This window comes from Thermodesulfobacteriota bacterium (genome assembly GCA_040753795.1).
Lineage (GTDB): Bacteria > Desulfobacterota > Desulfobacteria > Desulfobacterales > Desulfosudaceae > JBFMDX01.
Map to the genome: position 1 here is coordinate 57,672 of JBFMDX010000010.1, position 85,015 is coordinate 142,686.

Below are 85,015 nucleotides of genomic sequence, written 5' to 3' on the forward strand. Positions count from 1 at the left end.
TCCGGCACCAGCACGCTGACGCCGCCCAGGGCTTCGCTGATGGCCCTGACCACGCCGTTGTTACGCGCCACGCCGCCGGACATGGCCACGGCATATCCGTTTAAATCGGAGGCAACCCGTTTGACCAGGGACACTGTCCGGCTGGCAATGGAGCGGTTCAGCCCGTTAACAATCTCTTTGACCGGCGTGCCGTTGGCGATCAGCGACACGACTTCGCTCTCGGCGAATACCGTGCACATGCTGCTGATGGTCAATCCCGCCTGGGCGCCTTTATCGAGTTCCCCCATTTCGTCAATATCGACCTGGAGCGCCCTGGCCATGGCTTCGAGAAACCGCCCGGTGCCGGCGGCGCACTTGTCGTTCATGGCAAAGTCCGTCACCTTGCCGTCGGCATCCAGAAGGATGACCTTGCTGTCCTGACCGCCGATGTCGATCAGTACGCGGGTTTGCGGGTAAAAGGCCAGGATTCCCTTGGCATGGCAGGTGATTTCCGTAACGGCGCAAAGGCGGTCCGTCACGCGGTTCCGGCCGTAGCCGGTGGACACGATGGCGGCCAGCCTGTCTTTGGTCAGCCCGGATTTTTGCAGCACTTCATTGGTCGCCCGCTCGATGGCCTCCTGGTTGCGGGCGCCGGTGGGGACCACCGACGTGGCCAGAACGGTTTCATCCCGGTCGATCAGCACCGCGTCGCTGGACAGACTGCCGATATCAATTCCCAGGTAATACATAATAGTTCCTCTCTGTGATCAGTCTATTTCCGACTTTCCATCATCTCCACAAAAGCCTCCAGGCGGGTCCGGAACTGACCTTCGGTAAATTTGCGCGAATCGACGCAATCCACTTCCAGATTGAGCACCGGTACGCCGATTTCCTTCAACCCGTCTTCGATCAGGCCGCGGGCGCCGGTGCCCTGGCGGCACCCCCAGTTGCAGGGGTTGACGGCGCCGTCCACCTGATATGCTTTCGCCAGCTTCCGCAGATGGCTTACCCGTTTTTCAATGGTCCCGTTAAAGGGAATGGATATGGAGCGCCGGGCAAGCCCCCCATAAATATCGTCCAGGTCGATCGGGTCCCAGGTGATGTCGTTGAGTTCATCGATGACGATCCGGGCGCCGAACTCATCTTCTAACAATTTTTCAATCGGGTTTTTAAACTGAATCCGGTTCTGGATCCAGAGCAGCCGGAACTTTTCTTTAGGCCTGCCGGTTGCCCCTGCCGCGAGGCGATGTTTAAATTCGTCCCGGTAGGCTTCCGCTACGTTTACCGCTTCTTCGGTTCCCAGGAAAAGCGCCATGACGATGCCGAAATTGCTCAACTCCTTGCTGGTCACCGGCGAGGGGAGGCCCCTGGCCAGGTCATATATCTCGGCCAGGATGCTCCGGGTCCGGTTGGTGTTCGTCATGGCCATTTTCAGCTTTTCCGGGTCCGGGGTAATCCCGGTCACATCCGTTATAAAGGCCGTCATGTCACGGAGCTGATCGGCAAAATAGCGCACGTTTTTCCCGGACTCGTCCTGGGGCACGTGAAGGACAAACAGCTTTTTTTTGAAATGGGCGGCCAGGTTTTCAATCACCGCCAAACCGCCGGAACACGGGTTGGTGGTCCCGATCAAAAACTCCGGTTCGGGCATCAATCCTTTTATGGCGGCGCCCGTGACCGCCCGGTGGTAGCTGCAGGAATCGGAAGAATAACCGATATGTTCCGTTGCCTCTATGAACTCGCCGGCGGCGCCAGTGCTGGCCAGCATGGCGCCGATGAACTCCACGAAGCAGGAGGTGATACCCATGGCGCCCAGCAGGTCGAACGGCGCGGTGATCCCGCACCAGGCCACCCTGTTCGTCCCGGAATAGAGTCGTTTCCCCAGGCGGGCAACCTCCAGCGAATATATTTTTCGCGGGCTGGCCTGACCGCTGGCAATGGCCTTCCGGAGGCCGTCTTCCAGTTGTTCAAAATATTCCATCATCATGATGATCACCTCAGCATTTCGATAAAGGCTTCAATTCTGGTTTTCTGCTGGCCCATGGAACGCACCGTGCAGTCGCCTTCCAGCAGGAGGAAGGGGATGCCCTCTTTTTTCAGTTCGGCCCTGATCCCCGGCAGGCGGGCAAGATACGGGTCGCAGAATTTTACGGTGTGCCCGATTACGCCTTTGGCCCGGCAGCGCCCGGCATCGGCCACGATGTCGGCGGCCAGTTTTCCGGGCCGGGCGGGATTCATGGTGCGGGCGCAGGCCGGGCGGTTCATAAGTTCCCGGGCGTATTCGTGCAGCAGGTCATCGCCAGCGTCCGTCGTCACGGTTATGGGCGGGAACATGCGGGAACCGGTGCACAGGTCGTCGACGATAATCCTGGCGCCGCATTCCGCGAAAAGGTCCATGGCATCGATGTCCGGCAGCATGTTGCCGAACAGGTACACGGGAACCCCGTCATCGGCCGGGTGTTCATCTTTTAACGCCAGAAGATCGTCCAGTACCGGCAGCATCCGTTCCGGTGCCATGCAGGACGCCTCAAGATAAGCCTTCTGCAGTGCTCCGGTCCCCTGTTTTATGGTGTTGTCCCGGACGGATTCTCTTAATTGCCGGAAACGGTCGGCCAGTTGATTGTAGGCCCGTATGCCGGTGATCAGCGCCTCCGGGCTATAGGGCTTTCCGCCCCATGCCGTCAGGAGGTCGGCGGTTCGTTTTAATTCATCCGTTAAAAAATGGATGTCGTTTTCAGCGGTGGTCACGGGCAGATCGACCAGCGCGCTCTTTATCTCCGGCCGCGCGATCCGCCAGGCATCCGCCAGGCGACGCATGGCATCGCAACTGTTCATGAAGATCATTCCGGACAGGTCCGGCAGGTCGTTGCTCATGGCCCGGTCCAGGATGCGCTTGACATGAGGGCAGAGGTTGTCGTGCAGGAGGCGGCCGGCCTGGTCCGGATTGTCGCCGACCGGCAGAACACGATACGGCGTAAACCCGGCGGCATGGATCAGGGCCAGCGGCGTGTAGGCGCAGGCAAACCCGATGGCGTTTTCGTTTTTCATGATCAGGCACCCCCTTTGTTGGCGTTGGCTAATATGGTTCGCAGCACTTTTTTAACGACCGACATGTCCCCGGATGCGATGCCGTCAAAAGCCTGGGTGAACATCCGTTCTATGGCCTCGAAGACAGCGGATTGAATTTTTACGCCTCGTTCCGTCAACTTGACCTGCTGGGCCCGGCGGTCGTTAGGATCACTGGAACGATACACCAGGCCGTCCCGCTCCATGCGGTCGATCAGGCCGGTCATGGTGGAGGGCTCCAGCCCGGCGCAAAGCCCCAGTTCGGAAAGTTTCATGCCGTCCCTGCTGCCGAATTTGCTCAACATGTCATCCAGGTTCTCATCTTTCCAGAGACACATCAGCGCCCCCAGGTAGGCGGGTTTGACATCATCCAGTCCGCAGTCGGTCAGGACCTTTTTTAACAGCGAGGTTAATGTGAGTGATGATCGCGTGATCAGGTAAAAGGGGCATTCTTCAGGGGGAAAATAATTCATAGGGCACCTTGTCCGGTTGTTATTGCCTATCCATAATTTACCTATCAATATATTACGCTAACGTAATATATGCAAGTAAAATTTTATTTGATTTTGATTTTTAGGGATAGGGATAAGCACTCGCTTTTCCGGACATCATCTAAAGTGCTGATGATCTTAATCAATCAGCTTTATTCGGGGCACAATAACGGATCCGCTTCATAAAACCGGATGACTTAAACATCATTTTCAGGGTCAAAAAGGGCAGTCTAAGCCTGATTTTTGAGGTGGTTTCGGAGCGTATATTTCTTTAATTCAGCATGTTGGCGTGGTCCGACCCCGGACGGCCAGGCCCGCCCACCAGACCGCCCGGTCATAAGGGGAGACGGCGCACACGGTAAACACGATGAGGCAAGGTCCGAGCAGCAGCAGCGGGACGGTTTGGTTCATTCGCATTTCATCGCCCCAAAAATTCGGATGGGGGTTTTCGCCGGTCATGACGCTTTCCCTGATATGTTTCCCTCATTTCCGATTCGAATATAACAATCTGTTTTGATTGACGTTGTATATAGCAAGGCGGATTCTGGTGTCAATGCCTTTATGGTCGTGGCAAGTGGTTTTTTGTTGACAGGGATCGTTCTGTCCGGTTATACAAAATACCTTTTAGAACACCTGCTTTTCTTTGAAGAATCCGCTGAATTTATCGGTTCATCCAAATCGTAAAGGTCTTTTGTGAAAAGGCGTGTCTATGGAAATCCAACTTAACAGCACACTGGCCACCCTGGAGAAACTGCGGAATGAATCCGCCTCATCCGGCGGCCCAGAGAAGATAGACGACCAGCATCGCAAAGGCAAACTCACCGCCCGGGAGAGGATCCATCTTCTCCTGGACGACGGTACCTTCGAGGAGTTCGACGCCTTGAAAACCGGTCGGGGCAGCGCGATCGGAGACGAGAAAAACTATCCCGGGGACGGCGTGGTGACCGGCCACGGGTCCATTGACGGTCGTGAAGTGTTCGTGTTCAGCCAGGACTTCACTGTTATCGGCGGTTCTTTGGGTGAAGCCCATTCCCAGAAAATCTGCAAAGTCATGGACATGGCGGTCAAGGTCGGCGCTCCCATCATCGGCCTGAAGGATTCGGGCGGGGCCCGGATTCAGGAGGGGGTGGATTCCCTGGCCGCTTACGGAGAAATATTTCACCGGAACGTTCATGCCAGCGGCGTGGTGCCTCAGATTTCATGCATCATGGGGCCCTGCGCCGGGGGCGCTGTTTACAGCCCGTCCATGACCGATTTTGTTTTCATGGTGCAGGCGTCTTCCTATATGTTCGTAACCGGACCCAACGTCGTCAAGACCGTCACCCACCAGGACATCACCTCCGATGACCTCGGCGGCGCCGACGTCCATGCGCAAAAGAGCGGCGTCGCCCACTTTACCGCCCCCAATGACGTGCTCTGCCTCCGGGAAGTCCGACGGCTCATCAGCTACCTGCCTTCCAACAACCGGCAGCGGTCCCCGCTTCTGGACTTGTTGGACCCGCCGGACCGCATCGACCCGGTTCTGGACTATCTGGTTCCAGATGATCCCAACCAGACATACAATATGAACGTGCTGATATACAGCATCCTGGACGGAGCCGAATTCATGGAAGTTCATGAGCATTTTGCCCGGAACATCATCTGCGGCTTCGGCCGTCTCGGCGGTCAGACCATCGGGCTCGTGGCCAACCAGCCGGCGGTGCTGGCGGGCGTTCTGGACAATGACGCCTCGGTCAAGGCCGGGCGTTTTGTCCGGTTTTGCGACACCTTCAACATTCCCATCATCGCCCTGGTGGACGTGCCGGGGTTTATGCCGGGACCGGATCAGGAACATGGCGGCATCATCCGTCACGGCGCCAAACTTCTTTACGCCTTCACCGAAGCTTCCGTCCCCCGGATCACGGTCATCGTTCGTAAGGCATACGGCGGGGCCTACCTGGTAATGAATTCCAAGCACATTCACTGTGACGTCAACTACGCCTGGCCGACGGCCGAAATCGCCGTCATGGGCGCCAGAGGGGCCGCTGAAATCATTTACCGCCGGGAGATCATGACGGCGGAAGACCCCCAGCGCCTGATCAACGAAAAGATGGAGCATTACCGGAAGCGTTTCATCAATCCTTTCCTGGCGGCCAAGCGGGGATACATCGATGACGTGATTTTCCCCCGCGAGACTCGCCACCGCTTGATTCGCACCCTGCAGGTGCTGGAAGGAAAGGAAAGCAGACTTCCGGATCGTAAACACGGCAACATCCCCTTATGAGGTCATGATGTTTAAAAAAGTATTGATCGCCAACCGCGGTGAAATCGCCGTTCGTGTCATCCGCACCCTCAAGCGCCTGGGGATTGCCTCCGCGGTCGTCTATTCCGACGCGGACCGGCGCAGCCTCCATGTGCAATACGCGGATGAAGCGGTTTGTATCGGGCCCGCCCCCGCCCGGGAATCTTACCTGAATATCGACAAGGTCATCCAGGCCGCTCTGTTCGCCGGCTGCGAGGCCGTTCATCCCGGCTACGGCTTTCTTTCCGAGAATGCCGGCTTTGCCGACGCCGTATCGGCCGCCGGTCTGACCTTTATCGGGCCTCCGGCCGGGGCCATTGCCATGATGGGGGACAAGATCGCCGCCAAGGAACTGGCCGTCAGTGCAGGTGTCCCGGTGATACCCGGATATGACCGGGCCATAAAGGACCTGGATGAGGCGCTGGCGGCCGCCGCCGGCATCGGCTATCCGGTCCTGCTCAAACCCGCCGCCGGCGGGGGCGGGAAGGGCATGCGGATCGTCAGCGGCCCCGGAGAGATGGAAGCCGCCTTGTCCGTCAGCCGGAAGGAAGCCGGCAAGTCCTTCGGGGAAAGCACCGTCTTCCTGGAACGATATATCGAAAAACCCCGTCACGTTGAAATCCAGATTCTGGCCGACGCCCATGGCCATATCGTTCACCTGGGCGAAAGGGAATGCTCCATTCAACGGCGATATCAGAAAGTGATTGAAGAGTCTCCCTCGCCGGCGGTTTCCGAAGCGTTGAGGCGGCGCATGGGAGAGGCGGCCCGCAGCCTGGCGAAAAAGGCCGGGTACATTAACGCCGGGACCCTTGAATTCATCCTGGACGCCGGCGGCGATTTCTATTTTCTGGAGATGAACACCCGGCTCCAGGTTGAGCATCCCGTGACCGAACTGGTCAACGGCATTGATCTGGTGGAGATGCAGGTGCGGATCGCATCCGGAGAAGCACTGCCCTTTAAACAGGAGGAAGTCCGGATGCAGGGCTGGGCCATGGAAGCCCGGATCTGCGCCGAGGACCCGGCCAGGGGCTTTATGCCGTCAACCGGCATGGTCACCCGCTATGCCGAGCCCCGGGGGAAGAAAATCCGGGTGGACAGCGGCGTCGACACCGGCAGTCACATCAGTATTTATTACGATTCGATGATGGCCAAGGTGATCTGCCACGGCCAGGATCGGGAAGAGGCGCGCACGGCGCTGATCGAAGCCCTGAACGGCTATCATATTGAGGGGTTCGCCACCAACGTCGATTTTGTCAACAGCGTCCTGTGCCATCCGGAATTCGCCCAGGGTCATCTGCATACCGGCTTCATTGACGCGCATTTTGACGGCAGCACTCCGAAACGGCGGCCGGAGCCGGAGCATTTAAACCTCATGGCGCTGGCGGCCACCCTGATCTACCATGTCAGGAACGTCGCCGTCCGTGAGTCTCTGCGGCCCATGGTTTCAAGAATCGGCCGCCAGAAAGATCGTGGCCAAATTCATTCCTACCGGGTCAGGTCCCTGGATGACGCTTTCCGGATCGAGCTCAACGGCTCCCTTGAGGATCGGCACTGGGAGATTACCGTCAACGAAAAAACATACCTGGTTAAAACACCCGAGTTCCAGTTTTATCGCCGGCGGCTGGCCCTTGAGATTGACGGCCAGATCCATCGGTTCAGACTGCGGGCCGAGCAGTCCTTTTTCTTCGCCTCTTTCAACGGCATCACCCGGCTGTTTGAGATGTATAATCCCAGGGAATGGGATTTGATCAGATACATGCCGAAACGGAGCGAGAAGATCGCCGATGACGCGCTTGTCTGCCCCATGCCGGGCCTGGTGGTGGATGTCCGGGCGGCTAAAGGCGACCGTGTCTTCAGAGGGCAGACGCTGGTCGTCCTGGAATCCATGAAAATGGAAAGCGGCGTGGCTTCTCCCATCGACGGCGTAATCGCCGAAATCCTGGTCGAGGCGGGCCAGGCCGTCGAGGCCCAGCAGGTCATGATCCGGTTCCAGAAAAACGGCCCGGCCTGATATCCTTTATCCCTCGATTCCGCAGCCAACGTTTTTCTTTTGATGCGCGTCATCGGATTCCTGTAAACCGGTGCGGCATCTTTTAATAAGAAAATAGGACACGGCGATTGCAAGAATTAGGGAAGCGGTTCCCAAAACGGCCAACGGTTCGTAATCTTTAACATCAAGAATGATCACTTTCCGGGCAATCGCGATCAAGGCAACCTCGAGGACGATTTCGGAATGGATGACATTTTCCGCCAGATAGGCTTTGATGGTTTCCAGGAGTTCCAGGCCGATCAGTATGATCAAAAAGAAACCGAAAATGTCAAACAACTGATCTATCCCAAGCCAGTATCGGGGGGGAGAAAAAATGTCCTTGATGATCAGCACGCCGAGTTCGACGGTTGATATCAGAATCACCAGGGCCATCATGCCGATCAGGGGAAAAATGATGATCTTTTCAAAATTTTTTAACATGATAGGGGTTTCCTTTTCAGCGGAGGTTGCTAAAAATATATTTTAAATCATATATTTTTAAAATAGCATTTTCTAGATGGTGATAACTTTTTTTGGGAAAGGAGGAAGCCGGATGAAATGGAAAACACAAGATGGTGGCTGGAGTCCATATTTAGCCGGGGCCCTGTTAGGTCTGCTGGCAATCGCCTCCGTTTATGCCACCACTCAACTGCTCGGGAAAACGAACTACCTGGGCGCGTCGACCACCTTTGTCCGGGCGGCCGGCCTTTTGGAAAAAATGATCTCAGCCGAATATGTCCAGGCCAATGCGTACTTTATCAAGGAGAAGATCCGTGTGGACTGGCAATTCATGCTGGTGGCCGGTATTTTTATCGGCGCGCTGATTTCTTCTCTTACGGATAAAAGCTTTAAACTTGAGCCCGTGCCGCCGATGTGGGAGAAACGATTCGGTCCGTCCGTGGGGAAGAGGGCGGTCGGCGCGTTTCTGGGCGGCGTCGTCGCCATGATTGGCGCCCGTCTGGCGGACGGGTGTCCCAGCGGACACGGCTTAAGCGGCATGATGCAGCTTTCGGTCAGCGCGTTTCCGGCACTGGCCCTGTTTTTCGGCGTCGGCGTTATCGCGGCCCATCTCGTATATAAAAGGAGGTCCTCATGACGAATGAACAATTGTTGGGTCTGGCCACCGGCATTGTCTTCGGATTTCTTCTGCAAAAAGGCCGTGTGCTTCGTTTTGATAAGCAGGTCGGGGCCATGCTGTTCCTGGACATGACCATATTCAAGTTCATGCTGTCATCGATCCTTGTGGGAATGGTCGGCATCAACCTGCTGTCGGATTTGGGTATCATTACCCTGAGCCATAAGCCCATGAACGCGGGCGCCGTGATCATCGGGGGAGCGCTATTCGGCGCCGGGTGGGCCATCATGGGTTATTGTCCCGGCACCTCCATCGGGGCGCTGGGAGAAGGCCGCTGGCATGCGGTCTTCGCCATCATCGGCATGATTACCGGCGCGGCGGTCTATGCCGAGCTGTACCCGGTTTTCAAAACGACGGTACTGGCGTGGAAGGACTTCGGGAAAATCGGGCTGCCGGAAGTGACCGGGATCTCAAAGTGGGGCATTATTCCCCTGTTTTGGGTCGCGGTCTTCGGTCTGTTCGTCTTTTTTGAGAAGAAAAACGTATAGGCCGTGCTGGACTCCGGATCACAGGAGCGGTGACAACAGACGGCATGTCCCTTGCCATAAACGTTCCGCCAGACCCTGTTGATAGAGATGCCCGGCCCTGATTTCCCGGCTCAGGCTGAAATCCTGAGAAAACCTCTCCTCGAGGCGTTGCGTGAACATGGGGTCGGTCACGATGACCCCGAGCTCGAAGTTGAGCCGGAAACTCCTGATATCCGCATTGGCCGAGCCGACAACGCTCCAGGCGCCGTCAACGGCCAATGACTTGGCATGAAGCATGGACGCCCGGTATTCGAATATGCGGACACCGGCGTGAACCAGTCTGGGGTAGTAGGAGCGGGTAGCCGGCCCGGCAATGGCGACATCGCTTTTTTCCGGAACGAGGATCCGGACATCGACTCCCCTTGCCGCGGCGCTGATGAGCGCCTGCATGGTCGGCTCGTCCGGTATGAAATAAGGGGTAGAAAGATAGCAGTGCTTTCGCGCCGAGGTGATGGCGGTAAAGTAAACCAGGCGGCTGGCATTGTATTTCTGGTCGGGGCCGCTTGGCACCACTGATACGACGGATGTGCCGTGTTCGCTTAAAACCGGCGGCTCCGGGCAGGCCAGCGGCTCCCCGGTGGCAAAGGTCCAGTCTTCGGAAAAAATCCGGGCCAAGTCCGACACCGCCGGCCCCCGCAATGCCAGATGCGTGTCACGGAAACGGGCGGCGGGTTTTTTTCGCCATTTTTGTCCCGAGTATTCGTTGCCGACATTCATTCCGCCGGTAAAACCGGTCTGCCCGTCCACAATGATGATCTTCCGGTGGTTTCTCAAATGTACCGACCACCTTTTTTTCAATGGGTTCACGGGAAGGAACGATTCGGCTTTTCCGCCGGCGGTTTTGATTGCGGACAGGCGCTCCGCATCGATGCGCAGCGAACCGACAGCGTCGTATAACAGCCGCACCTCGATACCCTTTCCCGCCTGGGCGGCGAGCAGCTCCAGAAAGTGGTGGCCGGTTTCATCATTGCTGATAAGGTAATATTCAGCCCAGATGGAGTGTTTCGCCTCCTCTATCACCTGTTCGATCTGTTCGAAGGCCTGTTCGTTCTCCGTGAGCAGGTCGACCGAATTTCCGACTGTGGGCAGCAGGCCGGTAAGCGATGAAGACAGGTGCAGAACAGACCCCGGTTCTCCGGCAGCGGTTATGCCGATTCTTGTCATAATCGCTTTGCGCACCGTCTCCGCGGTCAGGCGTTTCCGTCGCGTCGTGGATTTGATGCCGGGGTTCGCGAAAAGGAGGTATGAGAGGGCGCCGAATCCGGGAAAGGCAAATATCGCCAATATCCAGGCCAGCGTTCCCTCTACGCCATGGCCCCGTGAAATCGCGCGGAACACGGCATAAAGATCCAGTACGATGATAATAATGCCGATGTCTAAAAAGATATTCAATGCCGAAGCTTCTCCAGTCGTTTTTTACGTATATCGAAACGAACAGTAGCGGAAATTATGCCCTTTCCCGCCTGATTTTAAAAGCGCAAACATCCTGTCATGGCCGCGCCTGGTCAGGCATTGGACGGTAGACGGGACCCGGACCATATCCGGACGGTATTCCTGGCGGGAGGGCAGCCAACAGTTCCGGCGACTTGACTCCCATTCAGATTTGCAGTAAATTTTTTTTTGTAGTTGTCTTTAGAAACGTTCCCTCAGCATTTCAGCCTGTTGCGGGACTCCGTCCCCATGCTGACCGGCCGGGGGCAGAAGAAGTCCTGGCAGGATAATGACCCGTAAACCCAAGGAGAAGAGATCATGAAAAGGACCGTAATGATGACGCTCGCCGTGACACTGGTCCTGGCGTGTTCCCTGGCGTTCGCCGCCGGCCAGGCCAGGATCAAGGACACGGAGTCCGCCACCCACGGTGACGACGCGGCCAGGCACCAGGTCGTGGATACTTACAAGTTCCAGGGATTTGAGGTGGTTCAGGTCAACCTGCCGGTGCTCTCGCACTATTCCTATATCCTGGTCTCCGGCAAGGAAGCCCTGGTCGTGGACCCGGACCGGGACGTGGCCTTTTACCTGGACTATGCCGCCAAGCAAGGCCTGACGATCAAGGGGGTGTACCTGACCCACTCCCATGCTGACTTTGTGGCGGGACACCTGGAGATCGTCAAGGCGGTGAACTGTCCCGTCTACCAGAGCGCCCAGAGCGGCGCCGCCTACACCATCAATGCCATGAAAGAGGGCTCCAGCTTCAAGATCGGTACGGCCGTTGTAAAGGTGCTGGAAACACCCGGGCACACGCCGGATGGAACCTGCGGCCTTGTTTTCAGCGGCGATGAGGACAAGGTGGGCAAGGCCCTGTTTACGGGAGACACCCTGTTTGTGGGCAGCGTCGGCCGGCCGGACCTCCTGGAAGGAAAAATGACGGCCGCCACCCTGGCATCCATGGGTTTCGATACCTGGACGAACAAACTCTCCCGCCTGGATGACGCCGTCATGGTCCTTCCCGCCCACGGCGCCGGCAGCCTCTGCGGGGCCCATCTGAGCGACAGCCCCAAAAGCACCATCGGGGCCGAGCGGGTTTCCAACCCATACTTCACGCTCAAGGGCCGATCGGAGTTCATTACCGCCGTGCTCAAGGACCTGCCCGCGGCGCCCCAGTATTTCAAGCAAAATGCGGCCATGAACCGCCAGGGACCGCCCCTTGTCAACTGGTCCGCCCCGCTTCCCCCGGAGGTCAAGGCCGATCAGTCGCTGATGGATCCTGTCCGCTTCTACCTGGTCGATATCCGCGACGCTCCGGTCTACGCCGCCGAGCATATCCCTGCTTCCGTCAACATCGGCGTGCGCGGACGGTTCGAGACCTGGGCCGGGACCATGGTCCCCTGGTCCATGAACTCTCCGGATAAGCTGATCCTGGTGGGGGGCAAGGACGAACTCAGGGAGGCCATCCACCGGCTCCACCGCATTGGTTACGAAGCCGGGGTCCTCACCCTGGAAGCGTGGAAGGCCGCCAAACAGCCGACCAAGAGCGTACAGTTCATCAAGCCGTCCGATCTCTATGCGCAGATGAAGGCGGGGACCGGGCCGATCGTCGTGGACGTGCGGCTGCCCAACGAGTGGATGGGGCTGAGGATCGGGGAGGTGGTGAACCTTCCGCTCACCCACCTGAGCGAACTGTCCGCGAAGCTCGATCCCTCCCAGCCCGTGGTGACGGTCTGCAACTCGGCCTACCGTTCGAGCATGGCCATCGGCCTCCTGGAGGCCAGGGGGTTTGAAAAGGTCACCTCCATGGACGGCGGATCTGAGGCCTGGATCAGCGCCGGGCTTCCGGTCTTCGGCGCCGAGACGGCTACGCCGGCCGCCGGGCCTTCCCCGCCGCAGCGGGAAATCAGGCTGGCGGACCGCATGTCCGCCGATGAACTGCGCCGGCTGGTCAAGGACCTGCCCGGCACCTTCGATCTGGTGGACATCCGTCCGGCCGACCAGTTCAGGGACTACCACATCCCCGGCTCCCGGAACGCGGATATCGCCGAGGTGATCGACAACCCGGCCTATCTGACCGGGGTTGGCCCCCTCATCCTGGTTGACCGGGACGGCACCTTGGCCATGCAGGTCGCCGGCATCCTGTCCCAGAAAACCAAGCGGACCGTCAAGGCCCTCCACGGGGGACTGGAGGCGTACTGGAAGGACGGCGGCTGGAGAGAATCAGGTGGACCGGCGGTGGCGCCGGCCCCGCCGGCTGGTTTCGTGCCGGCTCCTCCAGTGACAAACCCGGCGCCGGCGGCGGAGCCGCCGAAGGCGCCCAAAAAGAAGTCAGCGGGGTGTTGATGATGAATGATGCCAACAAAACGAAACCGTACATGAATCCCTACCTGGCAGGGGTATGCCTCGGCCTGACCCTGCTGGTTTCCTATCTGGTGCTGGGAACGGGCCTGGGGGCTTCCGCCGGCATTGCCCGGATCGCCGCTTATCTCGAGAGTGCCCTGGCCTCCGATCATGTCGCCGGCAGCCAGTACTTCGGGGCCTGGGGCGACAAGCCGCTCAACTACTATCTCGTCTTCATGTTCTGCGGGGTTTTTGCGGGAGGGTTGGTGTCAGCGATTCTGGCGCGAAGGGTGGCATTGAAGGTGGAGCGCGGCCGGCAGGCATCGGTGAAACTGCGGCTGGGCCTGGCCCTGGCCGGGGGCATCCTGGCGGGGTTCGCCAGCCGCCTGGCCCAGGGCTGCACCTCGGGCCAGGCCCTGTCGGGAAGCGCCATGATGCTCTCGGGCAGCCTGGTGTTTCTGGTCTGCGTTTTTATCGGTGGCTACGGCGCGGCAAGGTTTGTGAGGAGGCAGTGGCATGATTAGCACTTTTTTCGGTCTGGACGCGTTGTCCACGCCGGGGGCCATGTTCGTTGCCTTCGTGATCGGACTCGCCTTCGGATTTTCCCTGGAGCAGGCCGGTTTCGGCAGTTCCCGCCGGCTGGCCGGCATCTTCTATTTCCGCGACATGACCGTGCTGAAGGTCATGTTCACGGCGGTGATCGTGGCGATGTTCGGGCTTCAATATTCCCGGGAACTGGGCCTGATCCACGATGACCAGTTGTTCTTGATGCCCAGCATCTACGGGGCGCAGATCGTGGGCGGCCTGATCTTCGGCGTCGGGTTCGTCATGGGCGCCTGGTGCCCGGGGACCGCCGCGGTGGGGCTTGCTTCCGGCCGGCTGGACGCCTTGGTCTTCCTGGGCGGCGCCGGCATCGGCAGCATCTTCTTTAACGAACTGTTCGGCCTGCTGAAGGGCCTCTACACCTGGGGGGACAGGGGGGTGCAGTTTGCCTGGCAGGCGCTGGGCCTTTCCCCCGGGGGATTCGCCTGCCTGCTGGTGGCGGTGGCCCTGCTGTGCTTCTGGGGGGCCGAATATCTGGAAAAACGCGTGTCCTCCGGAAGGAATTACTGGCGGTCCCCGTTCCTGTGGTCCTTTAGCTTTGTGCTGGTGGCCCTTGCCTCGGGCCTGTTGGCCGTGCAGGGAAGAGTGGCGGCGGGAACGACGGCCGCCGGCGATCCGGTGCAAACCCTGTCCATGCTGGCGGAGATCGAAGCGGCCGGAGACCACATGGAGCCCGAAGACCTGGCCGACCGCCTCATGCGGGGTGAACCAGGGCTGCTGCTGGTCGACATCCGGCCGTCCGAAGAGTACGCGGCCTTTCACATCCGTGGCGCCGTGAACATCGCCCTGTCCGATCTGCCGGCCGCCCTGGCCGCAAAGGCGGACCGGGGTATCGTCGTGCTCTATTCGAACGGCATGACCCACCCGGCCCAGGCCCGTGACGCCCTGGTCCGCCTGGGTCACGCGAATGTTTACATTCTCACCGACGGCCTTCAGGGTTTTATCGAGCGCGTCCTGAAACCCGTCTCTCTCCGTGCGGAGCCCTTGACCGGGGGTGAAGCGGCAAGAGTCAATGCCTGGCGGCATTACTTCTCAAACCGGGGAAAAGGATAGCCGGCACCCCCGCGGCACTGATAGCGACAGTCCCAAAGCCTTCTATATATAAACGGATTCGTCGGACCGAAGTTGATATAAATTATTCATGTAAAAAGTTGTTATCAAATACGGCTGTAAAGCGCCGGATATCGCGCACCTTACCGCCAACACACGGAAGCTTTATGCCGATCTCACCCGCGAAAGAGTTCCAGAAACTGCTGCTCAACTATTCACATACCGAAGATCCGGAAAAGCGCCGCCGGATCGAATCGGAACTCTGGGAAAAGTACGGCATGGAGCGGGCCGTCTTTGTGCTGGACATGTCCGGGTTCTCGCGCATCACGCGCAAATTCGGGATCGTCCACTATCTTTCCATGGTCAAGCGCATGCAGTTGACCACGGCGCCCATCGTCAAATCATATGGCGGCAGCATGATCAAATACGAAGCGGACAACTGCTTCGCCGTTTTCCCTGAACCGCTGCCGGCCCTCAACGCGGCACTGGCCATACAGCACGCCTTCGCGGCATCCAACCTGATCACCTCCGACGAGTTGGATATCCACATCTCATGTGGCATCGATTACGGGAAAATACTCGTGATAAAAGGGGAAGACTGCTTCGGGGACGCCGTCAACCGCGCTTCCAAACTCGGGGAAGACGTGGCCTCTTCCGGGGAAATCTTAATCACCCGGGAGGCCATGGCCATGGTTCCTCCCGGGGCCGGCTTCCGGGCCACGGAAAAAAACATCACCATATCCGGTCTTCATATCGCCGCCTGGTCGGTTGCGGTCGGGCAGGGGAAATCCCTGCCTTAATGGTTTGTCGCGGAGATCAGGGGCCCGGGCAATTCAGGGCAGGCCGAACTCGGTAAGCTTGGCGTCGTCGGAACGCCATTTGTCCTGCACCCGGACAAACAACTCCAGGTAGACTTTGGCGCCGGTCATGCGCTGGATGTCCAGGCGGCTCCTCTCGCCGATTGTTTTTAACATCCGCCCCTGCTTGCCGATGATGATGCCTTTCTGGGAATCCTTTTCCACGTGAATGGTGGCCTGGATATAGATGACGGAACCGTTCTTTTTTTCCTGAAAGGTGTCGATGCTGACGGCCGTGGCATAGGGGATTTCCTGGCCGGTCAGGCGGATGACTTTTTCCCGGATCATTTCCGCGGCGATGAAACGCTCCGGCATGTCGGTCACCATGTCTTCCGGGAACAGGGGGGCACCCGGCGGAAGCAGTTTTTCAAGTTCCCGCAGCAGATCATCCGTCTGCTCGCCGTCTTTGGCGGAAACAGGGAAAATATGGGCAAAGGAATGGACGGCCCGCCACTGGTCGATATGGTTCAGGATGGCCGGTTTTTTGACCAGGTCGATTTTGTTTAACGCCAGCACTACCGGCTTGCTCGTTTTCCCCAGGTGCCGGACGACCAGGGCTTCGTCGTCGCGGCGGGAACGGCTGGACACGTCGACCATCATCAGGATGACGTCCACCTCCGCCAGGGCCGCGATGGCGCTGTCCACGATGCGGGTGTTAAGCCTGCCGGAGGCTTTGAAAATGCCGGGCGTGTCCATGAAGACCAATTGGGCCTTGTCCCGGTTGACGATGCCGAGGATGCGGTTGCGGGTGGTCTGGGGCTTGTCCGAGGTGATAGAGATTTTTTCTCCGGTCAGCCGGTTGATCAGGGTCGATTTGCCGGCGTTGGGAGGACCGCAGATGGCGATAAAGCCGGAGCGGAAAACACCGGCCGGTTCGTTGTCAGGGGATTTTTTCTTGGTCATTTTCGGTCAGTTCCTCGATGGCGGTCAGGATGTCTTCTTTCCCCAGGCCGGATTTGGCGGAAAAGAGAATCAGGTCGTTTTCATCCAGTCCGAAATCGGACGCGATGGCCCGGCGCTGCTCCTTCTGAGCGGCTTTCTTGAGCTTGTCGGCCTTGGTCAGGACAATGATATAGGGAATGGCGTGCCGGGAAAACAGATCCAGGAGCATGAACTCGTCTTCCCGCGGCTGGCGCCGCAAATCCAGGAGCAGGGCCGCTCCCTTCAACACGGTCCGCCCGGTAAGATAGGTCTCGACCATCGGTCCCCAGGTTTTCTGTTCCGCATGGGAGACTTTGGCGTATCCGTAGCCCGGGAGATCCACGAAAAGCATCCGGTCGTCGATATTGAAAAAATTGATCAGCCGGGTTTTCCCCGGGGTCGAGCTGGTCTTGACCAGGTTGCGGCGGTTGACCAGCCGGTTGATCAACGAGGACTTGCCGACGTTGGACCGCCCGGCAAAAGCGATCTCCGGCAGGTCCTGGCCGGGATACTGGGCCGGTTTGACCGCGCTGGTGACAAAAGTTGCGGACTTGATGATCATGGTCGATCCGTCCGGCCACACACGGGCGCGTTCATATCACCTTGTTGAGCGGGTATTCGATGATTCCTTCGGCGCCGTGGGCCATAAGTCTCGGGATGAGGTCGCGGACCGCGTCCGAGGCGACGACGGTTTCAACAGCATACCAGTCCGAACGGTACAGGGAGGCCACTGTGGGCGCGTTCAGGCTGGGCAACAGCTCGATGACCTTGTCCAGCTTGTCGCCGGGGGCGTTCATCTTAAGGCCCACCATGCGGTCGCCCTTGAGGGCGCCGTTTAACAGCAGGGCGATCTGTTTCAACTTGGCTTTTTTAAACGGGTCCTTCCAGGCGTCGTGGTTGGCGATGAGCTGGGTGTGGGTCTGCATCAGTTCATGAATGACCCGCAGGTTGTGTGCCCGGATGGTGCTTTCCGTTTCGGTGATTTCCACGATGGCGTCGGCCAGGCCGGTCACGACCTTGGCCTCGGTGGCGCCCCAGGAGAACTCCACGTTGACGCGGATGTTCAGGTTGGCGAAAAACCGCTTGGTGAAATTGACCAGTTCGGTGGAAATGGTTTTGCCTTCCAGGTCTTCCAGGGATTTGATCGGGGAGTCATTGGCCACCGCCAGCACCCAGCGGGCGGGCCGGGCGCTGACCTTGGAATAGACCAGGTCGGCCACCACCTGAACATTCGAGCCGTTTTCCGCGGTCCAGTCCAGGCCGGTCAGGCCGCCGTCCAGGGTGCCGTGCTCGACATTGCGGGACATCTCCTGGGCCCGGCACAGGGAGCAGCTGATATGCTCGTCGTTGATTTCCGGAAAATAGCTTCGGTCGTTGACGTTGATCTTCCAGCCCGACTTCTTGAACAGTTCGATGGTGGCGTTCTGCAGGCTTCCCTTGGGGATTCCCAGCTTCAGTATCTTGCTCATTTTTTGTAAACCTCCGACGGGTCGAAGACAAGTTCCTGGGTAATGACGGCTTCGCCGTTGTTTTTAACCTGTGTGAAAAAACAGCTTCGGTATCCCTTGTGGCAGGCGGCGCCGGTCTGCTCCACCCGGAAGAGCACGGTGTCAAGATCGCAGTCCACGCGGATCTCCCGGATCCGCTGGACATGGCCGGATGTCTCGCCTTTTACCCAGAGCGCGTCCCGGGACCGGCTGTAATAGGCGGCTTTTCCCGAAGTCAGGGAAAGTTCCCAGGCGGCCTGGTTGATATAGGCCAGCATCAGAACTTCTCCTGTCTGATAGTCCTGAACAATGGCGGGAATCAACCCGCCGGATTTTTTGAAATCAAGTTGGATCATTTTTTGTTTTTCTGGTCTTATTTATCTGAATCTTAAGGGTTTGTCTGGCCGACAGCGGCGCGTTCGCCGCTGTCATGGTGTGTTTAGTACCTTTATAAGACGGTGTTGTCAACCCTCATTCATCTTTTTCTTTCCCGTTTTCATGGCGTGGAGCCCAGAAAGGGATTCTTGATTGTGATGCCTTCGATGACCTGCCCATGCTGCCACTAATTTCCCAAAAAAATTGTCTATGGTTGTGTTTCTTCTTGACATATCCCCTGGAGAAAGGATAATAAAATAAATATATCAACATATATTGATAAAGTCATAAATGAATATAGTCAATAAGTTAAAATCAATTTCCGATGAGACTCGGCTGCGACTGTTGCATCTGCTCCAGCACCACGAACTGAATGTCAACGAAGTGGTCACGGTCATGGAGATGATCCAGTCCCGCGTATCCCGCCACCTGAAGATTTTGGTGGCGTCCGGGCTCCTGCAATCCCGGCGGGACGGGGGGTTTGTCTATTATTCCGGGGCAGTCAACGATGAGAACGCCTTGCTGACGGCGCTGGTCAGGCAATCTCTGGAAAATGAACCCGTTTGCCGGAATGACCTGGATCGGGCCGCGGCACTGATCCGGGAGAGGCAGACCAGGACAAAGCGTTTTTTCGAGTCTGTGGCCGCAACCTGGGAGGACCGAAAATCCGAGGTGCTGGGCGACCTGGACTTGAACCGGATTATTGCCGAAAAGATCGGGAAACCAGCGGTTGTCGCTGACCTTGGCTGCGGCACCGGCTCTTTGATGCTGGCGTTGAAACAACGGGCGGAAACCATCATCGGCGTGGACAGTTCGCCGGGCATGCTGGAGCAGGCCCGCCTTCGTACCGGCACCGTTCCCGGTATCAATCTGCGGCTGGGAGAACTGGAGTACCTGCCCATGCGAGACCGGGAAGCCGACGCCGCGGTCATGAATATGGTGCTGCACCACGTCTCCGAGCCGGTCAAGGTGCTGGCCGAAGCCAATCGTATTTTAAAGGAAGGCGGCTTGTTTATCGTCGCCGACTTTGACAAGCACGCCAAAGAGGCGGTGCGGGAAAAGATCGGCGGCGCCTGGTATGGTTTTTCCCGACGGGAGATGGAAGGCTGGCTTGCCGGCGCCGGCTTCTCGCCGGATGGGCTGGAACGGTTTTCCGTGAATTACGGCCTGACGGTGAATGTGTTTCTGGCGGTTAAAAGGGCCTGAAAACCCTATTAGAGAGCTTTACATATTTATATGTAATGCCTTAATATAATTTATTATAATTTTTATGAAAGGAAAATAAGATGAGCATGGCGAAAGGTGATTATTATGAGGTAAAGGATCTGTCCCTGGCGGCCCAGGGTAAAAACAACCTGGAACTGGCCGAGTTGAACATGGCCGCCCTGATGGAAGTGAAAAAACAATTCAAGAAGGAAAAACCCTTGAAGGACATCCGCATCGGCATGGCCCTCCACGTGACCAAGGAAACCGGCATCCTGGTACGGGTGCTGATTGCCGGCGGCGCCGACGTGTACATCACCGGGTGCAACCCCCTGTCCACCCAGGATGACGTGGCCGCGGCCCTGGCCAGAGAAGGGGTCAAGGTCTGGGCATACAAAGGCGAGACTACCGAAGACTATTATCGCTATATCAATTACGTTATCGAAGCCAAACCTCACATCACCATTGACGACGGCTGCGATCTGGTTTCCGAAATCCACAAGAACCATCCGAAACTGATCAGAAACATCATCTGCGGCTGCGAAGAGACCACCACCGGCATCATCCGGCTCCAGGCCATGGCCAAGGACAAGGCCCTCAAGTACCCCATGATCGCCGTCAACGATAACCAGACCAAGCACCTGGTGGACAACTTCTACGGCACGGGCCAGTCCTCCATCGACGGCATCCTGCGGGCCACCAACCTGCTCTACGCCGGCAAGAACTTCGTGGTGTGCGGCTACGGCAGCTGCGGCAAGGGCGTGGCGGCCAGGGCCAAGGGCTTCGGGGCCAACGTGATTGTGACCGAGGTGGACAACTTCCGGGCGCTGCAGGCCCATTATGACGGCTACCGGGTCATGAAGCTCGACGACGCGGTCAAGATCGGCGATGTTTTCTGCACCGTCACCGGCAACAAGCACGTCATCCGCCTGGAGCACATGAAAAAAATGAAGAACGGCGTCATTCTGGCCAACTCCGGCCACTTTGACGTGGAACTGGACCTGGCCCGTCTGGGCAAGGCGGCCGATTCCATGCGCCGGGTGCGTCCCTTCATGGACGAGTATGTCCTGAAAGGAAAGAAAATTTTTGTCCTGGGAGAAGGTCGCCTGGTCAACCTGGCCGCGGCCGAAGGCCACCCCAGCGAGGTCATGTCCACCTCCTTCTGCGGCCAGGCCCTGGCCTGTGAATACGGCGTCAAGAACAAGGGCAAAATGAAAGCGGGCGTGATCCAACTGCCCCGTGAAATCGACGACGCCATCGCCGGTTTGCAGCTCAAGGCCATGGGCATCGAGATCGACGAGATGACGGCGGAGCAGAAGGCGTACATGGATACCTGGGAAGAAGGCACCTAATCCCGATTCCAAATCAAAGCGCTCGCTGCGTTGGCTGCGTCGTCGGCTCCTCGGCGTATTACAATACGCCTTCGTCGCCTTCTCCTGGCCGCCTTGCGATCATCTTTGATTTGAAATCAGGATGGTTCTATAGTAGAATAAAAAAAGGGAACAGGTTGAAACCTGTTCCCTTTTTATTTACTTCAAGGCGTGCGGACCGCCGGGCGACTTTATTACCGCTGGGCCGAGCGGATGGCCTTGCCGGCCAGAGGGTTGTACAGCTTCATGATGGCCATTTTCATGACGTCGATGGTTTTCATGTTGCAGATGATATCAAACAGGGTATTCTCCGGGGTTTCGGGAAGGACGCAGGCGCTGGAAGCGTCAAACGTCAGATCCGGAAAGCCCTTGGTCAGCTTCTTATGCTCTTTTTCGCTGACTGGCACCCGAATGGCTTTCTTGCCGTCAACGTCCGTTATCTGGCCCGCCAGGCCGGCGTCGGTGAGTTTCTGCTGTCTGTCATCATTCATGAAAATGTTGATGTAATAATCTGCCATGCTGTCCTCCCGTTTCTAAAAGTTTATTGATCCAAATAGTTACTCATAAATTGTCGGTCAGTCCGATCAAATTTCGTTTAATGGGGGATTTTTATATTATGGACAAAGGCTTCCTGTCAAGAAAAGTTGTTGATTTATGGTTGCCCGGAGTTTCAGGATTCCAGAACTTCCCGCACCTTTTCCGCCAGTTTGTTGATGGAAAAGGGTTTTTGAAGAAAATGCACGCCTTCATCCAGTACGCCGTGATGGGCGATGACATCGGCCGTATACCCGGACATGAACAGGACTTTCAGGCCGGTGTGGCGGGACAGCAGAAGCAAGGCCAGATCCCGCCCGTTCATTTCGGGCATGATCACATCGGTTATGAGCAGGTGGATGATGCCGTTATGCTCCCGGGACAGGCGCAGGGCCTCTGCCGGCGTGCCGGCGGCCAGGACTTTGTAACCATGGAATTCAAGCATGGTGGTGGTCATGTTCAGCAGCATGGATTCATCTTCCACCAGCAGGATGGTTTCATTTCCCCGTTCGGATGATGTTGTCGTCTCTTCCCTGGCGGCGGAGATCGTTTCATCCGTGTGCCGGGGCAGGTAGACCCGGAAGCTCGTACCCATGTCCAACCGGCTGAAGACATCGATAAAGCCCCGGTTCTGACGGACGATGCCGTAAATCGTGGCCAGCCCCAGACCGCTGCCCTTGCCCATCTCCTTGGTGGTAAAGAACGGTTCAAACAGACGGGCGACGGTTGCCGGGTCCATGCCGCTGCCGTTATCGCTGACGGCCAGCAGAACATACGCACCGGGAGTGCAATCGGCGTGTTCGGCGCAGTAAGACTCGTCTATGTCAATGGAACCGGTCTCGATGGTGATGATCCCCGTTCCCTTGATGGCGTCCCTGGCGTTGACGCACAGGTTGGCCAGAATCTGGTCGATCTGGGAAGGGTCCATTTCCACCAGGATGGGGTCCGGCCCCGGGCGCCAGGCCAGCTCGATGTCTTCACCGATCAGCCGGCCGAGCATCTCCCTCATGCCGGCCACGGTCCGATTCAGATCCAGTACCCGGGGTTCAACGGTCTGCTTGCGGGCAAACGCCAGCAGCTGCCGCGTGAGCCCGGCGGAACGGGCGGCGGCTTTCTGGATCTGCTCCAGGCTTTCGTAAAGCGGGTCGTCATCGGGCAAAGACCGGAGGGCCATGGCCGCGTGGCCGAGGATGACGTTGAGCATGTTGTTGAAATCGTGGGCCACGCCCCCGGCCAGCCGGCCCACCGATTCGATCTTCTGGGCCTGGAGCAACTGGGCCTGGAGTTTTTCCCGCTCTTCCTCGGCCCGCTTCCGTTCGGTGATGTCGATGCCGATGCCGGTCAGATAGGGCTGGTTGTCGATGGTCAGCCGGGTGCCGGTGAAGTACATGGGGATCGTCGTGCCGTCTTTTTTTTGCAGATCGGCTTCCGCCTCCCCGGTGCCTTCCCGCATGGTCGTCTGGATGCCGTCGATGATATTCTTCAGGCTTTTTTCATCACCAGCGAACCATTCCAGCACGTGCTTGTCGGTCAGTTCCTCGGCGCTGTATCCCGACATGGTTTCATGTTTTTTGTTCCAGCGGACCAGCCGTTCTTTGGCGTCATAGAGGTAGAGCATGCCGGGCACGCTGTTGAAGATGGCTTCCACAAACGTCTTTTCCCGGGCCAGCTCTTCTTCCATTCGTTTGCGGTCGGTGATGTCGCCGGATATACCCAGCACCGCCACCGGGCGGCCCCGGTCATCCAGCAGGGGCACCTTGGAGGTGTCGATCCACAACCGCTTTCCATCCGCCTGCTGCAGGGGTTCGATGATGTGAAAACGGGGCTGTCTGTTGTTCAGCACGGCCTGATCGTCCCGGCGGTAAGCCTCGGCTTCTTCCCGGGGCCAGGGCAGATCGAAGTCGGTCTTGCCGACGATTTGCTCCGGCTTATCCAGTCCCGCCGCCCGGGCAAAGGCCAGGTTGCAGCCCAGATAGAGGCCGTCCCGGTCCTTCCAGAAGATGGCCTGGGGCAACGTGTCCAGCACCCGGTTGAGCATATCCCGGCTTTCGCGGAGAAGGGATTCGGCCTGCCGGTGCTCGGTGATGTCCTGGATCAGGCCGTGACACCCGGGGCCGGCCTCTTTCCCGTAAAGGATAGGCGTGTTTCTGACCCACCGCGTCCGGCCTTCCTTGCGCACAAAGCGGTGTTCAATAGAAGGTGTCTGCCGGCCGGCGGCGGCCTGGCTCATCATGTCGACCACCCGGTCGCGGTCTTCGGCCGGCACCCGGCTCAGCCACAGCAGCGGGTCATTTTCAAATTCATCCGCGCGATAACCGGTAAGCGCCGCGCAGCCCGGACCGTGCTGCGCGGCCATGGCCACACCCTCTTTAATACGGATGGTATAGACATATTCGATGATCGTGTCAGCGAACCGCCGGTTTCCGTTCATGGGAATCCTTTCGGAACAGGGTTGCCGGGATCGGGGGAGGGGAAGACAACCCACTTACCTGCTCGCAGGGAAGCCATCAACAGGCTGAAAAGATTAACCGTTTACGCCCGTTTATGGAGCGGAGGCAGAAGTTCGATTTTCAGCTGTTCAAACTCTTCCCGGGTAATCATTCCTTCGCCGTACAAACGGCTCAATTCGCCGAGATCATCAATCCGCGACCGGATCGGCGTGTCCAGTAACGGTCTGGCTGAAGTTCCGACGGCTTTGATGTCCACGGCTTCTTCCCGCCGATGACCGACTTTGAAGGAGGCGGCGCCCCCGAACAGGGAGATTTCCAGGGTTTTGCCCTGAAATTCGGGGAGCCGGAGGATTTGCCGGATGGCCTGCCGTTCATCCTTCATTTTTTTCAGGAAAAACCAGATGCCGCCGTAAACCAGTCCCAGTCCGCCCAGCAGGAGCCAGATAAAATAATTCACCACTCCGCTTAACACCAGCACCAGCAGCCCGACCATGGCGATCAGGGACAGGTGCAGCACGACAATACCGTAAGCAAGAAAAATACTTTTCACCAGCCCGGGCGTCGGCTGAACTTCCGGATGGAGCGGCGGCTGGGCCGGATCCGCCTTTTTTTTCTTGGTAAAAAACATTGTTTCACACAGCGGTTAAAGGATTCAACACCAGTCAATTTTGATATTATTATCAATATACCGGCAACATGCAAGGTCTAATTGGTCAGGCGTGGTTTCTCAGTTTCAATTCGGCGGGATGGGGATGAAGGTAAAACTGTCCTTTTAAATATGGCTCATCGAACTTGCGGACGTAATGCCGCAGCATGGCCACGGGCACGATCAGGGGCACCAGGCCGGTGTGATACTCTCCGATCAGGTCTTTCATCTCCTGCTTTTCATCGGCGGTCAGCTGTTTCTTGAAATAGCCCATGATGTGATCCAGCACGTTGGTGTTTTTCCGGACCGTGGCCTTACGGGCCAGGGCGGACATGAGCAGGCCAAGGTATTCGGCCTGGAGCCGTTCCTGTCTCGTCCGCCTGCCCTGTGCCACCAGACTGCCCAGGGGCCTGAGATCGGCGGGGCTGTGGGCCATGATCAGCAGTTTATGCCGGGTATGAAAATCCACCAGTCCGGAATGGCTGCCGTCATTTTTTATATATTGTTTCCAGCGATGCATGACGAAAATGCGTTCAATGAAATTTTCCCGCAGCCCGGCATCGTTCAGGCGGCCCTCATCCTCCACCGGCAGCAGCGGAAACCGTTTCATGAAGGCCCCGGCAAACAGACCGGATCCACTGGCGGACGGCATCCCCTGCTCCGTGTAGATTTTGACGCCCTGCATGCCGGAACTGGGGGATTTGCTTTTAAACACAAAACCGCACAGATCCGCCTTCTCCAGTCCCGGCAGTTTTCCGTCAATCCAGGTCAGCATTTTTTCGGTGTGATCAACGCCGGAACGGGTGGTGATCAGACGGGAGGTTTCCGGAGTTCCGACCAGCCGCATGGTTTCGCGGGGAACCGGCAGGCCGCATTCCACTTCCGGGCAGACCGGAACCCACTCCACGTATTGCCCCAGTTGATCGGTCAGAAACCGGTCCAGCTGGTGCTGGCCGTCGTAGCGGACCGGGTTCCCCATCAGACAGGAGGAGACGCCCAGCTTAATCTTATCGTTCATGACTGCCCTCCTTATTTTCCCCGTATTATATGACGAATTTCGGGAACCGCCTATCTTATTTTATGGCTCATTTCCCGACTAATTGGATCACCACAGCACAATCTTCTCGGTTGACTGTATGTGTTTCGGGAGGGTTCAAGGGGCCAAGTGAATAATCGCAGTAGAACCTGGCGAAGGCGTTAAATCACGAGGAGAATTGAATCCCGGCTATTATTCACTGGTGGTTCTGGCATCATTGACTCAACGTGTCGCGCAGCGGCACTGTCACCCATTTTGTCCTTGACAAATTCCGATGGGCAATCAAAATATATTTATTTCCGGCATTAATTGTTTTTGACGACGTTAATATGGGGGGCTTTTGCCAGCAGGTCAATCGATTAAAAGAGGAGAAGGGTTTATGAAGACGCATCGGATCGTATTGCTTTTATCTTGCTTCATGCTGTTGGTTGTTCCCGGCGCCGGGGTTCAGGCCTATGATCTGCCGGCGGTCAACCTGGGGTTCACGAGTTTTCTCGACGGCGGCCCGCCGGCCGGTCCCGGGTTCTATTTTTCGCAATATGTTCAGTACTGGACTGCGGATAAATTTACCGATAAGGACGGCCATTGCGCGCTGCCTTCATTCGCCGACGAGGAACTGGATGCCTGGATCACCCTGACCCAGTTTCTTTATCAATCGGATCAACCGGTGTTGATGGGCGGCAAGTGGGGCCTTGATGTCATCATTCCCGTCGTGAATGCCGATATAACTTATGGCGCTTCCGTTCCCCCTTTCCCTCAAGAGAATGACACGGGCGTGGGAGATATTCTGATCGGTCCCTACCTGCAGTGGGATCCGGTCATGGGTAAAAACGGACCGGTTTTCATGCACCGTGTCGAGTTCCAGATGATATTCCCGACGGGAAAGTACAGCGATCACAAGGAAATCAATCCCGGCAGCAATTTCTTTTCATTCAACCCTTACTGGGCGGGCACCCTGTTTATCGCCCCGGGGCTGACGGCCAGTACGCGTATTCATTACCTCTATAACTTCGAAAACAAAGACCCCGGCAGAGCCTACCAGGCCCTGGACGCCGATGATGTTCAGGCGGGCGAGGCGGTTCACGCCAACTTCGCCATGGATTACGAAGTGCTGAAGAATCGGTTGCGGCTCGGCATCAACGGGTATTACCTCAAGCAGATCAGCAATACCGAGATGGACGGTCATGATATTTCCGGTACCAAGGAGCAGGTCCTGGGGATCGGGCCCGGAATGGTCTACCATTTTTCCCAGCATGATCATCTTTTCTGCAACCTTTACTTTGAGTCCGACGCGGAAAATCGTCCCGAAGGCGACCGGCTGAACCTGCGCTGGGTCCATCATTTTCAATAAGATTTCAGGTGTGCCTTTTATGAGGGGAAGGATTAAAAGGGGCGGGTCTTCAGGATGCCTGAAGGCTTGCCCCTTTTTTATTTTGTCCCCCCGCCTCCCCGCCTTTTTTGTCAGACTGTCAGGATACCACCGGCAGCTCATGCCAGCGCGACGTGAAGGCCGGCGAGGTGTGGCGGCGGCGCATCTCCCAGGAATGTTCCAGGCCGCTGGCGGCGAAATAGAGGGTGTCCCGGCCGAAACGCTCATTGACCCGGTCCAGGGCCGTCATCAGCCGTTGCCCGGCGTCGCTGCCGGGAGCGAGATACTCCTCGATAAAGGTCTGGCGGTTTAACGCCGATGCCAGGCCGGAGAGCATGACCCCGGCTTTCTTGTAGCCGTAACCGGGCCGGTAGATCCGCCGCAGCACGGCCAGGGCCGCGGACAGCAGGACGGGGGTGCGGTCCGAAGGCGGGCGAAGCGGAACAAAGTCGCTGGCCGCGTACTGGGGCAGGGGGCGGAACCGGTCGGTCAGGATAAAGACGTGCAGGCAGTGGGCGATCTGCCCGGCCTGCCGCAGCTTTTCCCCGGCCCGGTGAACATGGACGGACACGGCTTCCTCCAGCTCGGCCAGGTTCGTCACCGGCCGGCCGAAGGAGCGGGAGCGGACCAGACTCTTCGCTGGAGGCGCTTCCGTCTGCAATTCCGAGCAGGGGAGGCCGCCCAGTTCCCGGGCGATCCGCAGTCCCTGGATGGTCATCTGTTTTCTGATCCACGGCTCCGGCATGCGGACCAGATCGGCGGCGGTTTGTATGCCGTACCGGTGGAGAAGCTTCGTGTACTGGCGGCCCACGCCCCAGATATCGCCCACGGGAACGGCGGCCAGCAGGCCGGCCAGGTCGATGGTCCGGTCCACGCGGAAGACACCGTTGCATTCCGGACGGGTCTTGGCGATTTTATTGGCCACCTTGGCCAGGGTCTTGGTGGGCGCCAGACCGATGGACACCGGGATGCCGGTCCATTGCCGGACCGTCGCCCGGATCATCCGGGCCTGCTCCTCCAGGGCCGCCGGCGTCGTCCCGGTCAGGGACAGAAAGGCTTCGTCCTGGGAGTAGATTTCCAGTTCCGGCTCCAGCAGTTCCAGCACGGTCATGACCCGGTCGGACATGTCGGCGTACAGGGCGTAGTTGGAGGAGAAGACCCGCACCCCGTGGCGGCGGAACAGGAGCTTCATCTTGAAGGCGGGGGCGCCCATGGCGATGCCCAGGGCCTTGGCTTCGTTGGAACGGGCGATGACACAGCCGTCGTTGTTGGACAGCACCACCACCGGCCGGCCTTCCAGGCAGGGCTGAAAGACCCGCTCGCAGGAAACATAGAAGTTGTTGCAGTCCACCAGCGCGATCAGGGAACGGCCGCTATGGTCCGGGTGGCCGCCGTTCTCCGGCGTGCCGCAGGCAGTGAAGTACATAGGTGACGACTCCCCAGACGACCAGGTCCGTTTCCCGGCGGATGACCTCGGGGCCGAAGGCCCTGTTTTCCGGCATCAGGCGGATTTCGCCGCCGCGGCGCCAGAGCCGTCGGACCATCAACTCCCCGTCCATCACGGCCACGATCACGTCCCGGTGGACGGCCGTCAGGGCCCGGTCCACCACCAGGATGTCGCCGGCGTGAATGCCGGCTTCCCGCATGGCCTCACCGGCCGCCCGCATGAAAAAGGTGGCCGCGGGATGGGTGATGATCAGCCGGTTCAGGTCCAGCCGGCCTTCGGCAAAGTCCTGGGCCGGCGACGGAAAGCCGGTGTGGGTTATCCCAGTTCCCGGCATATCCAGATCACTCTTCCGATGACGCGGACGCGGTTGATCTCTTCGCCCTGAAGGTAGACCGGCGCGTAGCGGCTGTTGGCGCTGATCAGCACCAGCCGGCCGGGATGCTTTTCCAGGCGTTTGACCATGACGGTGTCGTCGATGCCCAGGGCGTAGATGCCGCCGGCGTAGATGTCCGTGCGGGACTGGTCCACCAGCACGGTGTCACCCTCCTCGATGGTCGGCGACATGCTGTCGCCGACCACGTCCATGAGCACCATCTTGTCCGGGTCACCCTTGCGGCGCAGCCAGGACCGGCGGAAGGCGAAAAACGACTCCACCTCCGGGCTGGTTTCAAAGGAGCCGCCGCCGGCGTGCAGCCGGGCCCGGACGCGGGGCACGGCCGTCACGGCTTCCCGGGTGAAGGCCGCAAGAGGCGGGCCGCCGCCGGATTCCGTCCTCAACCAGGAGGGGTCGAGTTGAAAGTGCTCAATGACTTTCAGCAGCCAGGCGTCCGGCACCGTGTTTTTGCGCTTGGCCTGGGTGATGGAGGACCGATGAACGCCCAGGACGGCGGCCAGGTCGGACTGGGAGCCGACACCGGGCAGGGCGGTCGCCTTCTTATAAAATGAAGCAAAGGAAAGAGTTGACATGGTCGTCCCTTGTTGTTTGTTCGATATACGATTTGTTGATATAAATAAACAAAAGGTATCTCAAAGTCAACCTTTTTTTCAACTTTGTTCATCTTTAGCTGCTTCCCGCGCGAAGTCTGTGCCGGGAAACCGGATCCGGGTCTCCGCAAAAAACTGCCGGGCTCGGTCTTTATTGCCCATATCATGAAATACTTTTCCCAGAAACAACGTGGCTTTGGCCTGCCATGGACCAGGTTTGTTTCTGGCCACTTCCAGGCAATTCCGTGATTTCTCCAGCTCACACTTGTTGTAATAGTACATGCCAAGTTTCAGAGCAGCGGCGCTGGTGATGAAACTGATATACCGGAGGTAGAAGTTGTCAAACAGGGCCACGGCCTGATTCATGTCTTTGCTGGTCAATTCCTTGATCAGCATGCTGTAAATATAAGGATGCTTTTGAGGGTTCTGCTTGTAATAATCAAGGAAAAATGTCAGGGCTTCGATGTTGCCCGGTTCTTTTTCAAGGATATCCATATACAAATCAGCCGCTTCTTTTTTTCCAAATTCGTTTTGCCGCAATCGGTCGGCCTTGACGCTGACCGATTCTTTCGCGGCCTGGAGGTGAAAGCCCAAGAAAAAAGAAAGAAAAAAACCGAACAGGTAACCGCCGACATGCGCCCAGTAGCCGACATTGGAAGCGGAGCCGTTGAATATATCCCGGCTGCCGGCTGTGTCCATGGCGAAGAAAAGGCTGATCAAAACCAGCGCCTGGACGCGCAGAGGAACTGTCATCATCGGGAGGAAAAGAAACGGCAGCCCGATCGTTACGCGTGCAAAATAACAGCGCACGGCAAACACCCCCATGATCCCGGAAATCGCACCGGAAGCGCCGATGCCACTTCTGTGCGTCCCCGCGATGGCCGCCATCAAACAGCAAAAGATGGCGGCGCCGGCAATACAGGCAATATAAACTACCAGAAAACGGTAATGGCCGATGCGTGTTTCCAGTGTGTTACCGAAGATCCAAAGGAAAAGCATGTTGCCGATCAGGTGGGACCAGTTGGCGTGCATAAAGGCATGCATGAAAAATCCGATCGGGTATTGCCACCAGGAAGGGTGCCGGTGTGGTGGAAAAGCCAACAGAGGCTTAATGTCGTTCGATACCACAATAAAAAGAATCGTGTTGATCGCTATGAGGGTAATGGTGATATAGGGTGTGGCCTTGTTCTTCAGGTCCGATCCCATGGGCAGACCGGCAGGAAGGGGCTTCAGGCAGGTCAGCAGTGTTCTGAAAAAAGAGTCTCCCATGACCCAGGCATACAGAGTCCGAAAAATGACATACCCCGGCAGCACGGACAAAACAAGAAATAGAATGAACATGAAAAACGCGTCTATTAACTCCGGCTGAAACAGCCCGACTATGCCGGGAATCACAAAGGCCACTGCTACAGGCAGGATCAGGGCGACGCGATTCTCTTTCTGGTATGCGTTTTCTGAAGCCATTTCCCCTCCCATTTTTAAATGATAGAAAGCAAACAAAATACCAAACATCGACTACTTTATCGTTAATGAGCCGCGACGATATAAAGTTGCTTTAATTCTAATAAGTTAAACTTATAAAAAACCGGATTGGGTATTTGCCTGGAGAAAGATGTCAGGCAATTTTGTTAGAAATGCGCACGGTTGTGATGTTTGATTATCACAATACATGGAACCCGGTTATATGAGAGAAAGATCTAACGGGGCTGGTATCTGCCAATTACAATACCGGGGGCTGGATTTATATAAGAAGCTGTTATAAAATAAGAAAAAATCCGGCATGTGTTTTGCTAATTTCCTTTTAATATTTTGCCGGAGGGGGGGAGAATGGATGTGCCAATGGCTTGGCCCGAAGAACATATTAATTATATTATTAACGAAACCAAATCCCTCAAAAAACGACTGGCGCCGATTTTCAAGGATGAACCGCAGGTTATCACCGATAATTGGGAGCCGGTTGCCCGATATCTTCTGGGTGATGACAACAATGCCATCGATAATTTGACCATTGAAGAAATCAATATGATCCTTTCGGACATATTGGTTTCCCTGCGCTATCCCGCCTCGGCTCCGCCGATGAATCTTCCAACTCCAAATGTCGATATCAGCGAAGTCTTCAACAGACCCGACCGTCTTTTCTTCCGGATAAATAATTTTTTTGATCAGTTCGATGGTTCATCCTCTTCTTCCATCCTGGGTCGTTTTTATTCCCTCCTGCAGAAAGAGCTCCTGAAACATTTTTGCGCTTCCGACAAATATACGACTTATTGCGCGCCTATCACTATTGGGGGGAACAGAATAGGCCTTCTGGCTTATTTTCCGGAGGCAATAGTTGATCTGAGTCGAACGAACGATTTTGACTCTTTCCACCCTTTTAAAAGCCACATCATGTCAGATAACGCCAGAGATTATTATCGTTCTTTTAATAATTCATTTATCCCCGGCGCGGTGATTCTCTATTTTTATTCTGCGGAAACCAACTCGTTTTTTCTTACCAGCGGCAAAGGGTTTTTAACCTTCAGTTGTTTTAAGCAGAAGGAGGACATTAAAACATTAAGAAATATTATCGCCAAAGGCCATACCGGTTCCTCACAAAAAAGAACCCCGGCAGCAGGCACGCAAGTCCAGCTGGAATCCGAGGAGATGAAAACGAACTTATATAAAGTGCTGCGGATGGCCCAATATTGCTGTTTACAGAGTTTTGAAACCAAAAAAAATTACGCCAACGCGCACATTCAGGAAAAGATCGCCTGTCTGGAAGTGGATACGGTTCCCTTTCATTTGATCTTTGAGTTGCTATCCTGGTTTGTTCCGTTTTCAGCCGCCGTCTTGTGGGGTAGAGGAAAAAACAAGCAATGGACGATAAGGGAGAGGCAAATATATGCCGAGCGCCCTGAAGATAGGCTGGAGTGTCGCCTGAAGCTCATCAGCGATGACGGCCTTTCCGATTTTGAAAATAAATATAAGATGTTGATGGCGAGTTCCCTATCAGCCAATGACCATGACCTGACGACAATTTTTAATAACAGGAAACCGGTGATTCAGGACCTTGATGCCGATATCCGGTTACAACTGGCGGATCTGTTCGGCTACAGCGGAAAAATATGGGCATGGTCACTGGATTGCGTAAGCCGATTCATTATTCCGGTGAATGATCCGGATGTGCCGGAGACTATCCTGGAAATATATTTCAACGAAGAGGCCAGGTGGCTTAATATCATCATTCACGATATGGCCCGGATGATTGCCCGGCTTTATGCTATTTTGAAGGAAGAGTTCGGGCATAAGCGGCTGGCGCAGGAAGAGATGAGGCGCCGTTACATTGGCAAGTTGTCCCACGAGATCAGGAACTGGTTTCCACAGGTCAATCGCCGGGTCGAAGAACTGGAAAGAATTGTCGCTGCCGGCGCGCCTGCCGATCAGTTAGACCGGGCCAGGGAGAACATCGGCTTTGCCCGGGTCCGGCTGAAATATTTTTCAGATATATTTGACGTCGTTTTGTCTGAAGTCAGAAGCAAAAAATATGGCCTCCACAAGGATATCATCGCGCTCGACAAGGTCATGACCGAAGTAAAAGAGGGGGTCATCGATCTTTGTATTCATGATATCAATTACCGTTACCGGCTGGCCAAAGCGCTGGATATCCCGGATTCACAGGCAGGCAGCGATCAGCTGAAAAATCTGTTGAGACAGAACATACATGTCAGGCAAACCGGGCTGATGGTTTATGAGAATGAGACGCTGATTTTCACATGCCTCCAGGAGATGCTGAAAAACGCCGTTTCGAAACAGGACTGGGCTAACACGGACGGGTTTATCATGGAAGCCCGTAACATCGGCACAGACCGGTTGGGCCTGCGGGTGACCAATCTGCCCCGGCGGGAGCGGCAATACCTCACCAGCCTGGTCGATTACAGCCGGTCGCTGGTGGAAGGCGATGCTTTTGAAAACGAAGGATTCGGCAGCCTGTGGCTGAAAAGCATCAGAGATTTGCTTCATGGAGAATTTACGGTTCCGCCGGAATGGCTGGTAAGAGGCGCATTGTCATATCCGTCCGAATTCTGGCTGGAGATCATCATTTCCGGGAAGGCGGAGGCCGGTTCAATCTTGACATCAGACTTATTATAAGTACAATGTACATATGACAGAATTAAAATTTGAATGGGATATCCGCAAAGAACGGGCGAACATAAAAAAACACGGGGTTTCTTTTCAGGAAGCGCGCGCGGTCTTCTATGACGAGAATGCCATTCAATATTTTGATCCCGATCATTCGGATGAGGAAGACCGTTTTATTTTGCTTGGGATAAGTTATAAACTCAGGGTTCTCGTGGTTTGTCACTGTTTCAGGGAAAACGAGTCGGTTATAAGAATTATCTCTGCCAGAAAAGCGGACCAAAAAGAGGAAAATGAATATTGGAGAAACCGATCATGAGAGATCATTATGATTTTTCCAAAATGAAAGGGCGTAAAAACCCTTATCTGAAGTATTTGAAACAGCCGGTCACCATGCGTCTGGATCGGGATACGGTTCAATATTTCAGAAACATGTCTGAAGAAACAGGTATCCCCTACCAGAGCCTGATAAACCTTTACCTTCGTGACTGCGCGGCCAACAATAGAAAACTGCAGATGGAGTGGCATACGGAGAAGGCCCCGCAGGCATGACCGGGAAAAAACAAAATGGGAAGAATTAAAATATTGCTGGCTGACGACCGGCCGGAGTGGATTAAGAACTGGCAGGAAGACCTGAACCACCTGGATATTTCCGACCTGAATATCCATACTCAGGTGGAGGCCGATGAGGTTTATGCCGCTCTGGAAAGCGACACCTTTGATATTCTCCTGCTGGACATGGACTGGACCGACGGCGGCGGCAGGAAAGAGGAAGGCATTGAAATGTTACGCCGGGCCAAACAGGCAAGCCCGGCTACGGATGTGATCATCATCACCGGCTATGGGGCCGGAGAAAATTATGAAAGAATCCGCAATGCCTATAAATACGGCGTTACCGATTTCCTGCAGAAAGGAGACAAGGAATATCACAAATCCGAATTTGAACGTATTATCCGCAATGCCTTGGAAAAAGCCCGCCTGAAGCGCAAGGCGGTATCACCGTTCTGGCGGTGGATTATCGATGAATCCGGCATCAGCATTGAAAACACCCTGGGAAACCTGCTCGGCCGGTCGGAAATGATGCGCGGTCTGTTTTCCGTTATCAAAAAAGTGGCTCAAACCGACTCCCGCCTGCTGCTGCTAGGCGAAACGGGCGTGGGAAAATCAGAAATAGCGCGCACCATTCATAAGCTGAGCAACAGGAAATTCAGGGAAATGGTAGAATTCACCCCCGGCGAATTTCCGGAAACGCTTCAGGAATCGGAATTGTTCGGCCACGAAAAAGGTGCTTTTACGGGCGCCGCCGCTGAAAAGGCCGGGTTGATCAAACAGGCGCATGAAAGCACCCTGTTTATTGACGAGGTCGGCACCATGATGTCCTCCATGCAGGCTAAACTGCTGCGCTTTCTGGATACCAAAGAGTTCCGGAAGCTGGGAGGGAAAGCAGACGAATCATCCGATATCCGGTTAATCTGCGCCACCAACAGAAATATCCATAAAGACGCCCTGGAAGAAAAATTCCGGCCTGATCTGCTCATGCGGATCAGCGGTTTCCCGTTGCACATTCCACCCCTGCGGGATCATCTGGAAGATATCCCCCTGCTGGCCGAAAAATTTTTAAAGAAGCATTCGGCCGCCGGCAGGGAAAACAGGACCTTTGAACTCACCGAAGACGGGCTGAATAAACTCTTGCGCTATGACTGGCCGGGCAATATCCGAGAACTGGACAATGTGTTTGAACGGGCCGTTCCCCTGGCCGTCATTTCCGGTTCAGACCGGATCACCGCCGCCCATGTCCGATTTGACAGGGAAATTTACATAGACAATGATGCCGGCATTACCGCCCTGGTCAACCTGGACAGGCTTTATTCCCTGATAAAAAACAGGGAGAACCGGTACGATGACGCGCCGTCCCTGGCAAAAGCCTGGGGCGAGTTGATTGCCCGGCAGATCATCGACCGGGCCATGAAAGAGGCCCGGGGGCACATGAAACAGTCCGGCATTCTGCTCAATTTTTATGAAGGCCTGGACAAAGAAGAATCCCCGGCGGATCACAAAAAATACGAGGCCTACCGCCAATACCTCACCACCCAGCTTAAAATCAAGGCCAGGGATTATAAGTAATTCGATTTATTTCCCCTCGACCAGGAATGACAATACGCCCGCGGTCCAGCTTTCCGCTGGTAACTCTTCCAGGCTGGTGAATAGCCCTTCCATTTCTTCGGGGGTCAGCCGGACAATGGGTGATTCCGGCGTCGACCGGGCCACAATTTCATCCGGGATGACCGGCTCATCCGAAACAATGGCAACCATGTGCTCCCAGCCGGCAGGGCCTTCTTCCCGGTAGTCCCACTTCCAGGGGAAAAGCTCCTCTCCGGGCACAAAGTAGGGCTTATCCTCAACCACTTGAAGATGTTGCCCGCCGGTCAGGGCGCTGGGAACCTGGAGATAAACCGCTCCGCTGGTGCCCAGGTTGAGTATCGCCACGTATCCGGCCCGCCGGGATACCACCTTGAATTGCAGCGACCGTCTTATCGGTAGAGCCTTGACCCTGGCGGTGCCGATGTCCCGGGTCGTCAAGTCCGCCTTTGAGAGCTGGACGGATTGGCTGTCCTTGGTTTGCTTGCCGTTTAAAGTTTCTACAAGTGACTGGTTGGCCACGCCGAATCCCAATGCGGCCAGGGCCGCGGCTGACACGCCGAACTCAGGCGAAACCAGCCGCTCTGCCGCCTGATGCGCATCTCCGGAATCCCGGCTGACAAGCTGCTGCAGAAGCGGCTCGCTGATCCGCCCCAGCTGATCCAAAACAGCCGTGGCTTTCTCCAGCGTCGTCGCAAGCGCGGCATGCTGTTCGTGCGCTTCGGCCAGGCGGGTCTCACCTTCGCCAACGGATTTTAAATCATGGCGGAGACGGGCAACGGTAACTTCATGTTCCAGGGCCGCCTGCTCCACGGCCCGGCGGGCGTTTTCCATCTCGGCTTCGGCGGCCAGCAGTTCCTTGCGATGCTTTAGTTCCAGAACCTGGAGCTGGTGCGCTTGCTCCTTTTGGGATAACTTTCTGTCCGCTTCAATGCGGGCCTTCTCTTTTGCGTAATCCGCCCTGGCTTTGGCCTCCCGGTTTTCCGCCTGCAACTGCCGTTCCCGTTCGCGCGCGATCCGCTCCATGTCCTGCTGGCGGATACGCTCCGCTTCCGCGCGCGCGGCTTCGGCGCTTTCCCATCGCGCTGTCGTAATCCGGCAGATAAGCCCGGCGCCTGCCAGCCATTTGTTGAGCTGAGATTCCCACCAACTTGTCGGCAGGGCATCTTTTTCCAGAATATCGGAGATGGAGGTGTCGCGGACAGCGTCCTTGATCTTATGCCGGACCGCTTCAGCCAGCCACGATTCCAGCATTGTGTCCGAAAGCGGGGCTTCGGGCGTGACGCTGTTAAAGCCGAATTTCCCCAGTAAATTACGGATATCCGACACGGAGCAGGAACCGTTTAACTGCAAGTCCCAGGCATGCCCCTGACTGTCTTTTAAGATACCGGAAAAAGACAGCGCCATTTCGCAGGAGGATTTCTTCAGGACAAGAATGGCGGAATTTTCGTCGCGCCCCAGCGCCTTTTCGGCATCATCGCGTGACACCCGGTTGAGTTCCCGATCTTCCCCGGATAAGGCGGTAACCGTGTAAAAATCCACGTCAGGACCGGCCTCGGGCAGTTTCTCTTTTGATCCGCCCCCAAAACGCCACAAGCCGCGTTTTTTTTCCCGGAATACTTGAATGATGTCCTGCTTCGAGTCGCTCATGTTTCACCTTAACCGGTTTTTTCTATGTGTTTTAACCAACAACCCGATCCACACAGACAATAACATAACAGCTAAACTAACAAGCATGGCAATGCCCATGGCCGTATAGTTGAGAAGGAGAGGCCGGATGAGCGCCTGATCCATGCCCCATATGGCAAGCAAGGATACGCAAAGAGAAACGGCCACTTTCTGCACGCTGCCCTCGATCAACGACATTTCCTTCATGCTCCGCAGGATGATGGCGAAGACGATGACGAACATGGCGACCGTTGGAATTAATACACGCAAGTCGCTTGTATAGATGGCCATTGCGTCGTTCATGGATCAATCTCCATTCTAAACAGTTCCCAGGTTGACGACCAGATGATGGCACTATCCTGTTCGCGCATTAAATTCAGATCGATCTTTTTAATCCGGGCTACGTCAGGCCAGGGAAAATCAAAATACAGAGTGCCCGCAAGAAGCATGCCCTTTGCCGGTTGTCTTTGATCATCTGTATATGCTATGGAAAACCCTCTGGCTGCGAGATTGTCAGTCAACCTGCCTGCGACATACCTGCGGACAGCATCGGCTTTATCTTTTGCTCCCCGATAATTTTCATCCTTCTCCTTTGCGAACTTGAGGGGCAGGATTGTGATCGTTTTTACCGTCTGGTCATTTTCCAGTACATCACACAGTCTTTTGATGCTTTCTGAAATTGTCGCTTCAGCGGTGCCGCGTTCGAAATACCCTTTGATCGTTATTCCAAATGGAATAGCAAGTAGTAAAAAAATAGCCCAGGCCACAAAAGCATTAGCGGAATCAAACGGATTTATTGCATTTAAAAGATGACGGAATCGTCTCCTTGGTCTGTCATTCGTATTGATGCCTTTCCGGACCGGACTCTGCGGTGGCTTTGCGCACTGCTTGCAGCATTCATATTCATCAACAAAATGCCTCCGGCAAAGATAGTCTCGCCCACATTCGCGGCACTTGAATGTTTCACCTTCAGGGTTGCGCATGCCACAAATCGGGCATTCAACACTCATCTGAGAGTTGTTTTGCTGCATGCCGGCGATCTGTTGCTGCATAGACAGGGCCGATAACTTCCAATCCGGCTCACCCTCCCGTACCGTCACAATCCCGGTCCCTTCCGCAAACCGTTTCGGGGTCTGAGAGCAGCGTTTCTGTGCGGCCCAGGAGCGGACACGGTCATAGACCCACTCGTAGAGGGATTCGGCGGTGACGCGGCCCTGCGCATCCGGCGGGCAGGCGCCGGACAGAGCCTCGGCGAGGTAGTAGGAGAAGACGCCCTGTTTCTTCTCGTCCCACTCGTGGGAAAGTTCGTCCGCGTCACAGGAGGTGATGGTGTAAATGCCTTTACCAGCGGCGATCTGCTCCATAATGGAGCCGGGCATGGCGGCCACGTCTTTGCCCGCGCCGGAATGGCAGGCATCCAGGATCAGGATCTTCTGACGGGCCGCGCACCGGGCAAGGATGTCCTGGACATGGGCGACAGGGATGCCGGTCACGTGCATGGTATGCAGGGTGGCATCCCCTGGGGCCAGGTAGCACTTGCCACCCAGGTCGCGGCCATGCCCGGAAAAATAGACCAGCACGGTATCGTCTTCCTTTGGCTGGGAAAGCCAGGAGGCCAGCCAGGAATGAATGTTGGCGTAGGTTGGGCGGCGGTCTTCCGGCTGATCGTCGGTCAGCAGCAGGACATGATCCGCCGAGAACCCGTCCTGCCCCTGCTTAAGAATTTCTGCTATGCGGCGGCAGTCGTTGACGGCATACTTGAGCGGGCCGAGGCTCTCATGATAACGATTGACTCCGATCAGGATGGCCCATTTATCTGATGGTTTGTTTTTCATATTTTTGAGCTTTTATTGCTGAGCCGGAGCTTCTTTTGCCCCGGTGTCCGGCTGCTGGGTAGCAGCCGGCGGCGTTTCGCCGAGCCAGATGTCTATGGTTTTCTGGACCTTGGCCGCGAATTCATCCGCCACATCCGAAACCTTGCCCCGCATTTCATCCATCTTGGCCCGGATTTCCCGCTCCTTGATTTCCGCCAGCATGTCCCGGTAGCCCTGTTCAATCATGGCGCGCTTGAGTTCCGGGTGCGCGTCAAAATCGGCCGAGGACCACTTCCGGACATCGACATGGGTGTCGGCATAGGTCAGGTAACGCTTAACAAGAACGATAACGCCCTTGTTCGTCTTGACAACGTGATGATCAGCCGCCCAGTAGGCGCCGATGCCAATAATCGCGACAAACACCAGCAAAGTGATAAGTTTGTTCATTTCCGTCTGATCCTCCTCCGCAATAATCCTTCTGTTATTGTGTCCCGGCCTGAACCTCATTGCCAGTGGTAACGAATCGAGGCAAGCCTGCCCGTATGGAATCGTGTCTAATCGACCGTCCCGGCAACCTGTCGGGGAAGCCTCATGTCTCCAGCTTCAGCGCAAAATTCATGATGTAGTAGTTATACGCCAGGGCCGCGCCCACGGCGATAATAAAAAGGATCACGGTAAACCAACCTGTCAGGGCCGCGCCCAGAAGCAGATAGGCGATCAGCGCGTCGGCCGCCGTGTAGACGGCCAGGGTGAAGGCGTTTACCTTGTTGGATTCTTTTCTGACCATGCCCCGGATAAAGGATATGGAGAAGACCGGCAGCAGCAGCACAACAACCATCCAGCTTAAGAACCGCCTGGCGGGCCGGATGCCATGTATCTGCTCCTGTACCGCGGCGCCGCTCAACAGCCCGGAGGCGATTTCGTTATGGTATTTCCGGCTCAGGAGGACCTGGCCGCTTTCCACGGAGGCGATTAGAAGATCGCAGTCGATCCTGGCTCCTCCTGAAACCGACTCAAAGGCGTTAATCCTGCCGAAGATGACGTTCTGCGCCCCCAGGGCTTTGCCCCGGCTGACGGCAGGGCTGATATCGGCAAAAACCGGCTGCCGCAGGTTTAAAAGCGCGCGCGCCTTTTCCATAAAGGTCCGGTCACGAAGATCAACAACCCCGGACAGTTCGATGCCGGAGCGAAGTTGATCGGTCACGTAATCGGAAGGGTCATTGGCCAGGTGCAGCAGAGCGGTTACCCCGGCAGCGAGCTGCGCTTCGTGTAAATCCCTGATTACCTGGGGCACGATCTGGTCGGCCGCCTGCCTGCGGAGCGGGCTGACTTCCGGCTTGTGCGGCCCGAGATAAGTCCAGCCAAGCCAGGCCAGGTAACACGCGAACGCCATTGTCCCGGCCTGCATGAACGCTCTATATTGCCAGCGGTTGAACATTATGCCAAACTCCTTTCCGTGTAGACTTCAAAGCACATCCCTGTCTTTATAACGGCCGTGCCAGGGTTCATTCCACTATCGCACCATGGCTTAAGAGAAAATCCTTAACTTTACCTTTCGTCCATTTTATGGCTCTTCTGCCCTCTTTTTCTATAGCGTTCACATCAGCTCCGGCTTCGATCAGAAGTTTCATGATTGCGATACAAGGTTCTGCAATTTCTGGGCGAGAACTTGAAGCAAGTGCTACTGCTATCAGAGGGGTAAATGAATAGGGAGGAGAATTGGGATTCGCCCCATGATCAAGCAACCATTTTACTGACTGGTAATCGTAGCCCAAACAAACGTCCTTTAGAATAGGCCCTCCTTCATCTCCCCCATTGATATTCGCCCCTTCTTCCAGCAATTCCTCCGCTGTTTCAAAGTCATGTTTACGTACCGCGTCACAAAAGGCGTGTTGAACAGCGCCTCTTTTCTCTTTCGTTAGTAACTTTCGTGGTGGTTGTCCTCCCGTGACTCTCGCTTCGCCCTCAGTGGTCGCTTTTCCGCAGGAAGGGCAGAACTGAAAAGACAGGTCGATTTCTTTGCCGCAGCCCTGACAGACATGTTTTTTGGCTATTTTTTGTCCGCAGGCCGGGCAGGCATTCCAGCCGCTCTGTATCTCCTGGTTGCATCTGGTGCATTTCATCGCGTATGTCTTTCTCTATTGTTGATTTTGCGGCTTTCTTTATTAAGCATGATGTTACTCGTCTCTTTAGCTAAAAATGCGCTGTCAATCAGACAATAAACATCAAATCCCAATTCTTTTTCGGGCATAGGCCAACGCGTCTTCAGGTTCTTTTTCCAGATCATCTACGGCCTTCGAATAACTTTGTTTGAGTTTCTCAAAAATGTTTGGCGTCATTCGAGGTATAAGTTCTTTTGCAAGGGCGAGGCTATCATTAATAAATTCATATGCTGATCCATGGACCTCATCATAAACCCAATCATAGATTTCCTTGAACTGCTCCAGCCGGGCTTCATCAAAAGCAGGTATCTGTATAAGTTCTTTTGCAAAATTTAGACTATCATCGATAAATTCATAAGCTGAGCCATGAACTTCATCATAAAACCAATCATAAACAGCTTTGAACAGCTCCAGCCGGGTCTCATCAAATGCAGGTATCTGCAAGAGTTCAATCGTAAGTTCCAATGCTTCATCATTTAAATCACTATCGTTAGCCCAGACAGAATCCATTGCCCACTCGAAAATTGTCTGCGCCAGGGGAAACTGTTCAGGCGCGATGGCGATTGATAATTGTTCGGCCTTCTGCAATGCCTCAAGGCAATAGTCCGTGTCTTCACCATAAAAGGTCTCGAAAACCCACTGGTAAGCATCCTTTAAAAACGTAAACTCCTCTTCCGTCAGCTTCGCGACCAACCTTGAAGCCTTCTTGTCGGCTTCATCCGCATCCAGGCCGCATTCGTAAAAAAAATCATAAATATCGACCCGGTCAACCTGGCGTTCGGTTTTTGCGGTTGTTGTCTTTTGGACAGTGGTCGCTTTCCCACAGAAAGGACAAAATCGAAAGGACAGGTCGACTTCCCGGCCGCAGTTCGGGCAGATATGGTTCTGGGCTATTTTTTGTCCGCAGGCCGGGCAGGCGTTCCAGCCGCTTTGTAACTCCTGGTTACATCTGGTGCATTTCATCGCGTATGCCTTTCTGCTGTTGATTTTGCGGCTTGCTTGTTCATGGCGTTAACGGTCAGCGTCATAAACACGAGCTTGTGAGCGTCTTGCGCACGCTGTGGTTAGGCCTGTTTTATATTTTTTCGAACACATATTTTTTGTTTTTCACTAAAACATTCGGCGGTATTTTTTGAGCCTCAAAGATATCGTATCCTTCTTTGAGATTTTCCCAGAAGTTAAACCATTCTGATTGTTTGTGTATGTTCATATTTATTTCAGTCATTCGAAATGGGAATATGTGTACTCTAAAAAAGGGTTGCTCGTTTCGGAGGGCTGCATCCGCCATGGCGTATATCTCTTCGATTTTTTTGTTTGTCATTGCATAACAACCAATTGACACGCAATTGCCATGAACCATAAGAGCGCTGCCGGTTCTTCCATGTACTCTATCGTAGGCATTTGGATAGCCTATATTAAAAGATAAATGGAACTGGCTATTCGGATTTAACTGGGTGGCTTTGACAAAATAGAATCCTTCAGGGCTTTGCTGATCACCAGACATTAGTTTGGGGCCAAGCCCACCTGAATAAAAACAAATTTCGTAGGTTTTAAACAATTCGAACCTTTCTGAATTTTTAACCCACAGTTCCAGTTCACCGGTTTCCTTAAAAATTCGAATATAAATTGGCGACCCGAAATTAAGCCCCTTGTCCTTGAGTTCCTGTTCAAGAACCGGTTTAACCTTTGCAATCGCATCTTCTGATCTCCTGCTTGAAGGCAAATCAGCAGAGAAGGCTATGTTTTGGAAATAGGAGCCAACAATAAAAACGATGACAAAAAATACGAATTTTCTCATATCGGTAGATTTACCTGTTATTTGTTTGTTGGCTTATGTTCATCGTCACTACATTCTGCAGTGTACCAATTTTTTGGCGGCCAGGGGCCTTCGCCCTGAGACCCCGGAAACAAAGTATAAAAATTTGAAGTCCAAAATGTTATTTTAAATCCAGCACGACCCGAAACCCGACATTGTTGCTCCGGTTGTCTTGCTGGTGCCTGCCACGGTACGCCGATCGACAGAACCTGGCGTAGTCATACCAACTGCCACCGCGCAGAATGCGATAACCAGAGTCACCAGCCCATGGGCTGCCGTCTGACGGTGCGCCTTTATAATCTTCATGCCAGGGGTCCTCACACCATTCCCAGACATTGCCAATCATGTCATAAAGGCCCCAGGCATTTGGCCGCTGTTCACCCACTGGATGTGTCCCGCCGCCGCTGTTGTCGTTAGACCAGCCGATGCCCAAAGTACTGTAACGCGAATCAGTCGAACCGGCACGGCAGGCATATTCCCACTCGGCTTCAGTCGGCAGTCGTATCTCGCCTAATTCCAAATCCAGCCGATCATGAAGGCAATTTAAAAAAATGTCGCCCTCATTCCACGACACACTTTCAACGGGAAGTTTTTCTGTGTTGTTCTTCTGGAAATGCGAAGGATTATGGCCTATGACAACCTGCCACTGCTGCTGGGTAACAGGAAATTTGGCCACATAGAGAGGCGAGGAGATGGTCACTTTATGTTGTGGTTTTTCGTTCTCGGGAGCGTCTCCTTCATCGGGGGAGCCCATGAGGAACTCTCCCGGCGGAACCAGCCGCAGGACGATCCCCGTTTCTTTCAGCCTGACTTCCAGGGGATATCCTTTCTCCACCCACTCCTTCTGGCGCTTCTGGGCTGCTTCGCTGCCGGCATTTAAGCCACCCAGCCGCGCATATGCGGCGTCGGCAATTGGTTCCAGCCAGTCCGGCAGAAGGGGTTTTCCGTTTGCCGCCCCTTGAGCAGTGGTCGCTTGTCCGCAGGAAGGGCAGAACTTAAAAGCGCTGTCGATTTCATTGCCGCAGCCCTGACAGACATGCTTTTTGGCTATCTTCTGTCCGCAGGCCGGGCAGGCATTCCAGCCGTTCTGTATCTCCTGGTCACACCTGGTGCATTTCATCAAAGGTTCCTTTTTGCTATGAAAGAGTTTTTTCGCAGTTGGGGCAGAACTTCCAGGACCTGTCTACCGCGCATCCGCATGCAAGGCATTTTCTCTCCGGCAGAAGCGATTTTTCGCAGTTGGGGCAGAACTTCCAGGACTTGTCTACCGCGCAACCGCAGGCGGTGCATTTTCTTTCCGACAAATTCCTGCCGCATGTCGTGCAAAAAGCATAGGAAGCAGCAACCGGGCTTTGGCAGTAGGGGCACTGGTCGGTTTCTGCTTGGGCGGCGTTTTCCTCAATATTCCGGGGTTCGTCAGTTGTTGTATCGGTTTGTATGACGACTTGATTTTCTTCCGTCGGCGGGGGGGGGGGCTCCAGAGGAGGTGTCCCGGTCAAGGGTGGCGTTTCAGCACGTGGAAGGTCTTCTTCTGACTGTGCCTTCGGAATTTTTTCGTCCCCGACTGGAAGTACCAGCGCCACGGGTGGCGTTTCAGCAATCGGTTCGCTGGGAATTTTTAACGGCCGGGCCGACGGCACGACAAGGGAGGGGAGGACGCCGCTTTTCTGGATCCAGGGCCGCTGGTCGATGGTAAAGCCGTAATTTCGCGCCAGGGCAGCCATTTTTTGAGAGAGGATCTCTTCGACCTGGTCGGTGAGCGTGACGGCGTCGCCGGTCTCCAGACGTTCCTGCAGGGTCTGCAAGAGGGCCAGAGAGAAAACGCCCTGACGGCACTGAGCGATCTCACGGGACTGTTGGCCTTCGTCGCAGGAGCAGATGATGGCCAGCGAACCCGCCCCGGCCGGTTCGGCCGAGACCATTTCCCGCAGGCACTTGACGTCCCGCAAGCCGGCACCTGTACTGCGTTCGCCGCGAAGCAGGTCGGTGCGGCAGGCATCCAGGATCAGGACCCGGTGAAGGCCGTTTCGGGTGGTTTCCTGCTTGATAAGGTCCAGGGGCACGGCGTGCTGGTGATACTTTAACCGGGAATAGCGGGCCCTGGGGCAGAGCAGCAGGTGGCGGCCCTCATATTCCACGCCATGGCCGGCAAAAAAAAGCAGAAAAAGGTCGTTCGGGGCAAGGCCGGCAGCCATGTCATGGGCCGTGTCCAGGAGCAGGTCGCTGTCCGGGCTGAGCAGGTTGCGGACATCGTCGTACCCGGCCCGGTGCTTGAAAAAGGCGTAAAGCTCGGTGGCATCGGACTCGGCGCAGTCCAGATTGTTGATCTCCGGGTCCTCGTACCGGTTGACACCGATAAACAACGCCGCGCGCTTCATGATTATCTGCCTTTCGTTAACTCGGTATCCAGTTCACGCTCCGTTAATTTTGTTCCAGCGGCGAAATATGCCGCTTCCCTCTTGCGTCTGCCCGACGAGTCCTGTGCTACAAACCGGGCAGGGCCGCTTGGTGAACTTTTTGAAAAGATCAATCCTCCAGGGCAGAGCGGCACACCGGGCAATTCCAATGTCCCCACCCGTCCGTTTTTCTGCACTCTTCATGAACAAACTGGTTGCATGTCGGACAACGGCTGCCGTCCTTTGCCGTCGCCCGTTCACCACAGCCGGGGCAAATAAACTTATCGGCCTCTTCGTCCTTTTGAATACCACTCCCTGAAGACAGCCCCAGTTCCCGTTTTATGTATTGAACCTCTCTGCGAAGGGTAGCGACAATATCCAGATCCTTCTTGTCTCTATTGCAAAGCATGTCCCAAAAAGGTCCTGCATATGTTGCGTCTCTGTCCTCTACCGCCTCATAAATTTGATTTCGAAGAGAAAAACACAACTCCGGATCAGCAGGTTTGGCCATGCCAAAAAGCATGGCAAATCCTTTACCAAACTGGGGCCTTAACTCCCTTTCATAATCGTCTATGGCCTGCCTGAATTCATCAAGGAGCCTTTGCGCGCGCCTCTTCTGCTCCGGTGTGGCCTCCTTTGCCTTTTCAAACACATCATCGTCCGGCAAATCAGGAACATCATCTGGCACATCATCGTCCGGCAATTCAGGGATATCAGAACTATCATCTCGCCAGCCACATACCGGACATGCGACCCACTCCGGTTCCATTTCTTTGCCGCATTGTCCACAGACAGTGGATTGCATACTTGTCGCGCAACTGGGGCAGACAGCCCAGTCGTTTTCTACCTTGCGGCCGCACTTCGGACATTTTTTGCTCATAGAAACCTACCTTTTTAGCGAATATATTCTTCCGGATCCTCGCGGCAGGACCGCAATTTTTTTTCTAACGTTTTCCGCTCTATATCTGATGTTATTCTGGATGCGACATAACGAAATAATTCCCGCCCCTTCTTTTGTTCTCCCATAAAAAAATATGCTTGGCCTAAATAACCCCATGAAATATCATCAAATATTCCCTTGTTGTTGCCTTCTGCCCGTTTTATGAAATCTTCAGCCTTGCGAAGAACAGAGACGGCACGGTTGGTATTATCAAGATTATCAAACCAGAGAAGAGCAAGTTGCATAGCATGAAATCCAGGTAAAGTATCAGGAAATCCGATCGACTCGAACTTCTCAATAACTGATGTTGCAAACTGAAAATCACCAGCGTCATAAAAATTCTTAATTAGATCAGCCATGAAGATTAGATCGCCTGTTTCCAGCCGAGTAATTGCCTTTTCCAACATCCGTTTGCTGGCGGCAACGTCACCGGTTATCCTAAAATATCCTTCTGCTACATCAATGAAATCGCTCTTTGCTTTAGCCAAACGCTCTGCCTTTTTCAGTAGATCGTCAGGATCAATCTTGTCGGAAGGCAGCACACAGGTATATTGGGCCAGTGTCACGTATTCCGAAGCAGATGCAGCTTTGGCATAGGCATCTTGCCACAGCCGTGCCGCCTTATTGCCATCACCAAGCAGGTCGTAAAAAGCCAGCGCTATGTTTGTCGCATCATAGACGCTGTCGGCTGATCTGCTGGCACGCTCCAATGCTTCGGCTGTCTTGTTGCGTTCTTTAAAAATCAGGGCATAAATATAAGCGGCGCGCAGGAAAAAGCTTGTTTTATCTTCTACTGAACCGTAGCTATACTTGACAGGTCCTCTTTGGATTTCCTTTGCCCCATCCATCCGGCTGAACCGGCCTTCAACAGCATCCGGCAACTGTTTGAACAGATGAATCCTCACGATGCGATTTAAATCAAGAAATACACAAAAATGCCAATTGGGGGAAAGCGCCATGGCTTTTGTAGAATGTTCAAGTAAGCTGACAGCCTGATCCTTGTCCGTTGGTTTTTCCAGATTATCCAGACAGAAAAGCGCATCAAACGCCAATCGCTTTATCCTTTGTATCCGGTTGCCAAGGACTCGCTCCCTGAATTCCAGGAGGGCCGGGGAAAGATGAGCGGACTTTTCTTTGTCAGCGGTTGGTATGGAAGTGTCTTCTGATGGCTGCTTCGGAATCTTTTTATTCTTGACTGGAATAATCTGCGTCACGGGTGGTGTCTCAGCAATCGGCTCGCTGGTGATTTCTCCCAGCCGGGACGATGGGGCGACAAGGGCGGGTGTGGCGCCGCTTTTCTGGATCCAGGGCCGCTGGTCGATGGTAAAGCCGTAATTTCGCGCCAGGGCCGCCATTTTTTGAGAGAGGATCTCTTCGACCTGATCGGAGAGCGTGACGGCATCGCCGTTCTCCAGGCGTTCCTGCAGGGTCTGCAAGAGGGCCAGAGAGAAAACGCCTTGACGGCACTGGGCGATTTCGCGGGACTGCTGGCCTTCATCGCAGGAACAGATGATGGCCAGCGAACCGCCCCCGGCCGGTTCGGCCGAGACCATCTCCCGCAGGCACTTGACGTCCCTCAAGCCGGCACCGCCGCCCCGTTCGCCGCGAAGCAGGTCGGTGCGGCAGGCGTCCAGGATCAGGATTCGGTGAAGGCCTTTTCGGGTGGTCTCCTGCTTGATAAGGTCCAGGGGCACGGCGTGCTGGTGATACTTTAGCCGGGAATAGCGGGCTTTCGGGCAGAGCAGCAGGTGGCGGCCCTCGTATTCCACGCCGTGGCCGGCAAAGAAGAGCAGAAAGAGGTCATCCGGGGCAAGGCCGGCGGCCATGTCATGGGCCGTGTCCAGCAGCAGATCACTGTCCGGGCTGAGCAGGTTGCGGACATCGTCGTACCCGGCCCGGTGCTTGAAAAAGCCGTAAAGCTCGGTGGCATCATACTCGGCGCAGTCCAGGTTGTTGATCTCCGGGTCATCGTAGCGATTTACACCGATAAACAACGCCGCGCGTTTCATAATCGCTTGCCCCCCTGTCCTATTCGTCGTCTTCCCCCGCGTCATTCGGGCCGGTGCGCTTTTCGCGCCAGGCATCAAACTCCTTCATCATGGCGGCAGTGACGGAAGGCCGGACACGCGCCAGGGCGTCCTTGAAATCCTGCGAGCCGACCATGGCTTCGGTTTCACCGGCCAGTTGCCGCTTCAGCGCCGAGCGCTTGGCCCGGTCGCAGACTTCGGCAATGTCCGCCCCGCTGTAACCTTCGGTCTGCGAGACGATTTCATCGTAAGCCAGGTCGGTAGCCACCGGCACGCCCTTGAGGTTGTATTCCAGCATGGCCTTGCGGGCGGGCGCGTCGGGCGGGCCGACGTAGATGTGCGTTCCCATTCGGCCGGGACGGATGACCGCCTCATCGAGCACCCAGGGTTTATTGGTCGCGCCCAGCACCAGCAGGCAGTTGGTGTTCTTCACCAGCCCGTCCATCTGCGTGAGGAACTGCGCGACGGTGCCGATTTTGCGGTTGCCGCGCTTGGCCAGCAGATGATCCACCTCGTCGAGGAAGAGCACGGCCTTGGGATGCTTACGGGCCTCGTCAAAGAGCCGCTGAATGTTCTTCTCGGTCTCGCCGACGTACTTGTCCTTGATCTGGGAGGCGTTGACGTTGAAGAAGGCTGCGTCCAGCTCGCCGGCGATGGCCTTGGCGACAAAGGTCTTGCCGTTGCCCGGCGGGCCATACATGAGGATGCCGCCGCCGATCTTGACCTTGAATTTTTCATAGGCCTCCGGATGCTGAAACGGCTCGATGACCTTATCGCGGAGTTCCTGCTTGACGTCTTGCAGGCCGGCCACATCGTCCAGCTTCTCCGTGGGTTTTTCCTTGAGTTGCCACTGGGACTGGGCCGCGTCCTCTTCGCCGGCGGATTCCCTGACCTGCTTGCGACCGGGGGCCGGGGCCTGTTTGACCGCCTTGGCCTTGAGTTCCTCGGCGATGTCCAGCAGTTCGAAGGCGTCGTCCACATAGCTTTGAGCGATCTTGCCGTCAACCTGCTCGGCCAGCGCAAAACCGAACTCGGCGGCCTTGGCCGTGTGAAAGAAAGCTTTGGCATAATCCTTCTCGCTCAGCGCCTTTTCGGCGGCGTTTTCGTGTTCTCGTTTCTTATCGGCGATGAAACTCATTTGTCGCCCTCCATCAGATTCTTAAGCCGCCGTCTCCCTTCGCCTATGCGCTGCTTGAGGCTGGGCTCGGTTTCGCCGCTTTCCGCGGTCTTGGCCGTCCGGGGACCGCCCAGGTCGGCGGCGACCTCGTCGGACAGTTGCTTCATCATGTCATCCGTGGAGGGGATGGCATCGGCCATCTGGGTTTCGGCGCCTTCCATCTCCTTGCCGTACATCTTCTCCCAGATCTTGTCGGTATCCACCTGCTCGCCGAGTTTATCCTGAACCTCGTCGAGAACATCGGCCACCGCTTCGGGGTCGATCTTGACCACGGTGTTGATGGCGGAAAGCGCCTGGGTAAAATCCTGATCGGTCTTGGCCAGTTCCAGCTTGGTGAGCAACTGCTCGAAGACCCAGCGCTTCATCTCCAGCTTGCCCATCATTACCTCGCTGGCGCGCACCGTTTGCAGGTTACGCTGGGCGGCGGCCTTCTGGCCGTCCTTGAGATACTGCCGCGCCTCGGTCCAGGCCTTGTCGCGGTCCTTCTTCAGCTTGGTGAGGCGGTCCTTGACGACATCCACCGCGCTCTCGGCTTCTCGAAAGGCCTTGCGCCGCTTTTTGGCCTCCTCCCGCTCCCGTTCCTGTTTTGACTTGAATAGGCTCATGATTTTTGTCCTTTCTGTTGACTGTTAAGCCGCTCGTAAATATTCAATTATCCCGGAATTTTTCTTTAAACAAACAAAAGAGATCATCTTTCCTGATCCGGTTTTAGAGATGAGAACCGGGCGGGGCGTTCTCCACGGAGGATACCAGTCCCGCCCGGCCTCGCCGTACGGATTTGGCCAGCCGCCTTGAAAACCGGATGACGCAGGAGCAAGGCCAGGACTTTCACCGCCACACTCGACGGATCCATGAATCCGTCGATTCCGGGCGGGCCACAGGGGCCGGGAAAGTGCAGCACGACCCGAAAGCCGTTGTTGTTGTTCCGGTTGTCCGGCTGGTTCCTGTTGCGGTTGGCCGACCGGCAGTTCCTGTCGTTGTTGTTCCAACTGCCGCCGCGCAGGACGTGGGCCGTTAACGGTCTTGCCCCTTTGGAAGGTCCACTCCCGCGAAAGCCGCCGGAGCAGACAAACGCTGTTTGCCTGTCGCGCATGGCCGATCCAGCCGTCCAGGCGCGGCTTGATGTCTTCCCAATCCATATCGCCGGCGGCATAGGCCTGGCGCATGTTTCGCACGCGACGACGAAAATCCCGGATATTATTCTTGCGAATTTCCCGATGGGTCGGCCATATGCGGAATCCCACAAAAGTAGCGCCTTCCCGCACGGGCCGGATGGAAAGCCGTTCTTCGTGCAGGCGCAAACGAAGCCCGGCGGCAAAGTCCCGGACGCCGTCAACAGCCTCGGCCAAGTCGGGCCGATGGCGGGAAAGCAGAACAAAATCGTCGCCATAACGCACATAGGCCCCGACGCCGAGGCGACTGGTGATAAAATGATCCAGGCCCGTCAAGTACCAGTTGGCAAACCACTGGCTGGTGAGATTGCCGATGGGAAGCCCCCGTCGGCGACAATGGGGTTCCAGCAGATCATCTCCCGGGAAATATTCCAGAACCGCTTCCTGCTCGTTGCTGCCATCCACGATCAGATCCTGCAAGCGGAGAACCGGCCGGTCTTTTATGATGCGTCGGAACAGGGCTTTGAGAATTTCGTGGTCGATGCTGGGGAAAAATTTGCGGATATCGCCTTGAACAAAGTAGGCGTGCCGCCGCATCAGCGCCTGGAGCCGATTTGCCGCCGCAAGAGTGCCTTTGCCTTTTCTGCAAGCAAAGCAGGCCGGATGCATGTGCCGATCCAGGATCGGCTCCAGCACGTTTATCAGGGCGTGGTGGACAACCCGGTCCCGGTAGGGAGCGGCCGATATCAGGCGCGGCTTCGGGCGGCTGATCCAGTGCGTCGAGAAAGCCCCCGGCCGATAGGAACCGTCCAGCAGTTGATCCCGCAAAGAGAGCAATTCCGTTTCCAGGCGGAACTCGAATTGCTGCGTGGCCGAGCGGTTTCGTTTTCTTCGCCGCGCTTTGCAGGCCGCCAGGAGCAGGTTGTCCCAGGAGATCACGGAGTCCCAGAGGTTTCCGTACCGCTTCATGATGCGACTCCCTTGCTGGCCAGCCATCCGCCGATCTGCGCGCCGATACTTTGCATTCTTTCGGCCGCATGTCCGTGACTTTTCTGCGGCAGGGCCTTCAAATCCTTGGACAGCCTGACCTGAAAGCGAAGCACCTCCAGTTCAATGTTCGCATCGTTGAGAAAATCCGTTTTGCGGCGCGAATATTTGGCCCGCAGAAGCAGTTCCAGAATCCGCTGAAGGCGATTCTCCATGGCCAGCCCCAGACTGTAGCGATGATGGCGCGGGAACTTCTCCGTATGACTGATGAGCCACAGGGTGAAGTCATAGAAGTCCTGAATGACTTTCAACTCTTGCGCCATATTCTTCTCTCCATGCCGAGCGGCCATTTTTGCCGTCGACCAGGGGCTTCGCCCCTGGACCCCAAAAACAAAGGGTAAAAGGGCAAAATCCAAAGGGTTATTTTAAGTCCAGCACGACCCGAAAGCCGCTGCTGACGTCCCGGTTGCCCGGCCGGCTCCTGCCGCGGTAGGCCGACCGGCAGTTCCTGCCGCTGCTGTTCCAACTGCCGCCGCGCAGGACGCGGGCCGCTCCGACGTACGCCCAAGCCGTCCAAACGCTGCCGTCCTGCGGTGCGCCTTTATAATCTTCATGCCAGGGGTCCTCACACCATTCCCAGACATTGCCGATCATGTCATGCAATCCCCAGGCATTGGCTTTCTTTTCTCCCACCGGGTGCGTCGTTTCGCCGCTGTTATCCTCAAACCAGCCGATATCATCAAGTTTGCCATAACGAGAAGCTACGGCTCCGGCACGGCAGGCATATTCCCACTCAGCTTCGGTAGGCAGGCGCACCTTGCTTGATCCCAGGCCCAATAGATCATATAAATTATTCAGACGACTTAAATAAGCCTGGCAGTCATCCCAAGACACGCTTTCAACAGGATTATTATCCGTATCACCTTCCTGGAAGGCAGAAGGGTTCTGACCCATCACTACCTGCCACTGCTGCTGGGTAACAGGAAACTTAGCCACATAGAGGGGCGAGGCGATCGTCACTTTATGCTGCGGCTTCTCGTCAGCTTGGGCTTCCGGATCATCGGAAGAACCCATGAGGAACTCTCCCGGCGGAACCAGCCGCAGGACGATCCCCGTTTCTTTCAGCCTGATTTCCAGGGGATATCCTTTCTCCACCCACTCCTTCTGGCGCTTTTGGGCTGCCTCGCTGCCGGCATTCAAACCGCCCAGCCGCGCATAGGTGGCGTCGGCGATTGGTTCCAGGAAGTCCGGCAGAAGGGATTTTCCATTTGCTGCCCCTTGGGCGGATGCTGCTTTTCCGCAGAAAGGACAGAATTGAAAAGACAGGTCGAGTTCTTTGCCGCAGCCCTGACAGATATGTTTTTTGGCTATCTTCTGTCCGCAGGCCGGGCAGGCATTCCAGCCGCTCTGTATTTCCTGGTTACACTTGGTGCATTTCATCAGCGATCTGTCTCCAGTTCTTTTAAGCGTTGAAGCGTTGATTCGGAAAGCTCGGCTGAAGTCTCTTTGGTCCCCTCCAGTTCGCCGACCCGTTGGGACACATCCATGGCGGCGCGCTCCGGCCCTTCATAGCTTTCCCGCTCAAGGTCGCGAGCTTCGCGGTCGGAAGCCTTGAGCTGTCCGAACATACCCTGAAGATCCAGGGCGATGTCATCCAACTGCCCTTCCTGGATGCCGCTGGACTGGGCCGCGACAAGCTCGTGAACCTTGGCGAGCGCCAGGGAGATGCGGTCCACGTTGGCGGTGATGATGGTCTCCCGCCCCTTCAGGCGGTCAAGGTCGCGGAAGGTCTGCTCGATTTCGCGGATCAGCATCCGCTTGATATCGCCGCGGGCCGCATCCGACTCCTTTTTTTTCTGAACGGCGCGGTTTTCCAGCCTGCGGATTTCATCCTTCAACGTTTCCAGCTGGTCCATGTTGCCGGCGCGGGCGGCCGACAGTTTCTGTTCCATCAGCTCCAAATGTTTGGCCTGGGACGGTTTCATGCCGAGCGATGCGGCGATTTTTGCCAGTACAGCAGACAGGTTTTCATTCAACTTGCCCATGGTCTATCACTCCTTTTCTTCCGATGCACGTCGGTTTATCTGCGCTTGAACAAGCCCAGTTCCATATACCAAAAAGACGATAAGCAGGAAGCCGGTAACGCCGCCGATGTTTATCATGCTTTTTAACGCCAGGCCGCTGACGCCGACGCCGGCGCTGACAAACAGCAGGAAGTGCCGGCGCAGGAAACCCCGATGAAATGAGGCAGGCGTCAGTTTTGACTGATCACCCGGGCGACGGCGGCGAATGGCAATGGCCCCCCCCTTCAACTGTTCGACCAGGTAAGTGTCCCGGCTGACCTCCTGCATGGCCAGGAAGGCGTCACGGACCGTTGTTTTTCGATAGTGCGTCTCCCCGGCGATTTTTTCAACGGTGATGTTGGCCTCATATCCGTCGGCGATACGGCGGTCCACCACGGTTTTAACTGTTGATACCCGTTCCTGCCAGGTAAGGGGCGCCATGCGGTCAAGAAAGTTGCGGAACGACACGCGCGTGGCAAAGAAGGGCGGGGTGGTTGTCTGCCACAGGTCATCGTTATTGAAACAACTCAAAAGGATGCAATGGTCGCCCGCTGCCATGCCTTTTATGTCTTCCGGCCAGGGCAAGGCGGAACCCAGGGTAAAAAAGCTATAGACCGGCTTGCGGCCGGCGGCGGTGTCAGCTTGTCGCGCGACGAGGTCGCGCACGGCTTGAATGGTTGCGGCATCAGGCCTGGCAAAGGAGGGCGGCTGGTCCGGCTGCAATTTAACCGGGGTAATAAACGCGGCCACGATCCGGATATCCGCGGGAATAGACTTTATTCGATAGATGCGGAGGGAATTAACCGCCGACAGGGCCGCCATCCACTCCCGGGGCGGTTTCATGTCCGGCGGGCACCCGGTTTGTGCCAGGAGCGCATGCCGGAGGCCGTCGGTCAGGTCGGATTCCTGAGTGAAACGGCGGATATGGGACTGCCATGGCAGCAGGGACGCGGCCGTGGGCAGGTTGATGTCGGGGAAGGCCGCGCCCACGGCGGTCTTGAGGTTTTCCTCGATTGCGGCAAAAAATTTCTGGCTGGCGGATTGTTTGCGGGCCAGATCGCCGACAAACCTGTCGGGCCAGTCGGCTCTGGCAGGAAACCAGAGGCTCGCCCTGAGTTCCGGGGTCCAGGCCCGATTCAGTCGCAGAAATTCCTGGCGGTTTTCGGGGGTGTCTTCCCGTAAAACATCCGGCTGTCGGGGATGATACAGGACCCGTGTGCCGGGCTTGAGCAGGCGGCGATCCAGGTCGCGGCCCTCCCTTTCGAGTACGCGAACAAATTCACGCCATTCCGGCTCCGGCGATTCCATTTTTACTTCCTTTACAGGAGCGCTGGGCGGACCCGTGAACGCTTCCACGGCGAAACGTTCAATATAGTCGTATGGCAGCAGCGCATGGCCGGGAGCTTCCGGGCTGTCCGGCGCCCAGCCGAGTCCCCAGCTGTTGCGGACGATAAAGTAGCCGCCGCCGGGAACCGTATCATCATCGACGTAACCCACCGCGCACATGGCGTGTCCGCCCACGATCTCTTCGCCGGGAAGGGGCAGCGTAATCTTGCCGGTGCGATTTGTTTCTGCCGAACAATACCAGCTGTCGAAGACCAGCGTCCCGAATGTTACCGGCATTCCGCCCTGACCGTTCTCGCCGGCAAGGACGTACTTGTAATTCTGAACGAGCCCCGGCTCCACGGTACGGGCCGAAGGCAGGCGATAGCGTTTGGCCTTTTCCTGTGGATCAGACCGGGGCGGCCCCTGGCCTTCGGTGGCCGATTGCATGGGGTTATATGGCCAGGCCGAGGCCTGACATACCCCGTATTCCTGGAGAACCGTCATGGCGGTGTGAAGGGCGGTTCCGGGATCCGGGCTGCCGTCCAGCTCCTTGCATCCCCAGTAAAGGAATTGCTCAGACAGGGGCTCCGGCGGCGTGAGCAGGAATTCGCGCAAGGCAACGGTGGCGAAAGCAACGCAAGTGCCGCGCTCCCCCTGGTCGCGGGCCGGCGGCAGGCGATCCATCAGGCGGACGGCCGGCGGCAGGCGATCATCAAAGGCGCCGGCAGGCAACGGACGGGATGGTCGCAGGCGTCCTTCCGCGCGATAGATATCAACCATTTGCGGGTCAAGGAGGCAACCCAGAAGGCCCCCCCGTTGCGGCCGGCGAAGCAGGGCCAGACGATTTGATGGGACAGCGGCGGCAAAGTTATTGGTTGAGAGGGCGCGCAGCGCGATTGCCTCGCTGCTTTGATGCTTGTCCGACAGGGCGGCGATAAGGGCGATGGCCTCTTCAACCGATTCAATCCACAAGGACTGGAGCAAACGGACCTGGTCCGGTGATATCGCAAGAGATGAAAGAGGTGTCTGACCGGGTATCCTCATGCCGCCCCTCCGTTGCCGTTGTCTGAATCCGTATTGAATTGCGTCTCATCAAACCGGGCGCCAAGGGGACCTCCCGGACGGGCCTGGATTAGCGCTTCGTAACGCTGAGATCCCAGAATTTTTTGCGATTCCTGAAGCAGTTCATCAAGGGAAGCGGGATTGCCGGCAAGGAGCTTGTTCAGGCCCCTTCGGCCCTGGTCCGTGGCGGCCGAGGCGACAAACTGCTCAACGCTGGTGATCCAGTATGACCGGAGGGCTTGGGCGGAATGCGATTCAAGCGATTCAAGGCAAGCGATATCGTGGCCCTGTTCCTGTGTGCATTCCTCGTTCGGTCCGGTCATGGCACGTACTCTTACTGATTATCCGGGGAGGCCGTTTCAGGCAAGCCGTATCCTCGTGTCGTTAAATATACGCGATCCCCCTGATCCGCAGACGGCTAATAGTAAAGGATTACAAGCTTTTCAATTAGTTATACCCATAACAAAACCTTTTTTGTGTGTCAACATGATTTTTGTGCCTATTGCCTTGCAATTTTTGCCAATTTTTCTTTTCCCTCCTCATATTCCGGCGCATAATCCCGGTAGTATTGGATGACTTTGGGGATATAGTTTTGAGTTTCGGCGGGCAACTTGGCGTAGGGTTGATGAATGTACTTCTCTCCGGCATTATAGGCGATCAGCGCTTTGTCTAATGCCTGATATTTGGTCAGATATTTTTTTAAAAGACGGGTTCCGCAGTGAATATTTTCTTTCGGATCAAACGGATCGGTCAGGCCGTTTTCACTACCGGTGCTGTCCATGATCTGCATCAGGCCTTTGGCGCCGGCATGTGATACAGCCGAGGGGTCAAAGCCGCTTTCCGCCCGTATGACGGCTTTAATTAAAGCCGGGTTAACCCCGTATTCTTTTGAGGCGTTTTCAATGTGTTGGTCTATTCCTGTCCGGGGCTGTTGTGCCGATGCGATTGTTTGATCAGACGAATCATCTTCACAGTCTTTCTGGCTTTTTGAATAAAACCATTCTGGAATTGCCATGCCGGCCGTTCTTGCCTCTGCTGCCAAGGTGGCTTTTAATGATTCGGCGGCAGGCTCGTGGTTAAGCTCCTGAATCTTGGCGATCATCATCTGCTGGGTTAGAAAACGCATATAAAGCGTATCCGCATCCTCGGCAATAGCCGAGGCGGTTATTGACGACATGAGCATCCCGATGGCAAGACCCGGCCCTGCTATTCTGAATAGCGTGTTAATCATTCTTTCTCTCCTTTAGATAAGCACCTTCAGTCCCAGGCTAACGACTTGATTCGTTGTCCGGTTGACGGCTGTCTTAATATTCAGGCCGAGATCGTCGCCGGATATGAAATATTCTCCCCTGACAATATCGAAGCTTTCCATGCCGTAATCATTTGATTCCAGGTATTGTTTCAAACTGCCCAGAAAACCGGTTTCGATGCGGGATGGCAGCAGCACCACCAGGGCCAGATTGGGACTGTCCGGCCATTTTTCAAATGCTGTGCTCAGGATTTCGGTGACCAGTGGTTCATCCGCTATTTCACGGGGGCGGAACAGGGCCAGTTGACTGAGTTCCCCCGGTTCCTGGAACTTGAGGAAGCGGTAATGGCTGTTATAATAATGAAGTTCGACTTCCGCCAGAATACTCTGGTTCATCGTATCACCGACAAACAGATGACCGCCGATCTGCTTTATCATCTTCAGGTATTCGTCAAACCCGATGCTGCTCCAGTTGGCTTCAATGATCGGCAGCTTTTTTCCCTCTTTTTGCAGGCGGCTGCCGATGGCGCTCTGCTCCTGGTTTATACTGATAGTTTTTGGCGCCAGATTCGCGGGCTTGGGTTGTTGTTCCATCTGCATAGCCGAATTGTTTTGGACGGCCAATTTTTTTTTGGATTGTGACACAGGCGGTTCAGGGGTGGAGGAATGGGGCACAGGTTTAGGCATGGGAGGAGTAGAAACTGCTTTTGGAGGGACGGGTGGTTCCTGTAGCGGTGGGGCAGCCTTGATCTTGGGAGCTTTTTCGGAAACGGCGATGGCGGCAGCAAGAGCGGCCGGTAAGGTCTGTACTACCACCATTTGTTCCGGTTTGCTGGCATCTGGAGAGAGGTGAGACAGGGACGGTTTCTCTATTTTTTGCTCTGTGTTCAATATCTTATGCGCATCTTCGTTTTTATCCGGTGTGATCCGGTGCGATGTCCCGGTGAGTATATACAGGGTCACGAGAAAGGACAATACGCATACAATGGATTTGGTTTTCATGGCGTTTTGGCCTTTTCGTATGTATCGTAAATAGCTTGGATTCCAGCTTGTTTGGCGGCATCCAGTATGGCGACATATTCACCATGGGAAAGGGCCTTATCAAACCGGGTGATCAGTACGGTTTTTCCTTTTTGGCGATATGTCGTCAGGGCTTGTTTCAAATGATCGAATGATATAGGTTTGTTCTCAATATAAAGCTGGCCGCCTTTATCTGTTTTCCGCGCCGAAAGGATGACGTATTCAGGTACTCCGGCGGCCTTGTCACCTTCAGAGTCGCCCTGGGAGAGTTGGATACGTACCAACTCGGTCTTGACGCTTTCGGTTTGAATATTGATCATCAGGACGCCCGTGGTAACGAGGAAAACCATGAGCGACAGGGCAAAAATATCCATGCCAAGATCTTTGTTAATCATTGATGATTTCCTTTTGTGTCATGTGCTGTTGTGTTGAGAACTTCTGCGCCACCAGCGCGTCAAGGAGCATCTGCTCCTCAATACCCGGTTTATTGTCCGATTCCTGCGGAAAAAAGCGCCTGAAAATTTTTGAGGCAATATAGGCGGGTACGGATATAAAAATCCCTACGGCCGTGCTGCCAAAGGCGGCGGAAGACTTTTGAAGAAGCACGTTGATCATCTCCGCCTGGCTCATGTCCACAGACATGCTGCCCATGGTGGCCATCAGGGACAGCACTGTTCCCGCAAAGCCGAAGGTGCCAGCGAGATTCTGGATAATATCCAGAAGATAAAAATAGAGAGCGGATGGAGGCTTCGGATCTATTGAGATGCGCAGGACAAAATCCTTGTAAGCCAGCGATGGTCCGTTGGGAACGGCAACCATGGCTTTTTCCCAGTGGGGCTTATGAAGACCGGATCGCTTGAATAACCTGTCGACGATTTCCCGGCGGTTGTTTGAAAACCTGGACAGCATCTGACAAAGCCTTTTTTCCGACTTAAAGGAGTTGATTCCGTTGAACTGCCCGTAATACAACTGTTGAAAATTGTCGCCAAAGCACTCCCGGGCTTTACGTAAAATCCGATCATCCGACATCCGCAATTCAGCGATCAGTTTCCAGACTGACCACAGGCACACGCAGGCCATGGGGAAGAGAGCGAATAGGGTCGGCCCGACCATGATGTAGATCCATTGCCAGGCGGCAGTGATGCCGGGAAATATCTCCGGCGGCGCATTAAATATCGATTCGCCTCCTGTCCAAAATTTGTATGCGCAAATCTCGGCAATACCGATACCGATTAAAATATATAACATGTGGGAATAAATGCTTTCTTTGAATCGGGGCCATGAAAAACCAATTGAGTGAAATAATTTCATGCTTTTCTCCGTTATTTCTTGCTTTCAAAAAGGGGGATGGGGGAAAAGAATTCCTGCCCGGTCATCTTTTCAATAATCAAGGCCGGCAACAATTCGAGACCGCCCTGCCTGCTTGCCCCATTACCCAGAAAGAGGTTGTTTTCCAGAAAGCTTTCGTTGTCCTTACATTTTGCCAGTATATAAATTTGGTGGCTCAAGATGATGGCCCCGGCGGGGGCCAGTTCGCTCATTGGGGCATTATGCGCCCAGGCCTTGACCATTTTCATGGCAGCGCCGTTTTTTTCTTGGACCCATCGTTGAACCAGCGGATCGGAGTCACAATCGCAGCCGCAGAAACCAGGAAACGATGCCATCAACATCATGACTAACCAGGTTGTGATTACGGTGATTCTTTTCATTTTTTCACCTCGCCCTTAATAGTTATTGTCCGCCGGCCATGAGTTGGGAAAGCTGGGCCGGCTTCCGAGGCTGCGGCTGGTGCCCTGGTCCGGTTGACTGACGGAGTTGCTGATGAACATTATATTTTCCCGGATATCTTCAATGTTTTCCTTAATGGGGCCAAGCGTGTTCGTCGTCATATCCCCTGCGAACTCGCTGCCGCCGGAAAAGGCGCTTTGAATCAATTCATATGAAGCAATCTGGCTGACCAGTTGAAGGGTGGTGGCTTCTTCGGTGACAATAGCCTTCAGTATGTCGGACTCGCAGGCAATGGCGTTAAATCTTTCCGTCAGATCTTGTATCTTTAAGATGAGCTTTTTTCTGGAAAAAGAGGTATCGCTGCTGTTGTTTTTTTGCAGCAGGGAGTTATATGTCTCAATTTCCCGTGCCAGTCGGCCGGCATGTTGTAGTTCGTTTAGAATAACCGGATCTTTGATGGTGTCCTGGTATGGCGCCAGCGTTAAATAAAGATCACGGGAATTCTGCAAAACCGGTTTGGATCTGTTGATCATTTCATTTACGGCTTGTTCGTTAATTGCGCCTCCTTCCTGTTCCAGGCTGTCGAGCAATGAATAGAGAGTTGTGGCGTGGATGCTTGCATATTTGCCGGTAATCTCAAGCTCTTTGGAAATATCTTTGATATATACGGCAAGATTTTTGGCAAATTGCGCTTCCAGGTTTTTCCTGTCAAACATCGATGTGTCCGAAGCCAAGTCCAGTATCTGCGATTTCAACTGGGCCATCTTGTTTTGAATGACTTCTCGATGCTGTTTTAACGGGGTGATTTCTTCAAGATAGCTGCCCTGGTTTTCACCCATTTCCCGAACGGTCATAAAAACCAGATCGCCGGATATTTCCATGGCCAGAGCCGAACTGGCAGTAAGGATGAGCAGTGTCAATATCGTGATGGTATCTATTGGTTTGGTTTTCATGGAGTTTGTCTCCGAATTTATTGGATTAGAATTTCCTGCCACACTCCGTCCTTGACAGGATAGGGCAGTGGCAGGCCCTGCATGGTTGCCGCCAGGTTCAGCAGAGTGCATTCATCGCCTGAAGGCATCTGCCGATGCCCAATTATTTTATCCAGATGATAAGCGCATTTTACAAAATGGTCTCTTTGCGAACATCTTAAGTATGTTTTTGCAGCAGCTACCATGCAGCGCCGTTCGGCATCCTTGTTGTCGTCTTTGTGATATAAAGATGCAGCCTTCTCAAAATATTCGGCGCTTTTCTGATAAAATCCTTCCCGGTAATAGGTCAACGCGAGTTCAAAGGGCAGTTCCGGTCTGTCAGCAACCTCAACGGTTGCAGCCATGCGCGACTGGTTGTGCAGGGTGTTCCTGGGTGCGCACCCGAATAAAACGATGCATACCGCCAGAAACGATAAAATGGTCAGTGTTGCTTTTTTCATGGTGTCCTCCCTTTTTTAAGCACTGTAATCGTGTTACCCGGTTTGCCTATTGGGAGAGCATCCAATATGCCAGAATGATGAGTTGATGAATTATGGAAGCCGTAACTCTTTGCAATAGAAGAAAATAAAGTTGGCGAGAATATTTGCGGGAAAAAACAATGTGGATTTTGTTAGTAGTTTCTGCCGCTGATGGTTTAACGATCTAACATCTAAAAGAATTTTAGATAGGAAGCTCTTTAAGATTTTATCTTTATCCACTCACGGCAGCGTAGCCAGCCATTGAAAAACCGGGGCCACCAGGATACGGTGAATGTCGTTGGGTATTATTTTAAAGCCGTCTCCGTTTTCAACCAATTGCACGGCCGGGATTTCCAGGGCGGCCTGAAATTTTTTTAACGCAGCCGAGGGCTGCGTGTCGGACAGTTTGGCCTCGACCATCAGTAATGGTTTGTTCCCTTCGGCGATCAGAAAGTCGACTTCCTGCCGCTCTTTGTTTTTAATGAAATGAAGCGTGAAGTCCCCGTGCCCCAGGTCATTCCAGCAGGAAACGGCCCGGAAGAGTTCCAGCGCCACCATATTTTCGAAACGTGCCGCCGGGTCCTTGATGCGCGGGGCATCCCACAGATAAACCTTTTTTTCTTTCTGGATGGCCCGGGAAATTTTCGCCGTCCAGGGTGAAATGGAAAACGTCAGAAAAAAAGTTTCAAATACGGACAGCCAGGACTGAATCGAGTTATAGGAAACCTTCAGGTCTCCTGCCAGGGAGGAGGCGGAAATCGGGCTCTAATGAAAAATAGTCAAGATGATTTTTAATTATAATGAAATATAGTCAGATCCGGCCCCCTGGAGATTTTTCCCGATCCTGTCTCCGATTCTGACACGATTCTTACGGGAGCGGCACCCGATGACGCGGCATTTCGGTAAGAGCAGCTAAACGGTGACCCCGTGGCGCTGGGCCAGTTTGGTGAACATCTGGGCCAGCCCCACGCCGATGGCAAAGGCCGAGCCGATGGAGAGATTCTCTTCAGCGCTTTTATCGAAGAAGAGGTTGAGGGTCGATTCCATGCCTTCTTCGGGAAACCAGTAGCAGATCATGATCGGCACTTTGGGCAGGGGATGAAGGACAACGGAGATATCGGATTGAAACTGCTGCTCTACCTGCCGGCCGCTGAAAAGATGAACCATGTCGTCAAACAGGTCGGGATAGACGTCGGCTACCCGCTTCATGGCATCCTCGCATCGTTTCTTAAACAGCGGGTAGCCTTCGCGGCCTTTTTTCAGTTCCCGGTAGGACAGCCATTGCCCTGTCGGCGGAACGCCTTTGCCGAACAGCACGTAATCCAGAAAAGGGCCGGCCACCCAGGGGTTAACATGGATATCGGCGTAGAGCGCCCCCTGGTTGTCGACGCCGAAATCCTTGCCCAGAATTCTGACAGTCAGTTTGCCGCCGGCGAACTGTCCGCCGGTCCGTCGGGCCGCTTCTTCCAGATCGAGACCGGCCATGGCTTTTTTCAGGTCGTCGATGGCGTTTTCCCGCTCGTCGGTCGGGGTCGCGGCCGGCGCCTGCCGGAGGCCGTGGGCTTCGGCGAACTGCCGGATGGTTTCCCGGTCCAGCCGGGGACACTCCTCCAGCCGGCGGGTGCCCTTGAAGACGCCGGCGGCAAAGGCAAAACAGGTCTTCTCGCCGCACTCACGGCAGTTGGAATGGTCCAGCAGCTTGAATATATCTAATGTAGTGGCCGGCTTGGTCATGAAGAGCACTCCTTTATTTTGAATCTTTATGGTACGCTTAACCTAAACAGTCGGTTCGTCCCTGTCAAGACGTCGCCCGGATTTCCGGTACCTTCGCCGCCCATATCCGTCGGCCATTTTCTGTCTGCCGGCTGGGGCGCCCCAGGTACACGTTGACTTTTTGTTTTTCCCTTACCATAATGAAATAAAAAAAAATTATTCATATCAATTTATTGTCACCGTGATCAGGCGGGCATCATGAGTCACTGGCCAATTCAAATCAACCCGGATCTGTGCGCGGGGTGCCTGCGCTGCCTGCTGGCCTGCTCCCGGCTTTATGACGGCCGGTTTTCACTGGCCGCGGCCGGACTGAAGGTGACCCTGTCCGGAACGGGATGCACGGTTGTTTTTCTGAACACCTGCGTGCAGTGCGGCGTCTGCGCCGATAATTGTTTTTACGGCGCCCTGGTCAGGCAGGGTCGGAAGGAGGGGCCGCCATGACCCTGGCGGGCGGTTTTGCCGGAACCATACTGCATGTGGATCTGACCCGGCGCCGGATCCACCGGGAACCCCTGGACGCTCGTCTGGCGCGGGACTTTATCGGCGGCCTGGGCCTGTGCTTCCGCCTGGCTCTTGACGCCATCAAGCCGGGCACCGATCCGTTCTCGCCGGATAATCCCATTATTCTGGGCGCCGGGCCACTGGTCGGAACCGACGTGCCCTCTTCATCCCGGGTGTACGGGGTCACGAAGTTTCCCGCCACCGGAGCCGTCGGCTGGTGCGGAGCCGGCGGTATGACCTTCGGCTGCCGCCTGAAACAGGCCGGTTACGACCACATCATCATCACCGGCCAAAGCGATCACCCGGTCTATCTGGAGATCATTGACGATACCGTTCAGTTAAAGGACGCCGCCGGTCTGTGGGGAAAAGGCATAGCCGAAACCGGCCGGCTGATCAGTCAGTGGACGGAAGGTCAAAGCGGTATTATCGCCATCGGTCAGGCCGGAGAAAACCGTTCGACCTTTTCCATGGCCTATGTGGATGGGGTGTCCACCCTGGGCCGTGGCGGGTTCGGCGCGGTCATGGGGGCAAAGAACCTGAAGGCTGTTACCGTCCAGGGGGCGGGCGGCATTGGCGTCGCGGATGATAAACCGTACCAACGGTTGAGAAACGAACTGACGGAAGAGATCCGGCGTTACCGGCACCTGAAGGATTGGCAGCGCCTGGGCATGCTCAAGACGTTTCCGGTGGTGCCGCCGGAATTATATGAGAAGATCCGGAAGCGCCGGCTGGCCTGCGTCTCCTGCCCGATCGGCTGCAAGGACCTGGTCGAAATACCCGACGGCCCGCTGGCCGGAAAAATTATCCGCTCCAGTTCCGCCGTCAATCTGTTCACGCCGCTTATGTACGGGTTTACGGATTACCGCGAAGCGGCCGGACTGATCGCCGCGCTGGATGATTTCGGGCTGGACATGTTCGAATTTTTCGGGGTCATGCGCTTTGCCGCGGCCCTGTTTGAACAAGGCATCCTGCCCGCGGCGGCAAACGATCCGCCGGTCGTCATCAATTCCCTGCCGTCCATGCTGGCCTGGGCGGCCAGGATCGCCGGCCGTGAGGGCGTGGGGGACGTTCTGGCCCGGGGCTTTGCCGGAATGCTGGCGGCATACGGTGACGCGGCCGCTGCCTGCGCGCCGGCCCTGATCAAAAACGTTCATCCCTATACCGGTCCGGATTCGGCTCTGCCCTGGGACCTGTTCGGTACCATGGAACTGGGGCAGGTCCTCGAGCCCCGGGGGCCTCATGTCGGCTCCGGCGGTTCCCCGACCTATTTTGCCAAACGTCCCCTGGATATGTTCCCGAAACATTTGCAGCGGATGGGCGTTCCCGATCCGGCGATTGATGACATCCTGGCAAAAAAACCTGACGGCCGGCCCGGCCTGAAAGTCGGCGCGCTTCTGGCGTATTCCCACCGCTGGTTTGCCATGCTGGGATCGCTGGGCATCTGCGCCCGGGGTCAGATCAACCGGTTTTACAATGCCGGGCGATGCGCCGCCCTTTACCAGGCGGTGACCGGCATTCCCACCGATCTTGAGCAATTGCGGCATCGGGCCGAGCGGGTCTGGACGTTATATAAAATGTTAAACCTCCGGGAAGGCATCGGCCGGACAGCCGATACGGCGCCGGAACGGTGGACAGCGGACCCGGGATTCAAGGAATATGTGTCGGAAACGCCGCTGACCAGCGAGATGATCGAAGAAATGATCGCCGATTATTACCGGGAGCAGGGCTGGAACCGGGAAACAGGAGTCCCTGAGACAGAAACCCTGAAGCGGCTCGGGCTTGACGGCCTTTAAAGGGGCATGGCCCGATACCCTGATGGACGATACCGGTCGGGCAGCGTCATTACAACAGTGGGATTGCGTCAATGGACAGTAAAAAAGCGGTAGACGCGCTGCAGCGGCAACTGCGGTATGAGGAAACCATCGCCCTGGCCTCCGCCTGCCTGCTCAAACCCGATGCCGGTTATGAAACCCTCAACGAAGCCATTACTCATCTCCGTCTGGCAACGGACGCGTCAAGAGTCTATATTTTCGAGAATGTTGATGATCCGGCCGATGGACTGTGCGCGCGCCAGACCCATGAATCCTGCGCCCCGGGTGTGCGGCCGGAAATCGATAACCTCCTTCTGCGGCAGGCGCCATATGCCCGGGGCATGGAGCGCTGGCGGGAGCAGCTCTCCCGGGGGATCCCTGTCTGCGGGCATGTCCGCGATTTCCCCGAAGGCGAAAGGAATCTTCTGGAATCGCAGGGCGTTCTCTCCATACTGGTCCTGCCGCTTATTGTCGACGGTCGCTGGTACGGATTCATCGGTTTTGACGAAATTCATTCCCGGCGCGAATGGCGCCAGGAGGAAATCTCGCTGCTGAAGACCGCGGCGGATATACTGGGCGGTTTTCTTACCCGCCTTCGCATCCAGCAGATCCTGCGTGAAAAAAACACGCTTTTGCAGAACATCAATGACCATCTGGTGGACCTTGTGTCCATGGCAACCCTTGAGGGGGTTCTCACCTACGTCAGCCGTTCCCATGACGTTCTTGGTTATACGCCGGAACAAATGCTGGGAAAGACCGCCACCGATCTTGTTCATCCCGAAGACCATGATTCGGTGATACGGGAACTGGCCACGATTCTTGACAACCCGATGCCCGGGAAACAGGCATCCGTCGAATATCGCTACCGTTGCGCGGATGGCTCCTACCGATGGCTGGAGACCCTGGGCAAATGCCTTTTTACGGACAGGGGAGAACCTTATGCTCTGTTTTTCAGCGGCCGTGACATTACCGAACGCAGGCGGGCGGAAGGGGCGCGGCAGCGAATCCGGACGCTCGAGGGCCTGGGAACGGTCGCCGGCGGTCTTGCCCACGATTTTAACAATCTGCTGACGGGCGTATTCGGCAATATCGAACTGGCCCAGATTCGTCTGCCACCGGACCACCCGGCTCTGGCCGCGCTGCAGACCGCCCATCAGGCCCTGGAGCAGGCCCGTCATCTTACCAGCCGGCTGCTGACCTTTGCCAAGGGAGGCCAGCCCGTTCTCGAAAAAGTAGATCTGCGACAGCATATCCGTGACACGGTGACCTTCCATCTGGCCGGCGGAAACGTGGCCGCCCGTTTCGATCTGCCCGCGGATTTATGGCCGGCAATAGCCGACAAGGGGCAACTGGAGGAGGTCATCGCCAACCTGACCATCAACGCCAGGGAGTCCATGCCTGCCGGCGGGACGCTTCATGTTCAGGCCCGGAATGTCGCTGATGTCCGTCAGCCCGAGGCCCCGGACTTAAGCGGTGATTGCGTCAAATTGACCTTCCGGGATGAAGGGACCGGAATCCCGGCCAGTATCATTGGCCGGATATTCGATCCCTATTTCACCACCAAGCGCGCCGGCAGCGGACTCGGGCTGGCCATTGTTCACGGCATTATCCGCAAGCACAAGGGACATATCACCATCGAGTCCGTTCCGGATAAAGGCACGGTGTTTACCCTTTTTCTTCCCGCCGATATGGCCGGACACGCCGGCCGGACGGCAACCCCGTCGCCGGCGGTAGAAAGTTACCGCGCTTCCGGCCGCATTTTATTCATGGACGATGAGGTGCTGGTGCGAAAGACCGCGACCCACATGCTGGAAAGCCTCGGGTATGCCGTGGAAACCGCCGCCGACGGAAGAGAAGCGTTGGAAACATACGCAACGGCCATGGAAAACGGAAAGCCCTTTGACCTGGCGATCATGGATTTGACGATTCCCGGGGGAATGGGGGGGAAGGAAGCGATCGGCAAACTGCTGGCGCTTGATCCATCGGCCAGGGTGATCGTTACCACCGGTTATTTTTCCGATCCCGTGCTGGCCAGTTATGCTGATTACGGCTTTTGCGGTAGCCTGCCCAAACCGTTCAGCCTGAAGGATTTGAAAGAAATCATCTCCCTGGCGCTGAACACCTGAACCCGCGACCTCGCTTTATATCTTCCCGGTCAGCCACGCCGCCGCCTGCCGGAGAAACTCCTCCTGGTGGCCCGGGTCGGTGATGCGGTGATCGCCGTTTTTATGGCGGAGAAGCTTTTTGGGCCGGTCGCAGGCCGCGAAAAGCCGCTCGGCGTTTTCGTAAGGCACTACCTGATCGGCGTCGCCGTGAACGATGAGAATGTCGTGCAGCCCTTTCACCTCCCGGCTGATATCAAACTGCAGGGCGGTTTCAAAGAACCGGGCGGGCATTTTTTCCAGCACCGGGTCGTTGGATAGTTTGATAGCGTTTATGACCGGGCCGCTGACCAGGGGCGCGGCCACTGTGACCAGCCGGACCGGCATGAAGCGGCGGGCGGAAGCCAGCACCACCGTGCCGCCCATGCTGCTGCCGAACAGTCCTGTCAGAGGCCCCAGGTCTTTCCGCTGTCGCAGCATGTCCACGGCGTCGGCCAGATCACGGCACCGGGCCGCCAGGGAAGTGACCTCGGCAAAAACGCCGGCGCTCTCATGGCAACCGCGGTGGTCAAACCGGAAGAAGGCCACTCCGGCCCGGCAGCAGGCCTGGGCCAGGGCGATCTGCTTGGGCGACTCCTTGTCGGCGAACAGGCCGTGGCAACCCACCACAAAAGGGGCCGGCAGGGTTTCCGGAAGATGGAGGACGCCCTTGAGGACAAGGTCATCCGAGGTAAATGAGATCGGTACGGTTCGGAAATCCGTCATGATTGCTCCCGCGGAAGAAAGGTTGGTTTTGTTTGCCGACAGATACAAGAGGCATACACAAGCCCGGTTCGACGTGTCAATGAATTTCAGGCCCGGGATCAAGAAAGGGGACGTTCCGGCAGGTCGGACGGAATGTGAAAAAGCCCCGGGGAATGCTCCCAAAGAAATAAATTGAGTAATGGCGGAGAAATAACTTAAAATCATTAAAAACATATTTGACAAAGGAGGCATCATGGATCGACGTGAATTCTTAAAACAGGTGGCCCTCTGGTATGCCGGAATCATGACCACCGCGCCGGTCTTCCGCCTGGTCCCCCGGGCCATGGCCGGAACGTCCGCTTCACCTCCATCCGGGATTATCGTCTCAAAAGGGGAGGACTACTTTAAAATTACGGCTGCCGTCATCGAAAAAATGGGCGGCATGGGCCGGTTCGTCAAGCCAGGGGCGAAAGTGGTGGTCAAACCCAACATCGGCTGGGACCGCTCCCCGGAGCAGGCGGCCAACACCCATCCCCAGGTGGTGCGGGCCCTGGTGACCCTGGCCCTTGACGCCGGCGCGGCCTCGGTTCAGGTGTTTGACCGGACCTGCAACGAGGAGCGGCGCTGTTACCAGAACAGCGGCATCAAACCGGAACTGGAAAAAATCAAAGACCCCCGCGTCAAATGCGAGTTTATCGATGAGCGCAAATTCGTGCCGGTGAAGATCGAAGGCGGCAAGGCCCTGAAGGAATGGCAGTTCTACAAGGACGCCCTGGAGGCGGACTGCTACATCAACGTGCCCGTGGCCAAACATCACGGCCTGTCGGGTCTGACCCTGGGGATGAAAAACATCATGGGCGTCATCGGCGGCCGGCGAGGACAGATCCATCATGACATCGGCCGGAACCTGGCCGACCTGAACACGGTTATCCGTCCATCCCTGACGGTGGTGGACGCCACCCGCCTGCTGCTTCGAAGCGGCCCCCAGGGCGGCAAAATCGAAGACGTCAGCATCCGCAACACGGTTCTGGCTTCGACCGATCCGGTGGCCGCGGACGCCTACGCCACGACGCTTTTCGGGCAAACGCCCGATGCCATCACCTCGACCGTGGCGGCGTTTGAGATGGGCCTGGGGGAGATGCGTCTTGAAAAATGCACGATAACAGAAGTGTAGGGAGGCAGGCAATTTTAACTGGACACCGGATCGGATTCCGGGGTGACGATGTGGTTAACAGATGAATAAAAAGTTGGTTTTTCGCCGGGCGCGGCAGGTGTGCCAGATCTTCTTTCTGGCCCTGTTCCTGTTCCTGTTCCGCCAGACCGATTATACCGGACTGGATACGATTCCTTACGCGGTTAATCTCTTTTTCCGCTGGGATCCGCTGGCCGCGGCCGCCGTCACCCTGGCCACCCGGACCGTCATTCCCTTGCTATTGCCGGCCCTGGCAGTCATCGGCCTGACCCTTGTTTTCGGACGGGTCTTCTGCGGCTGGATCTGCCCCCTGGGCACGCTCCTGGACGGTACCGCCCGCGTCATCCGGCCGGTCAGCCGGCCGCTTCGGCCATTGCGCCACATCAAATATGTGATTTTGACGGTGGTCCTGGTATCAGCAGCCTTCGGGCTGCAACTGGCCGGATGGGTCGATCCTTTTTCCCTGCTGGTGCGGGGGATGGTGATCGCCGTGGACCCTCTATTTAACGCCCTGGTCACGGCCGGTTTTGATGCCGTATATTTCCATGGCCCGGGCTGGGCCACGGCCGTCAGCGAACCGGTTTATGATGCCTTCAAATCGTTTATCCTGCCTTACAAACAATCGTTATTCATCTGGCCGGCCGTCTCCCTGGTTATGCTGGCCGGTGTATTCGCCCTGGAGCTGCTGGGCCGCCGCTTCTGGTGCCGGAACCTCTGTCCCCTGGGCGCCATGCTGGCCCTGGTCTCCCGGTTTTCTTTTTTCCGGCGCAAGCCGCTGCTTGCTTGTAAAAATTGTGAGGCTTGCCATCATGAGTGCCGTATGTCCGCGTTTGACGACGACCGCCGCATGATGGCCGAGGAATGCAACCTCTGCCTGGACTGTCTGGAATTTTGTCCAAAGCAGATCACCACCTTCAGGTTTACCCCCCCGGTCAACAGGGCGCCGGTGGATGTGACCCGTCGTCACCTGATTGGCGCCGGCCTGACCGGGATAACACTTCCCTTTCTGGTGAAAATCGATGCCGTTGCAAAAGACCCGTCCCGCCGGGTATTGCGTCCGCCCGGCGCCCTTGCCGAAGAAGACTTTTTAAAAACTTGCGTCCGCTGCGGGGAGTGCCTTAAAGTCTGTATCCAGAACGCCCTTCAGCCGGTATTGCTGGAACAGGGGCTGGACGGCGTGTTCACCCCACGGCTGGTCCCCCGGTTGGGATACTGCGAATTCAATTGCACCCTGTGCGGCCAGGTCTGCCCCACCGGCGCCCTGAAACGGCTGACCCCGGCCGAAAAGCACGCCTTTGTTATCGGCCGGGCGGTGTTCGACCGTAACCGCTGCCTGCCGTTTGCTTCCAGCACGCCCTGCATTGTCTGCGAGGAGCACTGTCCCACTTCCGAAAAAGCCATCCGCTTCGACGAGGTCGTGGTAACCGGCGCCGGCGGCGCGGCCTTGACCCTGAAGCGCCCCTACGTGATCACCGATTTGTGCGTGGGCTGCGGCATCTGCGAAAAGGTCTGTCCGCTGCCCGGCCCGTCCGCCGTCCGCGTTTACCCTGCCGGTGAGATATCATCAGATTTATATCCGGTCTGACGGCTGGTGGCCGAATTTGTTAGGGCCATTCCGCTTATTGTCGGGGGACGGTTACAGAAGGGAACCGGGAGACATCCGTGTGCGGTAAAAATTTGGCGGCGCTGAACCGGTTCATGAAGTCCTGGTTGACATTCAGTTCCAGATAGGTCAGCCGTTTTTTGATTTCCGGAATTTCCCTGATCGGGCCGCGCGATGACAGCACCATGGCGGCGCCTTCCAGGGAGCTGTTGCCGAGTACGGTGAATTTTTCCATCGGCAGATCCGGCAGCATGCCGATGGTGATGGCCGACCGGGGATTGATAAGCGATCCGAAAGTGCCGGCCACGTAGAAGGTGTCGATGTCGTCAAACGAGAGGCCGACCGTGGTCGTCAGGGTCCGCAAAATTGTGTACATGGCCGCCTTGGAGCGGATGAGGTTGTCGATGTCCGGCTGGCTCAGGGCCAGGGGCCGGCCGGTGGCGGAGGCTTCGGCCGGAACGACGACAAATTCCCGGATGCCGTCGTTGTCAACGATCCGGCCGTGACGGTCTCCGGTCAGCTTACCGCGGATGTCGAGAATGCCGGCGGTAAACAGCCCGGCCACCAGGTCGATGAGGGCCGATCCGCAGATGCCTTTCGGCGGCAGGCCGTTGATTGTCTCCGTGGTGATCAGGTGCGTTTCGGGATCGAGGGCCAGCCGGTGAATGACGCCCGGCCCGGCCTTGGCGCCGATGGAGGTCACGCCGCCTTCCAGCGCGGGACCGGCGGCCCCGGCGCAGGCGATCAGCCAGTCCCGGTTGCCGAAGACCACTTCGGCGTTGGTTCCCACGTCCACCAGCAGGCAGGTCCGGTCGCCGCGGGCCAGGCCGGAATAGAGGATCCCGGACACCAGGTCCCCGCCGAAATAACTGCCGATGTTGGGAAAGACATACACCCGGGCCAGGGGATTGACGGCCATGCCCAGGTCCGCGGCCCGGATGATCCCCGGTTCATTGACCACGGGGATGTAGGGTTCACGGATGAGCCAGCGGGCCGGCAGGTTTAAAAAGAAGTGGGTCATGGTGGTGTTGCCGGCCAGCGCCACCAGATAGACGTCTTCGGCAGACAGGCCATTGGCGCGGCACAGGCCGCTGACGGCGGCGTTCAGTCCTTCGAGGGTCAGGCGGTGGAGCCGCGTCAGCCCGTCGTCGGTGCCTTCGGCGAAATGGATGCGGGTGAGGATATCGTCTCCCCGGGCGGTCTGGGGGTTCTCAAACGATGACTCGGCCATGGCCCGGCCGGTGCCAAGGTCGATCAGCCGGATGGCGATCATGGTGGTGCCGAGATCCACGGCCAGGCCGGCCATTGGCCGATGATCGTCGGCCGCCGTCAGCCCGGCCAGATGAGCCGTCGACCCGTCGGAAAAAACCAGGCAGCGGGCCCGGTAACCCCACTGGCGGAGCCGGTCCGGCAGAAGGCGCAGCAGGGACATATCGATAGGGATCGTCCCGATGCCGAATGTTTTTCGCAAGGCCGCCAGCAGACGGTCGGCGTCGGCGGTATTGTCGGACAGGGAAGGGGGAACAAGGGAGACGTGCTCAACCCAGGTGGTCATAGGGGTCGTCATGTCGAGGGGCCGCCGGATCAGAGTTCAAAGGACATGTTGCAATCCACGGCCACGCATTGCAGGGGTTTGCCCTGCTCGTCGATGATGCGGTGGCAGATATTCAGGATGGCGTCCATCTGTCTGTCCGTCCGGTTCTGGTTGAGGTGGAAAAGCCCCAGGGTGGTGACATTGGCGTTCAGGGCCATGGACAGGGTGTCGGTATATACGGAATGGCCCCAGTCGATCTGGTTGTCGTACTCCTCCGGGGTATATTCGGCGTCATGGATCAGCAGGTCGACGTCTTTTGAAAATTCCAGATAATCATTGTAGGTCAGCCCGCCTTCATGGACATACCCGAGTTCGTTGTCCGTGAGGAACACGAAAGTTTTGCCGCCTTCGGTGAACTTGTAACCGCTGCCGCCCCCGGGATGACTGAGATTAATGGGGGTGACGGTTACCGATCCGATGGTGAACGAATCGGGGCATCCGTCCCTGTAGTTTATACGGGCTTTCAGGTCGTCATACCGGATCGGGAAATGAGGCGGTGTCATGACCTTGGAGATCATCTGCTCGGCGTAAGACCCGGGGACGGGACAACGGTAAACATCAATCACCGTCGTGTCCAGGAAAAGGGGCTTGAAAAAAGGCAGGCCCATCAGGTGATCCCAGTGAGCGTGGGTGAACAGCAGATGATAATGGAACAGTTTCTGTTCCACCAGGCGATTGCCCAGCCGGCGGATGCCGGTTCCGGCATCGATGATGATAATGTCATTGCTTCTGGTGGTGATTTCAATACAGGTGGTATCACCGCCGTATTTAACGTATTCCGGACCGGAAACCGGAATCGAGCCTCTTGACCCCCAGGATTTGACTATCATTCATCCGTTACCTTGATTGGTTATCGTTTGACCGGGTTGTTGCAACCCTCCCCCCGTTTTCCCAGCACGGTATACCAGATCTCGTCATTATTCCATACTTTTATAATTTCAGCCGATAATTCGTTTAGCCGCGCGATGATTTTCCTGGCCGGTGTCCGCAGCAGGCCGGACAGGATAAACCAGCGGCAGCCGGAAAAAACAGGCGTTTCGATGATCGCCTCCATTACCTCGCAATGGATGTTGGCCATCAACAGGTCCGCCGGGTGATAAGCCGGCTCCAGGGCGGACCCTTTCATGATCAATACCCGGTCATCGACGTTGTTGAGCCGGACATTGTGCCGGGCGGTTTCCACCGCCAGCTGATTGTTGTCGACGCCGATGACCCGGGCGACGCCCCGCATGGCCGCGGCCACGGCCAGCAGGCCGGTTCCAGTGCCGATGTCGATGGCCGTTTCGATTTTCCGGTTACTATAATAACATATCAGCGACAGGGCTTCAAGGCAGTCGTGAGTGGTGGCATGAAACCCGCTGCCGAATACCAGCCCCGGATCCAGAATCAGGGGAATATGGTCCGCCGTCTCGTCCGGTGTTTCCCAGGGCGGGAAAATGGAAAGCCCCCCGGCCTTCAGGGGGAACCCCTCCACGGGCTGCCATTCCTGATAGGGCATGTCAAACCGGTCGACCAGGGAAAGCGTCGGACGCTCCATCAGAAAACGCCGCATTTCCTCTTCCGCCGGAGCCGAGAAGAATAGAAAAGAGCAGTCTTCTTCTTCCCAGTTGCCGGCAAAGCGCGGGCCCAGATCAGCCCGGCGCGCATCGGCCCTGCCGTTCAAATAATAAATGAAGATATGATCGCCGGGCACCAGCCGGGCCGGGAGATCGTTTTTAGATGATGGCGCAACGGTGCAGGCCGTGCGGTTCATATGATCCGGTCGAATATTTTATAAGCGGCGACAATGGCCGGGTTATCTCGGGGCAATTCCACGGTGGGCCGGCCTTCCAGGTCATAGGTGTAGACCATGTCATCGGCCGGGATAGTGCCGGCCAGGGTCAGCCCGCTTTCGGCGATGATGGCCCTGACTTCTTCGGACGGTTCCTCCCGGACCTGGTTGATGATCAGGCAGGCCTTTTCAAAACCGATGTTAAGATGCCGGGCCAGGTCGTAAATCCGGATGGCCGCCTGCAGGCCGCGGCGGGACGAATCAGATACGATCAGCAGGACATCCACGTTCCGGGTGGTCAGGCGGCTGATGTGTTCCATGCCGGCTTCGTTGTCCATGACGATCCAGGGGTAATTGTCCGCCAGCTTTTCCAGGAAATTGGTCAGGAGGGTATTGGCGGCGCAGTAGCAGCCGGTCCCTTCGGGCTGGCCCATGACAATCAGGTCATAACCGTCGGCTTCGGCCACGGCTTCTTCCATTTTCATGGAAATAAAGATATCCTTGGTCATGCCGGCCGGAACCACCCCTTTTTTCATCTCCTCCCGGGCCTGCCCCAGGGTTCCCGCCACCTTCAGCCCCAGCACTTCGTTAAGGTTGGCGTTGGAATCCGCGTCTACCGCCAGTATCGGCGTTTTCCCTTTGTCCATTAAATAGCCGATCAGCATTCCCGCGACCGTGGTCTTGCCCGTGCCGCCTTTGCCGGCCAGTGCTATTGAAAAAGCCATGTTGTCCATCCTTATGTTTTGCCTCGTTAATCAACCGAAAATTGACCATAATATGGAAAACGCCATTATTCAAGAGAGAATTTTCCATGAAATTTTGTATATTAGAAGAAAATGTGCTATTTCACCCGTCAGATTGGAACGGCTGTTTTATGCCGGGTGAGAGGCGGGTAGACGGTACTTCGGCGGTCGAAAATGACCGTTTTGCCGTTATGATTACGATGTCAAAGAAAGAAGATCGGCGTTATGGAAATAAAAACGGATTTTCTGGTGATCGGCAGTGGTATCGCCGGGCTGAAGTTCGCGCTGCTGGCGGCGGAAGCCGGCACGGTCAGCATCGTCACGAAAAAGGGGGTGGATGACAGCAGCACCAACCGGGCCCAGGGCGGCATCGCGGCGGTGATCAGCGGGCTGGATTCCTTTGAGTCGCATATAAGAGACACCCTGGCTTCCGGAGACGGTCTCTGCAACCGGGAGGTGGTGAATATGGTCGTCCGGCAGGGACCGGACGCGGTTATGGACCTGGCGTCACTGGGTATCCAGTTTACAAAAATAGGCCCGGCCGGCGACGGCCTGGACCTGGGCCGGGAAGGGGGCCATTCCCACAACCGCATCGTTCACGCCCGGGACCTGACGGGGCGGGAAATCGAACAGGCCCTGGTCCGTCAGGCCATAGCGCACCCGAACATCACCATTTACGAGGATCATATCGCCGTCGACCTGATCACCCATTCCACCCGGGTCAAGAAAGGGCCGGTGGTTCAGACCCGGGAGGTTTATTGCTGCGGCGCTTATGTCCTTGACATCAAGAACGATCGGGTCAACACCTTTAACGCCCTGGTCACGCTTCTGGCCACCGGCGGGGCGGGCAAGGTCTACGCCTATACCAGCAACCCCGACATTGCCACCGGCGACGGCATCGCCATGGCCCACCGGGCCGGCGGCACGGTCGCCAACCTGGAATTCATGCAGTTCCATCCGACCTGCCTGTTTCATCCGGCCGCGAAAAATTTTCTGATTTCCGAAGCCGTTCGAGGGGAGGGTGCCCTGCTGCTCAATTCCGCCGGCGAGGCGTTCATGAAAAATTATGATTCGGCCGGGGAGCTGGCCTGCCGGGACGTGGTCGCCCGGGCCATTGACACGGAGATCAAGAGACGGGGCGACGACTGCGTCTACCTGGACATCTCCCATCGCAAACCGGATTTTATCAAGGATCGTTTTCCCCATTTATACGAGCGCTGCCTCAAGTACGGCATTGACATGACCACTGACCCCGTACCGGTGGTTCCCGCGGCCCATTACATGTGCGGCGGGGTGGTGACGGACATGTGGGGGCGGACCAGCATCTCCCGGCTCTATGCCGTGGGTGAGGCCGCCTGCACCGGGTTGCACGGCGCCAACCGCCTGGCCAGCAATTCCCTGCTGGAGGCCGTGGTTTTCGCTAACCGGGCGGTGGACTGCGCCATCCGGGAACTGAAGGGCCTGCCCCGGAGGGACAATGATCTGCCGGTATGGGACGAGGCGGGCACGACCGACAGCAATGAGGCCATTACCGTCTCCCAGAACTGGGATGAAATCCGGCTGTTCATGTGGAATTATGTCGGTATCGTCCGTTCCGACAAACGACTGAAACGGGCCAAGAACCGTATCGACCTGATCAAGGCGGAGATCAAGGAATATTACTGGAACTTCCGGGTGACGGCCGATCTGCTGGAACTGCGAAACATCGCCACGGTGGCGGACCTGATCATCACCTGCGCCATGATGAGAAAAGAGAGCCGGGGACTTCATTACAATATTGATTACAATTTCAAGGACGATGTCAACGGGCTTAAGGATACGGTGATCACCGCCGGGGATATTTGAGCTTTTTCAGCCGGTAACGGAATTTTTTCCGCTTGACGGCCGGTGTCAAACGGTCTATTGACATCCAGCCTTTGCGTATTATTTTATTGAATTAATTTCTATATAAGTGGAGCGGTATGGCGGACAAGAGAGATTATTACGAAATCCTGGGGGTTTCCAGGGAGTGCACGGAAGTAGAACTGAAAAAGTGCTACCGCCAGATCGCCCTGAAATACCATCCCGACAAGAACCCCGGCGATAAAGAAGCCGAAGAGGTGTTCAAAGAGGCGTCGGAGGCATACAGCGTTCTGTGCGATCCGGAGAAGCGCCGCATTTACGACCAGTTCGGCCATGCCGGGTTAAACGGCATGGGCGGCGGTCACGGCGCCGGGTTTGAGGATATCTTTTCCAGCTTCGGGGATATTTTCGAGGATTTTTTCGGGTTCGGCGGCGGCCGACGTTCTTCCCGGCGGGCGAGGCGCGGAAACGACCTGCGGTACGATCTGACCGTTGATTTCATGGAGGCCGCCTTCGGCCATGAAACCGAAATAGATCTGGAAAAACTGGCCCCGTGCTCCAAGTGCGAAGGCACCGGTTGCAAGCCGGGCACCCAGCCGGAAACCTGCCGACAATGCAACGGCACCGGCCAGATGACCCGGTCCCAGGGGTTTTTCATGGTAAAAACGACCTGTTCCGCCTGCCGGGGAAGCGGGCGGCATATCGCCTCTCCCTGTCCCAAGTGCAAGGGCCGGGGCCAGGAAATGCTCAAAAAAAAGGTCACGCTGAAAATCCCGGCCGGAGTGGATAACGGCTCCAAGCTGCGGCTGACCGGGGAGGGCGAACCCGGTGACAGGGACGCGCCTCCGGGCGACCTGTATGTTTTCATCAATGTCCGGCCGCATAAGTTTTTTCAGAGAAACGGCAACGACGTCATTTGTCTGATGGAACTATCCTTTGTCCAGGCGGCCCTGGGCGACACCATCATGGTACCTACCCTGACCGGAGAAAAACCTCTGGAAATCCCCAAAGGCACCCAGTACGGAGATACCTTCCGGTTCGCCGGCGAGGGCATCCCATCCCTGCGCGGCAAACACCGGGGGGATCAGATCATCCAGGTCGATGTTCGCACGCCGGTCAACCTGAACAGGAAGCAGGAGGAGCTGCTGCGGGAGTTCTCTTCCTGCGAGAGCGAGAAGTTTTCCAACAAGTTGCGGAACCTGTTGAAAAAAAGCGCCGGTTCCCGTTAACCCGGATGAAAAGGAAAACAAGCATGTTTGAATTGAAAGTCGTTACTGATTTCGCGGCCGCCCACCGGCTGGCCATGGTTACGGATAAATGCGAAAATCTGCATGGCCATAACTGGAAAGTGGAAGTGCACGTGGCCGGCGAACAGTTAAACAGCGCCGGCGTGCTGATCGATTTCGGCGAGATCAAGGCGCATATCCGGGGAATTGTCGGGGAACTGGACCATAAGTATTTAAACGATCTGGATTTCTTTCAGGGCAATCCCTCCTCGGAACGGATCGCCGTTCACATCGCCGACCGTCTGGCCGCGCTGCTGCCCGGCGGCAATATCCGTGTCTCCCGGGTGGCGGTGTGGGAGTCCCATGACGCCTGCGCCACTTATACCCCGGGAAAACGGGAGACGGCGTTTTGATTATTCAGCAGTCCGGAGAAGTCGTTCCCGGTTTTCACGTTCTTTATCCGATTGACGTTCCCGTCTTCCTTCTGGACGGCGATCATCCCGTCCTGTTCGATGCCGGGTTTTCCTGCCTGGCCCGGATGTACGAAGGGCAGATCCGGAGGATCCTGGAGGACCGCGACCCCGCCTGGTGCTGCCTGACCCATTCCCATTTTGATCACCTGGGCGCGGCCCCGTATTTCAAGAAACGGTTTCCCGGCCTGGCGGTCTGCGCCCACGAGAAGGCGGGCGATGTTCTGCGGCGGGAATCCGCCGTGGAGCGGATCCGCATGCTCAACGTCGCCGGTGCCGCCTCGGTGGCCGCCTACGGCGTCGAGATCGGGGACAGCGAACCGTTTGAATCCTTCACCCTTGACCGGGCCCTGAAGGCGGGGGACGAGATCACGGTCGCGGAAGGATTGACGGTGCGCGTTTATGAAACCCCGGGTCACACCCGGGACTGCCTGAGCTACTATATTCCGGAAAAGAAAATGCTGATCGCCTCCGAGGCCCTGGGCATACCGGACTACACCGGCTACGTGTTCACGGATTTTCTGGTGGGCTATGATCTCTATCTGGATTCCATGAAGTCGCTGAAGGATCTTGAGGTGGACGTGCTGTGCTTCGGGCATACCTATGTATACACCGGGGAAGATGCCCGGGGCCATATTGCGCGGGCCATGCGGTCCGCGGAGCAGTTCTTCAGCCTGGTGGCGGACTTGTCAACGGAAGAAAAAGGCGATATCGAGCGCATCAAGCAGCGGGTCCGGGCCATCGAGTACGACTGCAAGACTGGATCCAAACAGCCGGAGCCGGCCTATCTGCTGAACCTGGAAGCCAGGATACTGGCAGTTCAGCGGCGCCTGTCCCCCGGGGCGTAATACGCTTTCCTGATTTCACACTCCCTGAACCCGGTGAAAAATGTGTTTTGGATAAAGAAAACTTCAGCAGTTCTACGCCATTAAGGAGGCACTATGACCAGGGCGGAACGTCTGGTGATTCTCGATTTCATCAAGGCCTTCAGTTGCTCCTATGCCATGACCCGCAACCTGGGAGAACAGTTGGACGTGGCAACGGACAAAGAACTTCTCCAGGCGGTCGGTGGCTTGAGTTCCGGGATCAGCACCATGGGGGATACCTGCGGCGTGGTGAACGGCGGTACGATCATTCTCGGGAAAAAGTTTCCCGATCTTTCTCCGGAACGATTTTACGCGACGAGCAACACGTTTTTCAGGCAACTGGAAGAACGGGTCAACACGCCCAACTGCGGCCTGGTTCACGGCGGCAGCCATCTGACGCGCAATTTCCGGCGGGCGATTCTGACCGGCACGGCCCTGAAATGTATGGCCATTCTGAAAAACGGTACCGACGTCCTGACCACGCTGTCGACGCATGTCAGCCGGGGTGAGTTCCCGTTCCTTGAGTCCCGGGACATGCACGCTTTTCAAACCATGGCCGATCATTTTCACTCATCCGGTTTTCACTGCGCCGGGAGCGTCATCGAGTCGGTCCATGAACGGACGGGACTTAATATTGATCCTATCCGCGAGGCCGCGCGGGGTTTTGTCGGCGGTATCGGGCTGAATGGAACCGTTTGCGGGGCGCTGATCGGCGGGGTGCTGTGCATGGGGCTTCAGGAGTCGGTCGACCTGCGGGCTTCGGGATACGCCGATACCCTTCGGCTGATTATTTTCGGGCTCATCAAGAATGACCGGGTGTTTCAGGACGAAAAACGGTTTCAGCCGGCCCGTTTGTATGACCGATGCAAGACCCTCTATCAGAACATTCAACGGCGCTTCGGCGGCCCTCATTGCCGTGAAATTGTTTCCTGTGCTCTGGATACGCGTGAAGGGGCGGAGCGATATACCCGGATCGGACGGCTGGCTGAGTGCCGGAAAATAGCCGATTTCGTGGCTGAATCGGTTAGCGGCTGACGCGACCGGTTCCGCCATGAAAAAAAGCGCGCCGCAACCGGACGCAATTGTGATTGAACCCGGGTCGTTTCCCATGGTATGGTTACAAGAAATGGGCAAGAAGTGGGGATAGTATACGTAATTATTCAATAAATAAAGTAGGGATGTTCCGGAAGATCCGGAAGAATTACGTATACTCTACCCGGATCAGGAAATAATGAGCAACTTATCGGTCAATATCGGCGGGGTAAGACTGGCCAATCCGGTCATGACCGCTTCGGGTACCTTCGGCTACGGCCGGGAGTTTGAGCCTTTTCTGGACCTGAACCGCCTGGGCGGCATCATCGTCAAAGGCATATCGCTCAAACCATCCGCCGGGAATCCGCCGCCCCGGATCGTGGAGACCGCCTGCGGCATGCTCAATGCCATCGGCCTGGAAAATGTCGGGCTGGAGGCCTTTGTCAGCGACAAACTCCCGTTTTTGAAAACCCTCTCCTGTCGCGTTTTCGTCAATATTTATGGCCGCGAGGTGGAGGATTACGCCGCCCTGGCCGAAGCCCTGGATGGCGTGGAAGGGATCAGCGGGCTGGAAATCAACATCTCCTGTCCCAACGTCAAGGCCGGCGGCATCGCCTTCGGCGTGGATCCGGCATCGGCCGCGAAGGTGGTGGCCGCGGTCCGGAAACGGACGGCCTATCATTTGATGGTCAAGCTCTCCCCCAACGTCAGCGACATCGCGGCCATTGCCCGGAGCGTGGCCGACTCCGGGGCCGACGCCGTGTCCCTGATCAATACCCTGACCGGCATGGCGGTGGATATCCGCACCCGGCGGCCGAAGCTGGCCAACATCACCGGCGGCCTGTCCGGTCCGGCCATCAAACCGGTGGCCCTGCGCATGGTCTGGGAAACCGCCCGCAAGGTCGGCATCCCGGTGATCGGCATCGGCGGCATCATGACCACCGAGGACGCCCTGGAGTTTCTCATTGCCGGCGCCACGGCCGTTCAGGTGGGTACGGCCAGTTTCATCAATCCCCGGGCCGCCGTGGACATTATCGACGGCATCGACCGGTATCTGTCCGACAACGGCATCGCCTCGGTGAACGATATCATCGGCTCCCTGGAGACGTAGGCCTGTCATAAAACAGATGCTCTCCCGTTGCCGGCGGCGCTAACAACTACTCTGTTTTTAAAATTCCAGGCAAATACCCGGTTATCCGAAAATCAAGTTTATAGGGTAGCTCTAAAAATTAGGATTATGGATCGAGGTCAAGGCGCGCGAACGGCGGGCATCAGCAGCCGCTGCTTTTTGCGGTCTGCTGAATGCTCTTTTTCGCCAATTTGATTTTATTGATGTGATGACATGTATTCAGTAACGGCTTGACTCAAAAGCCCCGAACGTGTTTCTCCATGCTTCTTGGCAAAATAATCTACAGAATTCAATAACCTTTCCGGCATGGTGATATTGATTCTTTTTGATTTAAGGGACAATTTACTTAGATCGACGTCAACGATTGCCCAGATACCGTTTTGAAATTCTTTTTTGTTTTTATGCTTTTCAATGGTGGTGGCAACTGGGATAGGCTCAGAATCAAGTAGAATACCCTCGATATGGCATTCTGCGGCTTCTTGGGCATTTGCTAAAGCCTCTTCGATTGTGTCACCTGCAGAAAAACAGCCCGGTAAGTCAGGAAAAGTAACGCCATAATCTGAATTTTTGTCTTTATGGATTACAACTGGGAATTTCATAGTTTTACCTCCATTGCCAACCAGCCTGTCGGTAAATATTTCGAAGAGTCCCAACAGGGAGGTCTTTCTTGGGGTGGGGAACGTCTGCAGCCAATGGGAGCCAGGGCTTCCACTGACTGTTTTAAAGATGGTTAAAGTCCAATTGTCCCCGAAATTTCAAAACCCGAGTGCCCTGGCGATCCATTGGGCTGCTTGGTTAGCTGTAGTTTTCCATTAATAAAGTTTCCAGTTCATCGAATTCTTCAAGACGTTGTTTAGCAGTACTCCTTGCACATATATCATCGGACTTTGCCGCTTGTTTGTACATCTTCCGGGCTTTTTTTGGATCTTTGGGCAAGACCTTTCCAAGAATATGAAAATCTGCAAGATGAATTAAGCAGTTTGGTTCTCCGAGGGCTACACCTTTTTCGTACCACATTACTGCTCGCTCAAGAAATTCTGGTTCATCTTCTGCACGATCTTCCCAATGTTCAGCAATACGTAAAGCAGCTAAGCTGTGGCCACGGTCTGCAGCATCATAAAGATACTTCAACCCTTTTTCTTCGTCCATGGGCACGGGTTGCTGATTTAAAATTTCAGTAGAGTATCCGTTATTGCCCATACCTCCTGCGATATAACAGTAACCAAGGATGTAAGTGGCTTCGAGGTGCCCGAGTTCAGCTGCTCGTTTAAGAAATTGAAAAGCTTTTTTTCGATCAAAAGGGCCACCTTGACCATGAGCTAACATCATGTATGCTAAGTGCATAGCGTCTGGGTTGTCGAGCTCAGCTGCTTGGACAATAAGTTCACGTCCCTTTTTTTCATCTCTCCGGGCACCCCTTCCAAGCAAATATTGTGTACCCTGTCTCAACAACTCATTACTTTTTTCAGCTTGTTGTTTCATTCTCGAGTTTTATAACGGCGGCAGCCAATGGGAGCCAGGGCTTCCTCTGACTGTCTTAAAGATGGTTAATGTTTAGTTTCCCTCAAAATTTCAAAATCCGCAGCCCTGGCGATCCTTTGAGCTGCCTGGTTGTGCTTCGATCACCGGTTATTCAAACAATTTGTTTTATTAAAACCCAAGAGCATATTATTGCTCCGAGGATTTTCAAAAATGTCGCGTTGACTTTAAAAGCCCAAGGAAAAATTACCCAGTTCAGATTATACATGAAAGCCAAAATATTACTTGCCACAATATGTAAGGCACCAAATATGAAAACTGCGACAGCGCCGTGATATTCACCAGGAATATTTAAAACAAATCCAAATTGTGTTGCGATGAACAAAACCGCAAATATAATTATATAAATTAATTCATACCAATGTTTCGGCTTTAACCCAGAAAGTAATATCCCAAATTTTTCTTCAGCCTTCATATATTCTGTATTTTTTGAAGCACAACGTCTTCAACCAAAGGGCGCCAGGGCTTCCACCGACTGACTTCAAGATGGATAAGTTCAATTCAACACAACTGTTCAACAAGCCTGCCCTGGCGATCCTTTTGCGCTGAATTGTTGGACACTTTGTTTATTTTTACAGATCGAATTTCCAACACTCTGTCTTTGTCATCGATAACTATAACAAGGTCGTCACTGTAAGGACCAAATAGACGAAACTTAAAAGGGAAGAAGAAGGGTGGTTCTTTCAAAAAAGCATTTTTCCAGTCAAAAATAGATCCGTAAACAAGTTCCTTGTGCTGACGCTCTGACCCGAAAAGGTGCTTTGATCCTTTTGGGAACGTGACGCACGGTTCTCCGATAGTTGAAATAACGGACTGCAATGTATCCCCGATGTAGATTGATGCAGCTTTTGTTCTTATTTTTTTCACACGGTATGCGTCAAGAGAGGTTCCCACTGTTAGAAAGAGCACGAGTGCAATAAACAAGAAAGATACGATCTTTAAAACAATTTTGATCGTCTTTTTCATGTTATGTGTCCAACGTCTTCAGCCAGAGGGCGCCAGGGCTTTCTCCGACTGACTTAAAGATGGTTAAAAGTTTAATTCCCCCAGTTGCTCAAAACCCGAGTGCCCTGGCGATCCTTACTGCGCTGAATTGTTGAACGAAGCCGCTTCGCGGCGGAATAATTAAAAGCGTATACTCCTGCCCGTGCTCAATTATGGGCGCCCCTACGAAAGGAGTATACCATGGAAAACGCTGAAGTAAACCGTTTCAACCG

Annotated in this window: 83 protein-coding genes and 2 pseudogenes (1 of these 85 running past the window's edge); 26 read left to right on the plus strand and 59 right to left on the minus strand. The window is 55.7% G+C overall.

The features are described 5' to 3' along the window. The 5 genes from AB1724_12650 to AB1724_12670 form a co-directional block, all read right to left on the minus strand. Positions 1-728, minus strand: the 5' portion of a protein-coding gene (locus AB1724_12650; protein MEW6078658.1) for an acyl-CoA dehydratase activase. Its footprint begins 64 nt before the window's first position; only the first 728 of its 792 coding nucleotides appear in the window; it begins with the start codon at positions 726-728; its stop codon lies off the left edge, out of view. A 23-nt stretch (positions 729-751) separates the two neighbouring features. After that, on the minus strand, positions 752-1,966 hold the full coding sequence (locus AB1724_12655; protein MEW6078659.1) for a 2-hydroxyacyl-CoA dehydratase family protein: 1,215 nt from the start codon (positions 1,964-1,966) through the stop codon (positions 752-754). A 5-nt stretch (positions 1,967-1,971) separates the two neighbouring features. Further along, positions 1,972-3,027: a 2-hydroxyacyl-CoA dehydratase family protein gene (locus AB1724_12660; protein ID MEW6078660.1), complete on the minus strand. Its 1,056-nt coding sequence runs from the start codon at positions 3,025-3,027 to the stop codon at positions 1,972-1,974. Positions 3,028-3,029: 2 nt separating this feature from the next. Beyond that, positions 3,030-3,518 (minus strand): MarR family transcriptional regulator, encoded by a 489-nt coding sequence (locus AB1724_12665; GenBank protein MEW6078661.1) that lies wholly within the window; start codon positions 3,516-3,518, stop codon positions 3,030-3,032. Positions 3,519-3,812: 294 nt separating this feature from the next. Continuing rightward, a complete protein-coding gene (locus tag AB1724_12670) occupies positions 3,813-3,947 on the minus strand; it encodes a hypothetical protein (protein MEW6078662.1) in 135 nt (44 codons plus the stop codon). A gap of 298 nt (positions 3,948-4,245) precedes the next feature. Between AB1724_12670 and AB1724_12675 the strand changes: the two genes are divergently transcribed. After that, positions 4,246-5,799: an acyl-CoA carboxylase subunit beta gene (locus AB1724_12675; GenBank protein MEW6078663.1), complete on the plus strand. Its 1,554-nt coding sequence runs from the start codon at positions 4,246-4,248 to the stop codon at positions 5,797-5,799. Between the two features lie 4 nt (positions 5,800-5,803). After that, a complete protein-coding gene (locus tag AB1724_12680) occupies positions 5,804-7,828 on the plus strand; it encodes an acetyl-CoA carboxylase biotin carboxylase subunit (GenBank protein MEW6078664.1) in 2,025 nt (674 codons plus the stop codon). Positions 7,829-7,834: 6 nt separating this feature from the next. Here AB1724_12680 and AB1724_12685 read toward each other — a convergent pair whose 3' ends face one another. Then, entirely contained in the window at positions 7,835-8,287 is a 453-nt protein-coding gene (locus AB1724_12685) for a phosphate-starvation-inducible PsiE family protein (GenBank protein ID MEW6078665.1), read from the minus strand. Positions 8,288-8,399: 112 nt separating this feature from the next. On the opposite strand from AB1724_12685, the gene AB1724_12690 reads away from it, so the two are divergent. Both AB1724_12690 and AB1724_12695 read left to right on the plus strand, forming a co-directional pair. Continuing rightward, complete coding sequence (locus tag AB1724_12690; protein ID MEW6078666.1) at positions 8,400-8,942, plus strand: YeeE/YedE thiosulfate transporter family protein; 543 nt, start codon at positions 8,400-8,402, stop codon at positions 8,940-8,942. Next, positions 8,939-9,469, plus strand: coding sequence for a YeeE/YedE thiosulfate transporter family protein (locus AB1724_12695; protein ID MEW6078667.1), 531 nt, complete (start codon positions 8,939-8,941; stop codon positions 9,467-9,469). Before AB1724_12690 ends, AB1724_12695 begins: the two co-directional genes overlap by 4 nt. A gap of 18 nt (positions 9,470-9,487) precedes the next feature. Here the strand turns inward: AB1724_12695 and cls are convergent, their stop codons facing one another. Further along, positions 9,488-10,900 (minus strand): cardiolipin synthase, encoded by a 1,413-nt coding sequence (gene cls, locus AB1724_12700; protein MEW6078668.1) that lies wholly within the window; start codon positions 10,898-10,900, stop codon positions 9,488-9,490. A 357-nt stretch (positions 10,901-11,257) separates the two neighbouring features. Here cls and AB1724_12705 point away from each other — a divergent pair, with 357 nt between their 5' ends. The 4 genes from AB1724_12705 to AB1724_12720 all read left to right on the plus strand — a co-directional run bounded on the left by AB1724_12705 (position 11,258) and on the right by AB1724_12720 (position 15,729). Further along, the gene (locus tag AB1724_12705; GenBank protein MEW6078669.1) at positions 11,258-13,279 is read left to right on the plus strand and encodes a rhodanese-like domain-containing protein; all 2,022 of its coding nucleotides are present in this window, start codon (positions 11,258-11,260) and stop codon (positions 13,277-13,279) included. Further along, a complete protein-coding gene (locus tag AB1724_12710) occupies positions 13,279-13,800 on the plus strand; it encodes a YeeE/YedE thiosulfate transporter family protein (protein ID MEW6078670.1) in 522 nt (173 codons plus the stop codon). The genes AB1724_12705 and AB1724_12710 overlap by 1 nt, the downstream gene beginning before the upstream one ends. Next, on the plus strand, positions 13,793-14,932 hold the full coding sequence (locus tag AB1724_12715; protein MEW6078671.1) for a DUF6691 family protein: 1,140 nt from the start codon (positions 13,793-13,795) through the stop codon (positions 14,930-14,932). The genes AB1724_12710 and AB1724_12715 overlap by 8 nt, the downstream gene beginning before the upstream one ends. Positions 14,933-15,096: 164 nt before the next feature. Beyond that, a complete protein-coding gene (locus AB1724_12720) occupies positions 15,097-15,729 on the plus strand; it encodes an adenylate/guanylate cyclase domain-containing protein (protein ID MEW6078672.1) in 633 nt (210 codons plus the stop codon). A 33-nt stretch (positions 15,730-15,762) separates the two neighbouring features. Here AB1724_12720 and era read toward each other — a convergent pair whose 3' ends face one another. The 4 genes from era to hisI are packed head-to-tail and all read right to left on the minus strand — an operon-like array spanning position 15,763 to position 18,550. Beyond that, a complete protein-coding gene (gene era / locus AB1724_12725; protein ID MEW6078673.1) occupies positions 15,763-16,689 on the minus strand; it encodes a GTPase Era in 927 nt (308 codons plus the stop codon). Continuing rightward, the gene (gene yihA, locus AB1724_12730) at positions 16,667-17,269 is read right to left on the minus strand and encodes a ribosome biogenesis GTP-binding protein YihA/YsxC (protein MEW6078674.1); all 603 of its coding nucleotides are present in this window, start codon (positions 17,267-17,269) and stop codon (positions 16,667-16,669) included. The genes era and yihA overlap by 23 nt, the downstream gene beginning before the upstream one ends. 31 nt (positions 17,270-17,300) lie before the next feature. Continuing rightward, complete coding sequence (gene hisG, locus AB1724_12735; GenBank protein MEW6078675.1) at positions 17,301-18,176, minus strand: ATP phosphoribosyltransferase; 876 nt, start codon at positions 18,174-18,176, stop codon at positions 17,301-17,303. After that, positions 18,173-18,550: a phosphoribosyl-AMP cyclohydrolase gene (gene hisI / locus AB1724_12740; GenBank protein MEW6078676.1), complete on the minus strand. Its 378-nt coding sequence runs from the start codon at positions 18,548-18,550 to the stop codon at positions 18,173-18,175. Before hisI ends, hisG begins: the two co-directional genes overlap by 4 nt. Positions 18,551-18,860: 310 nt before the next feature. Here hisI and AB1724_12745 point away from each other — a divergent pair, with 310 nt between their 5' ends. Continuing rightward, positions 18,861-19,775 carry a metalloregulator ArsR/SmtB family transcription factor gene (locus tag AB1724_12745; protein ID MEW6078677.1) on the plus strand — a complete coding sequence of 305 codons (915 nt, stop codon included), beginning with the start codon at positions 18,861-18,863 and terminating at the stop codon, positions 19,773-19,775. Positions 19,776-19,855: 80 nt separating this feature from the next. Continuing rightward, entirely contained in the window at positions 19,856-21,124 is a 1,269-nt protein-coding gene (gene ahcY / locus AB1724_12750; GenBank protein ID MEW6078678.1) for an adenosylhomocysteinase, read from the plus strand. A gap of 212 nt (positions 21,125-21,336) precedes the next feature. Here the strand turns inward: ahcY and AB1724_12755 are convergent, their stop codons facing one another. From AB1724_12755 to AB1724_12770, 4 genes are all read right to left on the minus strand, one after another. Continuing rightward, a complete protein-coding gene (locus AB1724_12755; protein ID MEW6078679.1) occupies positions 21,337-21,660 on the minus strand; it encodes a hypothetical protein in 324 nt (107 codons plus the stop codon). Positions 21,661-21,812: 152 nt separating this feature from the next. Further along, positions 21,813-24,107: a PAS domain S-box protein gene (locus AB1724_12760; protein ID MEW6078680.1), complete on the minus strand. Its 2,295-nt coding sequence runs from the start codon at positions 24,105-24,107 to the stop codon at positions 21,813-21,815. Between the two features lie 101 nt (positions 24,108-24,208). Continuing rightward, on the minus strand, positions 24,209-24,754 hold the full coding sequence (locus AB1724_12765; GenBank protein ID MEW6078681.1) for an SHOCT domain-containing protein: 546 nt from the start codon (positions 24,752-24,754) through the stop codon (positions 24,209-24,211). Between the two features lie 85 nt (positions 24,755-24,839). Further along, complete coding sequence (locus AB1724_12770; protein MEW6078682.1) at positions 24,840-25,790, minus strand: DUF523 and DUF1722 domain-containing protein; 951 nt, start codon at positions 25,788-25,790, stop codon at positions 24,840-24,842. A 397-nt stretch (positions 25,791-26,187) separates the two neighbouring features. On the opposite strand from AB1724_12770, the gene AB1724_12775 reads away from it, so the two are divergent. After that, a complete protein-coding gene (locus AB1724_12775; protein ID MEW6078683.1) occupies positions 26,188-27,159 on the plus strand; it encodes a transporter in 972 nt (323 codons plus the stop codon). 118 nt (positions 27,160-27,277) lie between these two features. Here AB1724_12775 and AB1724_12780 read toward each other — a convergent pair whose 3' ends face one another. The 4 genes from AB1724_12780 to AB1724_12795 form a co-directional block, all read right to left on the minus strand. Next, the gene (locus tag AB1724_12780) at positions 27,278-28,603 is read right to left on the minus strand and encodes a Y-family DNA polymerase (GenBank protein MEW6078684.1); all 1,326 of its coding nucleotides are present in this window, start codon (positions 28,601-28,603) and stop codon (positions 27,278-27,280) included. After that, a complete protein-coding gene (gene umuD, locus AB1724_12785) occupies positions 28,551-28,958 on the minus strand; it encodes a translesion error-prone DNA polymerase V autoproteolytic subunit (protein ID MEW6078685.1) in 408 nt (135 codons plus the stop codon). Before umuD ends, AB1724_12780 begins: the two co-directional genes overlap by 53 nt. Further along, positions 28,940-29,590 (minus strand): XRE family transcriptional regulator, encoded by a 651-nt coding sequence (locus tag AB1724_12790; GenBank protein MEW6078686.1) that lies wholly within the window; start codon positions 29,588-29,590, stop codon positions 28,940-28,942. The genes umuD and AB1724_12790 overlap by 19 nt, the downstream gene beginning before the upstream one ends. Before the next feature lie 78 nt (positions 29,591-29,668). Beyond that, a complete protein-coding gene (locus AB1724_12795) occupies positions 29,669-31,072 on the minus strand; it encodes a rhomboid family intramembrane serine protease (GenBank protein MEW6078687.1) in 1,404 nt (467 codons plus the stop codon). Positions 31,073-31,447: 375 nt separating this feature from the next. On the opposite strand from AB1724_12795, the gene AB1724_12800 reads away from it, so the two are divergent. Genes AB1724_12800 through AB1724_12815 form a run of 4 tightly spaced genes read left to right on the plus strand, consistent with a single transcriptional unit; the run spans position 31,448 to position 35,848 of the window. After that, entirely contained in the window at positions 31,448-33,736 is a 2,289-nt protein-coding gene (locus AB1724_12800; GenBank protein MEW6078688.1) for a hypothetical protein, read from the plus strand. 13 nt (positions 33,737-33,749) lie between these two features. Further along, complete coding sequence (locus AB1724_12805; protein ID MEW6078689.1) at positions 33,750-34,043, plus strand: BrnT family toxin; 294 nt, start codon at positions 33,750-33,752, stop codon at positions 34,041-34,043. Further along, a complete protein-coding gene (locus AB1724_12810; GenBank protein ID MEW6078690.1) occupies positions 34,040-34,276 on the plus strand; it encodes a BrnA antitoxin family protein in 237 nt (78 codons plus the stop codon). Before AB1724_12805 ends, AB1724_12810 begins: the two co-directional genes overlap by 4 nt. Before the next feature lie 15 nt (positions 34,277-34,291). Then, positions 34,292-35,848 (plus strand): sigma-54 dependent transcriptional regulator, encoded by a 1,557-nt coding sequence (locus AB1724_12815; GenBank protein MEW6078691.1) that lies wholly within the window; start codon positions 34,292-34,294, stop codon positions 35,846-35,848. A 6-nt stretch (positions 35,849-35,854) separates the two neighbouring features. Here the strand turns inward: AB1724_12815 and AB1724_12820 are convergent, their stop codons facing one another. The 30 genes and pseudogenes from AB1724_12820 to AB1724_12965 form a co-directional block, all read right to left on the minus strand. Beyond that, entirely contained in the window at positions 35,855-37,513 is a 1,659-nt protein-coding gene (locus AB1724_12820) for a DUF4384 domain-containing protein (GenBank protein MEW6078692.1), read from the minus strand. 3 nt (positions 37,514-37,516) lie between these two features. Continuing rightward, the gene (locus AB1724_12825) at positions 37,517-37,834 is read right to left on the minus strand and encodes a hypothetical protein (protein MEW6078693.1); all 318 of its coding nucleotides are present in this window, start codon (positions 37,832-37,834) and stop codon (positions 37,517-37,519) included. Continuing rightward, positions 37,831-39,366: a caspase family protein gene (locus tag AB1724_12830; protein MEW6078694.1), complete on the minus strand. Its 1,536-nt coding sequence runs from the start codon at positions 39,364-39,366 to the stop codon at positions 37,831-37,833. Before AB1724_12830 ends, AB1724_12825 begins: the two co-directional genes overlap by 4 nt. Before the next feature lie 12 nt (positions 39,367-39,378). Continuing rightward, positions 39,379-39,792, minus strand: a complete 414-nt coding sequence (locus AB1724_12835; protein MEW6078695.1) for a hypothetical protein — start codon at positions 39,790-39,792, stop codon at positions 39,379-39,381. A gap of 142 nt (positions 39,793-39,934) precedes the next feature. Further along, positions 39,935-40,738, minus strand: a complete 804-nt coding sequence (locus AB1724_12840; protein ID MEW6078696.1) for a hypothetical protein — start codon at positions 40,736-40,738, stop codon at positions 39,935-39,937. Between the two features lie 112 nt (positions 40,739-40,850). After that, positions 40,851-41,468 carry a zinc ribbon domain-containing protein gene (locus AB1724_12845; protein ID MEW6078697.1) on the minus strand — a complete coding sequence of 206 codons (618 nt, stop codon included), beginning with the start codon at positions 41,466-41,468 and terminating at the stop codon, positions 40,851-40,853. 102 nt (positions 41,469-41,570) lie between these two features. Further along, positions 41,571-42,470 carry a zinc ribbon domain-containing protein gene (locus AB1724_12850; protein MEW6078698.1) on the minus strand — a complete coding sequence of 300 codons (900 nt, stop codon included), beginning with the start codon at positions 42,468-42,470 and terminating at the stop codon, positions 41,571-41,573. A 112-nt stretch (positions 42,471-42,582) separates the two neighbouring features. Then, on the minus strand, positions 42,583-43,305 hold the full coding sequence (locus tag AB1724_12855) for a murein L,D-transpeptidase family protein (protein ID MEW6078699.1): 723 nt from the start codon (positions 43,303-43,305) through the stop codon (positions 42,583-42,585). Between the two features lie 139 nt (positions 43,306-43,444). Further along, a complete protein-coding gene (locus AB1724_12860) occupies positions 43,445-44,443 on the minus strand; it encodes an SUMF1/EgtB/PvdO family nonheme iron enzyme (protein ID MEW6078700.1) in 999 nt (332 codons plus the stop codon). A gap of 16 nt (positions 44,444-44,459) precedes the next feature. After that, the gene (locus AB1724_12865; GenBank protein ID MEW6078701.1) at positions 44,460-45,701 is read right to left on the minus strand and encodes a caspase family protein; all 1,242 of its coding nucleotides are present in this window, start codon (positions 45,699-45,701) and stop codon (positions 44,460-44,462) included. A 148-nt stretch (positions 45,702-45,849) separates the two neighbouring features. Further along, positions 45,850-46,599, minus strand: a complete 750-nt coding sequence (locus tag AB1724_12870) for a zinc ribbon domain-containing protein (protein ID MEW6078702.1) — start codon at positions 46,597-46,599, stop codon at positions 45,850-45,852. A gap of 14 nt (positions 46,600-46,613) precedes the next feature. Further along, complete coding sequence (locus tag AB1724_12875) at positions 46,614-48,668, minus strand: caspase family protein (protein ID MEW6078703.1); 2,055 nt, start codon at positions 48,666-48,668, stop codon at positions 46,614-46,616. A 19-nt stretch (positions 48,669-48,687) separates the two neighbouring features. Then, complete coding sequence (locus AB1724_12880; GenBank protein MEW6078704.1) at positions 48,688-49,824, minus strand: ATP-binding protein; 1,137 nt, start codon at positions 49,822-49,824, stop codon at positions 48,688-48,690. Continuing rightward, a complete protein-coding gene (locus tag AB1724_12885) occupies positions 49,821-50,468 on the minus strand; it encodes a hypothetical protein (GenBank protein MEW6078705.1) in 648 nt (215 codons plus the stop codon). The genes AB1724_12880 and AB1724_12885 overlap by 4 nt, the downstream gene beginning before the upstream one ends. 83 nt (positions 50,469-50,551) lie before the next feature. After that, a complete protein-coding gene (locus tag AB1724_12890; protein MEW6078706.1) occupies positions 50,552-51,016 on the minus strand; it encodes an SUMF1/EgtB/PvdO family nonheme iron enzyme in 465 nt (154 codons plus the stop codon). Positions 51,017-51,107: 91 nt separating this feature from the next. Next, a pseudogene (locus tag AB1724_12895) lies at positions 51,108-51,971 on the minus strand (reverse transcriptase domain-containing protein). Beyond that, the gene (gene avd / locus AB1724_12900; GenBank protein ID MEW6078707.1) at positions 51,941-52,285 is read right to left on the minus strand and encodes a diversity-generating retroelement protein Avd; all 345 of its coding nucleotides are present in this window, start codon (positions 52,283-52,285) and stop codon (positions 51,941-51,943) included. Before avd ends, AB1724_12895 begins: the two are co-directional and overlap by 31 nt. Before the next feature lie 97 nt (positions 52,286-52,382). After that, a complete protein-coding gene (locus tag AB1724_12905) occupies positions 52,383-53,444 on the minus strand; it encodes an SUMF1/EgtB/PvdO family nonheme iron enzyme (GenBank protein MEW6078708.1) in 1,062 nt (353 codons plus the stop codon). Continuing rightward, positions 53,402-54,007, minus strand: a complete 606-nt coding sequence (locus AB1724_12910) for a hypothetical protein (protein ID MEW6078709.1) — start codon at positions 54,005-54,007, stop codon at positions 53,402-53,404. Before AB1724_12910 ends, AB1724_12905 begins: the two co-directional genes overlap by 43 nt. Positions 54,008-54,013: 6 nt before the next feature. Beyond that, positions 54,014-56,395, minus strand: coding sequence for a C1 family peptidase (locus tag AB1724_12915; GenBank protein MEW6078710.1), 2,382 nt, complete (start codon positions 56,393-56,395; stop codon positions 54,014-54,016). Continuing rightward, entirely contained in the window at positions 56,392-56,736 is a 345-nt protein-coding gene (locus AB1724_12920) for a hypothetical protein (GenBank protein ID MEW6078711.1), read from the minus strand. Before AB1724_12920 ends, AB1724_12915 begins: the two co-directional genes overlap by 4 nt. Before the next feature lie 176 nt (positions 56,737-56,912). After that, positions 56,913-57,644: a lytic transglycosylase domain-containing protein gene (locus AB1724_12925; GenBank protein MEW6078712.1), complete on the minus strand. Its 732-nt coding sequence runs from the start codon at positions 57,642-57,644 to the stop codon at positions 56,913-56,915. 12 nt (positions 57,645-57,656) lie between these two features. Then, positions 57,657-58,664, minus strand: coding sequence for a hypothetical protein (locus tag AB1724_12930; protein ID MEW6078713.1), 1,008 nt, complete (start codon positions 58,662-58,664; stop codon positions 57,657-57,659). After that, positions 58,661-59,077, minus strand: a complete 417-nt coding sequence (locus AB1724_12935; GenBank protein ID MEW6078714.1) for a biopolymer transporter ExbD — start codon at positions 59,075-59,077, stop codon at positions 58,661-58,663. Before AB1724_12935 ends, AB1724_12930 begins: the two co-directional genes overlap by 4 nt. Then, the gene (locus tag AB1724_12940) at positions 59,070-59,795 is read right to left on the minus strand and encodes a MotA/TolQ/ExbB proton channel family protein (GenBank protein MEW6078715.1); all 726 of its coding nucleotides are present in this window, start codon (positions 59,793-59,795) and stop codon (positions 59,070-59,072) included. Before AB1724_12940 ends, AB1724_12935 begins: the two co-directional genes overlap by 8 nt. 209 nt (positions 59,796-60,004) lie before the next feature. Further along, positions 60,005-60,391, minus strand: coding sequence for a hypothetical protein (locus AB1724_12945; protein ID MEW6078716.1), 387 nt, complete (start codon positions 60,389-60,391; stop codon positions 60,005-60,007). Between the two features lie 15 nt (positions 60,392-60,406). Then, positions 60,407-61,474, minus strand: coding sequence for a hypothetical protein (locus AB1724_12950; protein MEW6078717.1), 1,068 nt, complete (start codon positions 61,472-61,474; stop codon positions 60,407-60,409). Beyond that, entirely contained in the window at positions 61,381-61,842 is a 462-nt protein-coding gene (locus AB1724_12955) for a hypothetical protein (protein ID MEW6078718.1), read from the minus strand. Before AB1724_12955 ends, AB1724_12950 begins: the two co-directional genes overlap by 94 nt. 258 nt (positions 61,843-62,100) lie before the next feature. After that, positions 62,101-62,418, minus strand: a complete 318-nt coding sequence (locus AB1724_12960; protein ID MEW6078719.1) for a hypothetical protein — start codon at positions 62,416-62,418, stop codon at positions 62,101-62,103. 354 nt (positions 62,419-62,772) lie between these two features. Then, positions 62,773-63,594, minus strand: a complete 822-nt coding sequence (locus AB1724_12965; GenBank protein MEW6078720.1) for a DUF3786 domain-containing protein — start codon at positions 63,592-63,594, stop codon at positions 62,773-62,775. 237 nt (positions 63,595-63,831) lie between these two features. Between AB1724_12965 and AB1724_12970 the strand changes: the two genes are divergently transcribed. From AB1724_12970 to AB1724_12980, 3 genes are all read left to right on the plus strand, one after another. Beyond that, positions 63,832-64,074: a hypothetical protein gene (locus tag AB1724_12970; GenBank protein ID MEW6078721.1), complete on the plus strand. Its 243-nt coding sequence runs from the start codon at positions 63,832-63,834 to the stop codon at positions 64,072-64,074. After that, entirely contained in the window at positions 64,071-65,927 is a 1,857-nt protein-coding gene (locus AB1724_12975) for an aldehyde ferredoxin oxidoreductase N-terminal domain-containing protein (GenBank protein ID MEW6078722.1), read from the plus strand. Before AB1724_12970 ends, AB1724_12975 begins: the two co-directional genes overlap by 4 nt. A gap of 71 nt (positions 65,928-65,998) precedes the next feature. After that, complete coding sequence (locus AB1724_12980; GenBank protein MEW6078723.1) at positions 65,999-68,071, plus strand: ATP-binding protein; 2,073 nt, start codon at positions 65,999-66,001, stop codon at positions 68,069-68,071. Between the two features lie 15 nt (positions 68,072-68,086). On the opposite strand, the gene AB1724_12985 is transcribed toward AB1724_12980, so the two are convergent. Further along, the gene (locus AB1724_12985; GenBank protein MEW6078724.1) at positions 68,087-68,812 is read right to left on the minus strand and encodes an alpha/beta fold hydrolase; all 726 of its coding nucleotides are present in this window, start codon (positions 68,810-68,812) and stop codon (positions 68,087-68,089) included. Between the two features lie 232 nt (positions 68,813-69,044). On the opposite strand from AB1724_12985, the gene AB1724_12990 reads away from it, so the two are divergent. Beyond that, positions 69,045-69,965: a DUF362 domain-containing protein gene (locus AB1724_12990; protein ID MEW6078725.1), complete on the plus strand. Its 921-nt coding sequence runs from the start codon at positions 69,045-69,047 to the stop codon at positions 69,963-69,965. A gap of 61 nt (positions 69,966-70,026) precedes the next feature. Then, entirely contained in the window at positions 70,027-71,568 is a 1,542-nt protein-coding gene (locus AB1724_12995; protein MEW6078726.1) for a 4Fe-4S binding protein, read from the plus strand. A 34-nt stretch (positions 71,569-71,602) separates the two neighbouring features. On the opposite strand, the gene AB1724_13000 is transcribed toward AB1724_12995, so the two are convergent. Genes AB1724_13000 through AB1724_13015 form a run of 4 tightly spaced genes read right to left on the minus strand, consistent with a single transcriptional unit; the run spans position 71,603 to position 75,676 of the window. Then, a complete protein-coding gene (locus tag AB1724_13000; protein ID MEW6078727.1) occupies positions 71,603-73,153 on the minus strand; it encodes an ASKHA domain-containing protein in 1,551 nt (516 codons plus the stop codon). A gap of 17 nt (positions 73,154-73,170) precedes the next feature. After that, positions 73,171-74,010 carry an MBL fold metallo-hydrolase gene (locus AB1724_13005; protein ID MEW6078728.1) on the minus strand — a complete coding sequence of 280 codons (840 nt, stop codon included), beginning with the start codon at positions 74,008-74,010 and terminating at the stop codon, positions 73,171-73,173. 20 nt (positions 74,011-74,030) lie between these two features. Next, positions 74,031-74,933 carry a 50S ribosomal protein L11 methyltransferase gene (locus tag AB1724_13010; protein MEW6078729.1) on the minus strand — a complete coding sequence of 301 codons (903 nt, stop codon included), beginning with the start codon at positions 74,931-74,933 and terminating at the stop codon, positions 74,031-74,033. Next, complete coding sequence (locus AB1724_13015) at positions 74,930-75,676, minus strand: AAA family ATPase (GenBank protein ID MEW6078730.1); 747 nt, start codon at positions 75,674-75,676, stop codon at positions 74,930-74,932. The genes AB1724_13010 and AB1724_13015 overlap by 4 nt, the downstream gene beginning before the upstream one ends. Positions 75,677-75,919: 243 nt before the next feature. Between AB1724_13015 and nadB the strand changes: the two genes are divergently transcribed. From nadB to AB1724_13045, 6 genes are all read left to right on the plus strand, one after another. Then, the gene (nadB, locus tag AB1724_13020; protein MEW6078731.1) at positions 75,920-77,539 is read left to right on the plus strand and encodes an L-aspartate oxidase; all 1,620 of its coding nucleotides are present in this window, start codon (positions 75,920-75,922) and stop codon (positions 77,537-77,539) included. Between the two features lie 116 nt (positions 77,540-77,655). After that, on the plus strand, positions 77,656-78,765 hold the full coding sequence (gene dnaJ, locus AB1724_13025) for a molecular chaperone DnaJ (GenBank protein MEW6078732.1): 1,110 nt from the start codon (positions 77,656-77,658) through the stop codon (positions 78,763-78,765). Between the two features lie 23 nt (positions 78,766-78,788). Further along, a complete protein-coding gene (gene queD, locus AB1724_13030; GenBank protein MEW6078733.1) occupies positions 78,789-79,175 on the plus strand; it encodes a 6-carboxytetrahydropterin synthase QueD in 387 nt (128 codons plus the stop codon). Continuing rightward, positions 79,172-80,080, plus strand: coding sequence for an MBL fold metallo-hydrolase (locus AB1724_13035; protein ID MEW6078734.1), 909 nt, complete (start codon positions 79,172-79,174; stop codon positions 80,078-80,080). The genes queD and AB1724_13035 overlap by 4 nt, the downstream gene beginning before the upstream one ends. Before the next feature lie 93 nt (positions 80,081-80,173). Next, on the plus strand, positions 80,174-81,133 hold the full coding sequence (locus AB1724_13040) for a C-GCAxxG-C-C family protein (protein ID MEW6078735.1): 960 nt from the start codon (positions 80,174-80,176) through the stop codon (positions 81,131-81,133). Between the two features lie 196 nt (positions 81,134-81,329). Next, the gene (locus AB1724_13045) at positions 81,330-82,241 is read left to right on the plus strand and encodes a dihydroorotate dehydrogenase (GenBank protein MEW6078736.1); all 912 of its coding nucleotides are present in this window, start codon (positions 81,330-81,332) and stop codon (positions 82,239-82,241) included. A 215-nt stretch (positions 82,242-82,456) separates the two neighbouring features. On the opposite strand, the gene AB1724_13050 is transcribed toward AB1724_13045, so the two are convergent. From AB1724_13050 to AB1724_13070, 5 genes and pseudogenes are all read right to left on the minus strand, one after another. Further along, the gene (locus AB1724_13050) at positions 82,457-82,858 is read right to left on the minus strand and encodes a type II toxin-antitoxin system HicB family antitoxin (protein ID MEW6078737.1); all 402 of its coding nucleotides are present in this window, start codon (positions 82,856-82,858) and stop codon (positions 82,457-82,459) included. A 4-nt stretch (positions 82,859-82,862) separates the two neighbouring features. Continuing rightward, a pseudogene (locus tag AB1724_13055) lies at positions 82,863-82,940 on the minus strand (type II toxin-antitoxin system HicA family toxin). A gap of 114 nt (positions 82,941-83,054) precedes the next feature. Further along, complete coding sequence (locus tag AB1724_13060; protein ID MEW6078738.1) at positions 83,055-83,741, minus strand: tetratricopeptide repeat protein; 687 nt, start codon at positions 83,739-83,741, stop codon at positions 83,055-83,057. Between the two features lie 151 nt (positions 83,742-83,892). Next, positions 83,893-84,213, minus strand: a complete 321-nt coding sequence (locus AB1724_13065) for a hypothetical protein (protein MEW6078739.1) — start codon at positions 84,211-84,213, stop codon at positions 83,893-83,895. An 86-nt stretch (positions 84,214-84,299) separates the two neighbouring features. Next, positions 84,300-84,764 carry a hypothetical protein gene (locus tag AB1724_13070; GenBank protein ID MEW6078740.1) on the minus strand — a complete coding sequence of 155 codons (465 nt, stop codon included), beginning with the start codon at positions 84,762-84,764 and terminating at the stop codon, positions 84,300-84,302. Between the last annotated feature and the right edge of the window lie 251 nt (positions 84,765-85,015).

What these genes read in the sequence shown, in the direction of transcription:
- AB1724_12685 (MEW6078665.1), bottom strand. Translation starts at nt 8,287, where the DNA reads ATGTTAAAAAATTTTGAAAAGATCATCATTTTTCCCCTGATCGGCATG.
- AB1724_12975 (MEW6078722.1), top strand. Translation starts at nt 64,071, where the DNA reads ATGACCCTGGCGGGCGGTTTTGCCGGAACCATACTGCATGTGGATCTG.
- AB1724_12710 (MEW6078670.1), top strand. Translation starts at nt 13,279, where the DNA reads ATGATGAATGATGCCAACAAAACGAAACCGTACATGAATCCCTACCTG.
- AB1724_12855 (MEW6078699.1), bottom strand. Translation starts at nt 43,305, where the DNA reads ATGAGAAAATTCGTATTTTTTGTCATCGTTTTTATTGTTGGCTCCTAT.
- AB1724_12880 (MEW6078704.1), bottom strand. Translation starts at nt 49,824, where the DNA reads ATGAGTTTCATCGCCGATAAGAAACGAGAACACGAAAACGCCGCCGAA.
- AB1724_12830 (MEW6078694.1), bottom strand. Translation starts at nt 39,366, where the DNA reads ATGAAAAACAAACCATCAGATAAATGGGCCATCCTGATCGGAGTCAAT.
- AB1724_12745 (MEW6078677.1), top strand. Translation starts at nt 18,861, where the DNA reads ATGAATATAGTCAATAAGTTAAAATCAATTTCCGATGAGACTCGGCTG.
- AB1724_12835 (MEW6078695.1), bottom strand. Translation starts at nt 39,792, where the DNA reads ATGAACAAACTTATCACTTTGCTGGTGTTTGTCGCGATTATTGGCATC.
- AB1724_12820 (MEW6078692.1), bottom strand. Translation starts at nt 37,513, where the DNA reads ATGAGCGACTCGAAGCAGGACATCATTCAAGTATTCCGGGAAAAAAAA.
- AB1724_12815 (MEW6078691.1), top strand. Translation starts at nt 34,292, where the DNA reads ATGGGAAGAATTAAAATATTGCTGGCTGACGACCGGCCGGAGTGGATT.
- AB1724_12980 (MEW6078723.1), top strand. Translation starts at nt 65,999, where the DNA reads ATGGACAGTAAAAAAGCGGTAGACGCGCTGCAGCGGCAACTGCGGTAT.
- AB1724_12850 (MEW6078698.1), bottom strand. Translation starts at nt 42,470, where the DNA reads ATGAAATGCACCAGATGTAACCAGGAGTTACAAAGCGGCTGGAACGCC.
- AB1724_13010 (MEW6078729.1), bottom strand. Translation starts at nt 74,933, where the DNA reads ATGAACCGCACGGCCTGCACCGTTGCGCCATCATCTAAAAACGATCTC.
- AB1724_12805 (MEW6078689.1), top strand. Translation starts at nt 33,750, where the DNA reads ATGACAGAATTAAAATTTGAATGGGATATCCGCAAAGAACGGGCGAAC.
- AB1724_13040 (MEW6078735.1), top strand. Translation starts at nt 80,174, where the DNA reads ATGACCAGGGCGGAACGTCTGGTGATTCTCGATTTCATCAAGGCCTTC.
- AB1724_12915 (MEW6078710.1), bottom strand. Translation starts at nt 56,395, where the DNA reads ATGAGGATACCCGGTCAGACACCTCTTTCATCTCTTGCGATATCACCG.
- AB1724_13050 (MEW6078737.1), bottom strand. Translation starts at nt 82,858, where the DNA reads ATGAAATTCCCAGTTGTAATCCATAAAGACAAAAATTCAGATTATGGC.
- AB1724_12990 (MEW6078725.1), top strand. Translation starts at nt 69,045, where the DNA reads ATGGATCGACGTGAATTCTTAAAACAGGTGGCCCTCTGGTATGCCGGA.
- AB1724_12705 (MEW6078669.1), top strand. Translation starts at nt 11,258, where the DNA reads ATGAAAAGGACCGTAATGATGACGCTCGCCGTGACACTGGTCCTGGCG.
- AB1724_12920 (MEW6078711.1), bottom strand. Translation starts at nt 56,736, where the DNA reads ATGACCGGACCGAACGAGGAATGCACACAGGAACAGGGCCACGATATC.
- AB1724_12995 (MEW6078726.1), top strand. Translation starts at nt 70,027, where the DNA reads ATGAATAAAAAGTTGGTTTTTCGCCGGGCGCGGCAGGTGTGCCAGATC.
- nadB (MEW6078731.1), top strand. Translation starts at nt 75,920, where the DNA reads ATGGAAATAAAAACGGATTTTCTGGTGATCGGCAGTGGTATCGCCGGG.
- AB1724_12795 (MEW6078687.1), bottom strand. Translation starts at nt 31,072, where the DNA reads ATGGCTTCAGAAAACGCATACCAGAAAGAGAATCGCGTCGCCCTGATC.
- AB1724_12940 (MEW6078715.1), bottom strand. Translation starts at nt 59,795, where the DNA reads ATGGTCGGGCCGACCCTATTCGCTCTCTTCCCCATGGCCTGCGTGTGC.
- avd (MEW6078707.1), bottom strand. Translation starts at nt 52,285, where the DNA reads ATGGCGCAAGAGTTGAAAGTCATTCAGGACTTCTATGACTTCACCCTG.
- AB1724_12715 (MEW6078671.1), top strand. Translation starts at nt 13,793, where the DNA reads ATGATTAGCACTTTTTTCGGTCTGGACGCGTTGTCCACGCCGGGGGCC.
- AB1724_12760 (MEW6078680.1), bottom strand. Translation starts at nt 24,107, where the DNA reads ATGAACGGAAACCGGCGGTTCGCTGACACGATCATCGAATATGTCTAT.
- AB1724_12890 (MEW6078706.1), bottom strand. Translation starts at nt 51,016, where the DNA reads ATGCCGCCGGCGATATGGATTGGGAAGACATCAAGCCGCGCCTGGACG.
- AB1724_13060 (MEW6078738.1), bottom strand. Translation starts at nt 83,741, where the DNA reads ATGAAACAACAAGCTGAAAAAAGTAATGAGTTGTTGAGACAGGGTACA.
- AB1724_12770 (MEW6078682.1), bottom strand. Translation starts at nt 25,790, where the DNA reads ATGAACGATAAGATTAAGCTGGGCGTCTCCTCCTGTCTGATGGGGAAC.
- AB1724_13015 (MEW6078730.1), bottom strand. Translation starts at nt 75,676, where the DNA reads ATGGCTTTTTCAATAGCACTGGCCGGCAAAGGCGGCACGGGCAAGACC.
- hisG (MEW6078675.1), bottom strand. Translation starts at nt 18,176, where the DNA reads ATGAGCAAGATACTGAAGCTGGGAATCCCCAAGGGAAGCCTGCAGAAC.
- yihA (MEW6078674.1), bottom strand. Translation starts at nt 17,269, where the DNA reads ATGATCATCAAGTCCGCAACTTTTGTCACCAGCGCGGTCAAACCGGCC.
- AB1724_12950 (MEW6078717.1), bottom strand. Translation starts at nt 61,474, where the DNA reads ATGCACTCTGCTGAACCTGGCGGCAACCATGCAGGGCCTGCCACTGCC.
- AB1724_12985 (MEW6078724.1), bottom strand. Translation starts at nt 68,812, where the DNA reads ATGACGGATTTCCGAACCGTACCGATCTCATTTACCTCGGATGACCTT.
- AB1724_12660 (MEW6078660.1), bottom strand. Translation starts at nt 3,027, where the DNA reads ATGAAAAACGAAAACGCCATCGGGTTTGCCTGCGCCTACACGCCGCTG.
- AB1724_12970 (MEW6078721.1), top strand. Translation starts at nt 63,832, where the DNA reads ATGAGTCACTGGCCAATTCAAATCAACCCGGATCTGTGCGCGGGGTGC.
- AB1724_12865 (MEW6078701.1), bottom strand. Translation starts at nt 45,701, where the DNA reads ATGAAGCGCGCGGCGTTGTTTATCGGTGTCAACCGGTACGAGGACCCG.
- AB1724_13065 (MEW6078739.1), bottom strand. Translation starts at nt 84,213, where the DNA reads ATGAAGGCTGAAGAAAAATTTGGGATATTACTTTCTGGGTTAAAGCCG.
- AB1724_12845 (MEW6078697.1), bottom strand. Translation starts at nt 41,468, where the DNA reads ATGAAATGCACCAGATGCAACCAGGAGATACAGAGCGGCTGGAATGCC.
- AB1724_12790 (MEW6078686.1), bottom strand. Translation starts at nt 29,590, where the DNA reads ATGTCAACTCTTTCCTTTGCTTCATTTTATAAGAAGGCGACCGCCCTG.
- AB1724_12655 (MEW6078659.1), bottom strand. Translation starts at nt 1,966, where the DNA reads ATGATGATGGAATATTTTGAACAACTGGAAGACGGCCTCCGGAAGGCC.
- AB1724_12680 (MEW6078664.1), top strand. Translation starts at nt 5,804, where the DNA reads ATGATGTTTAAAAAAGTATTGATCGCCAACCGCGGTGAAATCGCCGTT.
- AB1724_12945 (MEW6078716.1), bottom strand. Translation starts at nt 60,391, where the DNA reads ATGAAAAGAATCACCGTAATCACAACCTGGTTAGTCATGATGTTGATG.
- umuD (MEW6078685.1), bottom strand. Translation starts at nt 28,958, where the DNA reads ATGCCGGGAACTGGGATAACCCACACCGGCTTTCCGTCGCCGGCCCAG.
- AB1724_12695 (MEW6078667.1), top strand. Translation starts at nt 8,939, where the DNA reads ATGACGAATGAACAATTGTTGGGTCTGGCCACCGGCATTGTCTTCGGA.
- AB1724_12775 (MEW6078683.1), top strand. Translation starts at nt 26,188, where the DNA reads ATGAAGACGCATCGGATCGTATTGCTTTTATCTTGCTTCATGCTGTTG.
- AB1724_12930 (MEW6078713.1), bottom strand. Translation starts at nt 58,664, where the DNA reads ATGAAAACCAAATCCATTGTATGCGTATTGTCCTTTCTCGTGACCCTG.
- AB1724_12910 (MEW6078709.1), bottom strand. Translation starts at nt 54,007, where the DNA reads ATGGGCAAGTTGAATGAAAACCTGTCTGCTGTACTGGCAAAAATCGCC.
- AB1724_13045 (MEW6078736.1), top strand. Translation starts at nt 81,330, where the DNA reads ATGAGCAACTTATCGGTCAATATCGGCGGGGTAAGACTGGCCAATCCG.
- AB1724_12935 (MEW6078714.1), bottom strand. Translation starts at nt 59,077, where the DNA reads ATGATTAACAAAGATCTTGGCATGGATATTTTTGCCCTGTCGCTCATG.
- AB1724_13000 (MEW6078727.1), bottom strand. Translation starts at nt 73,153, where the DNA reads ATGACGACCCCTATGACCACCTGGGTTGAGCACGTCTCCCTTGTTCCC.
- AB1724_12860 (MEW6078700.1), bottom strand. Translation starts at nt 44,443, where the DNA reads ATGAAATGCACCAGGTGTGACCAGGAGATACAGAACGGCTGGAATGCC.
- AB1724_12875 (MEW6078703.1), bottom strand. Translation starts at nt 48,668, where the DNA reads ATGAAACGCGCGGCGTTGTTTATCGGTGTAAATCGCTACGATGACCCG.
- AB1724_12825 (MEW6078693.1), bottom strand. Translation starts at nt 37,834, where the DNA reads ATGAACGACGCAATGGCCATCTATACAAGCGACTTGCGTGTATTAATT.
- AB1724_13070 (MEW6078740.1), bottom strand. Translation starts at nt 84,764, where the DNA reads ATGAAAAAGACGATCAAAATTGTTTTAAAGATCGTATCTTTCTTGTTT.
- AB1724_12870 (MEW6078702.1), bottom strand. Translation starts at nt 46,599, where the DNA reads ATGAGCAAAAAATGTCCGAAGTGCGGCCGCAAGGTAGAAAACGACTGG.
- ahcY (MEW6078678.1), top strand. Translation starts at nt 19,856, where the DNA reads ATGAGCATGGCGAAAGGTGATTATTATGAGGTAAAGGATCTGTCCCTG.
- AB1724_13005 (MEW6078728.1), bottom strand. Translation starts at nt 74,010, where the DNA reads ATGATAGTCAAATCCTGGGGGTCAAGAGGCTCGATTCCGGTTTCCGGT.
- AB1724_12690 (MEW6078666.1), top strand. Translation starts at nt 8,400, where the DNA reads ATGAAATGGAAAACACAAGATGGTGGCTGGAGTCCATATTTAGCCGGG.
- era (MEW6078673.1), bottom strand. Translation starts at nt 16,689, where the DNA reads ATGACCAAGAAAAAATCCCCTGACAACGAACCGGCCGGTGTTTTCCGC.
- hisI (MEW6078676.1), bottom strand. Translation starts at nt 18,550, where the DNA reads ATGATCCAACTTGATTTCAAAAAATCCGGCGGGTTGATTCCCGCCATT.
- AB1724_12965 (MEW6078720.1), bottom strand. Translation starts at nt 63,594, where the DNA reads ATGACCAAGCCGGCCACTACATTAGATATATTCAAGCTGCTGGACCAT.
- AB1724_12720 (MEW6078672.1), top strand. Translation starts at nt 15,097, where the DNA reads ATGCCGATCTCACCCGCGAAAGAGTTCCAGAAACTGCTGCTCAACTAT.
- AB1724_12925 (MEW6078712.1), bottom strand. Translation starts at nt 57,644, where the DNA reads ATGATTAACACGCTATTCAGAATAGCAGGGCCGGGTCTTGCCATCGGG.
- AB1724_12810 (MEW6078690.1), top strand. Translation starts at nt 34,040, where the DNA reads ATGAGAGATCATTATGATTTTTCCAAAATGAAAGGGCGTAAAAACCCT.
- AB1724_12885 (MEW6078705.1), bottom strand. Translation starts at nt 50,468, where the DNA reads ATGAGCCTATTCAAGTCAAAACAGGAACGGGAGCGGGAGGAGGCCAAA.
- queD (MEW6078733.1), top strand. Translation starts at nt 78,789, where the DNA reads ATGTTTGAATTGAAAGTCGTTACTGATTTCGCGGCCGCCCACCGGCTG.
- AB1724_12755 (MEW6078679.1), bottom strand. Translation starts at nt 21,660, where the DNA reads ATGGCAGATTATTACATCAACATTTTCATGAATGATGACAGACAGCAG.
- AB1724_12960 (MEW6078719.1), bottom strand. Translation starts at nt 62,418, where the DNA reads ATGGTGGCGCTGGAACTCTTCCGGGCCGTTTCCTGCTGGAATGACCTG.
- AB1724_12665 (MEW6078661.1), bottom strand. Translation starts at nt 3,518, where the DNA reads ATGAATTATTTTCCCCCTGAAGAATGCCCCTTTTACCTGATCACGCGA.
- AB1724_12675 (MEW6078663.1), top strand. Translation starts at nt 4,246, where the DNA reads ATGGAAATCCAACTTAACAGCACACTGGCCACCCTGGAGAAACTGCGG.
- AB1724_12765 (MEW6078681.1), bottom strand. Translation starts at nt 24,754, where the DNA reads ATGTTTTTTACCAAGAAAAAAAAGGCGGATCCGGCCCAGCCGCCGCTC.
- AB1724_12800 (MEW6078688.1), top strand. Translation starts at nt 31,448, where the DNA reads ATGGCTTGGCCCGAAGAACATATTAATTATATTATTAACGAAACCAAA.
- AB1724_12670 (MEW6078662.1), bottom strand. Translation starts at nt 3,947, where the DNA reads ATGAACCAAACCGTCCCGCTGCTGCTGCTCGGACCTTGCCTCATCGTG.
- dnaJ (MEW6078732.1), top strand. Translation starts at nt 77,656, where the DNA reads ATGGCGGACAAGAGAGATTATTACGAAATCCTGGGGGTTTCCAGGGAG.
- AB1724_12780 (MEW6078684.1), bottom strand. Translation starts at nt 28,603, where the DNA reads ATGTACTTCACTGCCTGCGGCACGCCGGAGAACGGCGGCCACCCGGAC.
- AB1724_12840 (MEW6078696.1), bottom strand. Translation starts at nt 40,738, where the DNA reads ATGGCGTTCGCGTGTTACCTGGCCTGGCTTGGCTGGACTTATCTCGGG.
- AB1724_12955 (MEW6078718.1), bottom strand. Translation starts at nt 61,842, where the DNA reads ATGAAAAAAGCAACACTGACCATTTTATCGTTTCTGGCGGTATGCATC.